Genomic DNA, 112,997 nt, shown 5'->3' on the forward strand with positions numbered 1-112,997 from the left:
GCGGATCGGACGTGAGTGACGCGCACCCGCGCGAGGGAGCGGTGCGGGTCGCGTTCTTCGACCACAGCAGCGAGCGGGGCGGCGCGGAGATGGCGCTGGCGCGGGTGCTGCGATCCGAGGTGCCTTGGAGCGCCACGCTGGTCACGCCGAGACGCGCCTCTCGAGAGACCGTGTTCGACGCGCTCGCGCCCGGCGTCCACCACGTGGAGATCGGTGTCGCGCAGCCGCCGTTGGCGTCACGTCGGGCCAATCGCTTCGCGCCCCTCGGCGCCGCGGCCCGGATCATGTCCACGGTCTTGGCGTTGACCCGAGCGCCTGAGCTCCGGGCGGCCGACGTCTTCGTCGCCAACACCACACGATCCGGCGTCTACGTGGCGCTCGCGGCGCGGGTGCTGAGGAAGCCGTTCGTGCTCCACCTGCGAGACCGAGTCGAGCCGGCCGCGATCGGTGGGCTGGCGACGCAGCTGATGCGGCGCATCGCGCTCCCGGCAGCCGCAGCGGTCGTCGCGAACTCGCAGGCGACGCTGGCGACGACCGACGGGCATCTCCGCACGGAGCGCGCCGTGGTGCTCCCCAGCGCTGCGGGGCTGCAGCCGTCCGGTGCGGCTGCACCGCTCGTGCGGCCGACGGTGCAGCGGGTCGGCATGGTCGCCAGGATCGACCCGTGGAAGGGCCAGGAACTGTTGATCAGGGCGTTCGCCTCCGTCGAGGAGCTCCGGTCGGCCACGCTCGACTTCCTCGGTGCGCCCGCGTTCGGCCATGACGCGTATGTCGATGACCTCCGGCGGCTCGCCACGGAGCTCGGTCTGCAGGAGCGCGTCAGGTTCCTGGGCCATGTGGCCGACGTCGCTCAGGCGCTGCAGGACCTCGACATCTGCGTCCAGTGCTCGATCCGCCCAGAGCCCCTCGGGCAGAACGTGCTGCAGTATCTGTCCTCAGGCCGTCCCACGATCGTGGCGGACGAGGGCGGACCAGCCGAGTGGATCACGCACGACGTCAACGGCCTGAAGTTCCGGCCTCGGGACCAGCATGACCTGTCGGCCCAGCTCCGCCTGCTCGCGGTGGACGCGGAACGACGAGCCCGCATGTCGGCCGAGGCGCAGCGCACGCCGGGGCTCCTGACCGACGTCGAGGTCGCAGAGCGGCTCTGCGACCTGGTCTCGGACGTGGCGCGAGCGTCGTGATGCGCGTGTGCTTCGTCGCTGCTCCCCTCATCGCGCGGAGTGGCGTCTACAACTCTGCGATCGAGCTCGTCACGGCCGGACGCGCGATCGGACTTCCCTGGACAGCGGCGCTCGGCGTCTCCAGCACGGCTGGCGGGAGGTCGGCCGAGGTGGACGGTGTGACCGAGTTCGTCGCCGAACCCGCTGGCGTCGGCGGGATCATGCGCCTGCGCGGTGCGCTGCGCGCGACAGCGGCCTACGCGGACGCCGATCTGGTCGTGAGCCTCGTCCCACAGAGCGACATGGTGCTGGCGCTGGAACGACGCCGCTGGATCGCATACGTGCGTGGCCTGCCATGGCCGGAGCGCAACGAGGCTTCGCTCGCGAAGCGGACGGTGTGGCGGTGGCTCGAGCGCCTGGCGCTGCGTCGCGCCGAGGAGCGCTGGGTCACGACCGAGATCCTCGCCCGTGGGCTGGGCCGCGATGTCGACCGCATCGTGGCGCCTGGGATCCGGATGCCGCAGCAGCGACCGGCCGAGGGGAGGCAGCTCGGTAGCGACATCGTGTGGGCGGCTCGGTACTCGTCAGACAAGAATCCTCAGCTCTTCATCCGGACGGTGCAGGCGACCGGCGTGCCCGGTGCGATGTATGGATCGGGGCCCCTCGAGGAGGAGCTGCGCGCGGCGGCGGCAGGCAACCCTCGCGTCCCCGGATGGATCGCGAAGGATGAGCTCTGGGACAACGCCCGCGCGTATGTCGGAACGTCCACCAGGGAAGCGTTCGGGCGCAGCGCGGTGGAAGCCGCGCTGCACGGGATCCCGCTGGTGCTCTCCGACCAATTCGGCTGCGCGGACATGCTGTTCACCGACGTCGGCCTCCGTGAGCGGCATGTGCTCCCACTGGATGAGCCGGCCGCGTGGGAAGCGGTCGTCCGTCGCCTCTCGGAGGACACTGCGTACGCCGACGCAGTGGGGCTCCACGTCCAGGAGAACGCGCGCGCGCTCTCCATCGGCGCAGCGGTCGATCGCGTCGCCCGGGCGCTCGACGCCGTCGGCTGACGCGACCTCGGTCGTGCCTTACGGGTTCGACGCCGTGCCCGTAACACGCTGGACACCTCTTCCCGCTACCGTCGATCGCATGCCCTTGCCGAGTCAGCGCGAGGTCGCACACCGCGACCGCTCCCGCTTCCGCGTCCTGACGGTGTGCACCGGCAACATCTGTCGATCGCCTCAAGCGGCGATGCTGCTCTCGCAGCGCCTCGGCGCCGCCTTCGGGGCCGATGCGACCCGGCAGCTCAGCGTCGAGAGCGCAGGGACGCTCGGCTTCGACGGCAGCCCGATGGATGCCCCAGCGCTCGCCGAGGCGCGCCGCTTGGGCATCGCGCACCCTGAGGTGCATCGCGCTCGACGCATCCAAGCGGCCTACGTCGAGCGCGCGGATCTCATCCTCGGGATGTCGCGCGAGCACCGTGGTGCCGCTGCCAGCCTCCTGCCGAGCGCGAATCGTCGCGCGTTCGCACTCGTCGAATTCGCGCGCATCGTCGAGGTGCTCGCGGCACGCGAGCTCGAGTCGCAGGTCGCGCCGTTGGGGGCCGAGGGGTTCGCCTCGTTCATGCACGGCGTCGTCGAGGCAGCCGGGAGGATGCGCGGAGTGGTCCCCGCGCTCGCGCGCCGAGAGGACTACGACATCATCGACCCGTACCGACTGCAGGCTTCGGTGTACCGCGAGTCGGCCGACGCGGTGGCAGCCTGGACCGCCCGGACCGTCGATGCGCTCGTATCGCTGGCGGCTCAGAGCAGGCCGTCGCCGACGAAGCACGGAATCTAGCGGATGGCAGAATCGCGCGCCGCGTCTTCGGGAATCCTTGAGGCTTATCATGGTGAACGTTAGAAGTTCTTGGGAAGCGGATGCGGAGACGTCGGATGGTGGAGGACAAGCAGTGAGCAGCCTCCCCCCGAGCGCGTCCCAGACCATCTCGCTTCGGCGATCGTCACCGCCGTGGGTCGCCCGCTTCCCCGAGCGCCTCCTGCTCTCCGACATCGCCTGCGTGATCGTCGCGGTCGGCATCGCGCAGTTCGTCAACCTCTCCGTGCTGGGCGACCGCGATCTCGTCGAGGGCATCGATTGGCGAGGTGTCGTGGATCCGACCTGGTTCAGCGTCATCATCGCTGCAGCGTGGCTCTTCGCGCTGGCTGCCTCGGGCTCACGCGACGCGCGAGTCCTGGGGGCCGGGACCACCGAGTACGTGCGCGTCTTCAACGCGTCGTTCTTCGTCTTCGGTGTCATCGCGATCACCGCATATCTGACCGAGTACGAGTTCGCGCGCACCTACGTCGCTATCGCGATGCCGACCGGACTGGCCTTCCTGCTCATCTCCCGCCAGGTCTGGCGTCAGTGGCTCACCCGCATGCGCGTCCGCGGCTACTTCCAGAACCGCGTCGTGGTGGCGGGCTCCGCGGCTGGCGTTGCCCACATCGTCGAGCAGCTGCGGTCGGCCAAGCGCGCGGGGTTCGGCGTGCAGGGCGTCTGCGTGCCGGGAGGGGTGGCCAACGGCCGGCTCCGCAAGCTCGGCGTGCCCGTGCTCGGCGACATCGACGACTCGATCGACGCTCTCGCGCGTGTGAACGCGCACACCCTCGTGCTGACGGGCAGCGACGACCTGTCGCCCGAGAAGATCCGGGAGCTCAGCTGGCGCCTCGAGCCGGGCAGGCAGCACCTCATCGTCGCGCCGGCGCTCACGGACGTCGGCGGTCCGCGGATCCACACGAGGCCTGTTGCCGGCCTGCCGCTCATCCATGTCGAGACGCCGCGCTTCGAGGGGTCCGAGCGGTTCATCAAGCGGATGTTCGACATCCTCGCGAGCCTCGCGCTGATCCTCGTCCTCGCCGTGCCGCTGCTCGTGCTCGCGCTTGCGGTGAAGCTCGACTCGCCGGGTCCGGTGCTGTTCAGGCAGGAGCGCATCGGATTCCGCGGCCGCACCTTCCGCATGCTCAAGTTCCGGTCGATGCGCGTCGACGCGGAGCAGGTCCTGGCGACGCTGCTCGACGAGCGCGACGAGGGGCATGACGCCGGCAACGCCGTCCTCTTCAAGATGAAGCACGATCCGCGCATCACGCGGGTCGGCCGCTTCATCCGTCGCTTCTCGCTCGACGAGCTGCCGCAGCTGTTCAACGTGGTGGCGGGGGACATGTCGCTCGTGGGGCCACGGCCTCCGCTGCAGCGCGAGGTCGACCTCTACGAGCAGCACGTGCACCGCAAGTTCCTGGTGAAGCCCGGGATCACGGGCTTGTGGCAGGTGAGCGGTCGCTCGAACCTGTCGTGGGAGGAGTCGGTTCGGCTCGACCTCTACTATGTAGAGAACTGGTCGCTCATCGCCGACCTGCAGATCCTCTGGCGCACCGCGAAAGCAGTGGTCGCGCGAGATGGCGCGTATTGACGCGAACACAGCACGTCTCGCTCGAGGCGCTGCGACCGAAGGGAACCCATCCGTGGAGCTGAGCGACTACCTGCGAGTCGTGCGGAAGAACGTCATTCTGCTGCTCGCGCTCATGCTTGCCGGCGTCGGCGTCGGTGCGCTGATCGCGACGGTGCAGCAGCCGTCGTACAGCGCGCAGACGCAGGTGTTCGTGTCGACGCAGGGCGGCGGTAGCAGCGCCGAGCTGGTGCAGGGCAACTCCTTCACGCTGTCCCGAGTGAAGACGTATGCGAGTCTCGCGACCTCCCAGGACGTGCTCGAGCGGGTGATCGCAGACCTCGGGTTGACGCTCGACAGCCAGACGCTCGCGGAGTCGGTCGCGGCCAGCCCCGTGCTCGACACCACGATCATCGAGATCAACGCGGTCGACGAGGATCCGGCGCTCGCTGCACGCATCGCCGATGCCGTCGCGGCGAGCCTCGCGACCACCGTGGCCGAGATCGAGTCACCGGGTGAAGGCGGAAGCCCGGTGCAGCTGACGACGGTGGAGCGGGCGACCGTGCCGCAGACGCCGGTCAGTCCGCGGCCGATGCTCAACGTCGCGCTCGGCGCCCTGCTCGGTCTGGCGCTCGGCATCGCGATCGCGCTCCTGCGAGAGGTGCTGGACACCCGCATCCGCGACGAGCGCGGCCTCAAGCTCGTGACGGAGCTGCCCGTGGTGGGCTCGATGACCTTCGACCCGAAGGCCAAGCAGCGTCCGCTCGTCGTGCACTCGGACCCGCTCAGCCCTCGCTCCGAGGCCTACCGCACCCTGCGCACGAACCTGCAGTTCGTCGAGGTGGACGGTCGCAGCCGCACGTTCGTGGTCACCTCCTCGACGCCGAGCGAGGGCAAGAGCTCCACTGCGGCGAACCTCGCACTCGCGCTCGCGGATGCTGGCGAGACCGTGATCCTGATCGACGCGGACCTTCGCAAGCCGAAAGTCGCCGAGTACATGAACATCGACGGCAGCGTGGGCCTCACGGACGTCCTCATCGGGCGGGCGGAGCTCGTCGACGCCGTGCAGATGTGGGGCGAGTCGTCGCTCTACGTGCTGCCGTCGGGCCAGATCCCGCCGAATCCCAGCGAACTGCTCGGCTCCAAGTCGATGCAGGCGCTCATCACGCAGCTCGAGACCGAGTTCGACTGGGTGCTCTTCGATGCCCCGCCGCTCCTTCCCGTCACGGACGCGGCGGTGCTGTCGCGCAACACCGCCGGGGCGATCATGGTCGTGGCGAGCGGCAGGGCGACACGTCATCAGCTCGACGTCGCGCTCGGCATGCTCGAGAACGTGGACGCGCCCGTCGCGGGCGTCGTCCTGACGATGCTGCCGGCGAAGGCCGCGAACGCCTACGGCGCCTACGGTGCCTATGGCGAGGGCTACGCGCTGAGCAAGACGAAGGCGAAGGCGAAGGCGAAGGCGCGCGGGTAGCGCCCGCGACTGCGCGACGCCTCTCGGACACAGTCGCGTAACCATCGATCGATAGGTTCATCACCATGCAGACCTCCGTCACGAAGGCCGTCATCCCCGCCGCAGGGCTCGGCACCCGGTTCCTGCCCGCGACCAAGGCATTGCCCAAGGAGATGCTGCCGGTCGTCGACAAGCCCGTCATCCAGTACGTGGTCGAAGAGGCGGTGCGCGCAGGGCTCGACGACGTGCTGTTCGTCACCGGGCGCAACAAGAACGCGCTGGAGAACCACTTCGACCGCGCCACCGAGCTCGAGGCGACGCTCATCAAGAAGGGCGACGTCAAGCGGCTCGCCAAGGTGAAGCGCTCGTCGGGGCTCGCGAACATCCACTACACGCGGCAGGGCGACCCGCTCGGGCTCGGCCACGCCGTGCTCCGGGCACGCGCGCACGTCGGCGACGAGCCCTTCGCGGTGCTGCTGGGCGACGACATCATCGACGAGCGCGACCACCTGCTCGAGCGGATGGTCGAGGTGCAGTCGACGCTGCAGACGACGGTCGTGGCGCTCATGGAGGTGCCCGAGTCGCAGGCGCACCTGTATGGCATCGCCACGGTCGAGGCGACCGAGCAAGACGATATCGTGCGCGTGACCGGACTCGTCGAGAAGCCCGAGGCCGGCACGGCGCCCTCGAACCTCGCCATCGTCGGCCGCTACGTGCTGCGCCCCGAGGTGTTCGGCGTGCTCGAGCGCACCGAACCCGGCAAGGGTGGCGAGATCCAGCTCACCGACGCGCTGCTCGAGCTCGCCGGTGACGAGGCCGCGGGCGGCGTGCACGGCGTCGTCTTCCGCGGACGCCGCTATGACACCGGTGACCGCCTCGACTACATCAAGGCCAACGTGCTGCTCGCCTCCGAGCGCGAGGACATCGGCCCGGAGCTGCAGGACTGGCTCAAGCAGTTCGTCGCCGGCCTCTGAGCCGGCCGCGAACGACCACGAACGCCCCCGAAGTAGGGTTGACAGGGTGCCGCACCGGCGCCCTGAGAGCGACGTCGGCGCCCGCCGGCAGAGAGTACGAGCAGCTGTGAAGATCGTCGTCGTCGGCACCGGATACGTAGGCCTCTCGAACGCAGTCGTCCTCGCGCAGCACCACGACGTGGTCGCCGTGGACATCGACGAGCGCAAGGTCGAGCAGGTGAACGCGCGCATCTCGCCGATCATCGACGTCGAGCTCGAGGACTACCTCGCCACGAGGCAGCTGAGCCTGACCGCGACGACGGACGCGGCAGCGGCCTTTGAGGGCGCCGGGCTCGTCGTGGTCGCGACGCCGACCGACTACGACCCGCAGGAGAACTTCTTCAACACGAAGTCGGTCGAGTCGGTCATCGAGCACGTGGTGGCGGTCGCCCCCGATGCGACGATCGTCGTGAAGTCGACCGTGCCCGTCGGCTTCACCGAGCGGATGCGTGCCGCGCACCCGGGCGCGCACATCGTCTTCTCGCCGGAGTTCCTGCGCGAGGGCCGCGCGCTGCACGACAACCTGCACCCGTCGCGCATCGTGGTGGGCGACACCGGCGAGCGCGGACGGCAGTTCGCCGACCTCATGGTCGAGGGCGCGGAGGCGAAGGACGTGCCCGTGCTCCTCACCGACCCGACCGAGGCCGAGGCGATCAAGCTCTTCGCCAACACCTACCTCGCGCTGCGGGTCGCGTACTTCAACGAGCTCGACACCTACGCCGCGACGCACGGCCTGGACGCCGCGCAGATCATCGGCGGCGTGGGACTCGACCCGCGCATCGGCACGCACTACAACAACCCGTCGTTCGGGTACGGCGGGTACTGCCTGCCCAAGGACACGAAGCAGCTGCTCGCGAACTACGAGGACGTGCCGCAGAACCTCATCGCGGCAGTCGTCTCGGCGAACACCACGCGCAAGGACTTCGTCGCCGCCGACATCCTGCGGCGCGAGCCGAAGGTCGTGGGCATCCACCGGCTCATCATGAAGTCGGGCTCCGACAACTTCCGGGCGTCGTCGATCCAGGGCGTGATGAAGCGGGTGCGCGCCAAGGGCGTCGAGATCGTGCTGTACGAGCCGGCGCTCGAGGAGGACACCTTCTTCGGGTCGGAGATCATCCGCGATCTCGACGAGTTCAAGCGGCGCTCCGACGTGATCGTCGCGAACCGGCGCTCCGAGGAGCTCGAGGACGTCGCCGAGAAGATCTACACGCGCGACATCTACGGCCGCGACTGAGCGCAGCGCGCGTGCGCTGAGGTCGTCAGCGTCGGAGCGACCGCCGCCTGGCTCGCAGGACGATCGCCTCGGCGATCGCCGCGATCGCCGCGCCCGCGAGCGCGCCGAGGCCGTTCGCGGCGACGTCGAGCAGGGACGTGACCCGGGCGGGCATGAACAGTTGCGCCGTCTCGACGCCGGCGCTCGCGGCGACGCAGATCGCGGTGGCGAGCCACCATCGGCGTGCGCCGAGCACGAACGTCAGCAGCAGCGCGACGGGCACGAGCATCGCGACGTTCGCGAGCACCTCGAGTCGCGTCCAGCTCAGCCACTCGAGCAGCGTCCGGTCGTGCAGCCATCCGAGCCCGCGGACGACGAGCGGCTTGGTGCGCGCCTGCAGCGGCGTCGGCAGCAGGGTGATGAGGAGCGCGACGGGCGCGACGATCGCGAGGCCCACGGCGCCGACGCGGCGCAGGGACGCCCTGACGGCGCGCGCGTGGATCTCCCAGAGCCGGCTCATGCATCCAGTCTGCACGGCACGCTCGGCAGCATTGCGCACGGACGCATGGTGATGCCTCTGGGACGTTCGAGCATGGGCATCAGCCTGCGCGAATGCAATCGCCCGCACCGATTGTTCTCGCGAATCGCCGCGAGGAAGTGGGGGACATTATCCGGCGAATGCGAAGCGAATTGGATTCGTGGACATCCGGGAGTATTCTCTCCGTTATGGCTAAGAAGACAATGGTGCAACTGGTCGACGATATCTCAGGTGATGCGATCGGCGACGGCGAAGGCCGCACCGTGCGATTCGCATTCGACGGGGCAGACTACGAGATCGACCTCACGAACTCCCACATCGAGGAGTTCTCCAACGCGCTCGAGGACTACGTGCGCGCATCGCGCCGCGTCTCCGGGCGACGCAAGACCAATGCTCCCGCCGGCCGGAGCGGCGGCAGCAGCGGCAGCGGCGAGACCGCGGCGATCCGCGAGTGGGCGGAGTCGCAGGGGCTGAAGGTCGCGACGCGCGGCCGCATCCCCGCCGACATCGTCGACCGGTACAACAACCGCTGATCCGACGCAGACGACGAGAGCGCCGCCCCGAGGGGCGGCGCTCTCTTTCGTCGTCGGAGCGCTCACCGCGCGAGGAGCTCGTCGATCCGCTGGGCGATCAATGCCAGGCCCTCCTCGTTCGGGTGGAGATCGTCGTAGGCGATGAGATCGGGCCGGTCGAGGAACAGGTCGCCGAGATCGAGGTATTCGGCCCCGGCATTCTCGGCAGCCGCTGCGACGTGCTCGCGCAGCGCGAGCAATGCGTCGGGCGTGGGGGAATCGTCCCAGAGCGGCGACGTGACGATGAGCCGCACATCCGGCAGCTGGCGCCGCACCTCTGCGTAGAAGGTGGTCACCGCTTCCTCGACGTGCGCGCGCTGCAGGTCGTTGCGGCCGCCGGAGACGACCAGGATGTCGGGATCGGCGTCGACCGCCCTCGGCAGCACGCCGATGTACGACTGGCATCCGCTCGATGCGCAAGTCCCGTCCGCGCGCCCGGTGGAGTAGCCGGTGCCGGCGATCGCGAGGTTCTCCACGCGCCAGCCCCGCAGCTCGCCGAGCATCGCCGGGAAGCCCGCTCCGCTGATCGGTGTGGCGGTGCCGACGGTGTACGAGTCGCCGATGAAGACGGCGAGCGGGGCGTCGGCTGGGTCGGCGGGCGACGTCGTGGTCGGCGCGGGGGTCACCGACGCGCCGGGTACGGAAGGACGGGGCCAGAGGAGCAGCACGGCGAGCGCAACGGACGCGATCACCGCGAGGGCTGCGATCGTCACGCTCGCGCGGCGCGGCACTCGGGCCCGGGCCGCGGCCGCCGGGTCACCCGGCCTCGTGTCGCTCATGGAGCCATCTTGCACGCGGTTCCGGTCGGCTGTGTCCCCTCGACTCAGGCGCTGACGGACGGCTGCGGCGGCGGGCTCTTGCTCGCCATCCGTCGAAGCCGTCGTTCGACCGGGCGCTCGAAGCACTCGTGGAGCAGGCCGGATGCGGTCACGGCGACGCTGACGACGACGAGGAGCAGGGCGGTCGTGGCCGCGGCTCCCGGCTCGCCGACGATCCTCTCAGCGATCTGCACGACCGGGACGTGCATCAGGTAGAGCGCGAAGGACCACTGCCCGAGCCTCACCATCGGGGTCGACCGGAGCATGCCGCCCCGTCCCTCGAGATCACCGACAGCGCCGGCCGCGATCACGGCCGCGAAGCCCGGGAGCATCCAGAGGTCGGCGATGAAGTAGGGCAGCCGCCGGGGAGACTCGAGGATGACCGTCGACGCCGTCACGATGACGACGTACAGCAGCGTCGTGACGATCACGGCGCGCGCGAGCGTGAACCTCGGCCGCCATCCTCGTCGGACAGCGATCGCCAGCAGGACGCCGATGACGAACTCCCCGAGCCGGTACGGAGGCAGCGTGTACAGCACCAGGGCCAGTTGCTCTCTGGGCAGCAGGAACGCGCAGGCCAGGCCGACGGCGACGAGCGCCGCGAAGACGACCGCGGATGCGCGGATGGGACGGCGGAGGCGGCCGAGCGGGCGGATCAGCAGCGGGAACAGGAGGTAGAAGAAGAGCTCGCAGGACAACGACCAGGAGGGTGCGTTGAAGGCGAATGTGCTCGCCTCGATGGGCAGCCAGGCCTGCGTGAGCGTGAGGACGGCGGGCAGGGCGAACCAGGGCTGCGGCATCCCGAGCGCGAGTTCGACGGCGATGGCGATCGCCGTCGTCAGCGCATGCAGTGGCCACACCCGGGCGAACCGGCGCCAGTAGAAGCGTCCTGCGGTGTCGTCGCGCTGATGGGTCCAGGCGAGGACGAAGCCGGATAGGACGAAGAAGAACGTCACCCCGGTGTAGCCGAGCGCTGCGACCGTCGTCAGTCCCGGTATCCCGTCGAAGCGCTGCGAGAAGTGCAGCAGCACGACGAGCAGGGCGGCGAAGAAGCGGAGGCCGGTCAGGCTGAGGAGGTGAGCAGGGCGCATCGTCGCATCCTTCGTCAGCCCCCGCTGTGCTCGCCGACGAACGGCGACCATGAGCGCGACTGTACTCGGGTTCGGCCGACGCGCAATCGACGTCCCGAGGCGCCAGGCCGCCGGCGACTACTCGACGGGCGCCTGCCCCGGAGCGCTGCTAGGCCCGTCGGGGGCGGTGACGAGCGCGCGGACCGCCTCGAGCGGGACCGCCACCCAGCTCGGTCGGTTGCGCACCTCGTAGACGACCTCGTAGAGCGCCTTGTCGAGCAGCAGCGCGGTGAAGACGGGGTCGGACTCGTCGACCGTTCCGGCCGCCTCCGCGTAGCCGGCCAGGAACTCCGCGCGACGCTGCCACACCCAGTCGCCCGCCGCCGCGCCGTCGGCGTCGGGCAGCTCCTGCAGCGCGGAGCCTGCGGCGTAGTCGAACGAGCGCAGCATGCCGACGACGTCGCGCAGCCGCGGCTCGCGCACCATCCGCTCGTGCATCGGCCGCAGGGGCTCGCCCTCGAAGTCGAGCAGCACCCAGCCGCCGTCCGCGCCGCGCAGCACCTGGCCCAGGTGGAGGTCGCCGTGGATCTGCTGCAGCTCTCCGAGCTGCCGCACCTCGCGCAGCCGGTCGGCGGCCGCCTGCAGCTCGTCGTGGAGCTCGCCGAGCACGCCCGCCGCCTCCTGCCGCGCCCACGCCATGCGCTGCTCGAGGCCGGTGATGAAGCGCAGCGTGTCGGCCTCGCTCGCGCTGGCCGTGCCCATGGCCGCCGCGAGGTCGCGGTGCACCGTCGCGACCGCCTCGCCGAGCGCTCGGGCGTCGGGCGCGTCCCCGGGCTGCTCGCCGCGCAGCGTGGCGAGGGCGTGCTGGCGGAACAGCTCCCACGCGTCCTGCCCGCCGGCGACGAACTCCGACACCGCGAGCAGGTGACCGGTGACGAAGGCGTCGCCCGCCGGCCAGCCGGCCGTCACGGACGCGAGCAGGTGGGGGATGCGGTCGCAGCCGGCCCTCGTGAGGGCGCCGGTGACGACGACGTCGGGGTTGTCGCCGGGGGAGACGACGCGGAAGACCTTCGCGATCCAGGTGCCGTCGCCGCCGATGATGGAGGTGTTCGACTGCTCGCCCGTGATGACGCGGATGTCGCCCGCTGGTGCGGGGTCGGCGGTCGCGTCGCCGTCGAGGCCGTTGACCGACCGCCTGCCGGTCGCGACGTCGATGAGCGCCTGCACCGCATCCGCATCGCCGCACGCGTCGACGAGCCAGCGGCCGTCGAGCTGCGCGATCGGGGAGCTGCCCGGCTCGTCGCGCCACGCGACCGGCACCTGCAGCAGGGTGTCGCCCGCGCGCAGCAGCAGGATCTCGGCATCGCCCAGGTCGTAGCTCGTCTCGAGCGCGATGTCGACCTCCTGGCCCTTCAGCGGGTACCAGCGAGTGGTCGGCATCCAGCCCGCGACGGCGGTCAGGACGGATGCGTCGGTGAGGGAGGGAGCGTCGGTCGGCGTGGGGTCGCTCATGGTGGCCATCATGCCGGGTGGCTCTGGATGCTGGCTATCAGCCGGTGGTCTCGACGCGGACGGTGCGCCGCACGCACCGTCTCGCCTGACCGGCGGCAGCGACTACGGCAGGGTGTGCAGCTGCAGCCCGTAGATGACCGTGCCGAGCTGCGAGACGGGCGCCATGAGCCCCTCGACGGCGCAGGTGCCGCCGGTGCCGCGGATGCCCGACACGACGCCCACCGCGCGCGCGCCGGCATCCGTCGGACGGCTCACGACCGGGCCGCCGGAGTCGCCGAGGCAGAACGCCGAGGAGCCGCTCGAGCGCACGATCTGCACGTGCATGCACTCCGAGCCGCGCGGGGTGCCGTAGCAGGTGACGTAGGCGCCGCCCGCGGTCAGGTCGCACTTCCAGCCGGTGACCTGGCCCGACGAGCACAGCTGGTAGCCCGAGGGCGGCCAGGTGGTCTGCGTGCCGGTGATGTCGACGGTCGTCGTGTTGCCGGTGTAGATGCGGGGGAGCGTGCGTGCGTCGTAGGACGCGGCGATGACGCCGAGGTCGAACGGCAGCTCGCCGTCGTTCAGCTCGGCGACCAGGTCGCTGCGCCCGATCGACGTGCCGGCGGCGTTGCGCACCGCGCGGTCGTCGGCGTAGTCGCTGCAGTGCGCGGCCGTGACGATCACGGGGCGGTGGCCGTAGAACCCGGTGAAGCCGGACGTGCACGAGACGAACGAGCCGCTGCGGAACTGCGTCTGCACGCGCATCCCGCCCGACAGCACGGCGACGTCGTTGGTGCGCGCCGTGCGGATGGGGGCGACCGCCGCCGGGTCGATGGCGGCGCCTGCCTCGAGCGGCACCGCGGCCGCGTTGGCGGGCACGGTGTCGGTCTGCGCGACGGTGACCGACGCGCCGACCGCGGCTGCGGCATCCTCGGCCTCGTCGATGACCTCGCGCACGTCGCCCTCGACCGCGATGGGCTCGGTGCCGGCCGCCCGAGCCGCGGATGCGGTGGGCACCTCGACCGAGAGCGTGTCCTGGCCGATGCCGATCGCGAAGGCGCCCTCGACGGGCATGGACGCCGCCATGTCGTAGGCGATCTCGAGCAGCTCCGCCTCGCTCGACTCCTGCGCGACGAAGCCGACGTCGATGCCCTGGGCGCGCGCGTCGCGGGCGATGGCGCGCACCTCGCTCGGCACGTCGCCGGCCCAGCCGATGCGGATGGTCCCGGCGACCGGGTCGCCCTCGATCGTGCCGATGCGCGAGACGGGCGTGCGGGCATCCCACGAGGCGATCTCGTCGATCACCGCGAAGTGCGCCTCCTGGATGGCAGGGATGTCGTCGGCGGAGACCGCAGGGGGCGCGGGCGGGACGGCGATGAAGGTGGCGCCGAGACCAAGGGTGATGACGGCAAGGATGAGCGGGCGGCGCAAGCGGGGACCTCGTGACGGGCTGGGGAGCAGGACCGACGCTGAGCGTAGCGCGGAGTTCAACCTCAGGTCGAGGGTATTCGCAATCTTTCCCCGCCGGGACGTTGCCGATGTCGCAAGGCGCGCGGCCCGAGCGCCGCTGGCAGGATCACTCCACGGGAGTCGGCGTCGCCGGGTTCTCGACCGCCGGCCCGGCGACCGTCGCGCGCTGCGGGCGCCGCTTGAGCGCGCGGCGGACGATGAGCCAGACGGCCAGGCCGAGCACCGCGAGCACGATGAGCGTCGGCACCGCCTGCCCGAGCGCGAAGAGCGCCGCGGCGCCCCAGGCCAGGAACGCGCCCCACCCGGCGACGAGCCCGTCCCAGAAGCTGGGCGTGCCCGTCGGCCCCTCGACCGTGGTCGAGCGGATGTCGACGCCGATCGTCGACATGGCCACCAGGTCCTCGAGCGCGCGCTGCTGCGAGCGCAGCTGCTCGAGCTCGCTCGTGCGCTCGGTGAGCTGCGCCTCGACCTCGAGCAGCGTCTCGGTGTCGGCGGCTGTGGTCAGCAGCTGCGTGAGCCGGTCCACGGAGGTGCGGGCCGCGTTCACGCGCACCTCGAGGTCGCGCACCTGCGCCGTCACCTGCTCCTCGCCCATGTCGACGCGGGTCACCTCGCCGAGCTCGCGGAGGGCCGTGAGCATCGTCTCGACCTCCGCCGCCGGCACGCGCACGGTGAGCGTCGCCCATGCGGGCTCGAAGTCGGTGGACGCGCCCTCGGAGCGGCGGTCGATCGCGCCGCCGCGGGCGACGGCCGCGTCGGAGACCGCATCCGCCGTCGCGATCGGGTCGCCGACCCGCATGCTGAGGGTGCCGGAGATGATGACGGAGCGGTCCTCGTCGCCGGCGACGCCACCGAGATCCTCGCCGGCGCCGGGGATGCCGACGCTCGGCTCCTCCGCCGGGCTGCCGCCGAGATCCGGCACGCCGCCGTCCTGGCCGCCGCCCTCCTGGGCGGGCGCGCCGACGACCGGCGACTGCGAGGCGCCCATGGCGCCGCAGCCGGTGAGGAGCACGGTGCCGACGACGACGATGCCGGCCATGGACAGGAGTCTGCGGGTCATGCTTCCAGCGTGCGCGCGCGCCGGCCGAAGCACAGCCCAACCTTTCGCACGACTCAGGCGTCAGGCGACGCCGGTCGGGGCGGTCGCGATCAGTCTCGGGGGTCGCCGCGCTTCGCGGCCTTCGCCTCCGCCTTGGCGGCGCGCAGGTCGGCCTTCGCCGCTGCGCGCGCCTCGGCTGCCTCGTTGCGCGCCTCGACCGCGTGGAGCCGCTCGGCCGCCCTGGCCACGGCATCCGCCGCCTTCGCCTCCGCCTGCCGGAGCCTGGCGCGCGCCTCCTCGACGACCTTGCCCGCCTCGCGCACCTGCTTGTCGTCGAGGATCGACGCGGGCAGGCGCTCGAGCGGCTCGTCGGGCTCGTTGCGCTCCAACCAGCGCTCGATGCCGTCGAACAGGCGCGAGAGGCCGAAGCCGAAGCCGCTGCCGTCGTCGACGTCGTTCGACTGGAACGCTCCGGCGCGCACCGCCGGCGCGAGCAGCGGGAAGCGCTCGTCGGTCACGAGCTCGGGCAGCGCACGCCGCACGTCCTCGTCGACCGCCGCGTCGCTCGACGCCTTCGAGTAGAGCGCGATGTAGCCGAGCAGCAGCCGCAGCGTGGGCAGCTTCATGCGGTCGGGCGCGGGCACACCCTCGAGCGCGGCGAGGCCCGCTTCGATGATCGCGAGCCGGTTCGGCGTGGTGGGCGTGGAGCTGGGCGGCAGGTCGGCGAGCCACGGATGCGCGTCGTACGCGGCGCGCACGAACATCGCCCACTCGCGCAGCCGCTCGCGCCAGGTGCTGCCCGCGCCGGGCACCGTCACCTCGCTCGCCGTGTCGTACATGAGCAGCAGCAGGCCGTCCTTGCCGGTGACGTACCGGTAGAGCGACATCGGCGCGACGCCGACCGCCGCGGCGACCTTGCCCATGCTGACGGCCTCGAGCCCCTCGGCATCGGCGATCTGGATCGCCGCCTCGACGATCTGCTCGGTCGTGAGCTCGCGCTTCGGGCCGCGGTGCGGCAGCTCGGCGACGCCCCACGTCACGGCGACCGCGTGCGGCAGGTCGGGGGTGGGGTCGATCGGCTCGATCGGGTTCGTCACAGCTGCCTCGTCGCTCACTGGCGGTCGTCAGGATGGGTGCCGGTGCGCTCGCCGGTCTCGAGCGCGGCGATGGCGGCGACGTCGTCGTCGTCCAGCGAGAACCCGTCGACGTCGAGGTTCTCCCGCAGGCGCTGCGGATGCGTCGACTTCGGCGTCAGCGCGCCGCCGAGCTGCAGGTGCCAGCGGATGATCGCCTGCGCCGGGCTCACGCCGTGCGCGGCGGCGATCCGCCCGATGACGGGATCGTCGAGCAGCCGCGACCTGCCGAGCGGGCTCCACGCCTGGGTGACGATGCCGTGCGACGCGTGGAACGCGCGGAGCTCGTGCTGCGGCAGCCACGGATGCGACTCCACCTGGTTCACGACCGGGGTGACGCCCGTCTCGCCGATGATGCGCCGCAGGTGCTCGTCGGTGAAGTTCGAGACGCCGATCGATCGGATCCGGCCCTCGTCGCGGAGCGCGATCAGCGCGCGCCAGACGTCGACGAACTGCCCGCGCGCCGGGCGTGGCCAGTGGATCATGTAGAGGTCGATGGCGGAGCCGAGCGCGGCCTCGCTCGCCGCGAACGACGCGCGCACGGCATCCGTCGACTGGCTCTGCTCGCCCCAGAGCTTGCTCGTGACCGTCAGGGTCGCGCGGTCGAGCCCGCCGTCGACCGCACGCCGCACCGCGTCGCCGACCTCGCGCTCGTTGCCGTAGAGCTCGGCGCCGTCGATGAGCCGGTACCCGGCCGCGAGTCCTGCGTCGACGACCGCACCGGCCTCGTCGGCGGGCACCTTGTAGAGGCCGAAGCCCAGCGCGGGCATGCTGCGCCCGTCGAGCAGGGGCAGGTCGGCGGGCATGGCTCGATTGTCGCAGGCTGGGCCCACTCGGCTCCTCCCTCGCTCGGGGGAGGCTGTCGGTGCCGCGGTCAGCGCGGCAGCTCGACCGGCGCGGTCTCGGGCGGCTCGCCGATGCCGTGGCGCAGGTCGGGCTGGTGGCGGCGGAAGACCGCCGCGATGGTCGCGGCGATCGCCACCATCACGACCGCGACCCAGACGCCGCCCACGCCGCCGATCGCGTCGATGCAGACGCCCGCCACCGCGGAGCCGACGGCGGCGCCCAGCAGCTGGCCGGTGCCGATCCAGGCGTACGCCTCCGGGGTGTCGGCGAACTTCACCGTGCCGGCGATGATCGCCGAGAACGCGGCGAGCGCGGGCGCGGTGCCGATGCCGGCGATGAAGAGCGCGATCGAGAGGCCCACGACCTCGGTCATCGGCAGCGCGATCGCCATGCCGATGAGCACGATCGTCAGCCGGATCGCGACCGACCACGGCGTGATGCCGCGGCTGCCGAGCGCGAAGCCGCCGATGAGCGAGCCGAACGCCGAGACGGCGAGCACGATGCCTGCCTCGAGCGCGCCCTCGCCGAAGGTCGCGACGACGCCCGCCTCGACCGCCGAGAAGCCGCCGATGAACATGGCCGAGACCACGACCGAGAGCAGCACCGGGGGCTTCCGCAGCACGCGCCCGAGCTTGCGCGAGGTCGGCGGGATGCGCAGCCGCCGCACCTCCGGCGAGACGATGAAGAAGGCGGCGCCGACGGCCTGGATCGCGATCGTGACGAGCAGCGTCGGTCCGGTGCCCATGACCGAGACGAGCAGCGTCAGCAGCACCGGCCCGAAGACCCAGATGATCTCCTGCAGCGCCGCGTCGAACGAGAACAGCGGCGACAGCAGCCGCTGCGGCACCATGCGCGGGTAGAGCGTGCGCACGGTCGGCGTGACCGGCGGCATCGCGGCGCCCGCGACGGCGCCGGCGAGCACATCCGCCCACAGCGGCACGCTGAGCGTGGCCATCGACAGCAGCGCGGCCACCGACACGGCGGTCGTCGTCACGAGCACCGCGACGGTGCCGAAGCGGGCCATCAGCCGGGTGACGAAGGGGCCGGCGATCGCCATGCCGACCGAGAAGGCGGCGAGCACGAGACCGGCGGCCGTGTACGAGCCGTGCTCGTGCTCGATGTGCATGAGGATGCCGAGCGAGTACATGCCCGCGGGGAAGCGCGCGATGAGCTGCGCGAGGATGATGCGCGCGAGCCCTGGGACCCTCAGCACCTCACCGTACGCGCGCACCAGGACAGCCTAGACGCGTCACGCGCCCCAGCCGTCGGCGCTCGTCGGACGCAGGGTGCGCGCGTAGTCCTCCTTGAGCACCGCGAGGTGCACCCAGCTCTCGAGCCGCGTCACGCCCGGCAGGGCCCGGATGCGCTCGACGCTCTCGAAGAGCGCCCGCGTCGTCGGCTCGACGAGGGTCGCGATGGCGTCGAAGCGCCCGAGCGTGCGGGCGGCGAAGTCGACACCGCGCCAGCCGCGGAGCGCGTCGATGACCGCGTCGTCGTCGCTCGTGAGGTTGAGCCCGATGCCCATCGAGAGCTGCCGGTGGGTGAGCCCGCGCGCCTCGACCGCGCTGATCTTGACGACGCCGCCGTCGATGAGGCGCTGCACGCGCGAGGTGACCGCAGAGGGGGAGAGGCGCACGGTGTCGCCGAGCGCCCGGTAGCTCATGCGGCCGTCGCGCTGTAGCAGCTCGATCAGCGCGAGGTCGATGTCGTCGATCCGCAGCTCGCCGCGGTAGTCGGAGACGAAGAAGCCCTTCACGACGCTCGTGTAGACGAGCGTGCTGATGTCGATGACGCCGCGGAACCGGCGTATGTCGGTCAGCAGGTCGTAGAGGCGCTCCGTCGAGCGGACCCGCACCTCGACGACGAGGTCGCTCCCGCCGCCGACCGCGGAGACGAGCACGGTCTCGTCGAGGTCGCGCAGGCGCTGGGCCACCGGCTCAGCACCGCCGCTCGTGCGGATCGACACGTGCGCGAGCACGTGCTGCCCGAGCAGGGCGGGGTCGACCGCGGCGATGACCCGCACGGAGCCGTCGGCGAGCATGCTGCGCAAGCGGGCGGAGACGGCGGCGCGCGACTGCTGCAGCCGGTCCGCGAGCGACTGGACGCTCGCCCTGCCGTCCTCCTGCAGGGCGCGCACGAGCGCGGCATCGAAGTCCATCGTCCGCTTCCGATCATCTTTCCGGGGAACGCACGGCCGTGCATCCAGGACGCCAGCGTAGAGCCTCTTCCACACGACGGGCGGTGGTGGTTCGGACGATCATCCGATCAGAAACGGCGTGAGCGGTGCTCGATCCCGCCGATCTGGCCTTGGCGGCACCCTCCGGCGAGCGTACGATCCATCGCGACCCACCCACCGCGAAGGAGCGGCCATGACCTCAACGACCAGCAGGGCTCGACGCGCAGGCATCGCCGCCTTCGTGGGCACCACGATCGAGTGGTACGACTTCTACGTCTACGCCACGGCGGCGGCCCTCGTCTTCGGACCCCTCTTCTTCCCGAGCGAGGACCCGCTCGCCGAGACCGCCGCGGCCTTCGCGACCTTCGCGGTCGCGTTCATGGTCCGTCCGATCGGCGGCATCCTCTTCGGCCACATCGGCGACAAGCTCGGGCGACGCGTCTCGCTCGTGATCACCCTCATGCTCATGGGCGTCGCGACGGTGCTCGTCGGGCTGCTGCCGACCTACTCCGACATCGGCATCGCCGCGCCGATCCTGCTCATCGCGCTCCGCGCGCTGCAGGGGCTGGCCGTCGGCGGCGAGTGGGGCGGCGCGGTGCTCATGAGCGTCGAGCACGCGCCCGAGAAGTCGAAGACCTTCTACGGCGGCTTCACGCAGCTCGGCAACCCCGCGGGCGCGCTGCTCGCCTCCGGCATCTTCGCGATCATGACGCGCTTCGGCGACGACTTCATCATCGACGGCGGCTGGCGCATCCCGTTCCTGCTCTCGATCGTGCTCGTCGGCGTCGGACTCTGGGTGCGCTACCGGGTCGAGGAGTCGCCGGTGTTCGCGGAGAAGGTGCAGGGGCGCAAGCAGTCCATGCCGCTCGCCTTCGCGCTGCGCAGCAACTGGAAGCCGATCCTGCTCGGCATCGGCATCCTGCCGGTCTCGACCGGCGGCTACTACCTCGCCACGACGTTCGCCACCGCCTACGCGACCGGTGAGCCGATCGGGCTGAGCGAGCAGCTGATCCTCGACGCCATGACCCTCGCGTCGTTCGTCGAGTTCCTCGTCACGCTGCCGATCGCATGGCTCGGCGACAAGTGGGGCCGGAAGAACATCATGTACATCGGCCTCATCACCTCGGTGCTGACGTTCGCGCCGTTCCTGCTCGCGATGCCCGGCAGGATCGAGCCGCTCGTCTTCCTGCTCGCCTCGCTCGTCCGGGTCGCGATGAGCGCCACCTACGCGCCGATCGCCGCGATCCTCGCCCAGATGTTCCGCCCCCAGGCCCGCTACACGTCGATCTCGCTCTCGTACGGGTGCGGTGCCGCGCTCTGGGCCGGCTTCTCGCCGTGGTTCGCGACCCAGCTCATCGCCTGGACCGGCTCCGTCTGGTCCGTCATCGCGATGTTCACCGCCATGGCCGCGATCGCCTTCGTCTGCACGTGGCGCGCGCCGCAGCACTCCGACGCCGCGCCCGTGACGGAGTCGTTCACGCCCCGCACCGACACGACGGCGAACCAGCTGCCGTGAGGAAGCTGACCGCCTTCGACCGCCCGTCCCAGACGACACCCCGCATCGTCGTCGCCCGTGCCGTGCACACGGTCGCGAGCGACGACCGGTCGGCCACCGCGATGCTCATCGACGACGGCCGCATCCTCGCCGTCGGCGACCGCGCCGCATGCGACGCCGCAGCCGCCCGCGCCGGGCTCGCGCCCGAGATCGTCGACCTCGGCGATCGCGTGGTCGTGCCCGGGTTCGTGGACGCCCACGCGCATCCCCTCATGTACGGCCAGATGATGACCTGGGTCGACTGCGGTCCGGAGCGGGCGGGGAGCATCACCGAGATCGTCGAGCTCCTGCGCGCCGCCGCGGCCGAGCTGCCCGCGGGGAGGCCGGTGCGCGGCTACGGCTACGAGCACCGCAACCTCGCCGAGGGCCGGCACCCCACGCGGTTCGAGCTCGACGCGGTCGCGACCGATCGCGACGTGTACCTCATGAACGCGTCGGGCCACGGCGGCGTCGTCAACTCGCGCACGCTCGAGCAGAACGGCATCGACCGAGACACTCCCGACCCGGACGGCGGCACCTTCTTCCGCGACGCCGACGGCGAGCTCACCGGCGAGCTGTCGGATGCGGCCTGCAACATCCTCACGGGCGTGCACGGCGTGAAGATCGGCCACCACGGCCCGAACTTCCACCTCGCCGACGAGCCCGCGGAGCACCTGCGCCAGCTCGACGCGGCGACGCGCCGGTTCCTCGCCGGCGGCGTGACGACGATCGGCGACGCGCAGGTCTCGCGCCGCGAGCTCGACATGTACCTGCGGCTCGCGGAGGCAGGCCGCCTCGAGCTGCGGGTGTCGATGTACCTGCTCTCGCACCTGCTCGACGACGCGATCGACATGGGGCTCGTCGGCGCCTTCGGCAACGCCCACCTGAGCTTCGCGGGCATCAAGCTCTACGCCGACGGCACGCTCGGCGGCTGGACCGCCTACTTCCCGGACGGCTACGTCGGGGACCCGTGCCGCACGGGGCAGCTGTACCACGAGCCCGCGGCGTACGCCGAGCTCATCCGGCGCGCGCACGAGGTGGGGCTGCAGACCGCGACGCACGCGCAGTCGCCGACGGCGATCGAGATGGTCGTCTCGGCGATCGAGGCGGCGCTCGAGGAGCGCCCCGACGACGATGCCCGTCACCGGATCGAGCACTGCGGGCTGCCCTCGCCCGACCAGATCGCGCGCATGGCGACCGCCGGCATCCGCCCGGTGAACCAGACGCAGCACTACTTCAACTGGGGCGAGGGCGTCGAGGAGGCGATCGGCACGCCGGGCGAGCGGTTCAACCCGCTCGGCGAGTTCGAGGCGGCGGGGGTGCCGTTCACCATCTCGTCGGATGCGCCGGTGGCGGAGCCGATCCCGCTCGAGGCGATCCAGACGGCCGTGACGCGGGTGACGCGGCGCGGGCACAGGCTGGGACCGGATGGGCTGCGCGTCTCCGCGCGCGCCGCGCTGCGGGCGCACACCATCGAGGGCGCGATCTCGCTCGGGCGCGAGGACGACCTCGGGTCGCTCGAGGTCGGCAAGCTCGCCGACTTCGCGGTGCTGAGCGACGACCCGCTCACCGTCGCCGACGACGCGATCTCGAGCATCCGCGTCGAGCAGACGTGGGTCGGCGGCGAGCGCCGCTACCAGGGCTCGGAGGACGCGGCGTGACGGCCGTCGAGGCAGGGCCGGTGGCAGACGCGTTCGCCGACACCGCGGGTCGTGCGGTGCTCGAGACGATCCGCTCCTACGGCGTGACGACGGTCTTCGGCATCCCAGGCACCCACAACCTCGAGCTCTACCGGCCGCTCGCCGACCTCGGCATCCGCGCGGTCACGAACCGGCACGAGCAGGGCTCCGGGTACGGTGCCGACGGGTGGTCGCAGCAGACCGGCCTCCCCGGCGTCGTGATCACCACCTCCGGACCGGGGCTGCAGAACGCGATGAGCGCGATCGGCACGGCGTTCTGCGAGTCGCGTCCGCTCATCGTGCTGTCGCCGGGGGTGGCGCTCGGCGCCGAGTTCCGCGACGTGGGCACGCTGCACGAGACGAAGGACGCGAGCGCGATGGTCGCCGCCGTCGCCGAGTGGTCGCGGCGCGTGTCGAGCGCCGCCGAGGCGGTGGAGGCCGTGCACGACGCGTTCGCGCTCTTCCGCACCGGCCGGCCCCGACCCGTGCACATCGAGATCCCGCTGGACGTGCTCGAGCGCCCTGCCGGGGTGCCAGCCGCGGACCGGATCGCCCGGCCCGCCCCACCGCCCGCAGGCGGTGCTGCCGACGCGATCCGCGACGCGGCCGCGATGCTCGAGCGGGCGGCATCGCCCGTGATCATCGCGGGCGGCGGGGCGACCCGCGCCGCCGCCGGCGTCACGGCGCTCGCGGAGCGGCTCGGCGCGCCGGTGCTCACGACCCTCAACGGCAAGGCGACCGTCGACGAGCGCCACCCGCTCTCGCTCGGCGCCAACCTGCGGCTCGCCGCGGCCCGCGCGGTCGCCGAGTCGGCGGATGCGCTCATCGTGCTCGGCTCGAAGCTCGGCGAGGCCGAGCTGTGGGCGCCGACCCTCGACGCGACCGGCAGCGTGCTCCGGGTCGACATCTCGGCGGCGCAGCTCGACAAGAACCTCGACGCGACCGTCGCGATCGAGGGCGACTGCGCGACCGTGCTCGACGGGCTGCTCGCCGCGCTGCCGGGGGAGCCCCGCCCGCGTCCCGACCTCGGCGACGTGCGGTCGGCGATCGCGGCGGAGACTCGCGCGGCGCTGCCCGAGACGGTCGCGCTCGCCGAGCGCATCGCATCCGCGCTGCCCGAGGACGCGATCGTGGCGGGCGACTCGTCGCAGATCGTCTACATGGCGCTCGCGAACACGCTCGTGCAGCCGGTGCCGCACTCGCTGCTCTACACACCGACCTACGCGACCCTCGGCTACGGGCTACCGGCCGCGATCGGGGCCCGGGTCGCGCAGGACGAGCGTCCCGTCGTCGCCGTCATCGGCGACGGCGCCCTCATGTTCTGCGTGAACGAGCTGGCGACCGCGGTCGAGCAGCGCCTCGACCTGACGATCGTGTGCGTCGACAACGGCGGCTACGCCGAGATCAAGCAGAACGAGGTCGACCGGGGCATCGTCCCGGTCGGCGTCGACCTCGTGCAGCCCGACTGGGCGGCGCTCGCCGACGCGTTCGGCGCGACCGGCCGGCGGGTGGCGCGGACGGCCGATGTGGCGGATGCGATCCGCGACGCGATCGCAGCGGGCGGCGTGCAGCTCGTGCACATCCCGCAGGCAGCGCTCTAGGGCGGCGTCCTGCTCGTGCCGCTTGCCGTCAGCGGTCCGCGTCGGCGCGCGGCGCCTTGATGAGCACCGCGGCGACGAGCGCGACGACCGCGGCCGCGACGTGCGCCAGCAGACCGAGCTGGCTCGACAGGTCGAACGGCGCGACCGGGTTCCAGGCGACGGCGATGGCGAGGAAGACGGGCACCCACCACCAGTGCTTCGCCTGCACGGCGAACCAGCCGATGATGAGCGCGAGCACCGCGACCACGAAGCGCAGCGTCTCGTACCACTCGCTGCCGATGAGCAGCGTGCCGACGACGAGCGCGATCGCCAGCAGGATGCCGGGGGCGAGCGCGTTGCGCTGGACGCTCGGGCCGTAGCGGTCTGGCTCCATGGGTGCTGCACTCCTCGGGGTCGGCTTCCACCGTACGGCCACCGCGGCGGGCGTCAGTCCGCAAGCGCCTTCCGGATGCGCTGCAGCGAGACGGGACCTGCGGTGCCGAGCTGCTGCGCGAAGAGGCTGACGCGCAGCTCCTCGAGCAGCCAGCGGGCGGTGATGAGCCGCTCCGCCCTCGCCGATCCGTCGGTGCCGGGGACGGCATCCGTCACCGCCGGCGCGAGCGGCAGCGTGCCGCCTGCAGCGGTGAAGAGCGCGACCGCCTGCTCGACCTCGGTCATCCAGGTGCGGTCGCGGTTGGCCGTCTCGGGCAGCCGCTTCACGCGGTGCTCGATCGCGCGCACGTAGACCTCGAGGCGACCGAGCCGGTCGAGGCCGGTGCGGCTGACGAAGCCGTCGAAGACCAGCTGGTCGAGGTGCGCGCGGGCATCGGCGAGGGCCGCCATGTGGGCGAGGCTCGCGCCGTCGCGGATCGCGCGGTCGGCGAGCCGGGCGGACGTCAGGATGCGCGCCACCTGCGACGCGAGCGCGAACATCCGCTCGACGAGGCCGTCGGCGACGCGGGCGCGCAGCGCCTCGAAGTCGGCGACCGTCGCCGGAGCGGTCGTGCCCAGCTCGGCGTCGATGATCGCGAGCATGAGGTCGTCGAACAGCCGGTCGGTCGACGCGTAGGGGCTCGCGCCGAGCGCCAGCTTCTCGGCGGCCGTGAGGTTCGACTGCACGTAGGGCCCCGGGCTCGGCACCTGCCGCAGCAGCAGCTGCCGCACCGCCGCGCGCTGGTCGCGCTGCTGCGCCTCGCGGGTGGCGGCGAGGCGGATGCCGACGGTCGCCCTGCCGGCCCCCGCGCCCTTCGCCGCCGGCCCGGTGATCGCGTAGCCCGGGTACGCCCGCACCGTGTTGCCGCCCTGCCGCACGTCGATGTGCTCCGGCAGCTCGGTGTCGAAGCCGGCGACCTCGTCGCGCTCGAGGTCGCTCGTCACCTTCACGGCGACCTTCGCCACCTGGGTGCGGGCCTGCTGGCCGAAGCGCCGCTGCAGCGCCTCGAGATCCTTGTCGGCGCCGAGCCGGCGCCCCCGGCCGTCCTCGACCGCGAAGGTCGGCTTCAGGTGGTCCGGGATGCGGTGCCAGTCGACATCCGTCGCCGCCGCCTGCACGTAGGCGGTGCGGGAGATGCGCGCGGCGAGCACCTCCGCGATCGAGCGGGAGGCGGCGCCGCGGCCCTCGCCGCCGGCCGGCGGCTCGGCCGGCAGCTCGGCGAGCATCCCGCGCGCCCAGTCGGCGGCCGGCACCACGTGCTTGCGCACGTGCTTCGGCAGGCTCTTGATCATCGCCGTGAGCAGCTCCTCGCGCATGCCGGGCACGAGCCAGTCGAAGCCGGCGGGCGTGAGCCGGGGCAGCACCGCGAGCGGCACGTGGACGGTGACGCCGTCGTCGGCGGCGCCCGGCTCGAACCGGTAGCTGAGCCGCAGCCGCTGCTCGCCCTGCTGCCACTTCGTCGGGAACGCCTGGCTGTCGACGGTCGCGTCCTCGCCGGTGAGGTCCTCGCGGCGCATCGTCAGCAGGTCGGGGGTGGTCTTCCGCGCCTCGCGCCACCAGCCCTCGAAGCTGCGGGTGGAAGAGACGTCGGCCGGGATGCGCGCGTCGAAGAAGTCGAACACGGCCTCGTCGCCGACGAGCAGGTCGCGGCGCCGCTGGCGCTCCTCGAGCCGCTCGAGCTCGCGGCGCAGCTCCTGGTTCCTGCGGTCGAAGTCCTGGGGGCTGTCCCACTCGCCGTCGACGAGCGCATGGCGGATGAACAGCTCGCGCGCGTGCTCGGGATCGATGCGCGAGAACTGCACGCGGCGCCGCTCGACGATCGTGACGCCGAAGAGCGTCACCTTCTCGAAGGCGACCACCGCGCCCTGCTTGCGCTCCCAGTGGGGCTCCGACACCTGCCGCTTCGCGAGGTCGCCGGCGAGCGGCTCGGCCCACGCGAGGTCGATGGATGCGACGTTGCGGGCGAAGAGGCGGCTGGTCTCCACGAGCTCGGCGGCCATGACCGCGTGCGGCGGCTTCTTGGCGAGGGCCGAGCCGGGGAAGATCTGGAACCGCGCGCCGCGTGCGCCGAGGTACTCGGGGCGGGGGCGCATCCGCCGCTTGTCGCCCTTGTCGCCGGGCCGCGACTGCTGCGGCTTCTGTGTCTCGTCGAGCGTGCCGATGCGGCCGAGGAGGCCGGAGAGCAGCGCCTTGTGGACGGCGTCGGCGTCGACGGACGTGGCGAGGGAGCCAGGTGCGTCGTCGACTGACCGCCTCTTCTCCGTTGATCGAGTAGCAGTCGCAGACCGCGTATCGAGATCAGAGCGGCTGGCGTCTCGATACGCGCCTTCGGTGCTACTCGACGAGCGGAGAGGCTTCAGCCCCATCGACCTCGTCAGCTGCCGCACGACGTCCTGCCACTCCCGCACGCGCAGGAAGCTCAGGTGCTCCGCCTTGCAAGCCTTGCGGAACTGGTTGCCCGAGAGCGCCGCCTGCTGCGCCTGCAGGTGCCGCCAGAGCGCGAGCAGCGTGATGAAGTCGCTCGTCGGGTCGACGAAGCGCGCGTGCATCCGGTCGGCCTCCTCGCGCCGCTCGAGCGGGCGCTCGCGAGGATCCTGGATCGTGAGGCCGGCGACGATCGCGATGACCTCGTGGGCGACGTCCGCGTCGCGGCCGGCCAGGGCCATCCGCCCGAACCGCGGGTCGACGGGCAGGCGGGCGAGCTCGCGGCCGATCTTCGTGATGCCGCCCTTCGCCGAGATGGCGCCGAGCTCGCGCAGCAGGTCGTGGCCGTCCTTGATGCCGCGCGAGTCGGGCGGCTGCAGGAACGGGAACTCCTCGAGCGGGCCGAGCCCGAGCGAGGCGGCCTGCAGGATGACCGCGGCGAGGTTGGTGCGCAGGATCTCGGGGTCGGTGAAGGCGGGGCGCTTGTCGAAGTCGGCCTCGGCGTAGAGGCGGATCGCGATGCCCGGCGCGACGCGGCCCGCTCGGCCCGAGCGCTGGTTCGCGCTCGCCTGGCTGATCGCCTCGATCGGCAGTCGCTGCACCTTGCTGCGGGCGGAGTAGCGCGAGATGCGGGCGGTGCCGGTGTCGATGACGTGCCGGATGCCGGGGACGGTGAGGCTCGTCTCGGCGACGTTCGTGGCGAGCACCACGCGGCGGCGGATGCCCGGGCGGTGCGAGCGCTCGAAGACCCGGTGCTGGTCGGCGGCGCTCAGGCGGCCGTAGAGGGGCAGGATCTCGGTGGTGGCGCCGAGCCTGCCCTGCAGCTGGTCCTGCGCGTCGCGGATGTCGGCCTCGCTCGGCAGGAAGACGAGCACGTCGCCGCTGTCGTCGCGGGCGATCTCTGCGAGGGCCGACTCGATGCCGTCGATCGGGTCGAGGTCGACGTGCTCGTCGGGCTCCCCGTCGCCGTCCTCGTCCTCGTCCATCGCCTCCGCGACGAGCGGGCGGTAGCGGATGTCGACCGGGAAGGTGCGCCCGGACACCTCGATGATCGGCGCACCGCCGAAGTGCCGGCTGAACGACTCCGGGTCGATCGTCGCGCTCGTGACGATCACCTTGAGGTCGGGGCGGCGGGGGAGCAGCCGCTGCAGGTAGCCGATGAGGAAGTCGATCGTGAGGCTGCGCTCGTGCGCCTCGTCGATGATGATGGTGTCGTACTGCTGCAGGTCGCGATCGCGGTGCATCTCGGCGAGCAGGATGCCGTCGGTCATCACCTTGATCTGCGTCGCCGCGCTCACCTGGTCGGTGAAGCGCACCTTGTAGCCGACGGCGCCGCCGACCTCTTCGCCGAGCTCCTCGGCGATGCGCTCGGCGATCGTTCGCGCCGCGAGCCTGCGCGGCTGCGTGTGGCCGATGCTCGAGCGGCCGAGCTCGAGGCACATCTTCGGCAGCTGCGTCGTCTTGCCCGAACCGGTCGCGCCGGCGACGATCACCACCTGGTGGTCGCGGATCGCCGCCATGATCTCGTCGCGCGCCGCGCTGACGGGCAGATCAGCCGGGTACTCGATGCGCATCCCTCCATTCTCCCGTGCTCCGCTGTGCCCGCGCACCCGCGCCCGCCGCACCTCCACTTCGCGGACCCCGCATCGCCAGGGGGACCCAAGGTCTCGGGTCCTCATGGCGAACTCGGGTCGACGGAGTGGGGCTGGACGCTCGAACCCAGGGCCCCCTCCGCGGGAGCTGCGAACGGCGCTCCACAGGGGAGGGGATGCGTGGCACGGGCAGGGAGGGCGTCCTGCCATCGTGCGCTCGTGTCGATCGACGAAGAACCGACGCCCGTGCTTCGCTTGCAGCGCGCAGCAGAGCTGCGGGCGGCAGGGGCGTCGAGGAAGCCCGAGCGTGACGCGACCCTGGCGCGGGTGCGGTTCGGCGTCTACGCCGACGCGGAGAGCCTGGCGGCGGCCAGCCGGCAGACGCGCTATCTCGCGCGCATTGAGGCCGTCGACGCCGTCCGCGAGCATCCGGTGTTCGCGCGAGAGTCGGCGCTCGCGATCCACGGCGTTCCGTTCGGCCTCGAGCCCGATCGAGTGTTCACGACCGGCGACCTGCGCACTGCGGGCAGCAAGGCGGGCGTCTCGCATTCGGCGGTGGAGCTGGAGCCGCTCGATGTCACGACGGTGGGCGGGCTGCGGGTCTGCTCCCTCGCACATGCGCTCGCCGACGTCGGACGGCGGCGCGAGCCCAGGATCGCGGTAGCGGCGATCGACTGGTCGCTGCGAGCAGAGCTCGTCACGAAGGAGCAGATCGTGGACGCACTCGGACGCCAGAGCAGGCGAGGACGGGCCGCGGCGGCGCAAGCGATCGCCTTCGCCGACCGCGCCGCCGAGTCGGTCGGGGAGTCCTACAGCCGGGTGCTCATCCATCAGCTCGGCTTCGCTCCGCCCGAGCTGCAGCCGAAGGTGCTCGGTCGCACGGGCAGGGCCTACTGGGTCGACATGCGCTGGCGGATCGCGGGTCGTCGGCCGATCTACGGGGAGTTCGACGGGGCGCAGAAGTACGGCGAGCTCGCGAACCGGCAGGGGAAGACCGGCGCGCAGGCGCTGGCCGAAGAGAAGGCCCGCGAGGACGATCTGCGCTGGAGCGGCGACCCGATGCGCTGGATCTGGGTCGACCTCATGCGGCCGACTCGGCTCGACCGGCTGCTGACCGACTACGGCGTGCCCCGCATCCGGCGTCCCTCGCTGCACCTACTGCGCGCGGCGTGACTCGGCGCGGACCCGATCGCGCCACGGCGACCCGAGGTCTCGGGTCCTGGTAGCGGGGAGGGGTCCGCGAGCGGGGACGGCGCCACTCTGGCGCTTCCCAGGGGGCGCGGGCAGGATGCCGAGCATGGACATCCACGACAACGGACCGCAGCGCAACGCGTTCGACATCGAGACCGCGACGCGCGAGAACTCGAACTACCGCACCGTCGCCTGGACCGGCGAGCACCTGCAGGTGACCCTCATGTCGATCCCGCCGGGCAGCTCGATCGGGCTCGAGGTGCACAACGGCACCGACCAGTTCCTGCGCCTCGACGCGGGCAGGGGCCGCGTCGTGATGGGCCCGTCGAAGGACGACCTGCCGTTCGAGCAGGAGGTCTCCGACGGGTGGAGCGTGCAGGTGCCCGCCGGCACGTGGCACGACGTCATCAACATCGGCGACGAGCCCATGCGCCTCTACGCCATCTACGCGCCGACCCACCACGCGCAGGGCATCGTCCAGCCCACCGCTGAGGACGCCGACGCCGACGAGGAGGCGGGCCGCGACGAGCCGCCGTCGTGGGTCGAGGAGGTCGACACGAAGGGCGAGGAGAAGGCCTAGCCCCGAGACGACGAGACGCCCGCCGAGCTGCTCGGCGGGCGTCTCGTCGTTCGCGGCGATGCGCGCGAGCGGATGCGCGTCAGCGGTGGGGCGTGCCCTGGTCGTCCGAGGCGTCGCCCTCCGGCGCCGCGTCGACGTCGGTCTCGGCGGGTGCCGTCGCGATGTCCGGGTCGGCGCCGATGACGGCGGTGCCGTCGTGGGCGTCCTCGCTCGGGCCGGGGTGCGACGTCGTGTCGTCGTCGGGAATGGCGGGGTTCATGACGATCTCCTCTGCGTAGGCCTCGGTGCCGGACGCCCCGACACCGGCGTATCCGGGTGCACCGGCAGCGGCCGCGCCGGCGGCCCCGGAGGATGCCGCGGCGCCGGTGACCGACGCGACGGCCGCGTCACTCGCAGCCGAGCGCGCCGTGCCATGCGCGGTCGAGCCCGCCGTGCCGTGCGCGACGCCCTGCTCCGACCCCCGCGCCGTGCCGTGCGCCGGGTCATCCGAGTCGTCGGTGTCGCCGTCGAACGGGTTGTCGCCGATGAGCGGCGGCAGCTCCTCGCCGTGCTCGCCGCGCCGCTCGAGCACGAAGATCGACGCGAGCATCGTGATGATCGACAGCCCCACGAACACCCAGCCGATGATGCTGTTCGGCAGCAGGCCGAGGCCGTCGGTGACGCGCGTGTAGCTGAGGATGGCGAACAGCGCGCCGACGGCGACGAGCGCGGCCGTCAGCACGACGAACCACGTCGGCCGGGTGCGGCGCGTCGCGATGGCGGCGCCCATGACGAGCGCTGCGAGACCGAGCAGGTAGTGCATGCGGTCAGCCTAGGCGCACGCCCCTGAAACCGCGACGAACCCCGTCTCAACGGAGCACGTGGTGCCGCGAGGGCTCTATCACCTCGCGCTACCACCCGCTCCGTTGAGGATCAGGGGACGAGGACGCGCGACACGCGCACGAGGCGCAGGTCGGTGGCCGCGCCTACGATGGAGCGAGTGACCAGCCAGCCCGCAGCAACCCCGTTCGGGGCGTTCGCCGGGCAGCAGGGCATCCAGCACTCGGCGCAGCAGCACGGGCAGCACGCCACCGAGCAGGGCCAGCACTTCGGCACCTACGCGGCCGATCACCTGCCGCCGACCTACCCGGAGCGCGCCGCCTGGGGCACCGCCCAGCCGCTCCGTGCGTGGCAGCAGGAGGCGCTCGAGCAGTACTTCCGCACCGAGCCGCGCGACTTCCTCGCGGCGGCCACCCCGGGCGCCGGCAAGACGACGTTCGCCCTGCGGCTCGCCTCCGAGCTGCTCCGCCGCGGCGCGGTCGCCCGCATCACGGTCGTCGCCCCCACCGAGCACCTCAAGCAGCAGTGGGCCGACGCGGCGCACCGGGCGGGCATCCGCCTCGACCCCGACTTCTCGAACGGTGACGGCGACTACCCCCGGCAGTACCACGGGGTCGTCGTCACCTACGCGCAGGTCGCCGCCCGGCCGCCGGTGCACGAGCGCATCACCCGCTCGGCGCCGAGCCTCGTCATCCTCGACGAGGTCCACCACGCGGGCGATGCCCTCTCGTGGGGCGACGCGGTGCTCGAGGCGTTCGGCCCCGCCGCCCGCCGGCTGTCGCTCACGGGCACGCCGTTCCGCAGCGACACCGCGCCGATCCCCTTCGTCGAGTACGTGCGCGACGAGCGCGGCATCCGCCTCTCGCGCACCGACTACGCCTACGCCTACGACCACGCGCTGCGCGACGGCGTGGTGCGCCCGGTGCTGTTCATGGCCTACGCCGGCACGATGCAGTGGCGCACGTCGATGGGCGACGAGATGCGCGCCACCCTCGGCCACGGCGACACGAAGGACATCACGAACGGCGCCTGGCGCACCGCGCTCGACCCTGGCGGCGAGTGGATCCAGCAGGTGCTGCGCAGCGCCGACGTGCGGCTCACGCACGTGCGCCAGACGGTGCCGGATGCGGGCGGCCTCGTGATCGCGACCGACCAGGCCCAGGCGCGCCAGTACGCGGCGCTGCTGCGCGGCATCTCGGGGGAGGAGCCGACGGTCGTGCTGTCGGACGATCCCGGCGGCTCCGACCGGATCAGCGCCTTCTCCGATGGCACGCAGCGCTGGATGGTGGCGGTGCGGATGGTGTCAGAGGGCGTCGACGTGCCGCGGCTCGCGGTCGGCGTCTACGCGACGAGCTCGTCGACCCCGCTGTTCTTCGCGCAGGCCATCGGCCGCTTCGTGCGCTCGCGGCGCCGCGGCGAGGTCGCGACCATCTTCCTGCCATCGGTGCCGCCGCTCCTGACGCTCGCCGCCGAGCTCGAGCGGCAGCGCGACCACGCGCTCGACCGCGAGCAGTCCGACGACCAGCTGCTCGACGACGACGCGATGGATGCGGCGGAGCGCGGCGACAGCGACGACCGCGAGGCCGCGCCGTTCACGTGGGAGCCGCTCGAGTCGAGCGCCACCTTCGACCGGGTGCTGTTCGGCGACGCCGAGTTCGGCCAGCTCGTCGAGCCGGCGACCGAGGAGGAGCTCGACTTCATCGGCATCCCCGGCCTCCTCGACGCGGAGGACGTCTCCGACCTGCTCAAGCGACGGCACGCGCGCCAGGCCGCGCGCATCCGCGACCGGCCGCCGAGCCAGGAGGCGCCGGAGCCGCTCTACCGCAACATGCGCGAGGAGCGGCAGCTGCTCAACTCGCTCGTCGCGATCGTGGCGAAGCGCCGCGGCGAGGCGCACGCGCTCGTGCACGCGGAGTCGCGGCGCGTCTGCGGCGGCCCGCCGGTCGCACAGGCGTCGATGCAGCAGCTGCGCGACCGCATCCGCTACCTGCGGAGGGTCGTCGACAAGCGCTGAGCGGTCGGCCGTCGCTGCGCGGGCACGGCGCGCTCAGCGCTCGAGCGGCGCCACTTCGGCTCAGTCGTGCTCGACCCAGCACACGAGCACGGCCGATGCGACGGCGTAGGCCACCTCGGACCGCGTCATCGTGCCGCCGGCGAGCTCGTCGGGCAGGCGGGTGGCGTCGACGAGCAGTGTCTTGCCCTCGCGGAGGAACGAGACGATGCCCGCATCGTTCGTGAAGGAAGGCATCCCGAGCGCGAGCAGTCCCTCGATGTCGCGCGCGCCCTCGGTGGTGGCCTGCAGCTCGGCGAAGTGCGCCTCGCCGACCGCGAGGGCGGTCGCGTCGTGCACCGAGAGCGTGAGCGGCGCGCCGTCGACGTCGTAGGAGCACGTGAACATCGGCTCGTTCCAGGTGGACGACGGCGAGACCTCGCCCTCGAGGTCGAGCATCGCGGTGATCGCGTCGGTCACCTGTCCGGCGCAGACCATCTCGGCGGCCTCGGACGGCCCCTGGGCGCTCGCGTGCCCGGTCCCGTGCGAGCCGTGCTCCTCACCGGTCATCACGGTGCCATCGGGCATCGTGTGCGACGCCTCCGGGGCGGGGCTCTCGGCGGCGGGCGCGGCGCTCGCGCAACCGGTCACCAGCAGGGCGGCGACGACGATGGCGGAGAGCCGTCTCGTGTGGACCATGGGGATCATCCGATCTGTGTGATGCGTGCGATGTCGTCGTCGCGCGCGGTGGTTGCACGGAGTGGTTCGGCGCCGCACCGCATCGGGATTGGTCGCGATCGGATCGCGCAGACCAGATCGCGCAGGCCGGATGCGGCCCGGACCCATCCAATCCGTCCGAGCCTCCGCCTCGAACCCCTCGCAGGAAGAGGGCACAACCACCTGGGCCCGACACTTCAAGGAAGAGGACATCCCATGAAGAAATCAGCACTCCTGCTCGTCGCTCCGGCGCTCGGGCTGGGCATGGTCGCGCTGAGCACGGCGCCGGCGATGGCTGCGCACGCCGAGGGCTCGTACTCCACGATGCTCGACGAGCTGAACAACAGCGGCGCGACCGGCGAGGCATGGATCGACGTCGAGGGCGCCACCGCCACCGTCACGATCAACGCCTCCGGCCTCGCGGCGGAGTTCGACGGCGCGCCGTACCCGCACGTGCAGCACATCCACATCGCCGCGCAGGGCCTGTGCCCGAGCGACGACGCGGACACCAACGGTGACGGCATCATCAGCACCACCGAGGGCGGCCCGTTCTACGGCGACATCGGCACCACGCTCTCCGTGGGCGACGCGGACAAGACCCCCGCGGGCGGTCTCGACCTGGCGGCTGCGCCGTCGGGCGACACCATCTCCTACGAGGAGACCTTCGAGCTCGACCAGGCCACGCAGGACTCGCTCGCTGACGGCACCGCTGTCGTCGTCGTGCACGGCCTCGACCCGGCCGGCCAGCCGGAGGCAGGCACCAGCCCGAGCGACCTCGTCCCCGAGCTCCCGCTCGCCGCGACGTCGCCCGCGCTGTGCGGCGTCCTCGAGGTCGCGCCGGCCGGTGGCGTCGACACCGACGTCACGACCGTCGCAGCTGCTGGCACGGACGGCTCGGCCCTCGGCCTCGTCGCCCTGGGTGGCACGCTCGCGCTCATGACGGCTGCCGGCGTGTTCGTCGTCCGTCGTCGCGTGGTCCGCGACAACTGATCGATCTCATGATCGAGCACAACAAGGGCCGTCGTCTCCGCCTCACGGCGGGGGCGGCGGCCCTCGTGGTCACCCTCACCGCCCTCACCGCATGCAGTGCGGCCAGCGGCGAGCAGCCGCCGACCGCGGCACCCGCGGCCTCGAGCGCGCCGGCCACCGAGGCGCCTGCCGCCGAGACGCCCAGCGCTGCGCCGGCATCCGAACCGCTGGTGCTCGAGGCATCGGCGCCTGTCAGCGTGCAGATCCCGGCCATCGGCCTGGATGCGTCGCTGATCCACACGGGCATCCGCGAGGACGGCGCCCTCGAGGTGCCGCCCGGCGAGGAGGGCTCGCCCGGCAGCTGGTACGACGGCTCGCCGACCCCCGGCGAGCGCGGCGCATCCGTGCTGCTCGGCCAGGTCAACTCCACCACCGATGACAGCGGGGTCTTCTACGACCTCCCGCGACTCGTCGAGGGCGACGAGGTGATGGTGACGCGCGAGGACGGATCCGTCGCCGTCTTCGAGGTGTACAGCACCGAGACGTTCGCCAAGGACTCGTTCCCGACCCGTGCCGTCTACTACCCGGTGGCCGACGCCGAGCTGCGGCTCATCACCTGTCACGAGGGTGAGGACGCCTCCAGCCCCTACCCGAACAACTACGTCGTGTTCGCGCGGCTCGTGGGCAGCGCCTAGCCCGTCAGCCTCCTGCCGGCGGTGTCTCCCACCCCTGCAGCGCCGGGCACACGCTCCAGGCGACGACCACGTCGGCCCCGTCCAGCGGGATGCCGGCGTGGTCCGCGTGGCGCTGCACCCCGTCGGCGCCGTCGTAGCGGCTGACCGCATCCCACTGCAGCAGCGTCGACACCGCACCGTCGGCCGGGTCGACCTCGATGCCGTAGCTGCGGGTGTCGTCGAACATGCCGATCTCCGTCTGCTCGAGGCCGTGCGACGTCGACCACCCGACGAGCGCGTCGTCGATCTCCGATCGCCGCGCGCCCGCCTCGCCGCCGTCGAGGTACGCGCGCGAGAACGTCATCTCGCAGTCGTTCATCAGCATCCGCCAGCTGAGCGTGCACAGCACGTCGAAGCCGTCGAGCGCATCCGGCACCGCGAAGCCCTCGCGCAGCGCGTCGGTGGACGGCTCGAGCTTGTCGTCGCCCTCGGTGTAGACGCCGTCGCCGCACTGCGCCTCCGGCCCCGGGTCGCCGATGGGCGTCGCGGGCGCGGCCGTGGCGCCGAGGTCGGTGCGGTCGGGCGCGCCGCCGCTCATGCACCCGGCGAGCGACGCCACGGCGGCGGATGCGACGGCGATGGCCGCGAGGGAGCGGCGGAACCGGGATGCGCGGGCACTCGACCGAGCCATGGCCGCCTCTTCCTCGAGGGTCAGCGCCGAGCGTACGCCGACGGGACCGCGCGCGGCAGGCCCGATCGTGGCGCCGACCTCGACTCGCTACTGCTCCGTCTCGCTGCGACTTCGACTCGCTACTGCTCCGTCTCGCTACTGCTGCGTCTCGAAGGCGACGTGGGTCAGCACCACATCCGTGGGCTCGAGGTCGAGCCCGGACCGCCGCTCGAGGTTCTCGAGCTCCGCGGTGCCGTCCGCCGGGTCGCCGAGGACGTACGCGTGCAGCCGGGCGTCGTAGATGTCGTCCTCGGCGCCGAGCACGTACTCCGTCGTCTCGCCGCCCGATTCCAGGGGCTCATAGCCGTGCTCGGCCGCCCACGCCTGCACCGAGGCCACCACGTCGGCATCGCGCACGATGGCGGTCGAGAACCGGCCGACACCCGCGCCGGGCCCGTCGACGGGGTGGTCGTAGACGACCGAGCAGAGCACGCCGTCCGAGTCGAGCAGGCCCTCCGGCTCGAAGCCGGTGCGCGGGTCTGATGCGGCGATCTGCTCCTCGTAGGTGTCGACGTTCCAGCTCACGGTGTAGCCGGCCTCCGGATCCCGGACGACGCCGTCGGCGCAGCGCGGCCACGTCGCGGAGGCGGAGGCAGGAGGAGTCGCCGACGTGGCGGGCGCGGGCGACGGTGTCTCGCTCGGCGTCGGCGTCGGCGTCGCGCTCTGTGTCGGCGTCGCGCTCGGCGTCGGCGTCGTGCTCGGCGTCGGCGACGCGGACGGCGCTGCCGGCGTCGGCGTGCAGGCGGTGAGCATCGCGAGCGCGATGACGCCGACGAGGGCGGAGCGACGGGCGGAGGCCATGGCGGTGCCTTTCATGGAGGAGGAGAGGACGCCGCGACGCGTCCTCGAGCCATTCTCAACGGTCGGCCCGCCGCGAACCCGGACACCGGCCGGGAGCGGCGTAACGATCGGGCAACGGCTGGCGCCCGACCGCTCCGGGCTAGGCTCGAGCGCATGCAGCACCATGACGTGAGAGCCCACAAGAGCGCCGAGAACCTGCCCCGCGAGGAGCAGCTCGCCTGGAGGATCGCGCAGGTCGCAGTCGACCCGGTCGAGGTGGAGGCCGACGTCGTGGAGATGATCGCCAACCGCATCATCGACAACGCCTCCGTCGCGATCGCGAGCCTCAACCGGCCGCCGGTCGTCTCGGCACGCGAGCAGGCGCAGCGCCACCCCTACGCACCCGGCGCCGCCGTGTTCGGCATCGAGGACCGCGTCAGCCCGGAGTGGGCGGCCTGGGCGAACGGCGTCGCCGTGCGCGAGCTCGACTACCACGACACCTTCCTGGCCGCCGAGTACTCGCACCCGGGCGACAACATCCCGCCGATCCTCGCCGTCGCGCAGCACGTGGGCTGCGACGGGCACGCCCTCGTGCGCGGCCTCGCGACCGGCTACGAGATCCAGGTCGACCTCGTGCGCGCGATCAGCCTGCACAAGCACAAGATCGACCACGTCGCGCACCTCGGCCCGTCCGCCGCCGCCGGCATCGGCACGATGCTCGGCCTCGACGCCGAGACGATCTTCCAGGCCGTCGGCCAGGCGCTCCACACGACGACCGCCACCCGCCAGTCGCGCAAGGGCGAGATCTCCACCTGGAAGGCGCACGCCCCGGCGTTCGCCGGGAAGATGGCCGTCGAGTCGGTCGACCGCGCCATGCGCGGGCAGACGAGCCCCGTGCCGATCTACGAGGGCGAGGACGGCGTGATCGCGCAGCTGCTCGACGGCTGGGAGGGCTCGTACAGCGTGCCGCTCCCCGCGCCGGGCGAGCCCAAGCGCGGCATCCTCGACACGTACACGAAGGAGCACTCCGCCGAGTACCAGGCCCAGGCCTGGATCGACCTCGCCCGCCGGCTCTCGGCCGAGCGGCCCGAGCTGCGCGACCCGGAGGGCATCGAGTCGATCGTGCTGCACACGAGCCACCACACGCACTTCGTGATCGGCTCGGGCGCGAACGACCCGCAGAAGTACGACCCGACCGCGTCGCGCGAGACGCTCGACCACTCCATCCCGTACATCGTCGCGGTCGCGCTGCAGGACGGCGGCTGGCACCACGTCGACTCCTACGCGCCCCAGCGCGCGGGCCGGCCGGACACGATCGCGCTGTGGAACAAGATCACGACGGTCGAGGACCCGATCTGGACCGAGCGCTACCACGACCCGGACCCCGACAAGAAGGCGTTCGGCGGCCGCATCGTCATCACGCTGACCTCCGGTGAGGTGATCGAGCAGGAGATCTCGGTGGCGGATGCGCACCCGGCGGGCGCGCGTCCCTTCGGCCGCGCCGAGTACGTGTCGAAGCTGCGCACGCTCGCGCAGGGCATCGTCGAGGACGCCGAGATCGACCGCTTCCTCGCGCTCGTCGAGCGGCTGCCCGAGCTGAGCGTCGACGAGGTGCGCCAGCTCACCGTCTACGCGCCGGCCGGCACCGTCGACCAGGGCACCACGAAGGGCCTGTTCTAGTGCTGTCGACGACCGTCACCCCGTCCGAGAAGCGGCAGGCGCTGCGGGCGGGGCTCGCCTCCGGCACGCTGCAGCGGTTCCCTGGGGCGTTCACCCCGCTGACCGCGCCGCTCATCCAGCAGCTCGGCTTCGAGGGCGTCTACATCTCGGGCGCCGTGATGGCGGCTGAGCTGGGACTGCCCGACATCGGCCTGACGACGCTCACCGAGGTCGCGCAGCGCGGCCGCGAGATCTCGCGCATGACCGACCTGCCGACCCTCATCGACGCCGACACCGGGTTCGGCGAGGCGATGAACGTCGCCCGGGCCGTGCACGAGCTCGAGGATGCGGGCGTCTCGGGCCTGCACCTCGAGGACCAGGTCAACCCCAAGCGCTGCGGCCACCTCGACGGCAAGGAGGTCGTGTCGCTCGACCGGGCGGTGCAGCGCATCGCCGCCGCCGTCTCGGCCCGCCGCGATGCCGACCTCGTGATCATGGCCCGCACGGACATCCGCGGGGTCCGGGGGCTGGAGGCGGCCAAGGACCGCGCCAAGGCGCTGGAGGCCGCGGGCGCCGACGCGATCTTCCCGGAGGCGATGGCCTCGCTCGAGGAGTTCGCGGCGATCCGCGAGGCCGTGCAGGTGCCGATCCTCGCCAACATGACCGAGTTCGGCAAGAGCGCGCTCTTCACGCATCAGCAGCTGCAGGACGTGGGCGTGAACATCGCGATCCACCCCGTCTCGCTGCTGCGCATCGCGATGGGCGCGATCGAGCGGGAGCTCGAGGGGCTGCGCGACACCGGCACCCTCGACGGCGCGGTGGAGCGCATGCAGACGCGCGCCCGGCTGTACGAGCTCAACGACTACGCCGCCTACAGCGCCTTCGACGAGGGGGTCTTCGACTTCGAGGTGCCCGGAGCGGAGCCCCGATGAGCGTGCTGTTCTCGCCCGTGCAGCTCGGGCCGATCGAGGTGCGCAACCGCGCATGGGTGTCGCCCATGTGCCAGTACTCGTGCGAGGAGCAGGACGGCATGCCCGGCGACTGGCACCGCGAGCACCTCACCTCGTTCGCGCGCGGCGGTGCCGGGCTCGTCATGACGGAGGCCGCGGCGATCGAGCCGATCGGCCGGATCTCGCCGCAGGACCTCGGGATCTGGAACGACGCGCAGGCCGAGGCGCTCGCGCCGATCGCCGCGCGCATCCGCGCCCACGGCGCTGTGGCGGCCGTGCAGCTCGCCCATGCCGGGCGCAAGGCGTCGACCTATCGCGAGTGGAGCGGCCGCGGCTCGGTGCCGCTCGAGCAGGGCGGCTGGCCGACCGTCAGCGCCGGCTCGGACGCGTTCGGCAGCTACGCGGCGCCGCGCGCGCTCGCGGCCGACGAGGTCGCGGCGCTGCCCGAGCGCTTCGCCGTCGCCGCCCGTCGTGCGGTCGACGCCGGCTTCGAGGCGGTCGAGGTGCACGCGGCGCACGGCTACCTGCTGCACCAGTTCCTGTCGCCGCTGTCGAACTCCCGCGACGACGAGTGGGGCGTCGGTGAGGGCGGTCTGCGCACGCTGCTGCTGGAGCGCGTGGTCGAGGCCGTGCGCGCCGCGGTGCCGGAGGCCGCGCTCATGGTGCGGCTGAGCGCATCCGACTGGGTCGACGGCGGCATCGACTCCGCCATGACGGTCGAGCACGTGCGGGTGGCGATCGCGGCAGGCGCCGACTGGTTCGACCTCTCCTCGGGCGGGCTCGACCCGCGCCAGGAGATCCCGCTCGAGCCCGGCTACCAGGTGCCGTTCGCGCGCGACGTGCGCGCGGCCACGGGCGCGAAGGTGAACGCCGTCGGCCTCATCGAGGACCCGGCGCACGCCGAGTCGGTGCTCGTCGATGGCGACGCCGACGCGGTGATGCTCGCGCGCGCCTGGATGCGCAACCCGCACTGGGCGCTCGGCGCCGAGGCCGAGCTCGACGGCGTCGCGGATGCGTCGGTGTGGCCGCCGCAGTACACGCGCGCCCGGCGGGTGCCCGAGCGCACACACTAGGCGGTCCGCACCCCTACACCCGCTCGTCGAGTAGCAGCCGGCGGAGCCGGCCGCGTATCGAGACGACATGATCTCGATACGCGGCCTTCGGCTGCTACTCGATCAGCGAAGATGGGGACCATGCCCGAGCACGTGCGCACCGATCGCCGCGGCCGGCTCGCGACCATCGAGCTGCACCGGCCGGAGGCGCTCAACGCGCTCACGCACGACATGGTGCGCGGCATCGCCGCGGCCCTCGCCGCCGCGCAGCGCGACCCCGCCGTCGCCACCATCGCGATCACCGGCGCCGGCGAGCGCGGCCTCTGCGCCGGCGGGGATGTCGTCGGTCTGCGCGCCGACGTCGCTGCGACGGGCGGCGCGGCCGCCCGCGCCTTCTGGCGCGACGAGTACACGCTGAACGCCGCGATCGCCCGGTCCTCGAAACCGGTCGTCGCCATCCAGCACGGCATCGTGCTCGGTGGCGGCGTCGGCATCTCAGCGCACGCGCGCCACCGCGTGGTCACCGAGTCCACCCGCATCGGCTTCCCCGAGGTGACGATCGGCTTCGTGCCGGACGTCGGCGCGACCTGGCTGCTCACCCGCGCCCCCGGCGAGCTCGGCACCCGCGTCGCGCTCACCGGCGAGCACGTCGGACCGGCCGACGCGATCCTGCTCGGACTCTCGGATGCGTTCGTCCCGGGGAAGCGGATCCCCGAGCTGCTCGCGGCCCTCGAGACGACCGACGCCGAGGCGGCGATCACAGCGGTCGCCACCACCCCGCCCACCGGCGAGCTCACCGCCACCCGCGCGCTCGTCGACGAGGCGTTCGCGGCCGACGACCTGGGCACGATCCTCGAGCGGCTCGCTGCGGCAGGAGAGCCCGGCGCTGCGCTCGCCGCCACCATCGCCACGCGCTCGCCGACGGCGCTCGCCGTGACGCTCGCAGCCCTCCGCCGCGCCGCCGCGCTGCCCACCCTCGAACAGGCGCTCGAGCAGGAGTACCGGGTCTCGTCGCACGTGAGCCTCCTGCCCGACTTCGCCGAGGGCATCCGCGCCCAGCTCGTCGACAAGGACCGCAGCCCCTCCTGGCAACCGGCCACCATCGCGCAGGTGCCGGATGCCATGGTGGAGGCCTGCTTCGCACCCGCGCCCGACGGCGACCTCGCCCTGCCAGAGGAGGCAGCATGACCGAGCCCAGCACCACCGAGTCCAGCACGAACGAGCCCAGCACGAACGGCTACCGCACCATCCGCGTCGAGCGGCGCGACCGCGTCGCGTGGATCCACCTCGACCGGCCCGAAGCGCTCAACGCGCTGAACGTGCAGCTCATGCGCGAGGTCGTGGCCGCGGCGACCGAGCTCGACGGCGACGACGGCGTCGGCGCGATCGTGGTCACCGGCTCGGAGCGCGCGTTCGCCGCGGGTGCCGACATCAAGGAGATGGCGACGAAGTCGACGGCCGAGATGCGGGCCGACGGCCACTTCGGCGGATGGGCGGCATTCGCCGCCGTGCGCAAGCCCGTGATCGCGGCGGTGTCGGGCTACGCGCTCGGCGGCGGCTGCGAGCTCGCGCTCATGTGCGACATCATCCTGGCGGCCGACTCGGCCACCTTCGGCCTGCCGGAGCTCTCGCTCGGGGTCATCCCCGGCATCGGCGGCACGCAGCGCCTCGTGCGCGCGCTCGGCTATCCGAAGGCTGCCGAGATCATCCTCACCGGCCGCCGCGTCGGCGCCGAGGAGGCGGAGCGCATCGGGCTGATCTCGCGCGTCGTTCCGGCCGACCGGCTGCTCGACGAGGCCCAGGAGATGGCCGCGTCGATCGCCGCGAAGTCGCTGCCGGCGCTCGTCGCCGCGAAGGCAGCCATGGACGCCGCGCTGGAGATGCCGCTCGCCGAGGGCATCGCGCTCGAGACCGAGCACTTCACGGCGCTCTTCGACACCGAGGACCAGCAGGAGGGCATGGCGGCGTTCAGCGAGAAGCGGGAGCCGCGCTTCCGGCACCGCTGACGCGGGGCGCTCGAGCGCGAAGGATGCGGTCGCGGCACGGGCGGCGACCGGGGTGAGCACCCTCCCACGCATCCGTCCTCCCCGGCACGCGGGCGGTGGCGAGTGTGGTGGCAGCGCCACTCGGCGCGGCGCTGCGGCGTTGCGCGCAGGGCGGAACGCGCTCGGGCGGTCGCCAGGGAGCCGTGCCCTAGAGTCGGATGGCGCCCCGCACCCCCTGTTCATCGAGGAGCACCATGGCCGAGTCCGACATCAAGAAGGGACTCGCTGGCGTCGTCGCCGACACCACCGAGATCTCGAAGGTCAACCCCGACACGAACTCGCTCCTCTACCGCGGTTACCCGGTGCAGGAGCTCGCGACGCAGCCGTTCGAGGCCGTCGCCCACCTGCTCTGGCATGGCGAGCTGCCGACCGACGAGCAGCTCGCCGAGGTCCGCGCCAAGGAGCGGTCGCTCCGCGCCCTGCCCGACAACGTGCGGTCGGTGATGGATGTGCTGCCGTCGCACGCGCACCCCATGGACGTCGTGCGCACGGCCGTGAGCATCGTGGGCGCGAACGACCCCAAGGCCGACGACCCCTCCGCCGACCTCGACAAGGCGTTCACGCTCTTCGCGGTGCTCCCGGCGATCGTGGCGTACGAGCAGCGCCGCCGCAACGGCAAGGAGCTGGTCGAGCCGCGCGACGACCTCGACTACGCCGCCAACTTCCTCTGGATGGCGTTCGGCGAGGAGGCCGACCCGGTCGTCGTCGAGGCGTTCAAGCAGTCGATGGTGCTCTACGCCGAGCACTCGTTCAACGCATCCACCTTCACCGCCCGCGTCGTGACCTCGACGCTCGCCGACCTCTACTCGGCCGTCACCGCAGCGATCGGCGCGCTCAAGGGCCACCTGCACGGCGGCGCGAACGAGGCCGTGATGGAGGTCTTCCAGGAGGTCGGCGAGCCGTCGAAGGCGGATGCGTGGATGCAGACCGCGCTCGACGAGAAGCGCAAGATCATGGGCTTCGGGCACCGCGTCTACAAGAACGGCGACTCGCGCGTACCGACGATGCGCGCTGCGCTCGAGCGGCTCGCGGAGCACTACGGCTCGCCCGAGACGCTCGAGATGTACACGGCGCTCGAGCAGGCGATGGCCGACCGGAAGCCGATCAAGCCCAACCTCGACTTCCCGTCAGGCCCCGCGTACGCCCTCATCGGCTTCGACGTGCCGATCTTCACGCCGCTGTTCGTCGCCGCGCGCGTGACCGGCTGGACCGCGCACATCATCGAGCAGCGCGCCAACAACTCGCTCATCCGCCCCCTCTCGGAGTACGTCGGCCACGACGAGCGCCATGTCGACGGCGTCGACCAGGCCGCACTGCCCGAGGACACATCCGACATCGAGGAGACCGCATGACCTCTGCCACCATCCCCACCCTGCAGCTGAACGACGGACGCTCGATCCCGCAGCTCGGCTTCGGCGTCTTCAAGGTCGACCCGGCCGAGACCGAGCGCATCGTGCTCGACGCGTTCGAGGCCGGCTACCGCCACATCGACACCGCGGCGATCTACCGCAACGAGGAGGGTGTCGGCCGCGCGATCGCGGCGAGCGGCATCCCGCGCGACGAGCTGTTCATCACGACGAAGCTCTGGAACGACCGCCGCGGCGAGGCCGAGGCGCGCGCCGCGCTCGGCGAGAGCCTCGAGAAGCTCGGGCTCGACCGCGTCGACCTCTACCTCATCCACTGGCCGACGCCGTCGGCCGGCAGCGCCGTGGAGACCTGGCAGACGCTCGGTGCTCTGCGCGATGAGGGCCTGACGACCTCGATCGGCGTCTCGAACTTCGACGAGCGCTACCTGCCGGAGATCCTCGAGACCGGCATCGTGCCCGCGATCGACCAGATCGAGCTGCACCCGCAGTTCCAGCAGCGCGCGACGACCGCGCTCGCATCCGAGCACGACATCCGGATCGAGGCGTGGGGGCCGCTCGGCCAGGGCAAGGTCGACTACGCGTCGACCGTGATCGGCGAGATCGCCGAGCGCCACGGCATCTCGTGGGCGCAGGCGACGATCGCGTGGCACCTGCAGTCGGGCCGGATCGTCTTCCCGAAGTCGAACCGCCGCGAGCGCATGGACGAGAACCTCGCCGCCGCCGGCGTGCAGCTGACCGCCGAGGACCTCGCCGCGATCGACGCGCTCGACCAGGGCGAGGCCGGCCGCGTGTCGGCCGACCCGGCAGAGGTCAGCTGACCCGGGCCCGGTCCCGCCGCTCGACTCGACCCGTTCTCGCCCACTCGACCCCGTACAGCGGGTCGGGTCGGCGGGAGCGGGTCGAGTCGCGTCAGGGGCGCGGGTTCCGCGGCGCGGCGATCCGTTCGGCGAGCACCGCGACGCCGTCGCCCTCGAGCCGGTCGAGCATCGCGCTGCGACCCGCCATGCTGACGACCAGCGCGACGGCGGGGCCGCGCACGAGCGGGCCGTCGCCGACGCCGAGCTCCGCGTCGCTCGCCTCCACGCGCAGTCCGCGCACCGCGCTGCGGCTCGCCACCGCGAAGTCGCGGGCGGCGAAGAAGGCCGCCACCTGGGCTGCGCGATCCGGTGGGGTGGGGGTCAGCAGTCCGAGCGGGATCCGGATGTCCTGGCCGTGCACGATCACCTCGCCGAGCCATGCGGGCCAGTGACCGGACGCCGCCGTGCGGCTGTCGATCACGGCGCGGAAGCGCTCGAGCGTGCCGCTGGGGGTCGGCCCGAGGTGCTCCTCGAGGCGCCGCTGGTTGTGGACGGCGTCGTCGAAGCGCGCGCCCGCCATGCTCCGCATCCAGTGCAGCGGCCCGATGCTCGCGGCCGCCGTGAGGTGCGCCACGACGTGCTCGACCGTCCATCCGGCGCAGAGCGACGGCGTCGCCCACTGCGCCTCGTGGACTTCGGCGAGCTGCTCTGCGAGCGCCGCCCGCTCGGCGGCGATCGCGATGAGGAGCTCCTGCTTCGACCATGCGCGCATGCGGTCAGCAAAGCAGATGGCGCCCCGCGTCCCCGCTTCGGCGCGACTCGGCGCGCTCGCGGACCCCATTCCGGATCCTGGACCCGAGATGCGGGGTCCATCAACCGGTATCGGGTCCATCCGGCTCGGGCGCACGAGTGGGCCCGCGTTCCACTCGGCGCGGCGGCTGTGCACAGGCCTGCGGATGCGTCGCACGCCCGACGCGCTCGCCGTGCCATCCTGCGCCGCATGGAGCGATCGATCACCGACGATGCCGAGTCCTACGTGCGCAGCCTGCTGGACGCCTGGCTCGCGCCCAACCCGGGGGAGTGCCTCGCCTGCTACCTCGATCGCGTGCTCGAGCGGTACGACTGCGACGGCGACCTGCGCTTCGCTGCGCACTACCGCGATCTCGTCGCACCCCGCGCGACGCAGCTCGAGCGGCGCCTCGAGGCGAGCGGTGGCTACTGCGACTGCGAGGTGCTGGGCAACGCCGTGCAGCCCGCGTGGCACCTCTGGTCGACGAGCCGCGAGCTCGAGCTCGACGGCCGCACCATCGTGCTCGAGGCCGAGCCGCCCGAGGGCATGCCGCCGTGCGCGGGCGTGCGGCGCGGCTCGACCCAGCCGTGCGTGCACTGGCATCGGATGCGCCGACCGCGCGTGCCGTACCGCTGACACCTGCCGGGCGGTCGCCGACGAGGCCGAGGTGCTGTCCGGCTCGGTCAGCGCAGCAGCGCGGCGATCCGTGGCCCGAGCGCCTCCGCCACCCGCTCCGGGTCGCGGTCGCCGCCCGCGATCAGGAAGGAGTGATCGCCGCCGGTGACCCAGTCGACGCGCCCGTCGGGCAGCCGCTCGACGAGCCGGTCGAGCAGGTCGCCCGACTGGAACGGGTCGTTCGTGCCCTGCAGGAACCGCTGCCGCAGGCGGATCCCCTCGAGGTGCTCGTCGCGCACCCGCTCCGGCTTGCCCGGCGCGTGCAGCGGGTACCCGAGGTAGAGCAGGCCGGCGGCGGGCATGCCCTCCGCGACCGCGGCGGCGGCCATCCGGCCCCCGAACGACTTGCCGCCCGCCCACGGCTCGTGAGGGAGCAGGTCCCGGGCGGCAGCCATCACCGCGTGCCACGTCGCGATCGCGCTCGGCGCTCGCTCCGGTTGGCGCTTGCCCGCCTGCGCGTTGGGGAAGCTCGCGCGCAGGACCGCAACGCCCTCGCCGACGAGCCCGCGCGCGACGCCCTCCATCCACGGATGCGCCGCCGACCCGCCGGCCCCGTGCAGCAGCACGGCGCTCGCCCACGCCGCATCCGGCACCTCGACGATCGCGTCGACGTGCGGCACCGTCGGGTGCTCGATCGCCACGGCGACGATCCGGCTCGGTTCGGTCCTGCGCTGCGCATCCACGCCGTCGAGCCTCGCATGCGATCGCCACCGCCGCCGTCCTGCTCGCCGCCAGGCGGCGCGAGTACCGTCGGGCGCATGGAGCGACCCGCCGACAACCGGCTCGCCGAAGCGACGAGCGACTACCTCCGGCTGCACGCCGACAACCCCGTGGACTGGCGCGAGTGGGGCGACGACGCGTTCGCCGAGGCGCGCGAGCGGGGTGTGCCGGTCTTCGCCTCGGTCGGCTACGCGACGTGCCACTGGTGCCACGTGATGGCGCGCGAGTCCTTCGCCGACCCGGCGGTCGGCGCGCTGCTGCGCGACGGCTTCGTCGCCGTGAAGGTCGACCGCGAGGAGCGGCCCGACGTCGACGCCGCCCTGATGGGCGCCGCGTCGGCCTTCACCCGTCAGCTGGGCTGGCCGCTCAGCGTGTTCCTCACACCCGACGGCCTGCCGTTCTACGCCGGCACCTACTTCCCTCCCGCCGCCAGGCAGGGCATCCCGGGCTTCCGCGACGTGCTGGGCGCGATCGGCGAGGCGTGGCGGACGCAGCCGGATGCCGTGGCCGGCACCGCCGAGCAGGTGCAGCAGGCGCTGCGCGAGTCGGCCGCCGTCGACGGGGACGCGCCCGACGCGGCGGCCGCGCGCGCGGCGCTCGCGGCGGTCGCCCGAGCGGAGGACCCGGAGCACGGCGGGCTCGGCACCGGGCAGAAGTTCCCGCAGGCGCCGCTGCTCCTCGCGCTCGTCGACGTCGATCCGCAGCTCGCCAGTCGGCTGCTCGACGCAGCCGCGGGCGACGACGCGGTTGTCGCCGCGGGCGGCTACTCGCACCTGCGAGGCCGCGACGGCGGCTTCTTCCGCTACGCGACGCAGCGCGACTGGTCGGTGCCGCACTTCGAGCGGATGCTGGTCGACAACGCGCAGCTGCTGCACGTGGCGACGCTGCTGGGCCGCGAATCCGTCGCGAGCGGCCTCGTCGGCTTCCTCGGCGAGGTCCTGCGGCTGCCGGGCGGCGCCTTCGCGGTGGCGGAGGACGCGGAGTCCACCGTCGACGGGCGGCGGGTGGAGGGCGGTTGGCACCTCGCGCCGGCGGATGCGGGCGTCGAGCGGCCGCCGCTCGACCGGCTGGTCGTCACCGCCGCGAACGGCCTCGCGATCGAGGCGCTCGCGGTGCGCGCGCTGCGCGACGGCGACCGGACCGCGCTCGAGCTCGCCCGCGGTACCGCCGAGCACCTGCTCGCACACCACGCCGCCGACCCCGCCGCGCTCGTGCACGCGAGCCTCGACGGCCGGGCCTCCACTGCGCGAGCGACCGCGGCCGACGCGGGCAACCTCGCGAGCGGCCTGCTCGCGCTCACCGCCGCGACCGGCGAGGCGGGCTGGGCGATCGCCGCGCGCGCGATCCTCGACGCGGCACCCGACCCGGCCGCCACGTCGGCACAGGGGCCGGCGCTGCAGCTCGGTCCCGACGCCGACGGCGACGCGCCCTCGGGCCAGGCAGCGCTCGCCGGCGCGCTGCACGCCCTCTTCGCGCTCAGCGGCGACGCCGCCCACCTGGACCGCGCGGCTCGCCTCCTCGACGCGCGCCAGGCCATCCGCAACCCGATCGCGGGTCCCGCGATGCTCCGCGTCGCCGCTCGCATCGCGGAGCCGCCGCGCACGCTCGTGCTCATCGGCGATCCGCCGGAGGATCTGCGCCGAGAGCCGGGCGCGTTCGTCGCGACTCCCGAGCAGGCGGCCGAGCTCGCGGCCGCAGGCTTCGCGCTGCTCGAGGGCAAGACCACACCCGCTGCCTACCGCTGCGAGGGCTTCGTCTGCGAGCTGCCGCAGCCCTACTGAGCCAGCGTCAGGGCCAGCTCGGCGGCCAGAACCGCAGCCGCATGAGCGCATCCGGCAGCGGGATGCCGTACCAGACCGGCAGGTACCAGGCGGCGACGAGGATGCTCGTCACGACCAGCAGGGCGACGATCGACCACGCGGCCGCCCGCCACTCGACGTCGTCGACGGGTTCCGAGGCGGTGGCCCGCGTGGCGGCCTCCGTGCCGGGGACGGGCGGGATCGCGGCCGCGACGTCCTCGTCGAGGGCGGTGCGCGCATCCGCGCCGACGGCGGCCCGTGCGGGGGAGCGCAGCGCGACGAGCTGCTGCAGCGTGAAGGCGAGGCCGATGATCAGGAACGGCAGGAAGACGATGGCGTAGAAGAAGAAGATGGTGCGGTCGGGGAAGAGCAGCCACGGCACGTAGCCGGCCGCGACGGCGAGCAGCAGGAAGGCGGCGCGGCGGTCGAGCGTGCGGCCGACGTGGAAGAGCAGGAAGCCGAGCGCGAGCACGCCGGCGTACCAGACGAGCAGGTTCGGCACTGCCGTGATCCACCAGCTGCCGTCCTCGACGGTGACCATCTTGAAGCCGGTCGGGCGCCCCAGCCAGAGCCACTCGATCGCGGGCGACTGGTAGGCGTGGTCGTTCGTGAGCCCGACGTGGAAGCCGAGCTGCTGGGCGTGGTACGCCCACAGCGACTGCAGCCCGAGCGGCACCCACGCGAGCAGTCCGCCCCAGCGCAGGTCGGCGCGCTCGAGCATGAGCTGGCTGCCCCAGCCGCCGTCGAACCAGCCGGCGTAGCTCGCCACGTAGACGACGACCGCCGGCACGACGAGCAGCACGAAGCTCGCCGGTGCCTGCGTCAGCAGGGTGCCGAGCCACGGATGCCGGTAGCCCGCGCGCCGTCGGTCGAGCGCCTCCATCACGACGATCCAGAGCCCGAACAGGGCGAGGAAGGCGCCGCCCGACCACTTCGTCGCGCAGCCTGCGCCCAGCAGCACGCCCGCGACGATGATCCACGGCCGGTTCCAGAGCGCCGCGCCGAAGCGGCCGCGCCGGGCGGTTAGCGCCCGCACCGTGCGCGCGGGGGAGCCGCGCCGATCGAGCAACAGCGCACCGGCGCCGGCGAGCACGAAGACCGCGAGGATGCCGTCGAGCAGCGCCGTGCGGCTCATCACGATCGCGAAGCCGTCGATCGCCATCCAGAAGCCGGCGAGCGAGGCGAACGCGACCGATCGCAGCAGGCCGCGCGCGACCGCGTAGGTCAGCCCGACGAGCGCGATGCCGGCGAGCGCGCTGGGCAGCCGCCACCAGAACGGGTCGCCCATGCCGAACACGGCCATCGCCATGCCGATGATCCACTTGCCGAGCGGCGGGTGCACGACGTAGTCGGCCTCCGCTGACAGCGCGCCCGGGTCGCCCGCCTCGAAGCGCTCGTTCGCGCCCTCGGCCCACTCGCCCTCGTAGCCGAGCTGCCAGGTCGACCAGCCCTCCTTGACGTAGTAGGTCTCGTCGAAGATGAGCAGGTGCGGGTTGCCGAGGCCGACGAGCCGCGCGATCGCGGCGAGGCCGAGGATGGCGACGGGCGCGGCGATCTCGATGCGCCGGCGGATGCGCGGCTCGGCCAGGCGCCGCTCGAGCGACCCGTACGCGTCGGTGAGGCGCGCGAGCCGGGGGGAGTCGGCGCGCGACCGTGCGGAGGCCGACACCGCCGTCGCCGTCGCGCCGAGCGCAGCGTCGCGCGGCTCGCCGCCGCCGCCGTCGGCGTCATCGGCGGTGCGGGGCAGGGTCACGGGCCCGATTCTCGCACTGCTCGCCCGGACGAGCCCGCCGGGCGCGCGCTCGATCGGGCTGAGCGCGGTGTGAGGCGGTCATGCCGGTCGGCGACCGGCTCAGCCCGATCGAGCGCACGTGGAGCGCCGGCCGGATCGCAGGAGGGCTCCCGCAGCCGCGGGATACCCTCGACCGCGTGATCATCCTCGGCGCGACGCCCATCGGCAACCTGGGCGACGCGAGCGGTCGGCTGCGCGAGGCGCTCACCACGGCCCCGATCATCGCCGCCGAGGACACCCGCACGGCCCGCCAGCTCATCCGTGCCCTGGGCCTTGAGGCGCAGCCGCAGCTCGTCGCCCTCCACGAGCACAACGAGGAGGCCGCGTCGCCCGCCCTCGTCGAGCGCGCTCGCGCCGAGGACGTGCTCGTGCTCACCGACGCCGGCATGCCGACCGTGAGCGACCCCGGGTTCCGGCTCGTGCAGGCCGCGGTCGCCGCGGGCGTCGCGGTGACGTGCCTGCCCGGCCCGTCCGCGGTGCTCACGGCGCTCGCCCTCTCGGGCCTGCCGACCGACCGGTTCGCGTTCGACGGCTTCCTGCCGCGGAAGGCGGGGGAGCGCGACCGGATGCTCGCCTCGGTCGCCCGCGAGGAGCGCACCCTCGTGCTGTTCGAGGCGCCGCACCGCCTCGCCGACTCGATCGAGGCGATCGCCCGCGCGATGCCCGAGCGCCGCATCGCCGTCTGCCGCGAGCTCACGAAGCGCTTCGAGGAGGTGCGCCGCGGCACGGCCGCCGAGCTCGTCGACTGGGCGAGGGCCGGCGTGAAGGGCGAGATCGTCATCGTCATCGAGGGCGCCGTGCCCGTGCTCGCCGACCTCGACGCGGCGGTCGAGCAGGTGCTGCGGCTCAAGGCCGGCGGGATGCGGCTCAAGGAGGCCGCGGCGGAGGTCGCGGAGGCGACCGGGCACCCGCGGAACGCGCTCTACCAGGCCGCGCTCGCGAATCCGACGACCGCCTGACGCCGGGCGTCACACGCTCGGCCGCTCTGCGGCCGCGCGCCTAGACTGGACCCCATGCCCGAGCGCTTCACCGTCACGACGCCGATCTACTACGTCAACGACGTGCCGCACATCGGGCACGCCTACAACGAGGTCGCGACCGACGTGCTCGCCCGCTGGCACCGGCAGCGCGGTGACGACACCTGGATGCTCACCGGCACCGACGAGCACGGCCAGAAGATCATGCGCACCGCCGCCGCGAACGGCGTGAGCCCGCAGGAGTGGACCGACCGACTGGTCGAGACCGCCTGGATCCCGCAGCTCGAGCTGCTGAACATCGCGAACGACGACTTCATCCGCACGACGGACGAGCGCCACAAGGCGGGCGTGCGCATCTTCCTCGAGCGCCTGAGGGAGGCCGGGTACATCTACCACGGCGAGTTCGAGGGCCAGTACTGCGTCGGCTGCGAGGAGTACAAGACGCCGAACGATCTGGTGCCGGGCACGGGCGAGTTCGAGGGCCAGCTCGTCTGCGCCATCCACTCCCGCCCGATCGAGACGGTGCGCGAGGCGAACTACTTCTTCAAGCTGTCGGAGTTCGGCGACCGCCTGCTCGCGCTCTACGACGAGCGCCCCGACTACGTGCAGCCCGAGCACGTGCGCAACGAGGTGCGGCAGTTCGTCAAGCAGGGCCTCAACGACCTGTCGATCAGCCGCAACACCTTCGACTGGGGCATCAAGGTGCCGTGGGACGAGACGCACGTCGTCTACGTCTGGTTCGAGGCGCTCCTCAACTACATCACCGCCAACGGCTACGGCGTCGACGAGGAGCGCTTCGCCCGCCGCTGGCCGGCCACCCACATCGTCGGCAAGGACATCGCCCGCTTCCACGCGGTCATCTGGCCGGCCATGCAGATGGCGGCGGGGCTCGAGATCTCGGAGCACGTCTTCGGCCACGGCTGGCTGCTGGTCGGTGGCGAGAAGATGTCGAAGTCGAAGGCGACCGGCATCGAGCCGCGCCAGATCACCGGGGTCTTCGGCGTCGACGCGTTCCGCTACTACTTCATGTCGGCGATCGCGTTCGGCTCCGACGGCTCGTTCTCGTGGGAGGACCTCGACGCGCGGTACCACTCCGAGCTCGCCAACGGCCTCGGCAACCTCGCGAGCCGCGTCATCGCGATGGTGCACAAGTACTGCGACGGCGTCGTGCCGGCGGTCGCCATCGACGACGACATCCAGACGATCGTGGCGGATGCGGTGCGTCGCGCCGACGAGGCGATCGACCGGTTCGCGATCGACGAGTCGGTCGACGCCGCGATGGCGATCGTCGAGCGGCTGAACGGCTACATCACCGAGCAGGCGCCGTGGGTGCTCGCGAAGGACGACGCGCAGCGCGACCGGCTCGCGGCGGTGCTCGCCTCGAACGTGCACGGCATCGGCGCGGTCGCGGTGCTGCTCGCGCCCGTCATGCCGGAGTCGGCGCAGAAGCTGTGGGCGGCCATCGGGGGCGAGGGCGACGTGCTCGCGCAGCCGATCCGCGAGGCGCACTGCTGGGAGGGCACTGGCCGCGTCACGACGGTGCCGCCGCTCTTCCCGCGCATCGAGCAGGCGCAGCCCGCGGCCTGACCGGCACCCTCTGCTGATCGAGTAGTAGCCGGGCGGAGCCCGGCCGCGTATCGAGATCGGGGCTGTCGTGCGCTGGGGGGTCGTCTCGATACGCGGCGCCTCCGGCGCTGCTACTCGACGAGCGGGGTGGGCGGCCCCTGCTGATCGAGTAGCAGCCGGACGGAGTCCGGCCGCGTATCGAGATCACGGCTGGACGCTGCGAGGTCGTCTCGATACGCGGCGCCTCCGGCGCTGCTACTCGACGAGCGGGGAAGGGCGCTGCTACTCGACGAGCGGGTTGGGCGGAGCCCGGCCGCGTATCGAGATCACGCGCAGCGGAGGAGCGGCGCGTAGTGTCGCCGCATGGCCACCACCACCCACGAGCGCATCGGGTCGCAGTCGATCGTCCACCGCCGCGAGTTCGAGGCACCCGCCGCCGCGGTGCAGCGCGCGCACACGACCGCTGAGATCTTCTCGCAGTGGATGGGCCCGCGCGGCTCGCGCCTGCGCGTCGAGCACTTCGAGCCGCGCACCGGCGGCCGCTTCGATTACACGGTCGAGATGGGTGGCGACTGGCGCTTCTGGGGCTCGTACCACGAGGTGGTGCAGGGGCGCATCGTGCACACCTGGGAGTTCCAGGCGGAGCCCGGCCGGCCCACGCTCGAGGTGCTGGAGTTCCGTGACCTGCCCGACGGCCGCAGCTCGCTCGAGATCACGTCGACGTACGCGTCGGCAGCCGACTGCGACGCGATGGTGGCCTCCGGCATCGACGGCGGCATGGACGAGGACTTCGAGCGGCTCGACGAGGCCCTCGCGCGGCTCGCGCGCTGACGGGAGCGGGCGGGCAGGTCGCGCGCGGGTCGTCACGGAGTCGATCAGCGAGCAGTTGCACCGAACGGCTGTTCTAGACGCGCGTGAAGCGCAGGACCGTGCACGTCGTGGTCCGTTCCACTCTTCCGCGCGCCGCCGCTACCGCCCGGGCAGCGTCAACGTGAACTCGTGCTCGAGGCCCACCACCGCGAGCTCCACCTCGGCGCTCGCGTCGATCCCGGCTGGCACCGGGATCGCGTAGGTGCGCGCGCCATCCGGCGCCTCGCACGTGGTCGGCACCTCGACGGCCACGACGATGCGGGTCGTCGACTCGACCTCCGGCGCGCCCGCGAACGCCCAGCAGCTGGCCGTCGCGGGCAACGACAGCGCGATGAGCACGGGCCGCTCGATCCACGTCGCGACCGCGCCGAGCCGCAGGACGTCGTCGACGGATGCGCCGCTGTGCTCGGGCAGGCCGGGCGTGCCCGGGTCGCCGCTCGGGCTCGGAGCCGTCGAGGTCATCGCCGAGGGCGGGGAGGTGCTGGGCGCGGCGGAGCCGTTCGGGTCGCCGGTCGCGCCATCGTCTCCCGCCGGAGCCTCGCCGGACGGGGACTGGTACGCCTCCGGTGCCTCGGCCGGCGTCGTGCCCGGCGCCGTCGACTCGCCCCCGCGGTCGCCGGCTGCGCACCCGCTCGAGGCGAGCACAGCCGCGACGGCGACGGGCAGGGCGAGCAGTCTCAGCATGCCGGGAGGCCTCCAGACGGGTCGTTGCACCGGCCATGCTGGCATCGGATCCATCGGAGAACCTGGACGGGGACTCGGCATCGGCTTGGGCGTCGCGCTCGTAGGCTGGTGGCCATGCCTGCAAGCCACGACGGGACCGCACCCTTCGACAGCACCGCCGACCGACTCTCCGACGGCCCCCGCGAGACGACCCTGCCGGGTGGGGAGTACATCCGCGAGCGGCACGACGACGGCAAGCGCGACACGACCCGGCCGCCCGTGCCCGAGCCGCTCGGCGTGCCGATCTACGACAACCACACGCACCTCGAGATCAAGGACGGCGAGCACTTCCCCTACTGGGCGGCGCTCGACGCAGCCGAGCAGGCGGGGGTCGCTGGCGTCATCCAGGTGGGCGGCGATGTCGAGTCGTCGGAGTGGTCGGCGGCGCTCGCGGCGCAGGACCCGCGCGTGCTCGCCGCCGTCGCGATCCACCCGAACGAGGCGCCCGGCTACGCCGACGCCGACACGCTCTTCGACGCGCTCGCCACCATCGACGCGCTCGCCGCGCAGCCGCGCGTTCGGGCGGTCGGCGAGACGGGGCTCGACTTCTTCCGCACCGGCGACGACGGGCGTCGCGCCCAGTTCGAGTCGTTCGAGGCACACATCGACATCGCGAAGCGCCACGGCATCGCGCTGCAGATCCACGACCGCGACGCGCACGACGACGTGGTCGAGACGCTCCTGCGCGTGGGCGCACCCGAGACGACCGTCTTCCACTGCTTCTCCGGCGACGAGCACCTCGCGCGGATCGCAGCCGAGCACGGCTGGTACCTGTCGTTCGCGGGCACCGTCACGTTCTCGAACGCGAAGAACCTGCACGCGGCGCTCGCGGTCGCCGACCGCAGCCGGATCCTCGTCGAGACGGATGCGCCGTTCCTCACGCCCGCCCCGCACCGCGGTCGACCGAACAGCCCCTACCTCACGCCGCTCACCGTCCGCTTCATCGCCGACCGGCTCGGGGTCGAGGCCGACGTCATCGCGGCCGAGACCGCCGCCAACACGCTGCGCGCGTACGGCACCTGGGACTGACGACTACGGCGCGCTGAGCAGGTCGTCGGGCTGCAGGGCGAGCACCGTCGAGCTGTCTGCAGCGGTCGTGCCCGTCACGGTCACCTCGGCGGGCAGCGTGCCGGAGACGGGCTCCTCGAGCTCGAACTGCCAGCCGTAGAGGTGGAAGTCGGCGCTGCAGTCCATCGGTTCGCTCGGGAACTCGAACGAGACGGCGATGGCGCTGATGCCCGTGGTGCGCGCGGCGACGGGCGTCGGCACGCACCCGGCGACGCCCGAGCCGCCCAGGATCACCGCGAGCCGCCGTCCCGGCTCGATCCAGCGCACCTGCGCGTCCTGCATCGTGACGTCGGCCTCGGGCAGCTGGTCGGGCGGGATGGGCGAGGGCGCCGCGCCCTCGGCCGACGGCTCGGGGATGAGCGACGGCTGCGGGTCGGCGGTCGGCCCCGCGTCGAGCAGGTCGTCGGCACCGATCCGGACCTCGGTGGTCTCGTCCTCTCCGCGGAGGTTCACGAGCTCCACCACGGTGGGCAGGTCGACGGGCACGCTCATCGGGAGGGCGAGCTCCCAGCCGTGCAGGCGGTAGTCGGCCGTGCAGGCGATCGCCGCGTCGGGCGGGTCGAAGGACACGACGACGGCAGCGCCCACCGCTCCGAGCTCGGCCGCATGCGGCTGCGGGATGCACTCGCCACCCCCGCCCGAGCCGCCGATGACGACGGCGATCGACTCGCCCGGCTCCAGCCAGCGCACGGCGTAGCCCTCGCTGCTCACCTCATCGAAGAGCCCCTCGGCCTGCAGCAGGTCGTCGGCGAGCGCCACGGGCGCGGCGCCGGTGTCGCCGGCAGCGCTCGGCTCGGGCGGCGCGGTGGTGGGCGAGGCGCCCGGCGACGCGCACGCGGCCAGCAGCGCCGCGGAGCCGGCGAGCGCGACGAAGCCGAGCATCCGACGCGACCGGGCGGTCGGCGCGCCAGCAGGAGCGATGGCGGTGAGCGAGTGGCTCTCGGATCGGCGCACGGCGGTGTCCTCTCTGGCGGGCGGTCTCCCCGCACGCTCTGACATGTCCAGTGTCGGGTCGAGGTCACGCCCGCTCGGTCACGATTCGGCCACGTTCCGGCATCCTCGGTCTCAGCATCCTGCCCGAGACCGCTGGGCGCGCCCGCCGCGCGCGCGGCATAGGGTCGATGGATGAGCATCGACAGCCAGGCCGGCGAGGCGCGACCGGGTGGACGCAGCGCCGAGGCGCTCCTGGGGCCGACCGAGATCCGCGCGCTCGCGCTGACGCTCGAGCTGACGCCGACGAAGCGCTGGGGCCAGAACTTCGTCGTCGACGCGAACACGGTGCGGCGCATCGTCAGGACCGCGGATGTCGCAGGCCGCGACGTCGTCGAGGTCGGGCCGGGACTCGGGTCGCTCACGCTCGGGCTCACCGAGGTCGGCGCGCGCGTCGCGGCCGTCGAGATCGACCCGCGGCTGGCCGAGCTGCTGCCGCGGACCGTGGAGCGCAAGCAGCCGGAGGCGCGGCTCGAGGTTGTGCACCACGACGCCCTCACGATCGAGGCGCTGCCCTTCGAGCCGCAGGCGATCGTCGCGAACCTGCCGTACAACGTCTCGGTGCCGGTGCTCATCCACCTGCTCGAGCGCTTCCCGACGATCGACCGGGCGCTCGTGATGGTGCAGGCGGAGGTCGGGCACCGGCTCGCCGCCCCGCCCGGATCGAAGGTCTACGGCTCGCCGAGCGCGAAGGTCGCCTGGTGGGGCCAGTGGGCGCTCGAGGGCGAGGTCTCGCGGCAGATCTTCTGGCCGGTGCCCAACGTCGACAGCGTGCTCGTGGGCTTCCGGCGCGGCCCGGAGCGCGGCGACGAGGCGCTCCGGCGCCGCACGTTCCGCGTCATCGACGGCGCCTTCGGGCAGCGGCGGAAGATGCTGCGGCAGGCGCTGTCCGGCGTCTTCGGGTCGTCCGGCGCGGCGACCGCCGTGCTCGAGCGCGCCGGGGTGGAGCCGACGCTGCGCGGCGAGGCGCTCGACCTCGACGACTTCATCCGCATCGCCGAGGCGGCCGATGCGCCCGACGTGCCCGCATCCGCACCGGACGCCTGATGGTCGACCGGATCGACCGCAACATGGGTGCCGAGGCGATGCGCGCGGCGACCGGCCGCTCGCACGTCGAGTGGCGCGACCTGCTCGAGGCTGCCGGCGCGCTCGAGTGGAGCCACCGGCAGATCGCTGACTGGCTCGTCGCCGAGCACGGCGTCGAGCCGTGGTGGTCGCAGGGCATCACCGTCGACTTCGAGCAGGACCGCAAGGGCAGGCTCCCGGGCCAGCAGGCCGACGGCACGTTCTCGGTCTCGCAGACGCGCACCGTGCCGGGGGAGCGGCTGCAGGCGCTCGCGGCGGTGCGCGCCGAGGTCGAGGCCCGCTGCGGCGCCGCGCATGGCGAGAACCTCGCGGCAGCGCAGCCGGTGGTGCGCTGGCGGCTCGGCGACGGCACGCGCCTCGCGGCCGCGGCGCAGCAGCCCAACCGGTCGGGCACGCCCGTCAACCTGACGATCGAGCGGCTGCCGGATGCGGCGCCCATGGAGACGGCGAAGGACGAGATCGCGGCGATCTTCGCGGCCGTCGCGCGCTGATCCGGCGCCGCTGATCCGGCTCAGCGCGATCGCGCGTCGAGCTCCGCGACCAGCCGCTTCGGGGCCGTCACGCGGAACGACGCGTCGATGAGCTCGGCGACGCGCTCCCAGTCGGCGTCCTCGAGCTCGACCGCGATCCATCCGTAGGGCCCGAGGTAGGCGGGCGCGATCGCGCCCTCCTCGAGCATCGCGAGCCGCTCGTCCGGCTCGAGCAGCACGGTCAGGCGCTGCGGGTGGACGCCAGAGACGTGCTCCTCCTTCGTCGTGCCGGCGTAGTAGGCGAACACCTTCGTCGTGAAGAACGCCGGGCGACCGTGCGAGATCTTCTCCTGCGCACCCGGGAGCGCGAGGGCGATCGCCCGCACCCGCGCGAGCAGCGGATCCGCCGGATCGAACATGATCTCGTGCGCCATGAGGGGAGGGTAGCGCCGGGGCTCGCAGGAAGCGTCTCGCGAGCGCACTAGGTTGGATGCCGTGGCGCAGGGCAGTCGGAGGAGCACGGTGCGGGCGAAGGCGCCCGGCAAGATCAACGTGCACCTGGGCGTCGGTGCGCTGCAGGACGACGGCTACCACGACGTCGCGACCGCCTACCAGGCCGTGAGCCTGCACGAGTTCGTCGAGGCGACCGAGGCCGACGACTTCTCGGTGCGCTTCTCTGGCCCGGTGCCGCACGAGCACCTCTCGACCGGCGCCGACAACCTGGCGATCCGCGCCGCGATGGCGCTCGCGCGTCGCGGCCGCGTCACCGGCGGCGTCTCGCTGTCGATCGAGAAGCACGTGCCGATCGCCGGCGGCATGGGCGGGGGCTCGGCCGACGCCGCGGCGACGCTCGTCGCGTGCGACGAGCTGTGGGGGTTGCACCTGGGCCGTGAGGCGCTGCACGACATCGCCAGGGAGCTGGGGGCCGACGTGCCGTTCGCGCTCGCCGGCGGCACCGCCGTCGGCACCGGTCGCGGCGATCGGCTCACGCCTGCGCTCGCTCGCGGGCAGTTCCACTGGGTGCTCGCCTACACCGAGGCAGGCCTGTCGACCCCCGACGTCTATCGTGCGCTCGACGAGCACCGCGCGCTGCACGCCGCCGACATCGCCCCGGCCCACGACGTGCCGACCGTGGACGCGCGGGTGCTGCAGGCGCTGCGGGCGGGTGACCCCTCGATGCTCGCCGAGGTGCTGCAGAACGACCTCCAGGCGCCGGCGCTGCGGCTCATGCCGCGGCTCGCGGGCACGCTCGAGCTGGGGGAGCGCTCGGGTGCGCTCGCCGGCATCGTCTCGGGGTCGGGCCCGACCGTCGCGTTCCTCTGCGACAGCATCGAGTCGGCGATCGAGGTGCAGGCGAGCCTCTCGGCCGCGCAGCTCACGGCGGTCAAGGTGACCGGCCCGGTGCCGGGCGCCCGCCTGATCGACTGACCGGCCGCATCCGCCGCATCCGGCGCACCCGCCCGCGCTCCTCCGCGCGCCCAACGCCGAGAGGTGGCGCTGCGCCCGAGAGGTAGCCGCACGCGGCTACCTCTCGCGCGCACGGCTACCCGTCGCGGGCAGGGCCACCCCTCGAGGGTCGCACGATCGAGGGTCAGCTCAAGGAGCGGTGGCCGCCAGCAGCTCGTCCCGGATGCGGTCGTTGCCCAGCTGCGACGGGTGCGTGTAGTCCTCTGCCAGCAGGTCGCCGGCCGCCGTGCGCCCGTCGGCGCCGTTGAACGGCGCGAGCAGGTCGACGCACGTCCCGCCGGCCACCTCCGTCTCGGCGCAGACAGCGTCGCGCCACTGCTCGAGCGCGCTCACGACCACGTCCTGCGCCGCGGTCGAGTCCTCCGGAGCGCGGGCGTCGAGCGCCTCCCACCCCGTCCACGCGTTGTAGGACGTCAGCGTGAGCAGCTCCGCGTCCGCCGCGCGCGCACGGATCTCGGCGAGCAGCTGCGCGTAATCGGCGCGGACGGCCGCCGTCGCGTCGGTGATGCACTCGGGCGTCGTCGCGATCAGGGTGTCGATCACCTGCTCGTCGGTCTCGACTGCGCCGACGCACGGTGCATCGGGCTGCCAGTAGGGCGGCTGGTCGTTGAAGCCGGCAGAGAGGATGACGGTCTGCGCGCTCGCGAGCGCGGTGTCGACGGTGCCGCGCTCCACCTGCTCGAGGATGTCGGCGACCCGGGCGCCATCGTGGCGCGACAGGTTCTGCACCTGCGGGGCGCCACCCTGCGCCTCGCCCACCGCGGCGGCGTACGCGTCGACGAAGCCCGTGCATCCGGGGCAGTCCTCGGGGGCGTTGAACGGGATCGAGTCGCCGAGCACCACGAGCTGGCCCGCGGGCGGGGTCGAGGATGCGTCAGGCGCAGCGGCGGGATCGGAGGTGGGCGCCGCGCTGTCGCTCGGCGCCGCGGCGGCGCAGCCCGTGAGCAGCACCGCGACGGCGACGGCCGCCGCGCCGAGTCGAGCGAACGGCCGGCGTGACCGGATCGGGGAGTCGAGCATCGGGCACCTGCGATCGATCGATCCTGCGGATGCGCTGTCGCGAGCTCGTGGCAGCGGGTGCGGCGCGCCGACCGGCGGCTCGGCATGCCCTGCGCGGCTGCCCCGAGCAGGGGTCGTGCGGCGAGCATGGCACCGGCGTGCGCGCGGCGGAAGGGGCCGATCGGCCCGGCGCCGACGCCGAGTGCGGGATGATGGACGAATGGCTCATCTCCTGGGCGCCGAGCGGGTCGGCGTCGCGTTCCCCACGCGCACCGTCTTCGAATCCATCTCGCTCGGGCTCGACGACGGCGACCGCATCGGCATCGTCGGCCGCAACGGCGACGGCAAGTCGACGCTGCTGCGCGTGCTCGCCGGCAGCCTCGAGCCCACGAGCGGCCGCGTCACCCGCCGTGGCGGCCTGCAGGTCGGCGTGCTCGACCAGCGCGACACCCTCGACCCCGACTCGACGATCAGCCACGCGATCGTGGGCGACCGGCCCGAGCACGAGTGGGCGGGCGACGCGCGCATCCGCGACCTGCTCGCCGGCCTCGTCGGCGACCTCGACTGGCACGGGCGCATCGGCGACCTCTCCGGCGGGCAGCGCCGCCGCGTCGCGCTCGCGCAGCTGCTCGCCGGCGACTGGGACGTGCTCTTCCTCGACGAGCCCACCAACCACCTCGACGTGCAGGGCATCGCCTGGCTCGCCGACCACCTGAACGCCCGCTACGCGTCGGGTCGCGGCGCCTTCGTCGCCGTGACGCACGACCGGTGGTTCCTGGATGCGGTGTGCACCGGCACGTGGGAGGTGCACGACCAGCTCGTCGAGCCCTTCGAGGGCGGCTACGCGGCCTACGTGCTGCAGCGCGTCGAGCGCGACCGGATGGCTGCGGCGAGCGAGGCGAAGCGGCAGAACCTCATGAAGAAGGAGCTCGCGTGGCTCCGCCGCGGCGCGCCCGCCCGCACCGCGAAGCCGAAGTTCCGCATCGACGCCGCGACGCAGCTCATCGAGGACGAGCCGCCCGTGCGCGACCCGATCCAGCTCGCGCAGCTCGCCGCGACGCGGCTCGGCAAGGACGTCGTCGATGTCGTCGACGCCTCCGTCGAGCTCGGCGGCCGCACGATCCTCGACGACGTCACCTGGCGCATCGCGCCGGGCGAGCGCGCAGGCGTGCTGGGCCGCAACGGCGCCGGCAAGTCGACGCTGCTCGCGCTCATCGCCGGCCGCATCCGCCCCACGTCGGGCCGCGTGAAGACCGGCAAGACGGTGAAGATCGCCGAGCTCACGCAGGAGCTCGCCGAGCTCGCGCAGCACGAGGACGACCCGGTGCGCACCGTGGTCGCGAACCTCAAGACGAGCTACGCCTCGGGCGGCAAGGAGCTGACGCCCGGACAGCTGCTCGAGCGGCTCGGCTTCCGCTCGGGGGAGCTGTCGACGCTCGTCAAGGACCTCTCCGGCGGTCAGCGCCGCCGCCTGCAGCTGCTGCTGATCCTGCTCGACGAGCCCAACGTGCTCATCCTCGACGAGCCGACGAACGACCTCGACACCGACATGCTCGCCGCGATGGAGGACGTGCTCGACTCCTGGGCCGGCTGCCTCATCGTCGTCAGCCACGACCGCTACCTCATCGAGCGGGTCACCGACCACCAGTACGCCATCTTCGACGGACGCCTGCAGCACGTGCCGGGCGGTGTGGATGCGTACCTGGCGATGTCGGGCAAGGGCTCGGTGGGCAAGGCGTCCAGCGCCGACGCCAAGGGCGACGCTCAGGCGGCACCCGCGGGGCTCAGCGGTGCCGAGCGCCGCGCGCTCGAGAAGGAGGCCGCGAGCCTCGACCGGCGGCTCGCGAAGGCGACCTCGCAGCGCAAGGGCGTGCTCGACCGCTTCGAGGTCGTCGACCACAGCGACCTGGGCGCGCTCAGCGCGCTCCAGGCAGAGCTCGCCGAGGTCGACGGGCGCATCGCCGAGCTCGAGGAGCAGTGGCTCGAGACCCACGAGGGCCTCGAGGCCTGAGGCTCCCGGGGAGCGGCGGGCCGGGCCCTGGATCCAGTCGGCTCGGATAGTCTGACGAGAGCCGCGCCGCCTGCGCCGGCGGAAGGGGTCCGCGATGACGGAGCAGACGATCCTCGTCGTCGACGACGACCCGGCGCTCGCCGAGATGATCGGCATCGTGCTGAGCGGCGAGGGCTACCAGCTCGAGTTCTGCGCCGACGGCGCCGCGGCCGTCGACCGCTTCCACGAGGTGAAGCCCGACCTCGTGCTGCTCGACCTCATGCTGCCCGGCAAGGACGGCATCCAGATCTGCACCGAGCTGCGCGCCGAGTCCGGCGTGCCGATCATCATGCTCACCGCGAAGGGCGACCCGACCGACATCGTCGTCGGCCTCGAGTCCGGCGCCGACGACTACATCACGAAGCCCTTCAACCCGAAGGAGCTCGTCGCCCGCGTGCGCACGCGACTGCGCCCGCAGCGGCAGGCCGACGCCGGCGTGCTCAAGGTCGCCGACCTCGAGATCGACGTCGAGGGCCACCAGGTGCGCCGCGGCGGCGACCCGATCGCGCTCACGCCGCTCGAGTTCGAGCTGCTCGTCACGCTCGCCTCGCGGCCGAGCCAGGTGTTCTCGCGCGAGATGCTGCTCGAGCAGGTGTGGGGCTACCACTACAAGGCCGACACGCGCCTCGTGAACGTGCACGTGCAGCGCCTGCGCTCGAAGGTCGAGCGCGACGTCGACAACCCCGTGGTCGTGACGACCGTGCGGGGCGTCGGCTATCGCGCCGGCGCCCCCCAGGCCTGAGGCCGCGCATGGCCGGGCGGCGCTGGAGCTGGGAGCGGGCGACGGGCTTCCTGCGGCGCTCGCTGCAGGCGCGCGTCGTCGCCTTCAGCATGCTGCTGTCGATGCTCGCGCTCGTCGGTGTCTTCGGCTACATGTCGGCGTCCGTGGGGGAGAACCTCTTCGAGACGCGCCGCGACGAGGCGCTCGTCGAGGCGGTGCGCGCGACCGCGGGCATGCAGCAGATCTTCGACGAGGCCGTCACGCAGAGCCTGACGAGCGGTGAGGTCGACGCGCTGCAGGATCGCGCGCTCGACGCCGTCACCGGGGTCATCTCGTCGCGCTCGAGCACCGACTACGCCATGCTCCGCGCCGAGGCGCAGGCGTCGACGCTGCTGCAGATGAACGACGTGCAGTCGCAGGGCTTCGACACCGACCTGCTGCACGCCGAGCTGCGGAGCGCGGTCGCCGCATCGGCCGACCTGCCGTTCTACCAGTCGGTGCGGCTCGCCTCCGAGAACGGCGGCGAGCCCGGCATCATCGTCGGCACCACGGTCGACGTGCCGCTCGCGGGTCGCTACGAGCTCTACCTGCTCACGAGCCTGCAGTCGACGCAGGCGACGCTCGGCTTCATGCAGCTGACGATGATGCTCGGCGGCATCGCGCTCATCGGCCTCATCGGGCTCATCACCTGGTTCGTCGCGCGGATGGTCGTCGGGCCCGTCGAGGCGGCCGCCGCGTCGAGCGCGCGGATCGCCGCCGGCGAGTACGACGTGCGCATCCCGGTGCGCGGCGACGACGAGATCGCCAAGCTCGGGCGCTCCTTCAACGACATGGCCGACTCCATCTCGCGGCAGATCAACGAGCTCGCGACGCTGTCGACCGTGCAGCAGCGCTTCGTCTCGGATGTCTCGCACGAGCTGCGCACGCCGCTCACGACCATCCGCCTGGCCGGTGACGTGCTGCACGACCGGCGGGATTCGTTCGACCCGGTCGCGGGCAGGACGGTCGAGCTGCTGCACACGCAGATCGAGCGCTTCGAGCAGCTGCTCGCCGACCTGCTCGAGCTGAGCCGCTTCGACGCGGGCGCCGCGCAGCTCGAGATCGAGCCCACGAACCTCGTGCGGCTCGCCGAGGGCGAGCTCGCGGCCGTCGAGCCGCTCGCCGCCGAGCGAGGCACCGAGCTGCGCCTCGTCGCGCCCGGCGGGCACTTCGAGGCCGAGGTCGATCCGCGGCGCATCCGACGCATCCTGCAGAACCTGCTCGCGAACGCGATCGACCACGGCGAGGGCAGGCCCGTCGTCGTCACGGTCGACTCGACGAGCGATGCCGCAGCGATCGCCGTCCGCGACCACGGCGTCGGCATGACCGAGGAGGAGGCCGCGCGCGTCTTCGACCGCTTCTGGCGAGCCGACCCGTCGCGGCAGCGGCGCACCGGCGGCACCGGCCTCGGGCTCTCGATCAGCCGCGACGACGCGGCGCTGCACGGCGGCTGGATCGACGTCTGGTCGCGGCCAGGGGAGGGCACGGCGTTCCGCCTCACCCTGCCGCGCGCCGGCGCGCACGCCGTGTCGTCGCCCATCGAGCTGCCGCCCGCCGACACGCAGGCGATCGAGCTGCCGCACCACCCCCACGTGCTCGAAGCGCCGGCCGACGAGGCCGGCATGGCGCTCGCCGAGCCCACCGTCGAGATCGCGCTCGTCGACCCCGCGCCGCGGGCCGCGACCGAGGAGGCCGACCGATGATCCGCTCCTTCGCCGCCATCGCGGCCGCTGCCGTGCTCGTGCTCACGGGCTGCGTCGCCATCCCCGACTCCGGCGCCGTCACCGAGGGCGTCGTCGACGTGAGCGAGCAGGAGAACGGCCTGGTCTTCCTCGCGCAGGAGCCCGAGGAGGGCGCGACGCAGGAGCAGATCATCCTCGGCTTCCTGAGCGCGGGCATCAGCCCGGACGACGACTTCTCGATCGCTCGGGAGTTCCTGACGCGCGACGAGGCGCAGCGCTGGCAGCCGGACGCCGGCGTGATCGTGCGCGCCGGCCCGCCGGAGGTCTCGTTCGGCAGCGAGACGCAGGCCACCGCGGTCGTCGCCGCCCTCTCGGAGGTCGACGCCGGCGGTGCGCTCCGTCGCCCGGGCGAAGACCGGATGCTCGAGTTCGAGATGCTGCTGCAGGACGGCCAGTGGCGCATCGCGGCCGCGCCGGACGGCATCGTGCTCTCGAGCTTCCACTTCGCAGAGCTGTTCCGGATGCACGCGCTGCACTGGATGACCCCGGACGCCACGCGCTCGGTGCCCGAGGTGCGCTGGTTCGAGCGCACCGCGACCACGCTCCCGTCGCGCATCATCGACGCGCTGCTCGACGGCCCCTCCACGTGGCTGTCGCCGGCTGTCCTCACCTCGGGCGCCGCGGACGCGTCGCGGGTTGGCGAGCCGCGCGTCGACGGCACGACCATGACGGTGACCGTCGACGCCACGCAGATCCAGCAGCAGGGCCCCGGCAGCCTGCAGGCGCTCTCGCAGCAGCTCGCGCTGTCCCTCCGCACGGTCGGCGTGCGCGAGGTGATCGTCGAGATCAGCGGCCGCCCCGACCTCTCGGCGTCGAGCGCCGCGAGCCCGCCGATCGACCTCGGGGCGGTCGATCCGCGCCCGCTCGTGCTCGACGGCGCTTCGCTGCGCCCGATCGGGGCAGGGGCGTCGACGATCGAGGACGTCGGGCCGACGCTCAGCGCGATCGGTGCGACGAGCTACACCGTCGGGGCCGAGGGCGGCGTCGCGCACACCGGCACGACCGCCGTCTGGATCGAGGCCGGCGCCGATCCCGTGACGATCTCCGCCGACGCGGCATCGGTGGGCACCGTCGACGACAGCGGATGGGTGCTGCTGCAGGAGCGCTCGGCGCCGCAGCGGCTGCTGGCGTGGCGCGACGGCGAGCGGGTCGAGCTGGGGCTGCCGCCGGGCACCGGTCGCATCACCGCGATGGAGCTCGCCCGCGACGGCTCGCGGCTCGCGATCGTGACGGTCGACGGCGACGCGAGCCAGGTGCTCGTCGCGGCGATCGTGCGCGACGCCGAGGGGAGGCCCGCCTCGCTGGGCGAGCCCTACCCGCTGCCGCTGCTCGACGGCGTCGCCACCGACGTGACGTGGTCGGGGCCGACGCAGATCGCGGTGCTCGCCGCCGGCGGTGACCAGGCGCAGATCGCCACGCTCGTCGTGGGCGGCGACTCCGAGCAGCTGCCGCAGCCCGGCGTCCCGGTGCAGGCGCTCGTGGGCGGCAGCGAGGGCACCTCGACGCTGCGCGCCCTCGGCGCCGACGGCTCGCTGCTCTCGCAGCGCGGCAGGGTCTGGACGGCGGCCGACGGGCTCGGCCCGATCTCGCTCATCGCGACGCAGCAGTAGCGCCGTCCACAGGTGCGCGGCGCCGCCGAGCGCGGCACGGCATCCGCGCCGCATCATCGGGCATGCGGATGCGGGCGGGCGCGGTGGCGGGCAGCGGGCCGATCGCCGCAGCCCTGCGGGAGGCGGCGAGCGTGCTGTGGCCCGTCGCGTGCGCCGGGTGCGGCGCGGTCGACGTCGCCGTCTGCGGCGCGTGCTCGGCGGCGCTGCGGGCAGGACCGCTGCGGGAAACGCTCGACGGCGTGCCGCTGCTCGCGGCCGCCGCCTACGAGGGACCGGTGCGCGAGCTCGTCGCGGCGTGCAAGGAGCGCGGCGGCCGGGCGGAGGCACGGGCGCTGGGCGCAGGGCTCGCGCTCGCGGTCGCCGCGGCACCGCCAGGGGCGCTCGTGCGGGTGCCGTCGAGCCGCGGCGGGATGCGGCGGCGTGGCTTCGACCCGGTCGTGCTCGTGCTGCGCGCCGCCGGGCTGCGCGCGACGCCGCTGCGCCGCATCCGGGGCGGTGGTGTGCAGAAGCAGCGGTCCGTCGAGGCCCGGCGGGTCGCCGCGGCGGGGTCGCTCGCGCTGCCGTCGAGCGCGGCGCGCCGGCTGGTCGGCAGTGCCGTCGTGGTCGTCGACGACGTCGTGACGAGCGGTGCGACGGCCCGCGAGGCGGTGCGCGCCCTGCGTGCGGCCGGGTGCCGGCCGGTCGCGATCGTGGCCGTCGCGCGCACGCCCAAGCGGGTTCCTGGGAGGTGAGCCGACGCACGGCGGCCGGGGGTAGAGTGCAGGCCACGCACGTCGGCATTGCACGCCGCAGCGCCGACGCCGACCAACGGGAGGCCACGATGGACATCACGTTCGGCGCCAAGGGCGCAGACATCACAGACCGGTTCCGCGCATATGCGGAGGAGAAGCTCGCGAAGGTCACGCAGCTCCTCCCGCGGGCCACGGCGCTCGATGTCAAGCTCACCCGACACGCGGATCCGCACGCCGCCATCGCGGGCGGCAGGGTCGAGATCACCGTCCACGGCCCCGGCTCGATCATCCGTTCGGAGGCCGACGGCCCCGACAAGTACATGGCGTTCGACTCCGCCTTCCACCGCATCATGGAGCGCGCCCGGCGTGCCCACGACAAGCGCCACGACCACAGCGCCCGCCGGCGCACGCCGCTCCGCGACGCCGCCGTCGCCGGCTTCGAGCAGGTCGCCGTCACCCCGGCCGACCCCGCGCTCGTCGAGGCCGTCGCGACCGGCTCGATCCCCGTCGTCGCCCAGGAGCAGCCGGAGGCCGAGAACCAGTGGTCGCCGGTGGTGATCCGCGAGAAGCGGTTCCCCGGCAAGCGCATGAGCGTGCGCGACGCCGTCGACCAGATGGAGCTGGTCGGCCACCCCTTCTACCTCTTCGTCGACGAGGCCACCGATGAGTGCGCCGTCGTCTACCGCCGCAAGGGCTGGTCCTACGGCGTCATCTCCCTCGACGACGAGGCCGCCGAGGACGGCACCGAGGCCCGCGTCGTGGCCGACGCCGAGAGCGAGCGCGCCGCGTCCTGACCGCCCAGAGCGGCACCCCAGAGGGCTCTGGGGTGCCGCTCGTCGCGCGTTGCTACGATGAGCAGTCGGTCAACGGACCGTGACCGAACCCCTACCTCACGGGAGGCATCCCTCGTGGCCAACTTCTTCGAGAACATGCTCCGAGCCGGCGAAGGCCGGCTGCGGCGCCGCCTGGAGCGCATCGCCGCAGATGTGGCTGCCCTCGAGGACGCGTTCGAGGATCTGACCGATGAGGAGCTCGCGGGCGAGACCGCGGAGTTCCGGCAGCGCTACGCCGACGGCGAGCCGCTCGACGCGATGCTGCCCGAGGCCTTCGCCGCGGTGCGCGAGGCGGCGAAGCGCACGCTGGGGATGCGCCCCTACGACGTGCAGGTGATGGGCGCCGCTGCCCTGCACCTCGGCAACATCGCCGAGATGAAGACCGGTGAGGGCAAGACGCTCGTCGCCCCCATCGCCGCCTACCTCAACGCCATCACGGGTGACGGCGTGCACATCGTCACGGTCAACGACTACCTCGCGAGCTACCAGTCGGAGCTCATGGGCCGCGTCTTCCGCGCCCTCGGCATGACGACCGGATGCATCATCTCGGGGCAGACGCCGGAGGTGCGGCGCGAGCAGTACGAGGCCGACATCACCTACGGCACGAACAACGAGTTCGGCTTCGACTACCTGCGCGACAACATGGCGCACTCGAAGGAGGCGATGGTCCAGCGCGGCCACGGCTTCGCGATCGTCGACGAGGTCGACTCGATCCTCATCGACGAGGCCCGCACGCCGCTCATCATCTCCGGCCCGGCCGCGGGCGAGGCGAACCGCTGGTTCGGCGAGTTCGCGCGCATCGCGAAGCGGCTCCGCCCGGACGTCGACTACGAGGTCGACGAGAAGAAGCGCACCGTCGGCGTGCTCGAGCCCGGCATCGAGCGGGTCGAGGACCTGCTCGGCATCGACAGCCTGTACGAGTCGGCGAACACGCCGCTCATCTCCTTCCTCAACACCGCGCTCAAGGCGAAGGCGCTCTTCAAGCGCGACAGCGACTACGTCGTCATGAACGGCGAGGTGCTCATCGTCGACGAGCACACCGGCCGCATCATGCAGGGTCGCCGCTTCAACGAGGGCATCCACCAGGCGATCGAGGCGAAGGAGGGTGTGCAGATCAAGGCCGAGAACCAGACGGTCGCGACGGTCACCCTGCAGAACTACTTCCGCCTCTACGACAAGCTCTCGGGCATGACCGGTACCGCCGAGACCGAGGCCGCCGAGTTCATGGCGACCTACAAGCTCGGCGTCGTCCCGATCCCGACGAACAAGCCGGTGCAGCGCGCCGACAGGTCCGACCTCGTGTACGCGACGGTCGAGGGCAAGTTCAAGCACGTCGTCGACGACATCGTCGAGCGGCACGCGGCCGGCCAGCCCGTGCTCGTCGGCACGACGAGCGTCGAGAAGAGCGAGTACCTCTCCGGCCTGCTCGCGAAGGCCGGGGTCAAGCACGAGGTGCTCAACGCCAAGAACCACGCCCGAGAGGCCGCGATCGTCGCGCAGGCCGGCCGCGTCAGCGCCGTCACCGTCGCGACGAACATGGCCGGTCGAGGCACCGACATCATGCTCGGCGGCAACGCCGAGCACCTCGCCGTCACGCGCATGCAGGAGCTCGGGCTCAGCCCCTCCGAGACGCCGGACGAGTACGAGGAGCGCTGGGACGCCGTCTTCGCCGAGGTCAAGGCCGAGGTCGAGGCGGAGGCCGCGAAGGTCATCGAGGCCGGCGGCCTCTACGTGCTCGGCACCGAGCGCCACGAGTCGCGCCGCATCGACAACCAGCTGCGCGGCCGCTCCGGCCGCCAGGGCGACCCGGGCGAGAGCCGCTTCTACCTCTCGATGCAGGACGACCTGCTGCGCCTGTTCGGCGGCTCCGTCGCCGAGCGCTTCATGGCCGTCGACGCCGACGAGGACGAGATCCCGCTCGAGTCGAAGATCTTCTCCCGCACGATCCGCACGGCGCAGGCGCAGATCGAGTCGCGGAACGCCGAGATGCGCAAGAACGTGCTGAAGTACGACGACGTGATGAACCGCCAGCGCGAGGCGATCTACTCCGACCGCCGGCACATCCTCGACGGGGACGACCTCGAGGGCAAGGTGCAGGGCTTCCTCGAGGGCACGCTGCGCTCGCTCGTCTCCGACCACGCGGTGGGCAACGACAGCGACGAGTGGAACCTCGAGGCGCTGTGGACCGAGGCCAAGCAGATCTACCCCGTCGGCATCACGATCGACGAGGTCGTCGCCGAGGCGCAGCCGCGCCTGACGGCCGACTTCCTGTACGAGCAGCTGGTGTCGGACGCGAAGATCGCGTACCAGAAGCGCGAGGAGTCGCTCGGCTCGCCCGCGATGCGGCTGCTCGAGCGCCGCGTCGTGCTGTCGGTCATCGACCGCAAGTGGCGTGACCACCTCTACGAGATGGACTACCTGCGCGAGGGCATCGGCCTCCGCACGATGGCGCAGCGCGACCCGGTCGTCGAGTACCAGAACGAGGGCTTCGCGCTCTACCAGCAGATGATGTCGGCGATCCGCGAGGAGTCGATCTCGTTCCTGTTCAACCTCGAGGTCAAGGTGCAGCAGGGCGCCAGCCCCGAGGCGCCGGCGATCGAGGGCGGCGGGCTCGAGGAGCCCGAGGAGGAGAGCCCCGAGGCGCTCACCTACTCGGCGCCCGACGAGGACGGCGAGGCGTCGGTGCACGACGCGCGGGGCAAGGAGCTCGGCGCGGCGAGCGACAAGGCGCGCCAGCGCTCCGGCAACCCGGCGGTCGCCGGGAAGGCGAAGGCCGCGGGCGGCAACCGCGAGCAGCGCCGCGCCGCCGACAAGGCGGCGAAGGCCGCGCCGAGGAAGGGCGCGTTCGGCCAGCTGCAGGACGCCGACAACGAGGGCTCCTCCCGCTAGCCCCACCCGCTGATCGAGTAGCAGCCGGACGAAGTCCGGCCGGCCCTCACCTGCTGATCGAGTAGCTGCCGGACGGAGTCCGGCCGGCCCTCCACCCGCTGATCGAGTAGCAGCCGGACGGAGTTCGGCCGCGTATCGAGATCACACGCCGCGGCCTGCGGTTCGTCTCGATACGCGGCCTTCGGCTGCTACTCGACGAGCGTGGGGGCGCAGCCTTGTGCTTCTCCTCGACGAGCAGGTGCGACGGAGTCCGGCCGCCTCCACCTGCTGATCGAGTAGCAGTCGGACGGAGTCCGGCCGCGTATCGAGATCATGCCCGCCGCGGGCCAAGTCGTCTCGATACGCGGCCTTCGGCTGCTACTCGACGAGCGTGGGGGCGCGGCCTTCGGCTGCTACTCGACGAGCGTGGGGCGCGCGGTCTTCGGCTGCTGCTCGACGAGCGCGCGCGTCAGTCGTCGAGGGTGCGCAAGCCGTTGTAGGCCGTGACGCCGAGCGGCGGGCCATAGGCGCCCGTCTCGCCGCCGTTCGAGTAGACCGCGGTGATGTGCCCGGCCCCCGTCTGCGGATCGAGGTTCGAGACGAACCCGGAGCCCGAGGCGCCGTCGCCCATCTCGCAGTCGGCCCCGTAGTTCGCGTCGCCGCCCGCGCCGTAGTCGAGCTCGTCCTCCGCGCAGTGGCGCAGCACCTCCGCGTCGAACGCGTCGTTGCCGGGGTAGCCGGCGATCACCACGCCGTTCGTCTCGGCCGTGAAGCTGACGCCCTGCCCGCCGACGACGTCCTCGAGCGTCGTCTCGCCCTGCGGCGCGAAGCGGACGAAGCCGAAGTCGAAGCCCATCCAGCCGTCGTCGTCGGCGCCGTCGAGCCAGCGGTCGTTCGCCTCCAGGTACTGGTCCGGCACCCACCAGCGCTCGGCCTCCCAGGTGCCGAAGGGCGCGTCGCCGCGCTCGTACCCGGGCTCGAAGGTGATCCGGTCGTAGTAGTCGCGCGTCTCGTCATCGAAGACGCAGTGCGCGGCCGTGACGACGACGAGCCCGGACTCGCTGTTGATGACCGTGCCGCTGCAGGTGTACTCCGCGTCCTCCGTCTCGAGCACGAGTCGGCCGACCGTCGTCAGCAGCAGGCTCGCGTCGGCGGTGTGCGGCGTGCCCGGCAGCAGCTCGTCGCCGCCGTCGTGCACGGGCATCGCGATGCCGGGCGCGACTCGGGCGGTGCCGCGCGTCGGCTCCAGCACCAGGTCGAGCGCCGCATCCGGGAAGTACCCGTCGACGGTCTCGCCCTGCGAGCCGGCGTAGAGCTCGCCGGTGTCGGCGTCGGTCTCGTCCGTCGTCGTGATCGGTGCGTCCGGCTCGACCGGCCGCACCTCGATCTGCGGCTCGCCGGACGGGCGCGGGGTCTGCGAGGGCGGCTGCTGCGGCTGCCGGGTGGGCAGCGGCGGCGCCAGGATGATGCATCCGCTCATCGTCAGGACGGTGAGCGCCGCTGCGGCCACGGCGGCGGTTCGAGCGAGGCGCATGCTGCGACGCTAGGGCGGTGCGCCGCAGGATCGCTGAGAACGCGGCGCGCGGCGTCAGGCCGGCGGTGCGACGGCGACGAGCATGATCGCCGTCCAGTGGCACAGGAACGCGACGAGCGTGCAGGCGTGGAAGATCTCGTGGAAGCCGAACCGGCCGGGGAACGGGTTCGGCTTCTTCATCCCGTAGGCGATGGCGCCGACCGTGTAGGCGAGCCCGCCCGCGATCACGAGCGCCGCGGTCAGGGCATTGGCGGACCAGATCTGCGGCAGGAACGCGACAGCCGCCCAGCCGAGGGCGAGGTAGATCGGCACGTAGAGCCAGCGCGGTGCGTGCAGCCAGAAGATGCGGAAGGCGATGCCGAGCACGGCGCCGGCCCAGATGACGGTCAGCAGGATCCAGTCGGTGGGCGACGGCAGCGTCAGCAGCGCGATGGGCGTGTAGCTGCCGGCGATGAGCAGGAAGATGTTGGCGTGGTCGAGCCGCTTGAGCAGCACGCGCGTGCGCTCCTGCCAGTGGAAGCGGTGGTAGACGGCCGAGACGCCGAACATCAGCAGGCTGGATGCGGCGTACACGGCGGTCGAGACCTTCGCGGTCGTGCCGTCGGCGATCACGACCAGCACGATGCCGGCGATGAGGGCGAGGGGCGCCGTCCCTGCGTGGATCCAGCCGCGCCACGTGGGCTTCTGCTCGACGGCGGCCTCGACGATCGAGTCGCCGGCCGCCTCGATGAGCGGGAGGTGCGCGGAGGACGGGTCGCTGACGCGGACCTCGGGGGAGGGCCGGTCGGACGACGCGCCTGCCGGCTCGGACTGCAGTGCCATGACGACAGCGTACGGCGTACGCAGTACCGCGTCGAGCATGCCGATGCCGCCGTGGGGGACGAGCGCCCGGTAGGTTCGACGGGTGCGACTGCGCAGCTCGCCGGGATCACGGCTCGTCTACCGCTACTACGAGCGGCGGCTGCGGCGCGACCTCCAGCGCACCGCGGTGCCTCGCCACATCGCCATGATCATCGACGGGAACCGCCGCTGGGCGCGGGAGCAGAAGCTCGAGAGCGCGGGCCACGGGCACCGCGCCGGCGCCGCGAAGCTGCGCGAGTTCGTCGACTGGTGCGCCGAGATCGGCGTCGAGGTGGTGACGCTCTACCTGCTGTCGCGCGACAACCTCACCGGCCGCGGCGGCGAGGAGCTCGGCGAGCTGTGCGAGATCATCGCCGAGCTCGCCGACGACCTGTCGCGCCTGCCCGGCCGCCGCATCCGCCACGTCGGCGACACCCGCGGCCTGCCGCGCCCGCTCGTCGCGGCGCTCGAGGGCGCGGTCGCGCGCAGCGCGGATCAGGACGGCATCGTCGTGAACCTGGCCGTCGGCTACGGCGGCCGCCACGAGCTCGTCGAGGCGGTGCGCAAGATCCTCGAGGGCGCCGACGGCGCGAGCGTCGCCGAGATCGCCGAGCGCCTGTCGCCCGAGCTCATCGCCGAGCACCTCTTCACCGCCGGCCAGCCGGACCCCGACCTCGTCATCCGCACGTCCGGCGAGCAGCGGCTGAGCGACTTCATGCTGTGGCAGAGCGCGCACAGCGAGTTCTACTTCGTCGAGGCGCTCGGGCCCGACCTGCGGGAGGTCGACTTCCTGCGCGCGGTGCGCTCGTACGGGCTGCGCGAGCGTCGCTACGGGCGCTGACGGGGCGGCGACCTGAAGCCCAGGTTTCGATCGGATGAACTCTGGCTGAGGCCGCGTGTGTCGGATCGTCGGATGCGCTGGAGGCGAGCGTAGATTCGGCCCTGTCGGGCAGTTCCGCCCGACAGCGAGCGGCCTTCGCGTCCGCGAGCAACACGGAGGTGACGGCCGCGTGATACCGACCCCAGGGTCGGCAAGGGAGCGTCACGTGCCTGAACTCGCCACCACCCCCCAGAGCGGCGTCGCCGAGGCAGAGGGCCTTGACACCCGCCAGCGCACCTACGTGCTCGACACGAGCGTGCTGCTGTCCGATCCGGGGGCGATCCACCGCTTCGCCGAGCATGCCGTCGTGATCCCCGTGATCGTGATCGCCGAGCTCGAGAAGAAGCGGCACGACCCGGAGATCGGCTACTTCGCGCGCAAGGCGCTGCGGAACCTCGACGACCTGCGGGTCACGCACGAGCGGCTCGACTTCCCGGTGCCGACCGAGGGCGGCGGGAGCCTGCGGGTCGAGCTGAACCACTCCAACCAGCAGGTGCTGCCGAGCGGACTCCAGCTCGGCGACAACGACTCGCGCATCCTCGCGGTCGCCTCGAACCTCGCGGGCGACGGGCTCGACGTCTGCATCGTCTCGAAGGACATGCCGATGCGCGTGAAGGCCGCGTCGATCGGGCTGCCGGCCGAGGAGTACCTCGCCGAGCAGGCGGTGGACTCGGGATGGACCGGCACGGCGGAGCTCGCGCTCTCCGGCGAGCAGATCAACCGGCTCTACGAGGACGAGCGGCTCGACACCAGCAAGGTCGCCGACCTGCCCATCAACACCTGCCTCGTCATCTCGTCCGAGCGCGGCTCGGCGCTCGGCCGCGTCACCCGCCGCGGCGAGGTCTCGCTCGTGCGCGGCGACCGCGAGGTCTTCGGCGTGCACGGCCGCTCGGCCGAGCAGCGGCTCGCGATCGACCTGCTGCTCGACAACGAGGTGGGCATCGTCTCGCTCGGCGGCTCCGCCGGCACCGGCAAGTCGGCGCTCGCGCTCGCGGCGGGCCTCGAGGCGGTGCTCGAGCGGCGGCTGCACAAGAAGGTCATCGTCTTCCGCCCGCTCTACGCGGTCGGCGGTCAGGAGCTCGGCTACCTCCCGGGCGACGCCGCCGAGAAGATGAACCCGTGGGGCCAGGCGATCTACGACACGCTCGGCGCGCTCGTGAGCGACAACGTGCTCGACGAGGTCGCGGCCCGCGGCATGCTCGAGGTGATGCCGCTCACGCACATCCGCGGCCGCTCGCTGCACGACGCGTTCGTGATCGTCGACGAGGCGCAGTCGCTCGAGCGCAACGTGCTGCTCACGGTGCTGAGCCGCATCGGCCAGAACTCGCGCGTCGTGCTGACGCACGACGTGGCGCAGCGCGACAACCTGCGCGTCGGCCGCCACGACGGCGTCGCGAGCGTCATCGAGACGCTCAAGGGGCACGACCTCTTCGGTCACATCACGCTGCAGCGCAGCGAGCGCAGCCGCATCGCGGCGCTCGTGACGAGCCTGTTGGAGGACTGACCGCCGATCGCGGACCCGATTCCGGATGCCGGACCCCAGATCTCGGGTCCCGCAGCCGGGGTCGGGTCCTTCGGCGTCCGGGGTCCACGCCGCCGTGTCGGCACTGCCGAGGAGCGCTGCCGAGTAGCGTCGGCGGGGTGCGGGAGCTGACGGCGGTCGAGGCGCGGCGCATGCGCATGGTCTCGCAGGGGCTCGTCAACGGCGGATGGCTCGGCTCGACGCGCACGCCGCTCGAGGCTGTCCGCCATGCGGTCGCCCTGCAGGGGCAGGACCTGCCGGCGGTGCTGCGCGCGATCGCGGCGCGCTCGATGCCCGGGACGACCCTCGACGACGTGCGCGCCGCGTTCGACGACGGCCTCGTGCGCTCGTGGGCGATGCGCGGCACGCTCTTCGTCGCCGCGGCAGACGACCTCGCCGTGCTGCACGCCTGGACGGCCGAGCGGATGCGCCGGCAGGAGTGGCGCATGTGCGAGGTGCGCGGCATCGACCACGCGACCGCAGAGCGGGCGGCCGACGTGCTGGTCGAGGTGCTCGCGGACGGGCCGGTGCTCCGCTCCGCGATGCTCGCCGCGTGGGAGGCGGCCGGTGTCTCGACGGCCGGCGGTCGCGGCTACCACCTGCTCGCGCTCGGCTCCTACGACGGGATCCTGCGCTTCGGCCCGTTCGACGGCCCCGACCAGCTGCTCGTCGGCGGGCCGCGCCCCTCGGTCCCGGAGCCGGATCGTGCGCTCGACGAGGCGCTCCGCCGCTTCGTCGGGGCGCGCGGCCCCGTGCACCCCGATGACGTCGCGTGGTGGCTCGGGCTGCCGAAGACGATCGTGCGCGCGTCGCTCGCCCGCATCGAGGGGCTCGAGGCCGTGCTCGTCGGGGGCCGAGAGATGCTCGTCGTCGCGGGCGCGGCGGGGGAGCCCTCCGACGTCGTGCTCGTGCCGGGCTTCGACGAGCTGCTGCTCGGCTACCGCGACCGGTCGCTCGTCGCGAGCCCCGCGGTGCTGGCGGCGGTCGTGCCGGGCGGCAACGGTGTCTTCCGGCCCATGGTCGTCGTCGACGGCGCAGCGGTCGGCACGTGGCGGTTCCCGGCGTCGCGCGCCGCCGTACGCTCCGGCGCCGCGCGATCACGCCGCGCGACCGCCCGGGGGTCGGCCGCTGATCCGAGCGCGCCGGTCGAGCCGCTGCTCGAGCTCGTCGAGCCGGTGAGCGCGGTGACCCGCCGCCGTATCGGTGCCGCGCTCGCGGAGTGGCCGCACCGCTGAGTCAGAGCTCGAGCGCGCCGCGCCAGATGCTGGCGCCCGAGTGCGTCGGGTCGCCGTCGTAGGGCTCGACCGAGACGTCGACGACCGGGAACGCCGCGAGGTCGAGGTCTGCGGGCAGCGCGAGCTCGGTGGAGGCCGCGTCCATGACGCCCAGGCTCACCATCTGCTGCGCGTCCGCGTCGAGCAGCCACACGTCGAGGTACCCGTCGACGGTGGGCAGCGCATCCGCGTCGACGACGAGCAGGCGCTGGCCATCGCGCTCGATCACCTCGGCGCGGGCGGGTGCGACGCTCGAGCCGAGCGGCTCGAGCACAGCGCCCGCGACGTCGATCGACCGGGGGCCGCCGCCGAGCTGCGTCACGAGCAGCACCGCGAGGCTCGCCGCGACGAGCGCGGACGCCGCGCATGCGGCGATGAGCGCACGGCCGCTGAAGCGCCGGCGACGGGCGACGTCGGGCGAGCGGGTCGATGCAACGGCGCGCGTCGCCGGCATGGCCGGCTGCGCGATCGGCGCGGCGGTCGGCTCGTCGAGGGCGGCGATGTCGGCGGCGATCCGGTCCCAGACCGCTGCGGGCGGCTCGACCGGCGAGACGTCGGCGGCGCGGAAGCGGTCGGCCGCGTCGCGGAGCGACGACACCTCCGCTCGGCAGTGCGCGCAGGTCGCGAGGTGCTCGGCGCTCGCGTCGGACTCGCCCAGCGCGAGCGCGGTGAGCGCGTCAGTCGACAGGTGCTGCATGGGTGTCCTCCCATCTCTCCCTGAGTCTTCGGAGCGCTCGCGACAAGTGGCTCTTCACGGTGCCGATCGGCATGTCGAGCGCCTCGGCGATCGAGGCGGTCGAGCGGTCCTCGAGCACCGCGAGCCGGACGATGGTGCGCTGGGGCTCGCCGATTCGCTCGAGCTCCTCCTGGACGGTGAGCGCGTCGGCCACGGCGTCGAGCACTGGGTCGCCCTCACCGTGCTCGAGGCGCTCCGCGAGGTCGTGGGGGTCGAAGGCCTGCTCCTTGGCGGTGCGGCTGCGGTAGTGGTCCGCGATGCGCCGGCGGGCGATCGCGATGATCCAGGCGCCGAGCGGCCCGTTCGCGGCGTCATACGCGTCGCGGGACCGCCAGACGGAGACGAAGGTCTGCTGCACCACATCCTCCGCATCGTGCGGGGCCATCGCCCGGCAGGCGATCGCGTAGACCATGCCGCCCCAGCGCTCGTACGCCAGGCGCAGCGTCTCGGGGGAGGCGCCGGCCGCGAACGCGAGCGACAGCCGCTCGACATCCGTCACTCCCTCGTCCACGGCCAGACGGTATCACCGGGCCATGCGCCTCACGGCGCGTCCAGGACGGCGGTGACGACGATGTTGTCCTCGTAGGCGCCCGCGGCGGCATCCCACTCGCCGCCGCAGGTGACGAGGCGCACGACGTGCTCCCCGTCGCGGGCGAACAGCGCGTCGAGCCGCAGCTCGTCCTTCGACACCTGCTCGATGCTCGTGATGCGGTAGCGCAGCTCGGCGCCGGAGGCCGTCGAGATCTCGACCGCGTCGCCCTCCGCCGCCCGCAGCACCGACGCCATCGGCGCGCTGCCGATGTCGCTGTCCACGTGGGCGGCGAAGACCGCGGAGCCGGCGTCGGCGCCGGGCGCCGGGCCGAAGCGGTACCAGCCGATCTCGCGCACGAGGTCGGGCACATCCATCTGGCCGTCGTCGCGCACGCCGACGGGGACCACACCGAGCTCGAGGTCCACCGACGGCACGCGCACCGCGGCCGGCGCGTCGACCGCGACCGGTGCGGGCGGCGAGGCGTCGCGCACGCCCACCCCGGTCGGGATGGTGCCGGACGGCGGGGCGGATGCGCTGGGCGCAGCCGGCTCCGTCGGGCCGGCGCCCGCAGCGAGCGAGGCGCTCGGCTGCGGCGCGACGCTCGGCGCCGACGGCAGCTGCGCGAGCAGCACGGCGCCGGTCCCGAGCGCCGCGACGGCGATGACCGCGGCGGCCACGGTAGCCACGCGACCGCCGCGGGAGCCAGGACGCACGGGAGGCTCCCGCCGCGCGATGCGCGACGAGAGCCCCCGCTCAGCGTCCATGCTCAGCCGCGCTCCCTTGCGGGGCGCAGCGTCTTCGTGGCGATCAGCGCGAGGCCGAGCGCTCCGGCGAGCAGCAGCGAGATGGCCAGCGCTCGCTGGTCCTCCGCGCCGCCCAGGCCCGAGGGCACGCCGCTCGGCGCGCTGTGCGCCTCCACGACCTGCACCGCGAGGGCGAGGTTGCCGTCCTCGGCGCTGCCCCAGGCGGTCACGATGCTGTTCGCGCCCTCCGCGAGGTCGAGGTCGGCCGGACCGATCGCGACGGTGTCGGTGCCCGCGAGCACGACGTCCGCCGAGACGGCGCCCGCCGCGGTCTCGAGCGCGGCCTCATCGGGGTTCGTGAGGCCCTCGACGATCGCGGTGCCGTTCGCGCGCACGTCGACGGCGGGTGCGGCGGCCAGGTGGCGCACCGTGAGGCGGGCCTGACCGGCGGAGACGGGCTCGGTGTCGTTCGCGAACGCCGAGAGCGTCGGGTCCCCGCCCTCCGTGAGGTGCGCGACGAGCGTCAGGTTGGCCGACTCGGGCACGGCGACGCCCATCGCCTCGATGGCGGGCTCGGCCGTGTCGGGGGTGCCGCCGTCGGCGAACACCTGGATGTCGTAGCTGCCGGCCGCGAGCATCATCGGGTCGGTCAGGGTGCCGGGCTCGAAGTCGCTGATGGCCTCCTCGCCGTTGATGAAGACGTCGACGGTGATGCCGGGCACGGCGTGCAGCACCGAGACGGTCGAGTCGGTCTCGGCTGCCATGGCGGGTGCGCCGCCGGCTGCCGTCAGAGCGAGAGCGGCGCCGATGCCGATCGCGAGCTTGCGCTTCATGGTGGTCTCCTCGAGGTGCGCGGCGCCGGATGCGCCGTCTACCTCCATATCGGCGGGGACCCCGTGCGCGGTTGCAGCGATCGCGGCCGCTGCATCCCGGGCGTGTCGCAGCAGGGCGACGGCAGGCGTCACGGGCGCGCTGCACGAGCGCGCGACGCGCGCCGGGCGACGGCGGCGAGGCCGACCGCGCCGGCGACGGCGAGCAGGACGCCCAGCGCGCCCTGCGCTCCGGCGCCGCCGAGGCCCGAGGGCACGCCGCTCGGCGGGGTATGCGCATCGACCACCTGCACCGCGAGCTGCAGGCTCTCCTGCCGCGCGTTGCCCCACGCCGTCACGATCGTGTTCGCGCCCTCCGCCAGCTCGACGTCCACCGGCCCGATCACGACGTCGTCGGTGCCGGCGAGCACCACGTCGACGGAGACGGCGCCGACCGGCACCTCGAGCAGCGCCTCGTCCGGATTCGTCAGGTTCCCGGCGATCACCGCGCCGTCGGCGCGCACGTCGACGGCGGGTGCGGCGGCGAGGTGGCGGACGGTCAGCCTCGCCTGCCCGGCCGCGACCGGCTCGGTGCTGTTCGAGAACACCGAGAGCGTCGGCTGGTCGTCCGCGGTCAGGTTGCCGGTGATCGTGAGGTTCTGCCCCGCAGGCACCTCGACGCCGAGCGCCTCGACGGCGGGCTCGGCGGTGTCGGGGGTCTCGCCGTCGTAGTAGAGCTGCACGTCGTAGACGCCCGGCGCGAGCTGGATCGGGTCGGTCAGCTCGCCCGGCTCGAAGTCGGTGATCGCCTCCTCGCCGTTGATGTACGCGTCGACCGTGATGCCGGGGATCATGTGCAGCACCGACACCGTCGAGTCGTCGCCGGCCGCGAGCGCGGGTGCACCGCCGAGCGCGACGAGCGCGAGTGCGGCGCCGGCGCTGATCACGAACGTGCCCTTCATGGGGTCTCCTCACACGGGGCGCCGCACGCTGCGTCGCGCTGTCCCCCATCCTCAGTGACGCGGGAGCAGAAAGATAGCAGTGTTATGAAACCGGCTCGGCTTCGCGCCTACCGATCGGACGCTGTGGAGAGCGGCGGCGGGGCGGGGGAGCGCCGGACTAGCGTCGCCCGGGTGACGACGACGTCGGCGGAGGCGGTGCGGCTGCGCTCGCGGCATCGCGCGTGGCATCGCGCGCGAGCGGTCGACCTGCTCGGCGCGCCGACCGCGGTGATCACGACATCGCTGCTCGCGCTCGGCGGCTGGGATGCGGTCGTGATCGTGCCGCTCGCGGTCGCGGCGGCGCTCACGCCGGCGCTCGCCCGCATCGACGTCGCCGAGCGGCGGCTGCCGAACGCGCTGACCGTGCCGCTGCTGCTGCTCGGTGCGGCCGCCGGCACCGTCCGCCTCGTCCAGGGCGACCTCGCGCCGCTCGCCGCGCTCGCCTGCGGCCTCGTGCTGCTCGCGATGGCGGTCGCGGGCGGCATGGGGATGGGCGACGTCAAGCTCGGCCTCGCGCTCGCGCTCGCGACGGCGACGCTCGGATGGGCCGCGCCGCTCACCGGCCTCGCCGCATCCGTCATGCTCGGCGGCGTCCTCGGCGCTGCCGCGCTCGTGGCGGGTCGGCGCACCGTGCCGTTCGGGCCGGCACTCCTGCTCGGCAACGCGATCGCGGCTGCAGCGGGCGCCGGCGGGGCAGTGTGAGCACGGATGCCGCCGCTCTGTGACGGTTCGTGACGCGCGGATTGGCAGCGATGGCTGTCAGATACGTACCGTCGGTGCATCCCCCAAGAAGGAGCCACCATGCGCATCCGCACCGCCCGTCCGCTCGCCATCGCCGGCACCGTCGGCCTCGCCGTCGCCCTCGTCGGCTGCAGCAGCGCCGCCAGCTCCGAGAGCGCTGAGCTCGGCTCCGCCGAGAACCCTGTGCAGCTCGGCGTCGTGGGCGCCTCGGACCCCTATTGGGCCGTGTACGAAGCGGCGGTCGAGGCCGAGGGCATCCAGCTCGACATCGTCGACTTCACCGAGTACACGCAGCCGAACCCCGCCCTCAGCGAGGGCGAGCTCGACGTCAACCAGTTCCAGCACGTCCAGTACCTCGGCGATTACAACGTGTCGTCGGGCGAAGACCTGCAGCCGATCGGGGCGACCGCGATCTACCCGCTGGGCCTCTACTCGGACAAGTACGAGTCCGTCGACGACATCCCCGACGGCGAGACCGTCGTGGTCCCGAACGACACCGTCAACCAGGCGCGCGGCCTGCTCGTGCTGCAGTCGGCCGGCCTCATCGCGCTCGCGGAGGGCGGCAGCCCGGCGTCGACGCTCGAGGACGTGCTGCCCGAGTCGCGGGTCGAGGTGGAGGCGGTCGACGCTGCACTGACCGTCAACTCGCTGCCCGATGTCGCTGCTGCGATCGTGAACAACGACTTCCTCGGCCCCGCCGGGCTGTCGTCGCAGGACGCGCTCGTCGCCGACGACCCGAGCGACGAGGCGGCACTGCCCTACGTCAACATCTTCGCGGCGCGCGCAGACGACGCAGACAACGAGGTGCTGCTGCAGCTCGTCGAGATCTTCCAGTCGAACCAGGAGGTGCTGGACGGCCTGCAGGAGGTCGCCGGCGGCACCGCTGTGTTCGCGACCACCCCCGCCGCGGATCTGCAAGCCTCGCTCGTCGAGGTCGAGGAGTCGCTCCAGGCGCAGGGCTGATCCACCGGCGCGGGCGACGGCGAACCGCCGGGCGCCCGTGCCGCACGACCCCCGATCGCCACGAGCCAGAGAGCGCCATGCCACACATCCAGCTCACCGACGTCAGCAAGTCGTACCCCCCTTCCAGGCGTGGCGGCACGCCGGTCGCCGCCGTCGACGGGGTCTCCGTCTCGATCGAGCGCGGCGAGGTGCATGGCGTCATCGGCTACTCCGGTGCCGGCAAGTCCACGCTGGTGCGCCTCATCAACGGGCTGGAGCCGGTCACTGCCGGCTCGATCGAGATCGACGGCGTCGACATCACAGCGTTGCCGGCCGGTGAGCTGCGCCGCGTGCGCCAAGGCATCGGCATGATCTTCCAGCGGTTCAACCTGCTGCGCTCACGCTCGATCCGCGGCAACGTCGCGTATCCGCTCGAGGTGGTCGGCATGCCGCGGGCCGAGCGCGCGGCCCGGGTCGACGAGCTGCTGCGCTTCGTCGGGCTCGAGGAGAAGGCCGACGCGTACCCCGAGCAGCTCTCCGGCGGTCAGCAGCAGCGCGTCGGGATCGCACGCGCGCTGGCCGCATCGCCTTCCATCCTGCTCGCCGACGAAGCCACCAGCGCGCTCGACCCGGAGACCACGGACGAAGTGCTGGACCTGCTCGCGCGCGTCAACCGCGAGCTCGGCGTCACGATCGTCGTCATCACGCATGAGATGGACGTGATCGCCCGCATCGCCGCCAAGGTCGCCGTCATGGACCGCGGCCGCGTCGTGGAGAGCGGCGACACCTATGACGTCTTCACTCGCCCGCAGACGGACACTGCGAAGCGCTTCGTGAAGACGGTCGTGCGTGCGCTGCCGGACGGCGATGCCCTGCAAGCGCTGCGGGCTCGGCACGAGGGCCGACTCTTCACCATCTCGTTCACCGACACCGGCGCATCCGACGCGCGGGTGTTCGCCGCGCTCGCGCGTGCGGGCGTCGACTTCCAGCTCGTGCACGGCGGCGTCGACGACATCCAGGGCCGCGTCTACGGACTGCTGACCATCGCGGTGCGAGGCGAGGCCGATGCCGTCGAGACCGCGCTCTCCGGTCTCGGCGGCGGCGTCCACGTCCAGGAGGTGCTCGCATGAGCGAGCTCATCGCTCAGGTGTCCGGGCTGCTCCCCGCGCTGCTGGAGCAGACGGGGGTCACCCTGTGGCTCGTCGCGCTCTCACTGCTGTTCGGCGGCACCGCCGGCCTCATCGTCGGCACCGCGCTCTACGTGACCCGCAAGGGCGGCGTGCTGCAGCAGCCGATCGTCTTCTGGGTCCTCAACGTGCTGGTCAACACGTTCCGGCCGATCCCGTTCATCATCTTCCTCGCCGCCATGCAGCCCATCGCCAGGCTCGTGATCGGCACGGGCATCGGCAACGAGATGATCGTCTTCTCGATCTCGATCGCGGCCACGTTCGGCATCGCGCGCATCGTCGAGCAGAACCTGGTCTCGGTGGAGCCGGGCGTCATCGAGGCTGCGCGTGCGATGGGTGCGGGTCCGTGGCGGATCATCCGCACCGTGATCCTCCCCGAAGCGTTCGGTCCGCTCATCCTCGGCTTCACCTTCGCGATCGTCGCGCTCATCGACATGTCCGCCGTCGCGGGCATCGTCGGTGGCGATGGGCTCGGCGACTACGCGCTCTCCTACGGCTTCCGGCAGTTCGAACCCGTCGTCACGTGGAGCGCGCTCGTCATCATCATCGTCATCACGCAGCTCGTGCAGGCCGTCGGGAACGCGCTCTCACGCCTCGTGCTGCGGCGCTGAGCGCTCGCGCGGCAGCGCCGCGACTGCCTAGGCTCGGTCGCATGCTCGACGACGCCACGCTCTTCGCCATGGCGAGCGACCTCGTCCGCATCGACGGCGTGGCAGGGGTGGTGCTCGGCGGCTCTCGGGTGCGGGGGCTCGCCCGCCCGGACTCGGACGTCGACGTGGGCGTCTACCTCAGCGGCGCCGTCGACGAGGCCGCGATCGCGGAGCTCGCCGACGCGTGGTCGCATGCGCCGACGGCCTGGACGTCCTCCGGTGCGTGGGGGCCGTGGGTCGACGGCGGCGCCTGGCTCGAGGTCGAGGGCACGGCCGTCGACTGGATCCGCCGCGACCTCGCGCGCGTCGACGCCCAGTGGTCACGGGCGCTCGGGGGCGAGCACGCCTTCCACGCGCAGGCCGGACATCCGCTGGGATTCCTCGACGTGTCGTACTGCGGGGAGCTCGCGCTGAGCCGCATCCTCGCCGATCCCGACGGCGAGCTCGAGGGCCGACGAGGTGAGATGCAGTGGATGCCGGACGCGCTCGCCGCGGCGCTCGCGGCACGGACCTGGGAGGCGCGCTTCGCCCTCGACGGAGCCGCGAAGGCCGCGGAGCGAGGCGACGCCGCCTTCGTGGCGCTGAGCATCGCGCATGCGCTGCTGACCGCGGCGCATGCGATCCACGGCCGCGACAGCGCGTGGGCGACCCACGAGAAGGGCCTGATCGCGGCGGCGGCGCGGCTGCCGCACGCGCCGGCGGGGTTCCAGGCTCGCGCGACGGAGGCGCTCGCCCTCGGCGACGCGACACCCGCGGCGCAGAGCGACGCCGTGGATCGCGCGCGAGCGGTCGTCGACGCGGTGGAGCGGTCGATCGCCGACGGATCCCTTGGCGACGGCCGGTCGGAGCGTGCAGGATCGTGACCATGGACGACGACGAGCGCAGTCAGATCAGGGACGACTTCCACGAGGCCGTGACGATGACGGCGTCGGAGATCGAGCGGTGGCTGGAGACGGACGAGTCGCGTGCCGTCGGCCAGAAGGAGCACGAGGGGGACGAGTCGACGGGCCACGCCTCAGGGCGACGGATCGTCGACATCCTCCGGACGAAGCAGGCCGACCTGTCCGACGACGACTACGCCCACATGCGGAAGGTCGTCGGCTACGTCGCGCGGCACGCGAAGCAGCGGCCCGACGGCGACGTCGCCGAGACGCCGTGGCGCTACTCGCTCATGAACTGGGGCCACGACCCGCTCGACTGAGGCGCGCGGCGCGGGGGTGCGGGCGGTGCGACCGGCGCACAGGAGGGCTCCCCGTCGCTATGGCCGGGCTAGGCTTTCCCTGGGTACGACCCGCACATCCCACGCGCAGAGAAGGATCCACCGATGGCCGACGTCGCCACATCGAAGCCCGAGCTGCCGCCCACGGCGGCTGAGGAGACCACATCCAAGCGGTGGACGCCGCTGAAGATCGCGCTGTGGGCGGCCATCGCGCTGCTCGGCGGCATCGCCTGGGTGATGCTCGCCGTCGTCCGCGGCGAGACCGTCAACGCGATCTGGTTCGTGTTCGCGTCCGTCGCGACATACCTGATCTTCTACCGCTTCTACTCGAAGTACATCGAGCGCAAGATCGTCCGCCCCGACGACACGCGCGCGACGCCGGCCGAGTACAAGGCGAACGGCCGCGACTACGTCGCCACCGACCGCCGGGTGCTCTTCGGCCACCACTTCGCCGCCATCGCCGGCGCCGGCCCGCTCGTCGGCCCTGTGCTCGCCGCGCAGATGGGCTACCTGCCGGGCACGATCTGGATCATCGTCGGCGTCGTGCTCGCGGGCGCGGTGCAGGACTACCTCGTGATGTTCTTCTCGATGCGCCGCGGCGGCCGCTCGCTCGGCCAGATGGCGCGCGACGAGTTCGGCCGCGTCGGTGGCGCCGCCGCGATCCTCGCGACGCTCCTCATCATGGTGATCATCACGGCGATCCTCGCGCTCGTCGTCGTCAACGCGCTCGGCGAGAGCCCGTGGGGCGTCTTCTCGGTCGCCATGACCATCCCGATCGCGCTCTTCATGGGCGTCTACCTGCGCTGGATCCGCCCGGGCAAGGTGCTCGAGATCTCGATCATCGGCTTCGTGCTGCTCATGGCCGCGATCATCGGCGGCGGCATGGTCGCCGAGACCGCGTGGGGCCAGGAGCTCTTCACGCTCGACCGCGTCACGATCGCGTGGGGCATCGTCATCTACGGCTTCCTCGCCGCGGTGCTGCCGGTCTGGATCCTGCTCACGCCGCGCGACTACCTCTCGACGTTCATGAAGATCGGCGTGATCGTCGCGCTCGCGCTCGCGATCATCTTCGTCCGCCCCGAGATCTCGGTGCCCGCGTTCACGGAGTTCGCCGCCGGTGACAGCGGACCGGTGTGGCCGGGCTCGCTCTTCCCCTTCCTGTTCGTGACGATCGCGTGCGGCGCCCTCTCGGGCTTCCACGCGCTCATCGCCTCGGGCACGACGCCGAAGATGGTCGAGAAGGAGAAGCAGACGCGCCTCCTCGGGTACGGCGGCATGCTCATGGAGTCGTTCGTCGCGATCATGGCGCTCGTCGCCGCGATCTCGATCGACCAGGGCATCTACTACGCGATGAACTCGTCGGCCGCGAACACGCAGGGCACGATCGAGGGCGCTGCCGCCTTCGTGCAGTCGCTCGGCCTCACCGGTGTGAGCGTCACGCCCGAGCAGCTCTCCGCCACCGCAGCCGCGGTCGGCGAGGAGTCGATCGTCTCCCGCACCGGCGGCGCGCCGACGCTCGCCCTCGGCCTCGCGCAGATCATGCAGAGCTGGATCGGCGGCCCGGCGATGATGTCGTTCTGGTACCACTTCGCGATCATGTTCGAGGCGCTCTTCATCCTCACCGCGGTGGACGCAGGCACCCGTGTCGCGCGCTTCATGCTGCAGGACTCGCTCGGCAACGTCTTCCCGAAGTTCAAGGACACGTCCTGGACGCTCGGCGCCTGGATCTGCACGGCGATCATGGTCGCCGCGTGGGGCGCGGTGCTGATCATGGGCGTCACCGACCCGCTGGGCGGCATCAACACGCTGTTCCCGCTGTTCGGCATCGCCAACCAGCTGCTCGCCGCGATCGCGCTCGCGGTCGTGCTCGCGATCGTGGCGAAGCGCCGCACCTTCCGCTCGCTGTGGATCGTGGCGGTGCCGCTCGCGTTCGTGACGGTCGTCACCGTCACCGCTTCCGCGTTCAAGGTGTTCTCGCCGGTGCCCGCCGTCGGCTACTGGGCCAACCACTTCCGCTTCCGCGACGCGCTCGCGGCGGGGGAGACGTCGGTCGGCACGACCGAGGGCGTCGCCGCGCTCGAGTCGGTGGTGCGCAACACGATGATCCAGGGCACGCTCTCGATCATCTTCGTGGTGCTCACGATCGTGGTGATCTGCTTCTCGGTCGCGAACGTCATCAAGGCGTTCCGCTCCACCGAGGTCGTCGACCACGAGGACGAGCGCACCGAGTCGGCGATCTTCGCCCCGGCCGGCTTCCTGCCGACGCCCGAGGAGCGCGAGATCCAGAAGCAGTGGGACGCGCTGCCGGCCGAGCAGCAGCGTCGCCGGACCGGCCACTGAGATGACCGCATCCGCGAGCGAGGGGCGCCCGGCAGCCGCCGGTGCGCTCCTCGCGCGTGCGTGGCGCGGGCTCGTCTGGTGGGCGAAGGGCGTGACGGGCGAGTCGAAGTACCAGGCCTACGTCGACCACGAGCGGCTGGTGCACCCCGACCGCGAGCCGATGACGGAGCGCGCGTTCTGGCGCGACGAGTACCGCCGCCAGGACGCCAACCCCGAGGGCCGCTGCTGCTGACCCGCCCCCGGCGAGCGGATCAGGCGGCGGGCGGCCCGTCGTCGGTGAGGGCCTCGGCGTAGGCGCGCACCGAGCGGTTGTAGCGGGGGAGCGTCGGCTCGAGCGCCTCGATGACGACCCGCAGCGCCTCGTCGTGGCGGCCGGCGCTGTGCAGCGCGAGGGCGAGGAACACGCGCGGCGACGCCCCGGTCGACGGATGCTCGGGTGCCGCCTCGAGCACCGCGATCGCCTCGTCGATGCGGCCGGTGTTGCGCAGCGTCGAGCCGTACTGCACCGCGAGCTGCGCGTGCCGCTCGGCGTCGAGGCCGAGCGCGAGCGCCCGCTCGTACTCGCGCTCCGCGTCGTGCTCTCGGCCCAGCGAGTCGAGCATCCCCGCGAGCTCGAACGCCGCGCGCCCGTCGTCGCCCGGGTACGCGGCCGCGAGCGACCGCATAGCGGCGATCGCCTCGTCGGCGGGCGTGCGGTCGACGCGGTCCCAGAGCTCGGCGACCGCCGCGCCCCAGGCCGCCGTCTCCCACTCGATGCTCACGACGCCTGCCCCTCGCGCAGCCGGTCGTCGAGGCCGGTGTGGTGCGCCGCGAACGCCAGCTGGTCGGCGAACTCGAGCGCGGCGGCATCCTTCGGCTTGCCCATCCCATGCCCGGCGCGCGTGTCGACGCTCAGCAGCACCGGCGCATCCGCGTCGAGCCCGGCTGCGCGGGCCGCCGCCTGCGCGCGCTGCAGCTCGGCCGCGAACTTGAAGGAGTGCGCGGGCACGACGCGGTCGTCGTGGTCGCCGGTGGTGATGAGCGTCGGCGGATGCGCGACCTCGCGCACGTTGTGCAGCGGGGAGTAGGCGCGGAGGTAGGCGTGCGCATCCGCCTCGTCGGGGTCGCCGTAGTCGCTCGCCCACGCCCAGCCGATCGTGAAGCGGTGGTACCGCAGCATGTCGAGCACGCCGACGCCGGGCAGCACGGCGGCCCACAGCTCCGGCCGCTGCGTGAGCGCGGCGCCGGCGAGCAGCCCGCCGTTCGAGCGGCCGTGCAGCGCGAGCTGCGCGTGCGTCGTGACACCGGTCGCGACGAGGTGCTCGGCGATCGCGAACAGGTCGTCGAAGACCTGCTGCTTGCGCTCCTTCGTGCCGCCCTTGTGCCAGTCGGTGCCGAACTCGCCGCCGCCGCGCAGGTTGGGCACGACGAGCACGCCGCCGGCGCCGACCCACGCGGCGAGCACCGCGCGGAAGCCGGGGTTCATCGGGATGTTGAAGCCGCCGTAGCCCCAGATGAGCGTCGGCCGCGGCGCGCTGCCGTCATCGCCGGCTGGGCGCACGAGGAACGCGGGCACGGTCGCGCCGTCCGTCGACGTCGCGCGGATGCGCTCGGTGGTGGCGGCGGGCGCCGCCGGGCCGGGCGTCGGCAGGGTGCGGTGGGCGACGAGCCGTGCGCCGTCGACCTCGATGACGTGCCGGGTGCCGCGGTCGACGAAGCTCTCGGTGGTCGCGAGCACGACGCCGGAGTCCTGGCTCGTGTCGGAGCCGGTGATCGAGACGCCGTCGCCGAGCGGCACGTGGTCGCCGAGCTCGCCGGCGAACGTGGCGAGCTGCATGCGGTGGCTCGCGTCGTGCGAGTACTCGAGCACGAGGCCGGTGGCCGTGAGGGATGCGTCGAGCAGCACGTCCTCGGCGTGCTCGGGCACGACGGTGGACTCGCGGCCGGTCGCGAGGTCGAACGCGGCGAGCCGGTAGCGCGCGGCGCCCTCGTCCGTCACGACGAACAGGGCGCCGTCGTGGATGCCGATCGCGTTCCACTCGTGGTCATGGCCCTCGACCAGCTGCCGGAGCGCGTCGTCGCCGTGGCGCCCCACGGCCAGGTCGTTGCCGCTCGACGAGCCGGTGTCGGTCGAGAGGACGAACCAGTCGTCGTCGCGCGGCCAGTGGCGCGCGAACACGCGCGGCGCATCCGGGCGTGTGAAGAGCACCGCATCCTCGGCCACGTCCGTGCCGACGTCGTGCCGCATGAGGCGGCCTGCGCCCATCTCGTCGGTCAGCGCGTCGCCGGCGGGCGCGTCGTAGGCCCAGTAGCTGAACGCGCGGCCGCCGGGCAGCCACACCGCGCTGTTCCACTTCGTCCAGCGGATCTCGTCGGGGAGGTCCTCACCCGTCGCGACGTCGCGGACGCGGATGGTGCGCCAGTCGGAGCCGCCGTCGGCCGCGCCGTAGGCGAGCAGGGTGCCCTCGGGGTTGACCGAGGCCATCGTGACGGCGACCGTGCCGTCGTCGGAGAGGCCGTTCGGGTCGAGCAGCACGCGAGCGGCGGCCGGGTCGTCGAGCTCGTCGATCGAGCCGGCGGTGACGAGCACCGGCTGGTTCTGGCCGTCGCTGTGCCAGGCGAACGCACGGCCGCCGCGCACCCACGGGCAGCCGCGGGTCGGCGCGGTGAGGAGCGCCGACACCCGCTCACGGAACGCGTCACGGGCGGGCAGCTGCGCGAGCACCGGCTCGGCGAACGCGTTCTGCGCCTCGATGAAGGCGGCCGTCTCGGCGCTCTCGCCGTCCTCGAGCCAGCGGTACGGGTCGGCGATCGCCTCCCCGTGCAGGGTCTCAACGGTGTCGTCTCGTCTCACCTCGGGATAGCGCATCCGCCCAGCCTACGAGCCGCGCCGGGGAGCCTCCCGCAGGACGCCAGCCCTTCGCCGGGCGGGCCCACGCACGAGCGAGGGGCACCCGCCGCAGCGGATGCCCCTCGCGTCGAGCGTGCTACTTCGCGACGCCCGGGTGCGTCATCGACAGCAGGTCGAGCGCCTTGTCCATGTCGGCCTCCGACAGCTCGCCGCGCTCGACGTAGCCGAGGTCGATGACCGCCTCGCGCACGGTGATGCCCTGCTTGACCGAGTGCTTCGCGATCTTCGCGGCGGCCTCGTAGCCGATCAGGCGGTTGAGCGGGGTGACGATCGACGGGCTCATGCCCGCGAGCGCGGCCGCGCGCTCGACGTCGGCCTCGAGGCCCGCGACGGTCTTGTCGGCGAGCACGCGCGACGCGTTGGAGAGCAGCCGGATCGACTCGAGCAGCGCCGTGCCCATCACCGGGATCTGCACGTTGAGCTCGAACGAGCCGGAGGCGCCGGCCCACGCGACGGTCGCGTCGTTGCCGATGATGCGCGCGCACACCATCAGCACGGCCTCCGGCACGACCGGGTTGACCTTGCCGGGCATGATCGACGAGCCCGGCTGCAGGTCGGGGATGCGCAGCTCGCCGAGCCCCGTGTTCGGGCCCGAGCCCATCCAGCGCAGGTCGTTGTTGATCTTCGTGAGCGACACGGCGATCGTGCGCAGCGCGCCGGATGCCTCGACGAGGCCGTCGCGGTTGGCCTGCGCCTCGAAGTGGTTGCGCGCCTCCGTGATCGGGAGCCCCGACGACGCCGCGATCTCGGCGATGACGCGCTCGGGGAAGCCGAGCGGCGTGTTGATGCCCGTGCCGACGGCCGTGCCGCCCTGCGGCACCTCGGCGACGCGGGGGAGCGCCGCCTGGATGCGCTCGATGCCGTAGCGCACCTGCGCGGCGTAGCCGCCGAACTCCTGGCCGAGCGTGACGGGCGTCGCGTCCATGAGGTGCGTGCGGCCCGGCTTCACGGCGTCCGCCCAGAGCGTCGCCTTCTCCTCGAGCGCCTCGGCGAGGTGCTCGAGGGCGGGGATCGCCTGCTCGATGAGCGCGCCGGTGACCGCGATGTGCACCGAGGTCGGGAAGACGTCGTTCGACGACTGCGACGCGTTGACGTGGTCGTTCGGGTGCACCGGGTTGTCGCCACCGGCAGCGGCGCGGTGGCGCGTCGCGAGGGTGGCGAGCACCTCGTTCATGTTCATGTTCGACGAGGTGCCGGAGCCCGTCTGGTAGGTGTCGACCGGGAACTGGTCGTGGTGCGCACCGCCGATGATCTCGTCGGCCGCGGCGACGATCGCGTCGGCGACATCCGCCTCGAGGATGCCGAGCTCGCGGTTGGCGATCGCCGCTGCGCGCTTGATGCGGGCGAGCGCGACGATCTGCGCGGGCTCGAGGCCCGAGCCCGAGATGGGGAAGTTCTCGACGGCACGCTGCGTCTGCGCGGCGTACAGCGCGTCCTTGGGGACGCGCACCTCGCCCATCGTGTCGTGCTCGATGCGGTACTGGTCCTGCGCGTTCACGTCGTCGTGCCTCCGGGTCGTGCGTGATGGTGGTGGGTCACTCGCCGGCCGCGAGCTGCTCGCTCACGGCCTCGGCGAAGGTCTGCAGCTCGGCGTCGCCCGCGGTGCCCGCGACGACGACGGTGGATGCGCCGCGCTCGGTCGTCAGGACGTAGGCGAGGTTGCCGGGATCCTCGGCGGTGCGCTGGTCGTGCTCCGTCCAGGTGATGCCCGAGATCTCGCGCTCGCCGGTCGGCGGGGCATCCTCAGTCGCCGTCACGAGCCAGGTCGGGTTCGCGTCGACCGCCTGCGTGAACGAGAGGAACTGCTCGTCGGGGGTGACGTAGCCGGCGTACCAGGTGGTGATGCCGTCGGCGCCGGTGCGGAGCTCGGCGAGGTTCGCGGCCCAGCCCTCGGGGAGCGCGGGCACGACGAGCGGAGCGTCGACGACGCGCTGCGCCGCCGCGGCGGCGGCCGGCACGTCGAACGCCTCCCGCTCGGGCACGCCCGGCCGGACGACCACGAGCACCATCACGAGCACGACCGCGAGGCAGACGACGATGGCGGCGATCAGGTTGCCGAAGGTCTGGTTGTCGCGGTGGCGCTTCGATGCTGCCGCCTTGCGCGCGGCCATCTCCTCGGGCGTCTCCGGGCGACCGAGCTCGGCGACGATGCGGCGCTCGCGGCTCATGCCTGGCCGGCCTCCTGCGCCGTCGTGGCGGGCCCGGAGGCGCGCGCGGCGTCGAGGCGGGCCTTCGCGCCCTGCAGCCACTCCTCGCAGCGGTCGGCGAGCGCGTTGCCGCGCTCCCAGAGCGCGAGCGACTCCTCGAGCGACGCGCCACCGGACTCGAGCGCGTGCACGACCCGCACGAGCTCGTCGCGCGCGGCCTCGTAGCCGAGCTCGGCGACGGGCGCTGCGGGGTCGGGGTTGGTCACGGCTCCAGCCTACCGCGCAGCGCTCGCGCACGCCGTGGCGTGCTCGTGCGCATCGGGGTACGGCGCGCGTGCGAAAATCGAGATCAGACATCCCGACGACCGTGAGGATCTGCCGTGCCCATCGCACCCGCCGACGCCACCATGGCTGAGATCGAGCAGCTGATCCGCTTCGACACCACCAGCCGCGAGTCGAACCTCGAGCTCATCGACCACGTGACCGAGCGCCTCGCCGCGGTCGGCGTCGAGCCGGTGCTCGTGCCGAGCCCCGATGGGCGCAAGGCGAACCTGCTCGCGACCTTCCCGGCGGCCGACGGCACGGTCACCGGTGGCGTCGTGCTGTCGGCCCACACCGACGTGGTCCCCGTCGACGGCCAGGTGTGGAGCAGCGAGCCGTTCGCCCCCGAGATCCGCGACGGCCGGCTGTACGCGCGCGGCAGCGCCGACATGAAGTCGTTCCTCGGCGTCGTCGTCGCCAAGCTGCCGGCGCTCGCGCAGGCGACGCTCGCCGAGCCCATCCACCTCGCCCTCTCGTACGACGAGGAGGTCGGCTGCGTCGGCGCCGTCGACCTCGTCGACGAGATCGTCCGTCGTGACCTGCAGCCCCGCGGCTGCGTCGTGGGGGAGCCCACGAGCATGCGCGTCGTGCGCGGCCACAAGTCGATGAACGTGTTCCGCGTGGACGTGCGCGGCCTCGCGGCGCACTCGTCGCTCACGCCGCAGGGCGTGAACGCGATCGCGCACGCCGCCGAGCTCGTGCGCTTCGTCCAGGGCGTCGCCGACGAGATGCGCGCGGATGGGCCCTTCGACGAGGCCTACGTCGTGCCGTTCACGACCGTGAGCGTGAACCGGATCGAGGGCGGCATCGCCGTCAACACCATCCCCGCCGAGTGCACGGTGCTCTTCGAGTACCGCGCGCTCACCACCGTCGACCACGACGCGCTCACCGAGCGCTTCCGCGCGGAGTGCCGCCGGATCGAGGCCGCGATGCGCGAGCAGCACCCCGGAGCGAGCGTCGAGCTCACCGTCACCGCTGCGGCGCCCGGCGTCGACACCCCGGCCGAGGCCGAGATCGTCGCGCTCGCCGCGGCGTGGGGCGCCGAGCCGAGCGACACGAAGGTCACCTACGGCACGGAGGCAGGGCTGTTCGCGCAGGCCGGCATCCCCACCGTCGTGTGCGGCCCGGGCGACATCGCCCAGGCGCACGCCCCCGACGAGTTCATCGAGCTCGCCCAGATCGCGGCGTGCGAGGCCTTCGTCGACCGCCTGATCGACGCCAGCAGCACGACCGGCGCCTGACCGTCATCGACCGCCCATCCTGGGCGGGTCCAGAGGAGACAGCATGACCGCAGCAACCCAGACCCAGGCGACGCCCGAGCGCCTCGCCGCCGCGCGGAAGGCGGTGATCTCGAGCTCGATCGGCGCAGCCCTCGAGTGGTTCGACATCATCGTCTACGCCTCGTTCGCCGTCGTCATCACGGCGAACTTCTTCCCGGACGCGGGTGCCTACGGGCTCATCCTGACGTTCGCGACCTTCGCGACGACCTACCTCATCCGCCCGCTCGGCGGCATGATCCTCGGCAGCTACGCCGACCGGAAGGGGCGCAAGAACGCCCTCACGATCACGCTGCTGCTCATGATGGTCGGCACGCTGCTCATGGCGATCGCACCGACCTACGCGATGGTCGGCGTCTGGGGCGGCGTCATCATCCTGCTGTCGCGGCTCATCCAGGGCTTCTCGGCCGGCGGCGAGTTCGGCACCGCCACGACGTTCCTCATCGAGACGGCGCCGCACAAGAAGATGTTCTACGCGTCGTGGCAGATCGCGGCGCAGGGCGCGTCGATGCTGCTCGCGTCGGGCTTCGGCTTCGCGCTCAACACCTGGCTCTCGGAGGAGGACCTGTACGCGTGGGGCTGGCGCGTGCCGTTCTTCGTCGGCCTGCTCATCGGCCCGGTCGGCCTCTACATCCGCGCGCGGCTGTCGGAGCCGGACGAGCTCGGCACGACCGAGCGCCGCACGTCGCCGCTCGGCACGCTCTTCCGCGAGCACTGGGGCCGCCTGCTGGCCGGCTCGGCCGTCATCGGCGTCGCGACCATCTCGGTCTACATGATCCTGTACATGCCGACGTTCGCGGTGACGAACCTCGACATCCCGCCGGCCGCCGCCTACCTCGGCGGCGTCGTCGCCGGCACGATCACGGTCTTCGCGTCGCCCTACGTCGGGCACCTCGCCGACCGCTTCGGGCCCGCGCGCATCATGACGTACGCCGCGGTCGCGGCGCTCGTGCTCGCGTGGCCGATCTTCCAGCTGATCGTGAGCCTGCGCAGCGTCGTGGCGCTCGTCGTCGCGATCGCGCTGCTCGGCGTCATCATGGCGTTCTACTTCGCGCCGCTGCCGGGCCTGCTGTCGTCGATGTTCCCCGCCGACATCCGCGGCTCGGGCCTGTCGGTGACGTACAACGTCGGCGTGACGCTGCTCGGCGGCATCGCGCCGCTCGTGCTCACGTGGCTGCTGCAGGCGACCGGCTCGCTCAACGCGCCGAGCCTCTACTACATGGCGATCGCCGTGCTGTCGCTCGTCGGGCTGTACTTCGTGCGGAAGCGCTACGCGCAGCGCTGAGCCCGCATGACGATGCCCCGGTCGCCTCGAGCGACCGGGGCATCGCCGTATCAGCGCTCGGGATGCGCGGCGCGGACCTCGGCGTCGAGCGTGCCGCTCGCGAGCGTGACGAGCAGCTGGTCGCCGGCGGCGAGGGATGCGGCGTCGCGCGCGACCGAGCCGGCGGCGGTCTGCACCACCGCGTAGCCCCGGTCGAGCGTGGACTGCGGGCTGAGCGCCCGCAGCGTCTGCCGCAGGTGGTCGAGCCGCTGGCCGCCGAGCTCGACGACGCGGCCCGCGAGCTCGTCGGCGCGCGCGGTGAGCCGCGCGAGGTCGTCGGCGCGCGCGTCGATCATCGACTCCGGCCGCGCGAGCGCCGGCCGGGTGCGGAGCGCCTCGAGCCGCTCGGTCTCGCGGGCGACGTGCTGCGTCACGCGGGCGCGCAGCTGCGCGCGGGCCTGCGCGATGCGGGAGAGCTCCTCCGCGACGTCCGGCACGATCCGCTTCGCCGCGTCCGTCGGCGTCGAGGCGCGCAGGTCGGCGACGTCGTCGAGCAGCGGCCGGTCGGCCTCGTGCCCGATCGCCGAGACGATCGGCGTGGTGGCCGCCGCGACGGCGCGCAGCAGGCGCTCGTCGCTGAAGCCGAGCAGGTTCTGGAAGTCGCCGCCGCCGCGCGCGATCACGATGACCTCGACCTCGGGGTCGGCCTCGAGGCGCTCGAGCGCCGCGAGCACCGTCGGCACCGTCTGGTCGCCCTGCACCGCGGCGTGCTCGACCCGGAAGCGCACGCCGGGCCAGCGCAGCTGCGCGTTGCGCAGCACGTCCTTCTCGGCGTCGGAGTCGCGGCCGGTGATGAGGCCGACGGTGCCGGGCAGGAAGGGGAGCGGCCGCTTGCGCGCGGCGTCGAACAGCCCCTCGGCGGCGAGCGACCGGCGGAGCGCCTCGAGCCGCGCGAGCAGGTCGCCGAGCCCGACGTGGCGGATCTGCGCCGTCACCATCGAGAGCGTGCCGGCGCGCGGCCAGTAGTCGGGCTTCACGAGCAGCACGGCGCGGTCGCCCTGGCGGAACTCGCCCTCGATGCGCGAGAGCGTCGAGCTCCAGACGTTGAACGACACCGTGGAGTCGGTCGAGACGTCCTTGAGCTTGCCGAAGACGTTGCCGCGCGACGCCGACCACTGCGTGATCTCGCCCTCGACCCAGAGGTAGCCGAGCCGGCCGATGTAGGACTTCAGCTCGCCGCCGAGGCGCTCGACGCTCCACGGCTCGTCGGGCGTGCCGGTGATCCGCTCGGCCATGCAGCTCCCGTCCTCCGTGGCGCCACGCTCGGGCGCCTCATCGTCAGTCCAACGTAGACTGGGCGGGTGACGATCACGAACGGACGAGTCCCGCTCGACGCCCCGCGTCCCGCGCTCCGCCGGGGTCGGCTCCAGGACCGCCCCGTCGACGGCGGCAAGCACATCCTGCTCGCGACGCCGCGCGGCTACTGCGCGGGCGTCGACCGCGCGGTGCTCGCGGTCGAGAAGGCGATCGAGCAGTACGAGGGCCCCATCTACGTGCGCAAGGAGATCGTGCACAACAAGCATGTCGTCTCGACGCTCGAAGAGCAGGGAGCGATCTTCGTCGACGAGGTGGATGCGGTGCCCGAGGGCGCTCGCGTCATCTTCAGCGCGCACGGGGTGAGCCCCGCGGTGGTGCAGGCCGCCGCCGACCGCGGCCTCGACGCGATCGACGCGACCTGCCCGCTCGTGACGAAGGTGCACCGCGAGGCCGTGCGGTTCGCGCGCGACGACTTCGAGATCCTGCTCGTCGGCCACGAGGGACACGAGGAGGTCGAGGGCACGGCGGGCCACGCGCCCGATCGCGTGACGATCGTCAACAACCCCGACGAGGCCGACACCGTGCAGGTGCAGAATCCCGACAAGCTCGTCTGGCTCAGCCAGACGACGCTCTCGGTCGACGAGACGATGGAGACGGTGCGACGGCTGCGCGCGCGCTTCCCGAACCTGCAGGACCCGCCCAGCGACGACATCTGCTACGCGACGCAGAACCGGCAGGTCGCGATCAAGAAGGTCGCGCCCGACGCCGACCTCGTGATCATCGTCGGCAGCGCGAACTCCTCGAACTCAGTGCGGCTCGTCGAGGTCGCACTCGAGTACGGCGCGAAGGCCGCCTACCGCGTCGACTACTCGACCGAGATCCAGCAGGAGTGGCTCGAGGGCGTGCGCTCGATCGGCGTCTCGAGCGGCGCGAGCGTGCCAGAGGGCCTCGTGCGCGAGGTGCTCGCCGAGCTCGAGGATGCCGGCTACCGCGACGTCACCGAGGTGCGGACGGCCGAGGAGGACCTCATCTTCTCGCTCCCCAAGGAGCTGCGCCCGAGCCGCAACCGCTGACGCGTCGGCGCCGAGCGGTCGTTCCTGGCGCGCTCCCAGCGGCCCTGGATACGCTCGCGGCATGACGGATCAGCAGCTTCGAGACGAGGACAGCACGCAGGCGACGGCGGCAGGCGCGGCCGGCGACGGCGGCGCGGGGATCGCCCCCGAGGGCACCGACGCGGTGCGCCAGGCGAGCGCGATCGACACCGATCAGGTCGACGACGACGAGGGCGCGGTCGGCGCCGTCTCGACGACCCCGGTGGACGACGGCGACGTCGCCGACCCCGATCAGTGGGCCGACCGCATGGCCGCCGGCGAGGACTTCGACGAGTCGATGGGCGACCCCGCGGACGACGACCGCGTGCTCGCGACCGACGAGCTCGACGAGATCGACGACGACGACGCGCCTGAGGGCGCTGAGGCGCACGACGAGGAGCACGAGGGCGACGACCCCGCCGACATCCCCGACGAGCACGGCGGCACGCAGGCGGGCATCGACAGCGACGACAACGGCGTGGACGACACCGTCCTCCCCGAGGGCACCGACAGCATCGTCGACGACACCGACTGGGAGTGACTCCTCCTCAACCGGTCCAGTGGTGCGCCGACGGGATAGTCGCGTCGCAGAACCACCTACCCGGTTGAGAGATCGACGAAGCGCCCCTCCGCGGAGGGGCGCTTCGTGCGTCGTGCAGCGGCGGGGGAGTCCGCTATGCCGAGCGGGGGTCGATGAGCAGGCCGACCTCCGCCCACAGCCGCTCCGTCTCGCTGATCTGGCGGCGGGTGCGCTCGGGATCGAGGCGCGCGAGCGTCGCCAGGATGCCCTGCTGCACCGCCATCGGGACGGTGAGCGAGGCGAAGAACGAGGAGCCCTCGGCGGGGATGAGCACCGCCTCGTCGACGACCTCGGCGAGCTGCGACGGCAGGTAGTCGGCGATCGCGACGATCCGCGCGCCGCGGGCGTGCGCCGCCACCGCGGCGCCGACGACCGTGCGGTAGTGGCGCCAGTAGCTGCAGACGACGAGCACGTCGCCGGGGCCGAGCGTCGCGACGGTGTTCGTGAGCAGCGCGTCCCGGTCGAGCAGCGCCTGGGTCGGGTAGCCGGCGATCAGCAGGTTGTGGCTCAGGGCGAGCCCCACCGCGGCGAAGCTGCCCATCGCGGTGACGTGGATGCGCGTGGCGCCGTGCAGGAGCTCTGCGACCCGCGCGATGGTGCGGTCGTCGAGCGAGGCGATGGTCTCGGCGAGCGAGACGGCGTCGCGCCGCAGCGAGCCCTGGAAGGGCGGATCGGTCACGCTGTGGATCTCGGCGACGTCGGCCATCGTGAGCTGCGCGAGGTACCGCGCGCGCAGCTCGTGCTGCAGGTGCGGCCATCCCTCGAAGCCGAGCTGCTGGGCGAGCCGCGTGATGCTCGAGACGCTCACGCCCACGGCGTCCGCCACATCCGCGGCCTTCGCGAAGCCCGCCTCGCCGACGTTCACGAGCAGGTAGTTGACGACCTTCTGCGCCGAGGCGCCGATCTTCGCCTGCGGCAGCCGCGACCGGAGCCAGGCATCCGGGGTCAGCCGCTCGCCGTCGTCACGGTCGTGGTGCGGCGCCGAGGCTGGCTGGGTCTCCATGAGGCTCGATTCTGTCGGAAACGGCTCCGGAACATTTCTGCAACAAGTATTGCGTAATGTCGACGTCTGCAATTACCTTTGCATCCATTGCGCTGGACCGCCAGTGCGCCGACGAAGGAGTCCTCGTGTCCCTGAGCGCCAGACTCGACCGCCTGCCGATGAGTCGACCACACTTCGCCCTGCTCCTCATCGGCGGCCTGGGCTACACCTTCGACGGCATGGACAGCGCGATCGTCGCCTTCCTCATGCCGAGCGTTCGCGAGGTCTTCTCGCTCGAGGCGACGCAGCTCGGCATGGTCGGCTCCGCCTCGCCCTTCGGCTTCCTGTTCGGCGCGCTGCTCGCCGGCTACCTCGGCGACAAGATCGGCCGCAAGAAGGTCATGATGTGGGCGCTGGCGCTCTACGCGGTCGCATCGCTCGCAGCGGCCGTCTCGTGGAGCTTCGAGAGCTTCCTCACCTTCCGCATCATCGCTGGAGCCGGCGCGGGGGCAGAGAGCGCGATCATCGCGCCCTTCCTCGCGGAGTTCGTGCCCAAGCACCGGCGCGGCTGGTTCATCGGCGCGCTCGCCGGGTTCTTCTCGTTCGGCTTCGTGGCCGCCGCGCTCATCGGCCGCTTCGTGGTGCCGGAGATCGACGAGGGCTGGCGGTGGGCGCAGGTCATCACCTTCATCCCGATCGTCATGCTGCTGTGGTGGCGGCGGGCGCTGCCGGAGTCGCCGCGATTCCTCGTGAGCGAGGGCAAGCACGACGAGGCGGAGCGGGTGGTCGCGACCTTCGAGGATCGCGTGCGCCGCGCGACTCGCGCCGAGCTGCCGCCCGTCGACCCGAACGCCGCCGAGGAGGAGGCGCCGACGAAGTTCGGGTTCGCGAAGGCCGTGCGCTACCTGTGGAGCCGAGCCATGTGGCGCGTGACCGCGACGACGTGGCTCATCTGGTTCGTCATCACCTTCTCGTACTACGGGTTCTTCACCTGGATCCCGACGCTGCTCGTCGACAAGGGCATCGACGTGACGACGAGCTTCACCTACTCGCTCTACATCTACCTCGCGCAGATCCCCGGCTACTTCAGCGCCGCGTGGCTCAACGAGAAGCTCGACCGCAAGTTCACGATCGCCCTCTACCTCGTCGGCTCCGCGGGCTCCGCGTTCTTCATGAGCCAGGCGGAGGACCCGGTCCTCGTCACGATCGCGGGCATCATGCTGTCGTTCTTCCTCAACGGCACCTACGCCGGCGTCTACGCCTACACGCCCGAGGTGTTCCCGACCTGGCTGCGCGCCACGGGCGTCGGCATGAGCTCGTCGTTCGGCCGCATCGGCTCGATCTCGGCGCCGCTCATCATCGGCACGTTCGCCGCGCAGTGGGGCTTCATCGGCGTCTTCGGGCTCACGACCGCCGTGCTGGCGGTCGGCGTGGTCTGCACGCTGCTGTTCGCCGAGCGCACCGCCGGCCGATCGCTCGAGGACATCACGGGCGCGGTCGCCATCCGCCAGGCCGCGAAGGAGGCGAAGCGCTCATGACGGACCCCGCGATCGGCTGGTCCGAGCCGCACCGTCGCATCGAGCACGAGGTGGGCGTCATCCTCTTCACCGTGCTCGCGTTCACGCGCGGCGGCACCCGGATGGAGCGCATCTACTCGTCGCACCCGGCGGAGTACCCCGTCGGTGGGTGGAAGGACGTCGCCACGGAGGTGAGCCCGGCGTGGATCGCCATCTCGCGCGACTCCGCCTCGACGTTCCTGGCGGCGACGCCGGCCGAGCTCGAGACCATCTTCGCCGACCACGGGCTGATCGCCTCGCTCGGCGTCGGCTCGATCCTGAACGTGCCCCTGCGGCGAGCGGACGGGTCGAACTGGGGGACCGTCAACCTGTGCGGCGCCGAGGGCACCTACACGCCGGAGCGCGTCGCGCTCGCGGAGCGGATCATCGACGAGCTGGCGCCGCCGGAACCCGTCACCACCGACAGCGAAGGAGCACCCGCATGACCGCCGACCTCATCGTCCGCGACGCCACCTGGCTCGACGTCGCCGCAGGGACGTACCGCGAGGGCGACCTCACGATCCGCGACGGCCGCTTCGTCGACGTCGACGAGCGACCGGCGCGCGGCGACGTGCGGGAGGTGGACGCCGGGGGACGCTTCGTGCTGCCGGGCCTCATCGACTGCCACGTGCACGTGACGGCGCACACCGCGGCGCTGGGGAGCCTCGGCGCCGAGTCGCCCAACTACGTCGCGATGCAGGCGTCGCGGCTCATGGGCGACATGCTCGACCGCGGCTTCACGACCGTGCGCGACGTCGCGGGCGCCGACTTCGGGCTGCACAACGCGCAGCGCGAGGGCCTGCTGCGCGGGCCCCGACTCTTCTTCGGCGGCAAGGCCCTGTCGCAGACGGGCGGGCACGCGGACCCGCGCGAGCGCGGGGAGTCGCACGTGCAGGGCGACTACACGTGCTCGCACATCGGCCGCATCGCCGACGGCGTGGATGCCGTGCGGCACGCCGCGCGCGACGAGCTGCGGAAGGGCGCCCACCACGTGAAGATCATGGCCGGCGGCGGCGTCGCATCGCCGACGGACCGCATCGACTCGACCCAGTACTCGCTCGAGGAGATCGCCGCGGTCGTGGAGGAGGCCGAGGCGGCCAACCGCTACGTGACGGCGCACGCGTACACCGGCCGCTCCATCAACCGCGCGCTCCGAGCGGGCGTCCGCGGCATCGAGCACGGCAACCTGCTCGACGACGAGTCGATCGAGCTGCTGCTCGAGCACGACGCGTTCCTCACGATGAACCTCGTGACCTACCACTCCCTCAAGGAGGAGGGCCGCGAGTTCGGGCTCTCGCAGGAGAACTGGGAGAAGGTCGACGCGGTGCTCACGGGCGGCATGGAGGCGCTCGAGAAGGCCCACCGCGGCGGCGTCAACCTCTGCTACGGCAGCGACCTGCTCGGCGGGATGCAGCGGCACCAGGCGAAGGAGTTCGCGGTGCGCGCCGACGTCGTCCCGACGCTCGACACCATCCGCAGCGCGACGACGACGGCCGCGCGGCTGCTGCAGCGCGAGGGCGAGCTGGGCGTCATCGCCCCCGGCGCGCACGGCGACCTCGTGATCCTCGACCGCGACCCGCTCGAGGACGTCGCCGCGCTCGCGGACGGTCGACCAGACGTCGTCGTGCAGGGCGGCGCCATCGTCGTCGACCGCCGCTCCTAGCCGCCCGGATGCACGAAGCGCCCCTCCGCGGAGGGGCGCTTCGTGGTGGCGGGTGCTACTTGCCGGACCAGCCGGCCGAGCCGAGCTGCTGCGTGGCCGAGACGACGCGCGCGGCCATCGCCGACTCCGCCGCCTTGCCCCAGGCGCGCGGGTCGTAGGCCTTCTTGTTGCCCACCTCGCCGTCGACCTTCAGCACGCCGTCGTAGCCCGAGAACATCGAGCCCGCGACGGAGCGCGTGTACGCGTACTGCGTGTCGGTGTCGATGTTCATCTTGATGACGCCGTTGCGCACCGCCTCGGCGATCTCCTCGTCGGTCGAGCCGGAGCCGCCGTGGAAGACGAGGTCGAGCGGCTTCTCGCCGGTGCCGTACTTGGCCGCGATGCCCGCCTGGATCTCGCCGAGCAGCTCGGGGCGCAGCTGGACGTTGCCCGGCTTGTAGACGCCGTGCACGTTGCCGAAGGTGAGCGCCGCCATGTAGCGGCCCTGCTCGCCGAGGCCGAGCGCCTCGACCGTCGCGATCGCGTCGTCGAGCGTCGTGTAGAGCTGGTCGTTGATCTCGTGGCTGACGCCGTCCTCCTCGCCGCCGACGACGCCGATCTCGACCTCGAGCACCTGGCCGAGCGCGTGCGTGCGGGGCAGGATCTGCTTCGCGATCTCGAGGTTCTCCTCGAGCGGCACCGACGAGCCGTCCCACATGTGCGACTGGAAGAGCGGGGCGCGGCCCGCACGGACCTCCTCCTCGCTCGCGTCGAGCAGCGGGAAGACGAACCCGTCGAGGGCGTCCTTCGGGCAGTGGTCGGTGTGCAGCGCCACCGTGATCGGGTAGGCCTTCGCGACCTCCGTCACGAAGCGGGCGAAGGCGATCGCGCCGCCCGCGCGGTTCTTGACGCTCTGGCCGGCGAAGAAGTCGGCGCCGCCGGTCGTGACCTGGATGATGCCGTCCGAGCCCGCCTCGGTGAGGCCCTGGAGCACGGCGTTGATCGTCGACGACGACGACACGTTGATGGCGGGGTAGGCGAAGGCGTGCTGCTTGGCCTTGTCGAGCATGGCTGCGTACTGCTCGGTGGTCGCGACGGGCATCCTTGGACTCCTGACTCGTCTGGTCGCGGGCCCGGGTGCCGGGCCGCGCGGGATCGGCATCAGTCTAGGTCGGGGGAGGTGCGAGTCCGAGGGCGGATGCGCGCGAGCGGGGTGACAGCGAACCCAACTTCCTATAGGATTTCCGGAGTGCCCGCCCCGCATGGGGTTCCTATATGAGGAGAGCGCAATGACGCGGCTGTTCAACGATCCGTCCCAGTTCGCCGACGAGATGATCGAGGGCTTCGCTGCAGCAGCCTCGCGCTGGGTGCAGGCCGCACCGGGCGGCGTGGTCCGCTCGACGAAGGCCGAGGAGCCCACCGTCGCGCTCGTGATCGGCGGCGGCAGCGGCCACTACCCGGCCTTCGGCGGCCTCGTCGGCCCCGGCTTGGCGCACGGCGCCGCGATGGGCAACCTCTTCGCCTCGCCGTCGGCGCAGCAGGTCTACGCGATCGCCAAGGAGGCCGACCAGGGCCTCGGCGTGCTGCTGAGCTACGGCAAGTACGCGGGCGACGTGCTGCACTTCGACCAGGCGCAGGAGCGCCTGCGCGCCGAGGGCATCGACGTGCGCACCGTCACCGTCACCGACGACATCTGGAGCGCGCCCAAGGACCGGCTCGACGAGCGCCGCGGCATCGCGGGCGACCTCGCCGTCTTCAAGGTCGCGGGCGCCGCGGCCCAGGCGGGCTACGACCTCGACGGCGTCGAGCGCGTCGCCCAGACCGCGAACGCGCGCACGCGCTCGTTCGGCGTCGCGTTCTCGGGCTGCACCCTGCCCGGCGCGACCGAGCCGCTGTTCTCGGTGCCCGAGGGCAAGATGGCCGTCGGGCTCGGCATCCACGGCGAGCCCGGCATCGACGAGGTCGATGTGCCGACCGCCGACGAGCTCGCCGAGCTCTTCGTCGAGAAGCTGCTCGACGAGGTGCCCGAGGGCGTCGAGGTCGAGGGCTCGCGCGTCGTGCCGCTGCTCAACGGCCTCGGCAGCGTGAAGTACGAGGAGATGTTCGTCGTCTACCGCCGGGTGCACGCGCTGCTCGAGGAGCGCGGGCTCACGATCGTCGAGCCCGAGGTGGGCGAGCTCTGCACGAGCTTCGACATGGCGGGCGTCTCGCTCACGCTCCTGTGGCTCGACGACGAGCTCGAGCGCCTCTGGTCGGCCCCGGCCGACAGCGCCGGGTTCCGCAAGGGCTCCGTCGCGCCGCAGCAGCAGGCCGACGCGGTCGAGGCGATCATCGCCACCCACGACGTGCCCGAGTCGACCGCGGAGTCGCGCGACGCCGCGCACCTCATCGCGGCTTCGCTCGCGGCGGTCGCCGACGCGATCGACGAGGCGGCCGAGGAGCTCGGCCACATGGACTCCGTCGCCGGCGACGGCGACCACGGCATCGGCATGCAGCGCGGCTCGCGCGCGGGCAGCGACGCGGCGACCGCGGCGCTCCGCGCCGGCGCCGGCGCGAAGACGACGCTCACGTGGGCGGCCGACGCGTGGAGCGACCGCGCGGGCGGCACCTCCGGCGCGATCTGGGGCGAGATGCTCCGCACCCTCGGCGAGCACGTGGGCGACGACCGCCACGTCACCTCCCAGACGGTCGCCGACGGCATCGTCGCCGCGAAGGACGCCGTGATGGCGTTCGGCAAGGCGAAGGTCGGCGACAAGACGATGGTCGACGCGATCGTGCCGTTCTCCGACGACCTCTCCCGCCGCATCGCCGACGGCCAGCGCCTGCGCGACGCGTGGGGGCACTCCGCCGGCGTGGCCGACGAGGCCGCCCAGGAGACCGCGGCGCTCGCCGCGACGCTCGGGCGCGCGAAGTCGCACGGCGACAAGTCGATCGGCACGCCCGACCCGGGCGCCGTGTCGTTCGCGCTCATCTGCAGCACCATCTACGACGTCCTCACCACAGACAGGGAGCAGTGACCATGGCGATTCGCCTGATCGTCGGCAGCGACAAGGCCGGCTTCGACTACAAGGAGATCCTCAAGCGCGACATGGAGGCGCACGAGCTCGTCGAGTCCGTCGTCGACGTGGGCGTCGACGACGCCGACGGCGCCACCTCCTACCCCAAGGTCGCGATCGAGGCCGCCGAGCGCATCGCGCGCGGCGAGGCCGACCGCGCGCTGCTCGTGTGCGGCACGGGCCTCGGCGTCGCCATCGCGGCGAACAAGGTCACGGGCATCCGCGCCGTCACCGCCCACGACTCGTTCTCGGTCGAGCGCGCGGTGCTCTCGAACGACGCGCAGGTGCTCTGCATGGGCCAGCGCGTCGTCGGCATCGAGCTCGCCCGCCGCCTCGCCAAGGAGTGGCTGACGTACACCTTCGACCCGTCGAGCCACTCGCAGGCGAACGTCGACGACATCTGCGCGTACGAGGGCTGATCGCTTGTCCGGGATGCTGATCGGCTCGAGCCTGAAGATGTACTTCGGGCGCGCGCGCACGCTCGAGTGGACGCGCGCCGTCGCCGCCATCTGCGCCGAGCACCCCGCGGTGCAGGGCGGTGTCGTCGAGCCGTTCGTCATCCCCACCTTCCCGTCCATCCCCGAGGTCGTCGCGATCGCGTCGGATGCGCGGATGCTCGTGGGCGCGCAGGACCTGCACTGGGAGGACTCCGGCGCCTTCACCGGCGAGGTGTCGGCCCCGGAGCTCGCGGAGCACGGCGTCTCGCTCGCCGAGATCGGCCACGCCGAGCGGCGCGCGATGTTCGGCGAGAGCGACGCCACCGTCGCGCTCAAGGTCGCGGCGGCGCTCCGCAACGGCATCGCCCCGGTGCTGTGCATCGGCGAGACCGACGAGGGCGCGCCAGCCGCGGCGGCCGCCGCGTGCATCCGCCAGCTCGAGGCGTCGCTCGCGCTCGCCCGGGAGGCGGACGCGATCGGCCGGCTCGTCGTCGCCTACGAGCCCGTGTGGGCGATCGGCGCCCCGCGACCGGCGGGGGACGACCACATCCGAGCGGTCGCGAGCGCGCTGCGCGAGCACCTCGCCGACGACCAGCTCGACGCGCAGGTCATCTACGGCGGCAGCGCCGGCCCCGGGCTGCTGCCGCGCATCGCCGACAGCGTCGACGGCATGTTCCTCGGCCGCTTCGCGCACGACCCGGCGGCGTTCGGCACCATCCTCGACGAGGCGCTCGCGCTACGGGGTGCGCGATGACCGCGCAGCTGCCCCTTCGGGTGGGCGACCTCGAGCGGCGCGGCCTGCGCGACCGCGTCTACGAGCTCATCCTCGAGATGCTGCTCGAGGGCGACGTCGAGCCGGGCTCGCGGCTGTCGATCGACTCGCTCGCGAAGCAGCTCGACGTCTCGCCGACGCCCGTGCGGGAGGCGATGGTGCAGCTCGAGCGCACCGGCCTCGTCACGCGCGAGGCGCTCAAGGGCTACCGGGTGGCCCCGCCGCTCGGGCGCGAGCAGCTCTCGGAGCTCTTCGACGCCCGCCTCATGCTCGAGCTCGAGGCCACGCGCCTCGCCGCCCCGCGCGCGCAGGCGGTGCTCGACGAGCTGCGCCTCGCGCACCGGCTGCACCAGGAGTGCGCGGACCGCGTCGTCGAGGCGATGGAGCGCGACGCCGACGTGCCGGTGCGGACGACGCAGGACTACTTCGAGGCCGACAGCGCGTTCCACCGGGCGATCTTCGCCGCCGCGGGCAACCGCTACCTCGTCGGCATGCACGAGGACCTCGGCGCCATGACCCACCGGCTCCGGCAGGCGGTGCTGCGCGGCACGAGCGACGTGCGCGAGGCGCACAGCGAGCATGAGCGCGTGCTCGAGGCGCTCGAGCGCGGCGACGCCGAGGCGGCGACCGCCGCGATGCGCGCGCACATCGAGGGCGTGCGCCTGCGCTCCGTGCGTGACGAGTCGGCGTAGGGGGAGCGGTGCACGGCCGAGCGCCGACGCGGCGGGGTTGCGCGCCGAGCGTTATCAGATTACCTTTCCTATAGGATCTTTTCGAGGCCGAGCGGCCCACCGATGCAACGGAGCAGACGAGATGGCAGACCAGCACGCATTCACCGCAGAGACCTGGCCCATCGCCACGTGCCTGCACGGCATCCCGCCCGTGTCGCGCGACGGCGTCGCGCTGCACGACGCGACCCCCGAGGTCTGGGACGCGGCGTTCGCGCAGGTCGCGGACGTCGGCTTCTCGCTCGCGGAGCTCGCCGACAGCCACATCCGCCCCGCGGACCTCGAGCCCAGCCGCAAGGACGAGCTCTTCTCGATCCTCGACGCGCACGGCATCCGGTTCCCCTCGGTGCACCTGCAGCGCCAGAGCGTCATCATGCCCGGTCATGAGGAGCGCAACCTCGCGTACGCCCACCGCACGATCGACGCGGCCGCCGAGTGGGGCATGGAGGTCTTCTCGACCGGCCTGCACGAGCCCTTCAGCGACGCGCAGCGCAAGGCGCTGTGGTTCTGGACCGCGCAGGGCCCGGTGAACGACCCCGACGACCCCGAGCTGTGGGCGGCCGCCGTCTCGCGCCTCCGCGAGCTCGGCACGCACGCCGCCGAGGTAGGCCTCAAGATGTCGCTCGAGATGTACGAGGACACCTTCCTCGGCACCGCCGACTCGGCCGTGCGCCTCGTCGAGGAGATCGGGCTCGACAACGTCGGCCTCAACCCCGACATCGCCAACCTCATCCGCCTCCACCGGCCGATCGAGGACTGGCGCGAGATGCACGCGAAGACGCTGCCCTACGCGAACTACTGGCACGTCAAGAACTACACGCGCGACGAGGCTGCCGACGGCTCGTGGGCCACGAGCGTCCCGAGCTCGATGGAGGCCGGCCTCATCAACTACCGCCAGGTCGTGCGCGACGCGCTCGAGCTCGGCTTCGACGGCATCTTCCTCATGGAGCACTACGGCGGCGACAGCCTCGGCAACTGCTCCACCAACCAGCGCTACCTGCGCTCGCTCCTCCCGAAGGGCTGAACATGACCACGAAGACCATCGCCGTCGTCGGATCCGGCTACATGGGCGGCGGCATCGCCCAGGTGCTCGCGCTCGCCGGCTACGACGTGCAGATCGCCGACATCAGCGCCGAGATCGCGCAGCAGAACCGCGCGCGCCTGCTCGAGGAGGCGGCGCAGTTCGCCGCCGACGGCCTCTTCCCGGCCGACGCCGTGGAGCGCATCGAGGCGAAGCTGACCGCCGCGGAGTCGATCGAGTCGGCCGTCGCCGACGCCGACTTCATCGAGGAGGCCGTGCCCGAGAAGATCGAGATCAAGCACGCGACGCTCGCGCGCATCTCGGCCGCCGCTCGGCCCGACGCCATCATCGGCTCGAACACCTCGACGATCCTCATCGGATCGCTCGCCGAGGCCGTCGAGCACCCCGAGCGCTTCCTCGGCGTGCACTTCTCGAACCCGGCGCCCTTCATCCCGGGCGTCGAGCTCATCGCCCACGCGGGCACCGACGAGTCGGTGCTCCCGGTGGTCGAGGAGATCGTCGCGGCGACCGGCAAGGAGACGGCCCGCGTCGGCGACGCGACCGGCTTCGTGCTCAACCGGCTGCAGTACGCCCTCTTCCACGAGGCCACCCAGCTCGTGGAGGAGGGCGTCGCGACGCCCGACGACATCGACACGATCGTGCGCACGACCTTCGGCTTCCGCCTGCCGGTCTTCGGGCCGTTCGCGATCGCCGACATGGCGGGCCTCGACGTGTACGCGTTCTGCTACGCATCGCTGCAGACGCGCTGGCCCGAGCGCTTCGCGACGCCGGACTCCCTCAAGGAGCTCGTCGACGCCGGCAAGTTCGGCACGAAGACCGGCGCCGGCTACCTCGACGTGCCCGCCGAGCGCACCGCCGAGCTGGTCGCCTACCGCAACAAGGCGTACGTGGCCATCAAGCAGCTCATGGACGAGCTCGGCCCCGCCCCCATCCACTGATCCGCGAGAGGCATCCGCACACCATGGCAACCGCTTTCCCCGAGTCCAAGACCGTCGTCCTGACCGGCGCGGCCTCCCCGCGCGGCATCGGCCGCGCATCCGCCCACCACCTGGCCGAGCTCGGCTGGAACGTCGGCATCATCGACCTCGACGCGGATGCCGCCAAGGCCGTCGCCGCGGAGATCGCCGAGCAGCACGGCGTGCAGGCCGCGGGCGCCGGTGCGAACGTGGCGGACGAGGCGCAGGTGCGCGCCGCCTTCGACGAGCTCGAGGCGGCGCTGCCCCAGGTCGTCGCGCTCGTCAACCTCGCGGGCGTCTCCAGCCCGGTGCCGTACCTCGAGGTCACGGCCGACGAGTGGAACCGCGTCATGGGCATCAACATGAACGGCGTGCACTACGCGACGCGCCGCGCCGTCGAGTCGATGGTGCAGCACGGCGTCGGCCGCGTCGTGAGCCTGTCGTCGGTCTCGGCGCAGCGGGGCGGCGGCACCTTCTCGAAGACGGTCTACTCGGCGGCGAAGGCCGGCGTGATCGGCTTCACCCGCTCGGTCGCCCGCGAGCTCGGCCCGCAGGGCGTGACGGTCAACGCCATCTCGCCCGGCCCGATCGACACCGACATCATGGGCGGCACGCTCACCGAGGAGCGCAAGGCGGCCATGGCGGCCGACGGCGTGCTCCCGCGCATCGGCACGCCGCGCGACATCGCGGCGGCCATCGCCTACCTGATCTCCGAGGACGCCGGATTCGTGACGGGCCAGACCCTGAACGTCGACGGCGGCCTCTACATGCACTGAGCCATGCGGCACTGGTCGAAGTCCCGCATCCTGTTCCTCGCCCTCGGCATCGTGCTCGTCGGTGTGGGACTGTGGCTCCTGCTCCCATCCATCCTCTGACGAACCACCCGATCCGCACTCAAAGGAGAGTTCTGTGTCCGACACGGCTCTGAGCGCGAAGTCCCCGGCGAACCCCGCCCTCGACTCCGCCATCAAGAAGGCCGCCAAGCATCTGATGCCGATGCTGGTGATCCTGTACTTCGTCGCCTTCCTCGACCGCACGAACGTCGGCTTCGCGGAGGACGCGCTGCAGATGGACCGCGGCATCTCGGCGGGCGCGTTCGCGCTCGGCGCGGGCATCTTCTTCATCGGCTACGCGATCTTCGAGATCCCCTCGAACCTGCTGCTGAAGAGGTTCGGCGCCCGCTTCTGGCTCGCGCGCATCGCGATCACGTGGGGCATCGTCGCCGCCGCGTTCGCGTTCGTCACGGACGACACGTCGTTCATCGTCCTGCGCTTCCTGCTGGGCGTCACCGAGGCCGGCCTCTTCCCGGGCGTCATCCTCTTCCTCTCGGAGTGGTTCCCGAACAAGCACCGCGTGCAGATGTTCGCGATCTTCTACCTCGCGCAGCCGTTCTCGCAGATGCTCGGCGCGCCGCTCTCCGGCGGCCTCATCAGCTTCGGCGAGACGCTGACGCCGTGGGCGGGCTGGCAGGTCATGTTCTTCGTCGAGGGCATGCTGGCCGTCGTCGCGGGCATCGCCGCGATCTTCCTGCTCATCAACGGCCCGCAGGACGCCAAGTGGCTGGACGCGGACGAGAAGCGGGCGCTCATCGACGTGATGGCGAAGGAGGACACGGTCCGCGAGTCCGACGGTCCGACCGGGATCTGGCGCGCGATGGGCAACTGGAAGGTGTGGTACTTCACCATCATCTACTTCTGCCTGCAGATCGCGGTCTACGGCACCACGTTCTACCTGCCGCAGCAGGTCGCGAACCTGCTGGGCCAGGACGTCGGCTGGCAGGTCGGCCTGGTCGCGGCCATCCCGTGGCTCGTGGGTCTCTTCGCGTGCTACTTCTTCGGCAAGGCAGCCAACACGATCGTCCGCCGCCGCAACTGGGGCACGGCGTTCTACATCATCACCGGCGTCGCGATCCTCGCCTCGGCGTGGGCGGGCGCGAACGGCCAGCCGATCCTCGGCATCCTGTTCATCACCATCGCGGTGGCGAGCTTCCTCTCGGTGGGACCGATCACCTGGTCGTACCCGACGGCGTTCCTCACCGGCACGGCGGCGGCGGCGGGCATCGGCCTCATCAACTCGCTCGGCAACCTCGGCGGCTTCGTCGCGCCGCTCATGCGCACGGGCATCAACGAGGCCGTGCCGACCGACTCCGGCGCGTGGGGCGTCGTCTCGCTCGGCGTCTTCGCCTTCCTCGCGGCGGCGATGCTCTTCGGCACGAAGTTCTTCAGCGCCAAGGCCGACTCGCTGCTCGAGGAGGACGCCGACACGGTGGCCCCCGGCCACTGATCGCGTCGCGCACGCACCCCTGGACGGGGCTGGGAGCTCGCTCCCGGCCCCGTCCTCGTCGTTACCGGATCGATGCAGAGCGAAGTGTGGATCCTCGCTGCTATTTCCTATAGGATTCCCAGAACGCCACCGATCGGCGCCCTGGACACGA

The 112,997-nt window shown here is 72.5% G+C and carries 104 protein-coding genes (1 of these 104 only partly in view); 66 read left to right on the plus strand and 38 right to left on the minus strand.

What is annotated here, in order from left to right; all coding sequences use genetic code 11:
• From ACVWW9_RS08475 to ACVWW9_RS08510, 8 genes are all read left to right on the plus strand, one after another.
• Positions 1-15: the 3' end of a glycosyltransferase gene (locus ACVWW9_RS08475; protein ID WP_456515123.1), read on the plus strand. 1,101 nt of this gene lie to the left of the window's left edge; only the last 15 of its 1,116 coding nucleotides appear in the window; the start codon falls outside the window, past its left edge; the stop codon is at positions 13-15.
• On the plus strand, positions 12-1,184 hold the full coding sequence (locus ACVWW9_RS08480; protein ID WP_456515124.1) for a glycosyltransferase family 4 protein: 1,173 nt from the start codon (positions 12-14) through the stop codon (positions 1,182-1,184). The genes ACVWW9_RS08475 and ACVWW9_RS08480 overlap by 4 nt, the downstream gene beginning before the upstream one ends.
• 158 nt (positions 1,185-1,342) lie before the next feature.
• Positions 1,343-2,221, plus strand: coding sequence for a glycosyltransferase (locus tag ACVWW9_RS08485; protein WP_456515125.1), 879 nt, complete (start codon positions 1,343-1,345; stop codon positions 2,219-2,221).
• Positions 2,222-2,234: 13 nt separating this feature from the next.
• Entirely contained in the window at positions 2,235-2,990 is a 756-nt protein-coding gene (locus ACVWW9_RS08490) for an arsenate reductase/protein-tyrosine-phosphatase family protein (protein ID WP_456515126.1), read from the plus strand.
• 112 nt (positions 2,991-3,102) lie between these two features.
• Positions 3,103-4,599, plus strand: coding sequence for a sugar transferase (locus tag ACVWW9_RS08495; protein ID WP_456515127.1), 1,497 nt, complete (start codon positions 3,103-3,105; stop codon positions 4,597-4,599).
• A 52-nt stretch (positions 4,600-4,651) separates the two neighbouring features.
• Positions 4,652-6,049 carry a polysaccharide biosynthesis tyrosine autokinase gene (locus tag ACVWW9_RS08500; RefSeq protein WP_456515128.1) on the plus strand — a complete coding sequence of 466 codons (1,398 nt, stop codon included), beginning with the start codon at positions 4,652-4,654 and terminating at the stop codon, positions 6,047-6,049.
• A 65-nt stretch (positions 6,050-6,114) separates the two neighbouring features.
• A complete protein-coding gene (galU, locus tag ACVWW9_RS08505; RefSeq protein WP_456515129.1) occupies positions 6,115-7,002 on the plus strand; it encodes a UTP--glucose-1-phosphate uridylyltransferase GalU in 888 nt (295 codons plus the stop codon).
• 106 nt (positions 7,003-7,108) lie between these two features.
• Entirely contained in the window at positions 7,109-8,275 is a 1,167-nt protein-coding gene (locus ACVWW9_RS08510; RefSeq protein ID WP_456515130.1) for a nucleotide sugar dehydrogenase, read from the plus strand.
• A 25-nt stretch (positions 8,276-8,300) separates the two neighbouring features.
• Here ACVWW9_RS08510 and ACVWW9_RS08515 read toward each other — a convergent pair whose 3' ends face one another.
• Positions 8,301-8,774: a VanZ family protein gene (locus tag ACVWW9_RS08515; RefSeq protein WP_456515131.1), complete on the minus strand. Its 474-nt coding sequence runs from the start codon at positions 8,772-8,774 to the stop codon at positions 8,301-8,303.
• Between the two features lie 92 nt (positions 8,775-8,866).
• Here ACVWW9_RS08515 and ACVWW9_RS08520 point away from each other — a divergent pair, with 92 nt between their 5' ends.
• Positions 8,867-9,325, plus strand: coding sequence for a histone-like nucleoid-structuring protein Lsr2 (locus tag ACVWW9_RS08520; RefSeq protein ID WP_456515132.1), 459 nt, complete (start codon positions 8,867-8,869; stop codon positions 9,323-9,325).
• A gap of 62 nt (positions 9,326-9,387) precedes the next feature.
• Here ACVWW9_RS08520 and ACVWW9_RS08525 read toward each other — a convergent pair whose 3' ends face one another.
• The 9 genes from ACVWW9_RS08525 to ACVWW9_RS08565 form a co-directional block, all read right to left on the minus strand.
• Complete coding sequence (locus ACVWW9_RS08525) at positions 9,388-10,143, minus strand: SGNH/GDSL hydrolase family protein (RefSeq protein WP_456515133.1); 756 nt, start codon at positions 10,141-10,143, stop codon at positions 9,388-9,390.
• A 44-nt stretch (positions 10,144-10,187) separates the two neighbouring features.
• A complete protein-coding gene (locus tag ACVWW9_RS08530) occupies positions 10,188-11,273 on the minus strand; it encodes an acyltransferase family protein (RefSeq protein ID WP_456515134.1) in 1,086 nt (361 codons plus the stop codon).
• A gap of 117 nt (positions 11,274-11,390) precedes the next feature.
• Positions 11,391-12,764, minus strand: a complete 1,374-nt coding sequence (locus ACVWW9_RS08535) for a maltokinase N-terminal cap-like domain-containing protein (RefSeq protein WP_456515135.1) — start codon at positions 12,762-12,764, stop codon at positions 11,391-11,393.
• 102 nt (positions 12,765-12,866) lie between these two features.
• Positions 12,867-14,174, minus strand: a complete 1,308-nt coding sequence (locus ACVWW9_RS08540; RefSeq protein WP_456515136.1) for a trypsin-like serine protease — start codon at positions 14,172-14,174, stop codon at positions 12,867-12,869.
• A gap of 145 nt (positions 14,175-14,319) precedes the next feature.
• Complete coding sequence (locus tag ACVWW9_RS08545; RefSeq protein ID WP_456515137.1) at positions 14,320-15,273, minus strand: DUF4349 domain-containing protein; 954 nt, start codon at positions 15,271-15,273, stop codon at positions 14,320-14,322.
• An 89-nt stretch (positions 15,274-15,362) separates the two neighbouring features.
• Positions 15,363-16,349, minus strand: coding sequence for a TetR/AcrR family transcriptional regulator (locus ACVWW9_RS08550; protein WP_456515138.1), 987 nt, complete (start codon positions 16,347-16,349; stop codon positions 15,363-15,365).
• A 14-nt stretch (positions 16,350-16,363) separates the two neighbouring features.
• Positions 16,364-17,191, minus strand: a complete 828-nt coding sequence (locus tag ACVWW9_RS08555; protein WP_456515139.1) for an aldo/keto reductase — start codon at positions 17,189-17,191, stop codon at positions 16,364-16,366.
• A gap of 68 nt (positions 17,192-17,259) precedes the next feature.
• Complete coding sequence (locus ACVWW9_RS08560) at positions 17,260-18,462, minus strand: MFS transporter (protein ID WP_123697269.1); 1,203 nt, start codon at positions 18,460-18,462, stop codon at positions 17,260-17,262.
• 18 nt (positions 18,463-18,480) lie between these two features.
• Positions 18,481-19,389: an Lrp/AsnC family transcriptional regulator gene (locus ACVWW9_RS08565; RefSeq protein WP_456515140.1), complete on the minus strand. Its 909-nt coding sequence runs from the start codon at positions 19,387-19,389 to the stop codon at positions 18,481-18,483.
• A 211-nt stretch (positions 19,390-19,600) separates the two neighbouring features.
• Between ACVWW9_RS08565 and ACVWW9_RS08570 the strand changes: the two genes are divergently transcribed.
• From ACVWW9_RS08570 to ACVWW9_RS08580, 3 genes are read left to right on the plus strand one after another with little or no spacing between them, the layout of a single operon-like run.
• Positions 19,601-20,923 (plus strand): MFS transporter, encoded by a 1,323-nt coding sequence (locus tag ACVWW9_RS08570; protein ID WP_456515141.1) that lies wholly within the window; start codon positions 19,601-19,603, stop codon positions 20,921-20,923.
• On the plus strand, positions 20,920-22,602 hold the full coding sequence (locus ACVWW9_RS08575) for an amidohydrolase (protein ID WP_456515142.1): 1,683 nt from the start codon (positions 20,920-20,922) through the stop codon (positions 22,600-22,602). The genes ACVWW9_RS08570 and ACVWW9_RS08575 overlap by 4 nt, the downstream gene beginning before the upstream one ends.
• Positions 22,599-24,221 carry a thiamine pyrophosphate-binding protein gene (locus ACVWW9_RS08580; RefSeq protein ID WP_456515143.1) on the plus strand — a complete coding sequence of 541 codons (1,623 nt, stop codon included), beginning with the start codon at positions 22,599-22,601 and terminating at the stop codon, positions 24,219-24,221. The genes ACVWW9_RS08575 and ACVWW9_RS08580 overlap by 4 nt, the downstream gene beginning before the upstream one ends.
• Before the next feature lie 28 nt (positions 24,222-24,249).
• Here the strand turns inward: ACVWW9_RS08580 and ACVWW9_RS08585 are convergent, their stop codons facing one another.
• A complete protein-coding gene (locus tag ACVWW9_RS08585; RefSeq protein WP_456515144.1) occupies positions 24,250-24,594 on the minus strand; it encodes a DUF6804 family protein in 345 nt (114 codons plus the stop codon).
• A gap of 53 nt (positions 24,595-24,647) precedes the next feature.
• Positions 24,648-28,631 carry an ATP-dependent RNA helicase HrpA gene (hrpA, locus tag ACVWW9_RS08590; protein WP_456515145.1) on the minus strand — a complete coding sequence of 1,328 codons (3,984 nt, stop codon included), beginning with the start codon at positions 28,629-28,631 and terminating at the stop codon, positions 24,648-24,650.
• On the opposite strand from hrpA, the gene ACVWW9_RS08595 reads away from it, so the two are divergent.
• Together ACVWW9_RS08595 and ACVWW9_RS08600 are read left to right on the plus strand one after the other, a co-directional pair.
• Positions 28,557-29,822: a hypothetical protein gene (locus tag ACVWW9_RS08595; RefSeq protein WP_456515146.1), complete on the plus strand. Its 1,266-nt coding sequence runs from the start codon at positions 28,557-28,559 to the stop codon at positions 29,820-29,822. The two genes, hrpA and ACVWW9_RS08595, sit on opposite strands and share 75 nt — an antisense overlap.
• Before the next feature lie 124 nt (positions 29,823-29,946).
• A complete protein-coding gene (locus ACVWW9_RS08600) occupies positions 29,947-30,420 on the plus strand; it encodes a cupin domain-containing protein (RefSeq protein WP_354255888.1) in 474 nt (157 codons plus the stop codon).
• 79 nt (positions 30,421-30,499) lie between these two features.
• On the opposite strand, the gene ACVWW9_RS08605 is transcribed toward ACVWW9_RS08600, so the two are convergent.
• A complete protein-coding gene (locus tag ACVWW9_RS08605) occupies positions 30,500-31,222 on the minus strand; it encodes a hypothetical protein (RefSeq protein WP_456515147.1) in 723 nt (240 codons plus the stop codon).
• Between the two features lie 231 nt (positions 31,223-31,453).
• Here ACVWW9_RS08605 and ACVWW9_RS08610 point away from each other — a divergent pair, with 231 nt between their 5' ends.
• On the plus strand, positions 31,454-33,253 hold the full coding sequence (locus ACVWW9_RS08610; RefSeq protein WP_456515416.1) for a DEAD/DEAH box helicase: 1,800 nt from the start codon (positions 31,454-31,456) through the stop codon (positions 33,251-33,253).
• Positions 33,254-33,313: 60 nt separating this feature from the next.
• Here ACVWW9_RS08610 and ACVWW9_RS08615 read toward each other — a convergent pair whose 3' ends face one another.
• Entirely contained in the window at positions 33,314-33,928 is a 615-nt protein-coding gene (locus ACVWW9_RS08615; RefSeq protein WP_456515148.1) for a hypothetical protein, read from the minus strand.
• Positions 33,929-34,162: 234 nt separating this feature from the next.
• On the opposite strand from ACVWW9_RS08615, the gene ACVWW9_RS08620 reads away from it, so the two are divergent.
• Both ACVWW9_RS08620 and ACVWW9_RS08625 read left to right on the plus strand, forming a co-directional pair.
• Entirely contained in the window at positions 34,163-34,936 is a 774-nt protein-coding gene (locus ACVWW9_RS08620; protein WP_456515149.1) for a hypothetical protein, read from the plus strand.
• Positions 34,937-34,944: 8 nt separating this feature from the next.
• Positions 34,945-35,610, plus strand: a complete 666-nt coding sequence (locus tag ACVWW9_RS08625) for a class F sortase (RefSeq protein WP_456515150.1) — start codon at positions 34,945-34,947, stop codon at positions 35,608-35,610.
• Positions 35,611-35,614: 4 nt separating this feature from the next.
• On the opposite strand, the gene ACVWW9_RS08630 is transcribed toward ACVWW9_RS08625, so the two are convergent.
• Positions 35,615-36,280, minus strand: a complete 666-nt coding sequence (locus tag ACVWW9_RS08630) for a hypothetical protein (protein WP_456515151.1) — start codon at positions 36,278-36,280, stop codon at positions 35,615-35,617.
• 135 nt (positions 36,281-36,415) lie between these two features.
• Entirely contained in the window at positions 36,416-37,135 is a 720-nt protein-coding gene (locus ACVWW9_RS08635) for a hypothetical protein (protein ID WP_456515152.1), read from the minus strand.
• Between the two features lie 138 nt (positions 37,136-37,273).
• Here ACVWW9_RS08635 and ACVWW9_RS08640 point away from each other — a divergent pair, with 138 nt between their 5' ends.
• The 7 genes from ACVWW9_RS08640 (at position 37,274) to ACVWW9_RS08670 (ending at position 44,990) form a co-directional block, all read left to right on the plus strand.
• Complete coding sequence (locus ACVWW9_RS08640) at positions 37,274-38,779, plus strand: MmgE/PrpD family protein (protein WP_456515153.1); 1,506 nt, start codon at positions 37,274-37,276, stop codon at positions 38,777-38,779.
• Positions 38,779-39,690, plus strand: a complete 912-nt coding sequence (gene prpB / locus ACVWW9_RS08645) for a methylisocitrate lyase (protein WP_456515154.1) — start codon at positions 38,779-38,781, stop codon at positions 39,688-39,690. Before ACVWW9_RS08640 ends, prpB begins: the two co-directional genes overlap by 1 nt.
• A complete protein-coding gene (locus ACVWW9_RS08650) occupies positions 39,687-40,781 on the plus strand; it encodes an NADH:flavin oxidoreductase/NADH oxidase (protein WP_456515155.1) in 1,095 nt (364 codons plus the stop codon). Before prpB ends, ACVWW9_RS08650 begins: the two co-directional genes overlap by 4 nt.
• A 120-nt stretch (positions 40,782-40,901) precedes the next feature.
• Positions 40,902-41,948: a 3-hydroxyisobutyryl-CoA hydrolase gene (locus ACVWW9_RS08655; protein ID WP_456515156.1), complete on the plus strand. Its 1,047-nt coding sequence runs from the start codon at positions 40,902-40,904 to the stop codon at positions 41,946-41,948.
• On the plus strand, positions 41,945-42,766 hold the full coding sequence (locus tag ACVWW9_RS08660; protein ID WP_456515157.1) for an enoyl-CoA hydratase-related protein: 822 nt from the start codon (positions 41,945-41,947) through the stop codon (positions 42,764-42,766). Before ACVWW9_RS08655 ends, ACVWW9_RS08660 begins: the two co-directional genes overlap by 4 nt.
• A 233-nt stretch (positions 42,767-42,999) precedes the next feature.
• A complete protein-coding gene (locus ACVWW9_RS08665) occupies positions 43,000-44,157 on the plus strand; it encodes a bifunctional 2-methylcitrate synthase/citrate synthase (protein ID WP_456515158.1) in 1,158 nt (385 codons plus the stop codon).
• Positions 44,154-44,990: an aldo/keto reductase gene (locus tag ACVWW9_RS08670; RefSeq protein WP_456515159.1), complete on the plus strand. Its 837-nt coding sequence runs from the start codon at positions 44,154-44,156 to the stop codon at positions 44,988-44,990. The genes ACVWW9_RS08665 and ACVWW9_RS08670 overlap by 4 nt, the downstream gene beginning before the upstream one ends.
• A 91-nt stretch (positions 44,991-45,081) precedes the next feature.
• Here ACVWW9_RS08670 and ACVWW9_RS08675 read toward each other — a convergent pair whose 3' ends face one another.
• Positions 45,082-45,741 (minus strand): maleylpyruvate isomerase family mycothiol-dependent enzyme, encoded by a 660-nt coding sequence (locus ACVWW9_RS08675; protein WP_456515160.1) that lies wholly within the window; start codon positions 45,739-45,741, stop codon positions 45,082-45,084.
• A gap of 228 nt (positions 45,742-45,969) precedes the next feature.
• Here ACVWW9_RS08675 and ACVWW9_RS08680 point away from each other — a divergent pair, with 228 nt between their 5' ends.
• A complete protein-coding gene (locus tag ACVWW9_RS08680; protein ID WP_123697288.1) occupies positions 45,970-46,395 on the plus strand; it encodes a DUF2695 domain-containing protein in 426 nt (141 codons plus the stop codon).
• Between the two features lie 47 nt (positions 46,396-46,442).
• Here the strand turns inward: ACVWW9_RS08680 and ACVWW9_RS08685 are convergent, their stop codons facing one another.
• Complete coding sequence (locus tag ACVWW9_RS08685; RefSeq protein ID WP_456515161.1) at positions 46,443-47,117, minus strand: alpha/beta hydrolase family protein; 675 nt, start codon at positions 47,115-47,117, stop codon at positions 46,443-46,445.
• A gap of 75 nt (positions 47,118-47,192) precedes the next feature.
• Between ACVWW9_RS08685 and ACVWW9_RS08690 the strand changes: the two genes are divergently transcribed.
• Positions 47,193-48,935 (plus strand): thioredoxin domain-containing protein, encoded by a 1,743-nt coding sequence (locus ACVWW9_RS08690; RefSeq protein WP_456515162.1) that lies wholly within the window; start codon positions 47,193-47,195, stop codon positions 48,933-48,935.
• Positions 48,936-48,942: 7 nt separating this feature from the next.
• Here the strand turns inward: ACVWW9_RS08690 and ACVWW9_RS08695 are convergent, their stop codons facing one another.
• The gene (locus ACVWW9_RS08695; protein ID WP_456515163.1) at positions 48,943-50,706 is read right to left on the minus strand and encodes a dolichyl-phosphate-mannose--protein mannosyltransferase; all 1,764 of its coding nucleotides are present in this window, start codon (positions 50,704-50,706) and stop codon (positions 48,943-48,945) included.
• A 176-nt stretch (positions 50,707-50,882) separates the two neighbouring features.
• Here ACVWW9_RS08695 and rsmI point away from each other — a divergent pair, with 176 nt between their 5' ends.
• The 3 genes from rsmI to ACVWW9_RS08710 all read left to right on the plus strand — a co-directional run bounded on the left by rsmI (position 50,883) and on the right by ACVWW9_RS08710 (position 54,119).
• Positions 50,883-51,704 (plus strand): 16S rRNA (cytidine(1402)-2'-O)-methyltransferase, encoded by an 822-nt coding sequence (gene rsmI / locus ACVWW9_RS08700; RefSeq protein ID WP_456515164.1) that lies wholly within the window; start codon positions 50,883-50,885, stop codon positions 51,702-51,704.
• A gap of 54 nt (positions 51,705-51,758) precedes the next feature.
• Positions 51,759-53,309: a methionine--tRNA ligase gene (gene metG, locus ACVWW9_RS08705; RefSeq protein ID WP_456515165.1), complete on the plus strand. Its 1,551-nt coding sequence runs from the start codon at positions 51,759-51,761 to the stop codon at positions 53,307-53,309.
• Between the two features lie 342 nt (positions 53,310-53,651).
• A complete protein-coding gene (locus tag ACVWW9_RS08710) occupies positions 53,652-54,119 on the plus strand; it encodes an SRPBCC domain-containing protein (protein ID WP_456515166.1) in 468 nt (155 codons plus the stop codon).
• 138 nt (positions 54,120-54,257) lie between these two features.
• Here the strand turns inward: ACVWW9_RS08710 and ACVWW9_RS08715 are convergent, their stop codons facing one another.
• Positions 54,258-54,842, minus strand: coding sequence for a hypothetical protein (locus ACVWW9_RS08715; protein ID WP_456515167.1), 585 nt, complete (start codon positions 54,840-54,842; stop codon positions 54,258-54,260).
• 114 nt (positions 54,843-54,956) lie between these two features.
• Here ACVWW9_RS08715 and ACVWW9_RS08720 point away from each other — a divergent pair, with 114 nt between their 5' ends.
• A complete protein-coding gene (locus tag ACVWW9_RS08720; protein WP_456515168.1) occupies positions 54,957-55,910 on the plus strand; it encodes a TatD family hydrolase in 954 nt (317 codons plus the stop codon).
• Positions 55,911-55,913: 3 nt separating this feature from the next.
• On the opposite strand, the gene ACVWW9_RS08725 is transcribed toward ACVWW9_RS08720, so the two are convergent.
• Positions 55,914-56,903, minus strand: a complete 990-nt coding sequence (locus tag ACVWW9_RS08725; RefSeq protein ID WP_456515169.1) for a hypothetical protein — start codon at positions 56,901-56,903, stop codon at positions 55,914-55,916.
• Positions 56,904-57,074: 171 nt separating this feature from the next.
• Here ACVWW9_RS08725 and rsmA point away from each other — a divergent pair, with 171 nt between their 5' ends.
• Positions 57,075-57,986 carry a 16S rRNA (adenine(1518)-N(6)/adenine(1519)-N(6))-dimethyltransferase RsmA gene (rsmA, locus tag ACVWW9_RS08730; protein ID WP_456515170.1) on the plus strand — a complete coding sequence of 304 codons (912 nt, stop codon included), beginning with the start codon at positions 57,075-57,077 and terminating at the stop codon, positions 57,984-57,986.
• Positions 57,986-58,516 (plus strand): hypothetical protein, encoded by a 531-nt coding sequence (locus ACVWW9_RS08735; protein ID WP_456515171.1) that lies wholly within the window; start codon positions 57,986-57,988, stop codon positions 58,514-58,516. Before rsmA ends, ACVWW9_RS08735 begins: the two co-directional genes overlap by 1 nt.
• A gap of 20 nt (positions 58,517-58,536) precedes the next feature.
• Here the strand turns inward: ACVWW9_RS08735 and ACVWW9_RS08740 are convergent, their stop codons facing one another.
• Positions 58,537-58,929, minus strand: coding sequence for an MmcQ/YjbR family DNA-binding protein (locus ACVWW9_RS08740; RefSeq protein WP_456515172.1), 393 nt, complete (start codon positions 58,927-58,929; stop codon positions 58,537-58,539).
• 61 nt (positions 58,930-58,990) lie between these two features.
• Between ACVWW9_RS08740 and ACVWW9_RS08745 the strand changes: the two genes are divergently transcribed.
• Positions 58,991-59,923: a 4-(cytidine 5'-diphospho)-2-C-methyl-D-erythritol kinase gene (locus ACVWW9_RS08745; RefSeq protein ID WP_354255801.1), complete on the plus strand. Its 933-nt coding sequence runs from the start codon at positions 58,991-58,993 to the stop codon at positions 59,921-59,923.
• Between the two features lie 168 nt (positions 59,924-60,091).
• Here ACVWW9_RS08745 and ACVWW9_RS08750 read toward each other — a convergent pair whose 3' ends face one another.
• A complete protein-coding gene (locus ACVWW9_RS08750) occupies positions 60,092-60,982 on the minus strand; it encodes an SGNH/GDSL hydrolase family protein (protein WP_456515173.1) in 891 nt (296 codons plus the stop codon).
• Positions 60,983-61,181: 199 nt separating this feature from the next.
• Here ACVWW9_RS08750 and ACVWW9_RS08755 point away from each other — a divergent pair, with 199 nt between their 5' ends.
• The 7 genes from ACVWW9_RS08755 (at position 61,182) to secA (ending at position 71,576) form a co-directional block, all read left to right on the plus strand.
• Entirely contained in the window at positions 61,182-62,972 is a 1,791-nt protein-coding gene (locus ACVWW9_RS08755; protein WP_456515174.1) for an ABC-F family ATP-binding cassette domain-containing protein, read from the plus strand.
• A 94-nt stretch (positions 62,973-63,066) separates the two neighbouring features.
• Entirely contained in the window at positions 63,067-63,753 is a 687-nt protein-coding gene (gene mtrA, locus ACVWW9_RS08760) for an MtrAB system response regulator MtrA (RefSeq protein ID WP_123697303.1), read from the plus strand.
• Between the two features lie 8 nt (positions 63,754-63,761).
• Positions 63,762-65,474, plus strand: coding sequence for an MtrAB system histidine kinase MtrB (gene mtrB, locus ACVWW9_RS08765; protein ID WP_354255792.1), 1,713 nt, complete (start codon positions 63,762-63,764; stop codon positions 65,472-65,474).
• Positions 65,471-67,123, plus strand: coding sequence for an LpqB family beta-propeller domain-containing protein (locus ACVWW9_RS08770; RefSeq protein ID WP_456515175.1), 1,653 nt, complete (start codon positions 65,471-65,473; stop codon positions 67,121-67,123). Before mtrB ends, ACVWW9_RS08770 begins: the two co-directional genes overlap by 4 nt.
• A 62-nt stretch (positions 67,124-67,185) precedes the next feature.
• Positions 67,186-67,854, plus strand: coding sequence for a ComF family protein (locus ACVWW9_RS08775; protein ID WP_456515176.1), 669 nt, complete (start codon positions 67,186-67,188; stop codon positions 67,852-67,854).
• An 89-nt stretch (positions 67,855-67,943) separates the two neighbouring features.
• Entirely contained in the window at positions 67,944-68,648 is a 705-nt protein-coding gene (hpf, locus tag ACVWW9_RS08780; RefSeq protein ID WP_354255784.1) for a ribosome hibernation-promoting factor, HPF/YfiA family, read from the plus strand.
• Between the two features lie 114 nt (positions 68,649-68,762).
• Positions 68,763-71,576, plus strand: a complete 2,814-nt coding sequence (secA, locus tag ACVWW9_RS08785; RefSeq protein ID WP_456515177.1) for a preprotein translocase subunit SecA — start codon at positions 68,763-68,765, stop codon at positions 71,574-71,576.
• 448 nt (positions 71,577-72,024) lie between these two features.
• Here the strand turns inward: secA and ACVWW9_RS08790 are convergent, their stop codons facing one another.
• Both ACVWW9_RS08790 and trhA read right to left on the minus strand, forming a co-directional pair.
• Entirely contained in the window at positions 72,025-73,089 is a 1,065-nt protein-coding gene (locus ACVWW9_RS08790; RefSeq protein WP_354255779.1) for a trypsin-like serine peptidase, read from the minus strand.
• 54 nt (positions 73,090-73,143) lie between these two features.
• Positions 73,144-73,911, minus strand: a complete 768-nt coding sequence (gene trhA / locus ACVWW9_RS08795) for a PAQR family membrane homeostasis protein TrhA (protein WP_456515178.1) — start codon at positions 73,909-73,911, stop codon at positions 73,144-73,146.
• An 82-nt stretch (positions 73,912-73,993) separates the two neighbouring features.
• Between trhA and uppS the strand changes: the two genes are divergently transcribed.
• From uppS to ACVWW9_RS08810, 3 genes are all read left to right on the plus strand, one after another.
• Positions 73,994-74,770, plus strand: coding sequence for a polyprenyl diphosphate synthase (gene uppS, locus ACVWW9_RS08800; protein ID WP_123697310.1), 777 nt, complete (start codon positions 73,994-73,996; stop codon positions 74,768-74,770).
• 205 nt (positions 74,771-74,975) lie between these two features.
• Positions 74,976-76,313: a PhoH family protein gene (locus ACVWW9_RS08805; RefSeq protein WP_354255773.1), complete on the plus strand. Its 1,338-nt coding sequence runs from the start codon at positions 74,976-74,978 to the stop codon at positions 76,311-76,313.
• Positions 76,314-76,450: 137 nt separating this feature from the next.
• Positions 76,451-77,566 (plus strand): winged helix DNA-binding domain-containing protein, encoded by a 1,116-nt coding sequence (locus ACVWW9_RS08810; protein ID WP_456515179.1) that lies wholly within the window; start codon positions 76,451-76,453, stop codon positions 77,564-77,566.
• A gap of 1 nt (position 77,567) precedes the next feature.
• Here the strand turns inward: ACVWW9_RS08810 and ACVWW9_RS08815 are convergent, their stop codons facing one another.
• The 5 genes from ACVWW9_RS08815 to ACVWW9_RS08835 all read right to left on the minus strand — a co-directional run bounded on the left by ACVWW9_RS08815 (position 77,568) and on the right by ACVWW9_RS08835 (position 81,387).
• Positions 77,568-78,302 carry an anti-sigma factor domain-containing protein gene (locus tag ACVWW9_RS08815; protein WP_456515180.1) on the minus strand — a complete coding sequence of 245 codons (735 nt, stop codon included), beginning with the start codon at positions 78,300-78,302 and terminating at the stop codon, positions 77,568-77,570.
• Positions 78,283-78,852, minus strand: a complete 570-nt coding sequence (locus ACVWW9_RS08820) for an RNA polymerase sigma factor (protein ID WP_456515181.1) — start codon at positions 78,850-78,852, stop codon at positions 78,283-78,285. The genes ACVWW9_RS08815 and ACVWW9_RS08820 overlap by 20 nt, the downstream gene beginning before the upstream one ends.
• 29 nt (positions 78,853-78,881) lie before the next feature.
• Positions 78,882-79,550, minus strand: a complete 669-nt coding sequence (locus tag ACVWW9_RS08825; protein WP_456515182.1) for a class F sortase — start codon at positions 79,548-79,550, stop codon at positions 78,882-78,884.
• An 89-nt stretch (positions 79,551-79,639) separates the two neighbouring features.
• Positions 79,640-80,449 (minus strand): DUF4397 domain-containing protein, encoded by an 810-nt coding sequence (locus ACVWW9_RS08830; RefSeq protein ID WP_456515183.1) that lies wholly within the window; start codon positions 80,447-80,449, stop codon positions 79,640-79,642.
• Between the two features lie 128 nt (positions 80,450-80,577).
• Complete coding sequence (locus tag ACVWW9_RS08835; RefSeq protein ID WP_456515184.1) at positions 80,578-81,387, minus strand: DUF4397 domain-containing protein; 810 nt, start codon at positions 81,385-81,387, stop codon at positions 80,578-80,580.
• Positions 81,388-81,558: 171 nt separating this feature from the next.
• Between ACVWW9_RS08835 and ACVWW9_RS08840 the strand changes: the two genes are divergently transcribed.
• The 8 genes from ACVWW9_RS08840 (at position 81,559) to ACVWW9_RS08875 (ending at position 88,737) form a co-directional block, all read left to right on the plus strand.
• Positions 81,559-82,128 (plus strand): prepilin peptidase, encoded by a 570-nt coding sequence (locus ACVWW9_RS08840; RefSeq protein ID WP_456515185.1) that lies wholly within the window; start codon positions 81,559-81,561, stop codon positions 82,126-82,128.
• A gap of 99 nt (positions 82,129-82,227) precedes the next feature.
• Entirely contained in the window at positions 82,228-83,130 is a 903-nt protein-coding gene (locus ACVWW9_RS08845) for a MetQ/NlpA family ABC transporter substrate-binding protein (RefSeq protein ID WP_456515186.1), read from the plus strand.
• A 77-nt stretch (positions 83,131-83,207) separates the two neighbouring features.
• Complete coding sequence (locus ACVWW9_RS08850; RefSeq protein ID WP_456515187.1) at positions 83,208-84,239, plus strand: methionine ABC transporter ATP-binding protein; 1,032 nt, start codon at positions 83,208-83,210, stop codon at positions 84,237-84,239.
• Entirely contained in the window at positions 84,236-84,907 is a 672-nt protein-coding gene (locus ACVWW9_RS08855) for a methionine ABC transporter permease (protein ID WP_456515188.1), read from the plus strand. Before ACVWW9_RS08850 ends, ACVWW9_RS08855 begins: the two co-directional genes overlap by 4 nt.
• Before the next feature lie 41 nt (positions 84,908-84,948).
• Positions 84,949-85,809, plus strand: coding sequence for a nucleotidyltransferase domain-containing protein (locus ACVWW9_RS08860; RefSeq protein ID WP_456515189.1), 861 nt, complete (start codon positions 84,949-84,951; stop codon positions 85,807-85,809).
• Between the two features lie 2 nt (positions 85,810-85,811).
• Positions 85,812-86,147 (plus strand): DUF3140 domain-containing protein, encoded by a 336-nt coding sequence (locus ACVWW9_RS08865; RefSeq protein WP_456515190.1) that lies wholly within the window; start codon positions 85,812-85,814, stop codon positions 86,145-86,147.
• Positions 86,148-86,270: 123 nt separating this feature from the next.
• Positions 86,271-88,505 carry a carbon starvation CstA family protein gene (locus tag ACVWW9_RS08870; RefSeq protein ID WP_456515191.1) on the plus strand — a complete coding sequence of 745 codons (2,235 nt, stop codon included), beginning with the start codon at positions 86,271-86,273 and terminating at the stop codon, positions 88,503-88,505.
• Position 88,506: 1 nt separating this feature from the next.
• Positions 88,507-88,737 (plus strand): YbdD/YjiX family protein, encoded by a 231-nt coding sequence (locus ACVWW9_RS08875; RefSeq protein WP_456515192.1) that lies wholly within the window; start codon positions 88,507-88,509, stop codon positions 88,735-88,737.
• A 19-nt stretch (positions 88,738-88,756) separates the two neighbouring features.
• Here the strand turns inward: ACVWW9_RS08875 and ACVWW9_RS08880 are convergent, their stop codons facing one another.
• The 5 genes from ACVWW9_RS08880 to ACVWW9_RS08900 form a co-directional block, all read right to left on the minus strand.
• Positions 88,757-89,266, minus strand: coding sequence for a tetratricopeptide repeat protein (locus tag ACVWW9_RS08880; protein ID WP_456515193.1), 510 nt, complete (start codon positions 89,264-89,266; stop codon positions 88,757-88,759).
• Positions 89,263-91,353: a prolyl oligopeptidase family serine peptidase gene (locus ACVWW9_RS08885; protein ID WP_456515194.1), complete on the minus strand. Its 2,091-nt coding sequence runs from the start codon at positions 91,351-91,353 to the stop codon at positions 89,263-89,265. The genes ACVWW9_RS08880 and ACVWW9_RS08885 overlap by 4 nt, the downstream gene beginning before the upstream one ends.
• 118 nt (positions 91,354-91,471) lie before the next feature.
• Positions 91,472-92,893 carry a class II fumarate hydratase gene (locus tag ACVWW9_RS08890; protein WP_456515195.1) on the minus strand — a complete coding sequence of 474 codons (1,422 nt, stop codon included), beginning with the start codon at positions 92,891-92,893 and terminating at the stop codon, positions 91,472-91,474.
• A gap of 37 nt (positions 92,894-92,930) precedes the next feature.
• Positions 92,931-93,563, minus strand: coding sequence for a DUF4245 domain-containing protein (locus tag ACVWW9_RS08895; RefSeq protein WP_456515196.1), 633 nt, complete (start codon positions 93,561-93,563; stop codon positions 92,931-92,933).
• Complete coding sequence (locus ACVWW9_RS08900; protein WP_456515197.1) at positions 93,560-93,808, minus strand: exodeoxyribonuclease VII small subunit; 249 nt, start codon at positions 93,806-93,808, stop codon at positions 93,560-93,562. The genes ACVWW9_RS08895 and ACVWW9_RS08900 overlap by 4 nt, the downstream gene beginning before the upstream one ends.
• Before the next feature lie 114 nt (positions 93,809-93,922).
• Between ACVWW9_RS08900 and argE the strand changes: the two genes are divergently transcribed.
• Positions 93,923-95,104: an acetylornithine deacetylase gene (gene argE / locus ACVWW9_RS08905; RefSeq protein WP_456515198.1), complete on the plus strand. Its 1,182-nt coding sequence runs from the start codon at positions 93,923-93,925 to the stop codon at positions 95,102-95,104.
• Positions 95,105-95,147: 43 nt separating this feature from the next.
• On the plus strand, positions 95,148-96,425 hold the full coding sequence (locus tag ACVWW9_RS08910; protein WP_456515199.1) for an MFS transporter: 1,278 nt from the start codon (positions 95,148-95,150) through the stop codon (positions 96,423-96,425).
• A gap of 50 nt (positions 96,426-96,475) precedes the next feature.
• Here the strand turns inward: ACVWW9_RS08910 and xseA are convergent, their stop codons facing one another.
• Positions 96,476-97,699, minus strand: a complete 1,224-nt coding sequence (gene xseA / locus ACVWW9_RS08915) for an exodeoxyribonuclease VII large subunit (RefSeq protein WP_456515200.1) — start codon at positions 97,697-97,699, stop codon at positions 96,476-96,478.
• A gap of 72 nt (positions 97,700-97,771) precedes the next feature.
• On the opposite strand from xseA, the gene ACVWW9_RS08920 reads away from it, so the two are divergent.
• Both ACVWW9_RS08920 and ACVWW9_RS08925 read left to right on the plus strand, forming a co-directional pair.
• Positions 97,772-98,794, plus strand: coding sequence for a 4-hydroxy-3-methylbut-2-enyl diphosphate reductase (locus ACVWW9_RS08920; RefSeq protein ID WP_354261499.1), 1,023 nt, complete (start codon positions 97,772-97,774; stop codon positions 98,792-98,794).
• A gap of 61 nt (positions 98,795-98,855) precedes the next feature.
• A complete protein-coding gene (locus ACVWW9_RS08925; protein ID WP_456515201.1) occupies positions 98,856-99,353 on the plus strand; it encodes a hypothetical protein in 498 nt (165 codons plus the stop codon).
• Between the two features lie 133 nt (positions 99,354-99,486).
• On the opposite strand, the gene ACVWW9_RS08930 is transcribed toward ACVWW9_RS08925, so the two are convergent.
• On the minus strand, positions 99,487-100,395 hold the full coding sequence (locus ACVWW9_RS08930; RefSeq protein WP_456515202.1) for a MurR/RpiR family transcriptional regulator: 909 nt from the start codon (positions 100,393-100,395) through the stop codon (positions 99,487-99,489).
• A 158-nt stretch (positions 100,396-100,553) separates the two neighbouring features.
• On the opposite strand from ACVWW9_RS08930, the gene ACVWW9_RS08935 reads away from it, so the two are divergent.
• Genes ACVWW9_RS08935 through ACVWW9_RS08945 form a run of 3 tightly spaced genes read left to right on the plus strand, consistent with a single transcriptional unit; the run spans position 100,554 to position 103,593 of the window.
• On the plus strand, positions 100,554-101,912 hold the full coding sequence (locus ACVWW9_RS08935) for an MFS transporter (protein ID WP_456515203.1): 1,359 nt from the start codon (positions 100,554-100,556) through the stop codon (positions 101,910-101,912).
• The gene (locus ACVWW9_RS08940) at positions 101,909-102,376 is read left to right on the plus strand and encodes a hypothetical protein (RefSeq protein ID WP_456515204.1); all 468 of its coding nucleotides are present in this window, start codon (positions 101,909-101,911) and stop codon (positions 102,374-102,376) included. Before ACVWW9_RS08935 ends, ACVWW9_RS08940 begins: the two co-directional genes overlap by 4 nt.
• Entirely contained in the window at positions 102,373-103,593 is a 1,221-nt protein-coding gene (locus ACVWW9_RS08945; RefSeq protein WP_456515205.1) for an amidohydrolase family protein, read from the plus strand. The genes ACVWW9_RS08940 and ACVWW9_RS08945 overlap by 4 nt, the downstream gene beginning before the upstream one ends.
• A 55-nt stretch (positions 103,594-103,648) precedes the next feature.
• On the opposite strand, the gene fbaA is transcribed toward ACVWW9_RS08945, so the two are convergent.
• On the minus strand, positions 103,649-104,674 hold the full coding sequence (fbaA, locus tag ACVWW9_RS08950) for a class II fructose-bisphosphate aldolase (RefSeq protein ID WP_354255706.1): 1,026 nt from the start codon (positions 104,672-104,674) through the stop codon (positions 103,649-103,651).
• Between the two features lie 187 nt (positions 104,675-104,861).
• Here fbaA and ACVWW9_RS08955 point away from each other — a divergent pair, with 187 nt between their 5' ends.
• From ACVWW9_RS08955 to ACVWW9_RS08990, 8 genes are all read left to right on the plus strand, one after another.
• Positions 104,862-106,589, plus strand: a complete 1,728-nt coding sequence (locus ACVWW9_RS08955; RefSeq protein WP_456515206.1) for a dihydroxyacetone kinase family protein — start codon at positions 104,862-104,864, stop codon at positions 106,587-106,589.
• A gap of 2 nt (positions 106,590-106,591) precedes the next feature.
• Complete coding sequence (locus ACVWW9_RS08960; RefSeq protein WP_123697339.1) at positions 106,592-107,047, plus strand: ribose-5-phosphate isomerase; 456 nt, start codon at positions 106,592-106,594, stop codon at positions 107,045-107,047.
• Positions 107,048-107,060: 13 nt separating this feature from the next.
• Positions 107,061-107,819, plus strand: a complete 759-nt coding sequence (locus ACVWW9_RS08965) for a triose-phosphate isomerase family protein (RefSeq protein ID WP_354255699.1) — start codon at positions 107,061-107,063, stop codon at positions 107,817-107,819.
• The gene (locus ACVWW9_RS08970) at positions 107,816-108,529 is read left to right on the plus strand and encodes a GntR family transcriptional regulator (protein ID WP_123697341.1); all 714 of its coding nucleotides are present in this window, start codon (positions 107,816-107,818) and stop codon (positions 108,527-108,529) included. The genes ACVWW9_RS08965 and ACVWW9_RS08970 overlap by 4 nt, the downstream gene beginning before the upstream one ends.
• Positions 108,530-108,650: 121 nt before the next feature.
• Positions 108,651-109,589 (plus strand): sugar phosphate isomerase/epimerase family protein, encoded by a 939-nt coding sequence (locus ACVWW9_RS08975; protein ID WP_123697342.1) that lies wholly within the window; start codon positions 108,651-108,653, stop codon positions 109,587-109,589.
• Positions 109,590-109,591: 2 nt separating this feature from the next.
• Complete coding sequence (locus tag ACVWW9_RS08980; protein ID WP_123697343.1) at positions 109,592-110,545, plus strand: 3-hydroxyacyl-CoA dehydrogenase family protein; 954 nt, start codon at positions 109,592-109,594, stop codon at positions 110,543-110,545.
• Positions 110,546-110,568: 23 nt separating this feature from the next.
• A complete protein-coding gene (locus ACVWW9_RS08985) occupies positions 110,569-111,339 on the plus strand; it encodes an SDR family NAD(P)-dependent oxidoreductase (RefSeq protein ID WP_123697344.1) in 771 nt (256 codons plus the stop codon).
• A gap of 133 nt (positions 111,340-111,472) precedes the next feature.
• Entirely contained in the window at positions 111,473-112,846 is a 1,374-nt protein-coding gene (locus ACVWW9_RS08990) for an MFS transporter (RefSeq protein WP_354255691.1), read from the plus strand.
• Positions 112,847-112,997: the final 151 nt, after the last annotated feature.

Source organism: Agrococcus sp. UYP33 (genome assembly GCF_054060915.1).

What these genes read in the sequence shown, in the direction of transcription:
- galU (WP_456515129.1), top strand. Translation starts at nt 6,115, where the DNA reads ATGCAGACCTCCGTCACGAAGGCCGTCATCCCCGCCGCAGGGCTCGGC.
- ACVWW9_RS08515 (WP_456515131.1), bottom strand. Translation starts at nt 8,774, where the DNA reads ATGAGCCGGCTCTGGGAGATCCACGCGCGCGCCGTCAGGGCGTCCCTG.
- ACVWW9_RS08520 (WP_456515132.1), top strand. Translation starts at nt 8,867, where the DNA reads ATGCAATCGCCCGCACCGATTGTTCTCGCGAATCGCCGCGAGGAAGTG.
- ACVWW9_RS08525 (WP_456515133.1), bottom strand. Translation starts at nt 10,143, where the DNA reads ATGAGCGACACGAGGCCGGGTGACCCGGCGGCCGCGGCCCGGGCCCGA.
- ACVWW9_RS08530 (WP_456515134.1), bottom strand. Translation starts at nt 11,273, where the DNA reads ATGCGCCCTGCTCACCTCCTCAGCCTGACCGGCCTCCGCTTCTTCGCC.
- ACVWW9_RS08535 (WP_456515135.1), bottom strand. Translation starts at nt 12,764, where the DNA reads ATGAGCGACCCCACGCCGACCGACGCTCCCTCCCTCACCGACGCATCC.
- ACVWW9_RS08545 (WP_456515137.1), bottom strand. Translation starts at nt 15,273, where the DNA reads ATGACCCGCAGACTCCTGTCCATGGCCGGCATCGTCGTCGTCGGCACC.
- ACVWW9_RS08555 (WP_456515139.1), bottom strand. Translation starts at nt 17,191, where the DNA reads ATGCCCGCCGACCTGCCCCTGCTCGACGGGCGCAGCATGCCCGCGCTG.
- ACVWW9_RS08565 (WP_456515140.1), bottom strand. Translation starts at nt 19,389, where the DNA reads ATGGACTTCGATGCCGCGCTCGTGCGCGCCCTGCAGGAGGACGGCAGG.
- ACVWW9_RS08570 (WP_456515141.1), top strand. Translation starts at nt 19,601, where the DNA reads ATGACCTCAACGACCAGCAGGGCTCGACGCGCAGGCATCGCCGCCTTC.
- ACVWW9_RS08585 (WP_456515144.1), bottom strand. Translation starts at nt 24,594, where the DNA reads ATGGAGCCAGACCGCTACGGCCCGAGCGTCCAGCGCAACGCGCTCGCC.
- hrpA (WP_456515145.1), bottom strand. Translation starts at nt 28,631, where the DNA reads ATGCGCATCGAGTACCCGGCTGATCTGCCCGTCAGCGCGGCGCGCGAC.
- ACVWW9_RS08600 (WP_354255888.1), top strand. Translation starts at nt 29,947, where the DNA reads ATGGACATCCACGACAACGGACCGCAGCGCAACGCGTTCGACATCGAG.
- ACVWW9_RS08605 (WP_456515147.1), bottom strand. Translation starts at nt 31,222, where the DNA reads ATGCACTACCTGCTCGGTCTCGCAGCGCTCGTCATGGGCGCCGCCATC.
- ACVWW9_RS08615 (WP_456515148.1), bottom strand. Translation starts at nt 33,928, where the DNA reads ATGGTCCACACGAGACGGCTCTCCGCCATCGTCGTCGCCGCCCTGCTG.
- ACVWW9_RS08620 (WP_456515149.1), top strand. Translation starts at nt 34,163, where the DNA reads ATGAAGAAATCAGCACTCCTGCTCGTCGCTCCGGCGCTCGGGCTGGGC.
- ACVWW9_RS08625 (WP_456515150.1), top strand. Translation starts at nt 34,945, where the DNA reads ATGATCGAGCACAACAAGGGCCGTCGTCTCCGCCTCACGGCGGGGGCG.
- ACVWW9_RS08630 (WP_456515151.1), bottom strand. Translation starts at nt 36,280, where the DNA reads ATGGCTCGGTCGAGTGCCCGCGCATCCCGGTTCCGCCGCTCCCTCGCG.
- ACVWW9_RS08635 (WP_456515152.1), bottom strand. Translation starts at nt 37,135, where the DNA reads ATGAAAGGCACCGCCATGGCCTCCGCCCGTCGCTCCGCCCTCGTCGGC.
- ACVWW9_RS08640 (WP_456515153.1), top strand. Translation starts at nt 37,274, where the DNA reads ATGCAGCACCATGACGTGAGAGCCCACAAGAGCGCCGAGAACCTGCCC.
- ACVWW9_RS08650 (WP_456515155.1), top strand. Translation starts at nt 39,687, where the DNA reads ATGAGCGTGCTGTTCTCGCCCGTGCAGCTCGGGCCGATCGAGGTGCGC.
- ACVWW9_RS08655 (WP_456515156.1), top strand. Translation starts at nt 40,902, where the DNA reads ATGCCCGAGCACGTGCGCACCGATCGCCGCGGCCGGCTCGCGACCATC.
- ACVWW9_RS08660 (WP_456515157.1), top strand. Translation starts at nt 41,945, where the DNA reads ATGACCGAGCCCAGCACCACCGAGTCCAGCACGAACGAGCCCAGCACG.
- ACVWW9_RS08665 (WP_456515158.1), top strand. Translation starts at nt 43,000, where the DNA reads ATGGCCGAGTCCGACATCAAGAAGGGACTCGCTGGCGTCGTCGCCGAC.
- ACVWW9_RS08670 (WP_456515159.1), top strand. Translation starts at nt 44,154, where the DNA reads ATGACCTCTGCCACCATCCCCACCCTGCAGCTGAACGACGGACGCTCG.
- ACVWW9_RS08675 (WP_456515160.1), bottom strand. Translation starts at nt 45,741, where the DNA reads ATGCGCGCATGGTCGAAGCAGGAGCTCCTCATCGCGATCGCCGCCGAG.
- ACVWW9_RS08680 (WP_123697288.1), top strand. Translation starts at nt 45,970, where the DNA reads ATGGAGCGATCGATCACCGACGATGCCGAGTCCTACGTGCGCAGCCTG.
- ACVWW9_RS08690 (WP_456515162.1), top strand. Translation starts at nt 47,193, where the DNA reads ATGGAGCGACCCGCCGACAACCGGCTCGCCGAAGCGACGAGCGACTAC.
- metG (WP_456515165.1), top strand. Translation starts at nt 51,759, where the DNA reads ATGCCCGAGCGCTTCACCGTCACGACGCCGATCTACTACGTCAACGAC.
- ACVWW9_RS08710 (WP_456515166.1), top strand. Translation starts at nt 53,652, where the DNA reads ATGGCCACCACCACCCACGAGCGCATCGGGTCGCAGTCGATCGTCCAC.
- ACVWW9_RS08715 (WP_456515167.1), bottom strand. Translation starts at nt 54,842, where the DNA reads ATGCTGAGACTGCTCGCCCTGCCCGTCGCCGTCGCGGCTGTGCTCGCC.
- ACVWW9_RS08720 (WP_456515168.1), top strand. Translation starts at nt 54,957, where the DNA reads ATGCCTGCAAGCCACGACGGGACCGCACCCTTCGACAGCACCGCCGAC.
- rsmA (WP_456515170.1), top strand. Translation starts at nt 57,075, where the DNA reads ATGAGCATCGACAGCCAGGCCGGCGAGGCGCGACCGGGTGGACGCAGC.
- ACVWW9_RS08735 (WP_456515171.1), top strand. Translation starts at nt 57,986, where the DNA reads ATGGTCGACCGGATCGACCGCAACATGGGTGCCGAGGCGATGCGCGCG.
- ACVWW9_RS08740 (WP_456515172.1), bottom strand. Translation starts at nt 58,929, where the DNA reads ATGGCGCACGAGATCATGTTCGATCCGGCGGATCCGCTGCTCGCGCGG.
- ACVWW9_RS08750 (WP_456515173.1), bottom strand. Translation starts at nt 60,982, where the DNA reads ATGCTCGACTCCCCGATCCGGTCACGCCGGCCGTTCGCTCGACTCGGC.
- ACVWW9_RS08755 (WP_456515174.1), top strand. Translation starts at nt 61,182, where the DNA reads ATGGCTCATCTCCTGGGCGCCGAGCGGGTCGGCGTCGCGTTCCCCACG.
- mtrA (WP_123697303.1), top strand. Translation starts at nt 63,067, where the DNA reads ATGACGGAGCAGACGATCCTCGTCGTCGACGACGACCCGGCGCTCGCC.
- mtrB (WP_354255792.1), top strand. Translation starts at nt 63,762, where the DNA reads ATGGCCGGGCGGCGCTGGAGCTGGGAGCGGGCGACGGGCTTCCTGCGG.
- ACVWW9_RS08770 (WP_456515175.1), top strand. Translation starts at nt 65,471, where the DNA reads ATGATCCGCTCCTTCGCCGCCATCGCGGCCGCTGCCGTGCTCGTGCTC.
- ACVWW9_RS08775 (WP_456515176.1), top strand. Translation starts at nt 67,186, where the DNA reads ATGCGGATGCGGGCGGGCGCGGTGGCGGGCAGCGGGCCGATCGCCGCA.
- hpf (WP_354255784.1), top strand. Translation starts at nt 67,944, where the DNA reads ATGGACATCACGTTCGGCGCCAAGGGCGCAGACATCACAGACCGGTTC.
- ACVWW9_RS08790 (WP_354255779.1), bottom strand. Translation starts at nt 73,089, where the DNA reads ATGCGCCTCGCTCGAACCGCCGCCGTGGCCGCAGCGGCGCTCACCGTC.
- trhA (WP_456515178.1), bottom strand. Translation starts at nt 73,911, where the DNA reads ATGGCACTGCAGTCCGAGCCGGCAGGCGCGTCGTCCGACCGGCCCTCC.
- ACVWW9_RS08815 (WP_456515180.1), bottom strand. Translation starts at nt 78,302, where the DNA reads ATGCAGCACCTGTCGACTGACGCGCTCACCGCGCTCGCGCTGGGCGAG.
- ACVWW9_RS08830 (WP_456515183.1), bottom strand. Translation starts at nt 80,449, where the DNA reads ATGAAGCGCAAGCTCGCGATCGGCATCGGCGCCGCTCTCGCTCTGACG.
- ACVWW9_RS08835 (WP_456515184.1), bottom strand. Translation starts at nt 81,387, where the DNA reads ATGAAGGGCACGTTCGTGATCAGCGCCGGCGCCGCACTCGCGCTCGTC.
- ACVWW9_RS08845 (WP_456515186.1), top strand. Translation starts at nt 82,228, where the DNA reads ATGCGCATCCGCACCGCCCGTCCGCTCGCCATCGCCGGCACCGTCGGC.
- ACVWW9_RS08850 (WP_456515187.1), top strand. Translation starts at nt 83,208, where the DNA reads ATGCCACACATCCAGCTCACCGACGTCAGCAAGTCGTACCCCCCTTCC.
- ACVWW9_RS08855 (WP_456515188.1), top strand. Translation starts at nt 84,236, where the DNA reads ATGAGCGAGCTCATCGCTCAGGTGTCCGGGCTGCTCCCCGCGCTGCTG.
- ACVWW9_RS08860 (WP_456515189.1), top strand. Translation starts at nt 84,949, where the DNA reads ATGCTCGACGACGCCACGCTCTTCGCCATGGCGAGCGACCTCGTCCGC.
- ACVWW9_RS08865 (WP_456515190.1), top strand. Translation starts at nt 85,812, where the DNA reads ATGGACGACGACGAGCGCAGTCAGATCAGGGACGACTTCCACGAGGCC.
- ACVWW9_RS08870 (WP_456515191.1), top strand. Translation starts at nt 86,271, where the DNA reads ATGGCCGACGTCGCCACATCGAAGCCCGAGCTGCCGCCCACGGCGGCT.
- ACVWW9_RS08875 (WP_456515192.1), top strand. Translation starts at nt 88,507, where the DNA reads ATGACCGCATCCGCGAGCGAGGGGCGCCCGGCAGCCGCCGGTGCGCTC.
- ACVWW9_RS08885 (WP_456515194.1), bottom strand. Translation starts at nt 91,353, where the DNA reads ATGCGCTATCCCGAGGTGAGACGAGACGACACCGTTGAGACCCTGCAC.
- ACVWW9_RS08895 (WP_456515196.1), bottom strand. Translation starts at nt 93,563, where the DNA reads ATGAGCCGCGAGCGCCGCATCGTCGCCGAGCTCGGTCGCCCGGAGACG.
- ACVWW9_RS08910 (WP_456515199.1), top strand. Translation starts at nt 95,148, where the DNA reads ATGACCGCAGCAACCCAGACCCAGGCGACGCCCGAGCGCCTCGCCGCC.
- xseA (WP_456515200.1), bottom strand. Translation starts at nt 97,699, where the DNA reads ATGGCCGAGCGGATCACCGGCACGCCCGACGAGCCGTGGAGCGTCGAG.
- ACVWW9_RS08925 (WP_456515201.1), top strand. Translation starts at nt 98,856, where the DNA reads ATGACGGATCAGCAGCTTCGAGACGAGGACAGCACGCAGGCGACGGCG.
- ACVWW9_RS08930 (WP_456515202.1), bottom strand. Translation starts at nt 100,395, where the DNA reads ATGGAGACCCAGCCAGCCTCGGCGCCGCACCACGACCGTGACGACGGC.
- ACVWW9_RS08935 (WP_456515203.1), top strand. Translation starts at nt 100,554, where the DNA reads ATGAGTCGACCACACTTCGCCCTGCTCCTCATCGGCGGCCTGGGCTAC.
- ACVWW9_RS08940 (WP_456515204.1), top strand. Translation starts at nt 101,909, where the DNA reads ATGACGGACCCCGCGATCGGCTGGTCCGAGCCGCACCGTCGCATCGAG.
- ACVWW9_RS08945 (WP_456515205.1), top strand. Translation starts at nt 102,373, where the DNA reads ATGACCGCCGACCTCATCGTCCGCGACGCCACCTGGCTCGACGTCGCC.
- fbaA (WP_354255706.1), bottom strand. Translation starts at nt 104,674, where the DNA reads ATGCCCGTCGCGACCACCGAGCAGTACGCAGCCATGCTCGACAAGGCC.
- ACVWW9_RS08955 (WP_456515206.1), top strand. Translation starts at nt 104,862, where the DNA reads ATGACGCGGCTGTTCAACGATCCGTCCCAGTTCGCCGACGAGATGATC.
- ACVWW9_RS08960 (WP_123697339.1), top strand. Translation starts at nt 106,592, where the DNA reads ATGGCGATTCGCCTGATCGTCGGCAGCGACAAGGCCGGCTTCGACTAC.
- ACVWW9_RS08965 (WP_354255699.1), top strand. Translation starts at nt 107,061, where the DNA reads ATGCTGATCGGCTCGAGCCTGAAGATGTACTTCGGGCGCGCGCGCACG.
- ACVWW9_RS08970 (WP_123697341.1), top strand. Translation starts at nt 107,816, where the DNA reads ATGACCGCGCAGCTGCCCCTTCGGGTGGGCGACCTCGAGCGGCGCGGC.
- ACVWW9_RS08975 (WP_123697342.1), top strand. Translation starts at nt 108,651, where the DNA reads ATGGCAGACCAGCACGCATTCACCGCAGAGACCTGGCCCATCGCCACG.
- ACVWW9_RS08980 (WP_123697343.1), top strand. Translation starts at nt 109,592, where the DNA reads ATGACCACGAAGACCATCGCCGTCGTCGGATCCGGCTACATGGGCGGC.
- ACVWW9_RS08985 (WP_123697344.1), top strand. Translation starts at nt 110,569, where the DNA reads ATGGCAACCGCTTTCCCCGAGTCCAAGACCGTCGTCCTGACCGGCGCG.